Here is a 115,343-nt window from a genome sequence, read left to right on the forward strand (position 1 = left end):
CTACAGTCTCATCTGCAGGGATAGTCAATTCTGGATCAGTTGTATCAACAACAGTAATTACTTGACTTTCGATAGTCTTATTATCACAGTTATCTGTAGCTTCCCAGATTCTGATGATTGTATAGCTGTCTTCACATTCTCCTTCTTCTATCTTCTCTTCAACAAAAACAACATCTACATCATCATCACAGTTATCTGTAGCAGAAGCTTCTCCAATTTCTGGAATAGAATCACACTCTACAGTTTCGTCAGCAGGAACTGTTAATACAGGGTTTGTAGTATCTACAACAGTGATAGTTTGAGACAATGTTGTCTTGTTATCACAATCGTCATATGCAGTCCAAGTTCTGATGATAGTGTAGCTATCTTCACAATCTCCAGGAACGACTTCTTCTCCATCGTATATAATTCCAACTTCATCATCACAGTTATCCGTAGCAGAAGCTTCTCCAACTTCAGGAATAGCATCGCACTCTACAGTTTCATCATCTGGGATAATTAATTCAGGAGACTTATTGTCAATTACAATAACCGTTTGCTCTGCAGTCGCAGTACGTCCACAGTCATCTTCGAAGAAATAAGAAATTATGAACTCTCCACAGTCTTCTGTGAAAGGCTCAAAAGCTCCTTGTACTTGACCATTAATAGCACAAGCTCCTTTATCTACTCCATTAGAGTAGCTTAAATAAGGTGCTTCAAATTCAGCTAGGTCTTCACAAAAAACTTCTAATGTTTTTGGATCTTCAAATACAGCTTCTGGAGCTGGGTTTACTGTAATAGTTTGTGTAGCAGAAACTGAGTTACCACAGTTATCTGTAGCTGTCCATGTTCTTACTAGTACTCCACCTTCACAAGCTAAGCCTAAGTTAGAATCATCAACAACTAATTGAATATCTACATCTTCATCACAGTTATCTGTAGCTGAAGGAGATCCTTCTTGTACTTCTGGAATTTCATCTATACAGTCTACTGTAAGATCTTCAGGAATATTAGATAGTTCAGGGTCTGTGTTATCGTTTCCTTTGAAACTGATTTTTATAGGTTCAGCTTCATTACCACATTCATCTACTATTGTATATGTGTATTGAGCTTTCCAACCACAATCGTCTCCTTTAGAGCTTTCTGTCTTAACTACAGTAATTTCACCACAGTTATCAGAGAATAAATCTTTAACTTCTTGCTCTGTTGGTCCTTGCTCTTTGTTTGCAAAACACTCTTCTGAAGTGCCTCCTTCTAAAATGCTTAAGTCTGCATCTGGGTTTAATTGTGGTGCTTCATTGTCACCTCCAGAGTACTCAACTTTAACATCTCCCATGTACTGGTTTCCACAGGCATCAACAACTGTATATTCATAGATCACACTCCACTCACAGTCATCACCAACTGGCTCTCCAGTTTTAGTAACTATAGGGATGCTACAGTTGTCTTTAAACAAGTCAACAATATCTTGCTCACTTGGCCCCTCAGGAATTTCATCAAAGCAAAGATTCAATTCAGCCTCTCCTGTTGGGAGTTCTGCCACAAGATATGGCGCTTCTTGATCTCTACCAATGAAAATTTCCTTATGTAAAATAAGGGCTTCTGGGTTTTCAATATAATCTCCACAGTAGTATGTGTAGATTACTTGCCAACCACAATCATCTCCTTGAAGATCCTGTTCTACAGAGAATACCAGCTCAGGGCAGGCTTCTCCAAAAAGCATCTCCAAATCATTTTGATCAAACGTCGGGCCAGGTGCGTTGTCAGCACAAAGGTTGAGTTCCACACTAGGCGCAATTTGTTGACCAAACACCGAGCTTGTATTAAACGCAAAAAGCATCATAAAGGCCAAAGCCCAGATGCTACTTTTCTGTTTAATACCAAACTTAGCGCAACACGATAAATTTGTGACAGCTTGCCAAAATTTGACAGTACTACCACATCGGGTAAAATTGCTCATAAACATAACATTTGGTTTTAAATTAAAATTATCTTAACATATTTATATACATAAACACAACTCAACCACAGTCTTAGCTGTAGTTAAATCAGTAATGGATGTAACACGAGTTAAGTGCTACAAACACAATAGATTGAAGTATCAATTTGATACTTAAATCATATCAATAAATTTGCTAATAATCAATTGTTGTGCTATTAAACAATTTGATAAGGTAAGAACCAAGAAATGGAATTTCGTTGGTTTTATGATTAGTGTTGTAGGTGGCACCAATCAATTCAAAAATATATTTAAAATTAAAGTCTACCAAATAAATTTAGCATTTTTTTCACTAAAATCCCTTTGGTCTTTTTTTTCTACGTTTAATCGAAAAGCAACTCATTTTCAATGCAAAAATCATCGATAAACTGAATTGACTCCTTAATCTGATTATGAAAAACTTGGTCTTCTGAAACAAATTTAACTTCCTCTCTATAAGCTCTTAAGAAGGACTCTATAAAATCTGATGAACGTTTTGGCGACCTAAAACTTAATGCTTGTGAAGCATTGAAGAGTTCTATCGCTAAAATACGTTTCACATTAATTATTAGTTGCAACGCTTGAGTTGCAGCATTTGCCCCCATACTTACATGATCTTCCTGCCCATTTGAAGACACAATTGAATCTATACTCGCTGGTGTTGCAAGTTGTTTATTAGCACTAACAATACTTGCAGCAGTATACTGTGGTATCATAAATCCGGAGTTTAACCCAGGGTTATCTACCAAAAACGTAGGCAAGCCTCTTAGACCTGAAACCAATTGAAATATTCGGCGTTCAGAAATGTTACCCAACTCTGCCATGGCTACCTTTAAATAGTCTAATGCTAATGCTAATGGTTGTCCATGGAAATTTCCTCCAGAAATAATCTCATCTTCATTTATAAAAATGTTTGGATTATCTGTCACAGAATTGATCTCGGTAACAAATACCTTTTCTATATGAGATAAAGCATCTTTGGTTGCACCATGCACCTGAGGAATACATCTAAATGAATATGGATCTTGAACATGTGCTTTTGGCTGGTTAATGATTTCACTACCTTCAACAAACTCTCTAACACGTTTTGCTGTAGCCAATTGCCCATTATGAGGTCTAACCAAATGTACCAATTCATTAAATGGTTCTATTCGACCATCATAAGCCTCGAGAGAAATGCTCCCAACTAAATCTGCTAAATATGAAAGCTTGTAGGATTCCAATAAACTGTAAATACCATAAGCACTCATAAATTGTGTCCCATTAAGAAGCGCTAAACCTTCCTTAGACTTTAATTGAATTGTAGACCAATTGAATTCTTCCAGAATTACTTCAGAAGATACTATCTCTCCTTTATAAAACACCTCTCCCTTACCAATTAATGGTAGAGACAAATGTGCGAGCGGTGCTAAATCTCCTGATGCTCCTAATGATCCTTGTGTGTAAACTACTGGTAATATGTCATTATTGTAAAACGCTACAAGACGCTCTACAGTTTCTAATTGCACACCACTATGTCCGTAACTGAGGGATTGTATTTTTAGAAAGAGCATGAGTTTAACAATGGTATTTGGCACCATATCTCCTGTACCACATGCATGGGACATTACCAAATTCTCTTGAAGCTTAGTGAGATTTTCATTAGAAATCTTCACATTATATAATGATCCAAAGCCTGTGTTAATTCCATAAATAGGATCATTCTGCCGTTCCATCCTATTATCGAGATAAGTTCTACAACTCGTAATCTTCTGTTTTGCAGAATCTGAAAGTTCTAAAAGTTTATCGCTAAGTAAAATGTCGCTAATGTCTTCGAGACTTAAATGATCATTTGATATTGTATGGTAAGTACTCATTTGTATTATTTAATCTCCCAAAAGTCTATATTCAGTTAGTAATATGCAACAAATGTTAATAAGTAATATAATTTAGGCTAAATAGCTTCTAAATGCTATTTTTGGGAAAACCTAAAATCTAATCTTATGAAAAAATTGTTATTGCTTTTCTGTGCGATATGTGTATTATCATGTAAGGAAGAGCCTAAAGATTATGCTACCGTTTCTGGTAAAATACTGAATCCACATGAAGATAAAACCTTAACGATCTTCAAAGGAAAAGAATACACCAAAGAAATAAAAATTAATGATGACGGTACATTTAGTGATACATTGAAAGTTGCTGAAGGCGATTATACGTTAAAACATGGTGCTGAGTATGGAAACATATTCCTAAAGAATGGTTTCGTATCTTCTTTTGAAACCGATTATGAAGATTTTGACAGTAAATTGACTTACAGTGGTGATGGTGCTGACATCAATAACTTTGGAATAAAATCCTACTTAATCTCTAATGATTATTTTACGGATGAGCTTTTCGATAGTGGTACTAAGGAGGACTTAGACAAAGCAGTAGTTGCTTACGAAAAGGGTTATCAAGATTTAATGGATAGCTATCAAGGCTTAGATTCTCTACACAAAGCTAATGGCCAAAAAAATATGGAAAGTACTGTAAAGTCGCTTAAAAGGTATTTGTCTGGCAAAATAGCCTTAAGAGAAGCTTTACCTAAAGGAACTGCTTCTCCAACATTCACTAATTACGAAAACTACGCTGGTGGTACTACTTCATTAGATGACCTTAAGGGTAAATATCTTTACCTAGACATTTGGGCTACATGGTGTGGGCCTTGTAAGCGTGAGATTCCATCTTTAAAGAAAGTTGAAAAGGAATTTCATGGAAAAAACATTGAGTTTGTAAGTATCTCTGTTGATAATGGTAGAGGATACAAAGACAAGTCTATGGAAGCTGCAAAGGAAGGCTGGAAAAAGATGATTGCTGACAAAGAACTTGGAGGTATTCAACTTTTAGCTGATAAAGCCTGGGAGTCTGATTTTATTAAAAATTATAAGATTGATGGTATTCCAAGATTTATTCTTATAGATCCTGAAGGAAATATCGTTAGTGCAGATGCACCAAGACCTTCTAATCCTAAGTTAGTAGAAATGCTCAAAGAATTGAACATTTAATAGTTTTCAATATAAAATTATAAAGGCGGCTCAGTGAGCCGCCTTTTTTATTGTTCTTCTTGTTGTTCTTGAGGTTGTTCTGGCTGTTTAAACAAATCTATATAAGCTTCTCCCAAATACTCTATAACATTACTTGCAATTAAACTTTGATACCCAAAGTCTTCAAGAGCAATATCCGCAGATCTTCCGTGTAAGTATACGCCAAATAAAGCCGCAACTATAGGCTCATAACCCTGTGCTAACAATCCTGTAATAATTCCTGTTAAAACATCTCCAGTACCAGCAGTTGCTAAACCTGGATTTCCAGTTGAGTTGACATAGAGCTTATCTCCAAAAACAGTAACCGTGTGTGCTCCTTTTATAACTAAAATACACTTATAGCGCTTAGAAAATGACTTCGCCTTTTTTAGCTTATCAAAATCATCTTTCCATTTTCCGATTAATCGTTCTAGCTCTTTAGGATGTGGCGTGAGAATAACTTGTTCTGGCAAGAGTTTAGCTAAAGCTTTCTTCTTAGCGATAATGTTCAAACCATCTGCATCGACAACCATTGGAAGCTTATTTTCCCCTAAAAATGCTTCAAAAGCTGCTACAGTTTCTTTACTTGTTCCTACTCCAATACCAAAACCAATAACATCTGCTTCAATATTGTGCTTAATCGAGGTTATAGTATTATCATCAATATCAGTAGCAACCATAGCTTCTGGCAATGCAGTTTGCATTATCGTATAGCCACATTTAGGGACGAAGGAAGATACCAACCCGCTCCCTGATACTAAAGCAGCTCTACTCGCCAAAATCACAGAACCAATCTTTCCGTAACTACCACCTATAATTAGGCTATGACCATGAGTTCCTTTGTTCGCAAACTTTTCACGTGGCCTATACATCGATAACACTTCGTACTTGCCTATAAGTTCTGCTTCTGTGACTGTAGTAAACAAAAACTCAGGATCTATGCCTATATCTAGTATTTCCCATTGCACTGTGTATTTTGCAGTATCCGGAAGGAAGAACACTAATTTCGGAGATTGAAAACTCAATGTGTAATTAGCCTGAACAACTCCATTTTCATCTTCAGGAATTTTATCGGTATACAACCCTGACGGAACATCAATAGAGAGTGTAAATGCTTTTGAATTTTTAAAATGCGTAAACAACGCTTTCACCCAATCATCTGCTTGGCGATTGAGCCCAATACCAAATACGGCATCAACAATTATATCTTCTTTTTGAATAACAGGAAAATCTTCTTCACATGTTAGAAGTTCTGGCCATTCCTTTGTAGTGTTCTTAATACGGTCATAATTAATCAAAAAATCCTTGGAGCGCTTATCACTGTAATTTACCACATAAGTCTTCACATTATAACCATGAGTCACTAAATGCCTCGCAACGACTAACCCATCTCCTCCATTATTTCCAATTCCACAAAATACATGAATCGGAACTTGTGCACCTTGCATTCGCATATGTAGCCAGTTGAATATTTGAATTCCTGCACGCTCCATAAGCTCTGTAGAAGAAATATTCTGACGCTGAGCAGTAAGCTTATCGCCTTGGTAAATTTGTTCTTTAGAAAATATTTTCATTCAGTTAATTGCTTTATTTTCAGATTAAAAAAGACCCTTAAACGAAATTATAAGGCTTTCGCTCTAAAAAACTGTATTTAATTTTTTTATAGTCGTAAAAATAATACATTTGAGAAGCTTATTAGAATAAGCCCTGAACTAATTAAAAACGACCATAAAATCTAACACTTACTAAGATGAAAGTCTTAAAATTCGGCGGAACTTCAGTAGGATCTGCCAAAATGATAGAGAATGTCATTGCCATCTTAAAAAATTACTCCAAAGATGATCAGGTTATTTGTGTAGTTTCCGCTGTTGGAGGCATTACAGACCATCTTCTAAAAGCTGGGCAATTGGCTAAAGAAAAGGATGAAGATTACATCATAGAATATAAAGCCATTAAGGATAAGCATACTAGTATTGTCAAAGCCTTGATACCACAAAAGAATGAAGCCGTTTTAGGTTATATTAAAGACCGATTGAGCGAACTAAAAAGCTTATTGGATGGCATCTATTTGATCAATGAATTGTCACCTAAGACATCTGACAAGCTTACTAGTTTTGGTGAATTAATGTCGTCTTACATTATCGCGCAAGCACTAAAGAGCAAACGTATTTCTGCACAACGCAAGAATTCGCAAGAACTTATAGTAACAGATTCAAATTTTACTAAGGCAGAAGTCAACACAGATAAAACGAATAAGGCAATAGTAGCTTATTTCAAATCAGCTAAAGAGCGTATTACAATTCTTCCTGGATTTATATCAAGATCAGAATCTGGTGAAAGCACAACACTAGGCAGAGGCGGATCAGATTTTACCGCATCTATTATTGCTTCGGCATTAAAGGTGGATGTTTTAGAAATTTGGACTGATGTAAGCGGAATGTTTACTGCTAATCCAAAATTGGTAAAACAAGCCTTACCAATCAAACGCTTATCCTATCAAGAAGCTATGGAACTTTCGCATTTTGGAGCAAAGGTCTTATATGCTCCGACAGTACAGCCAGCTTTGGATGCCAAGATTCCTATTTTAATAAAAAACACATTAGAGCCTAAAGCTGAAGGCACCATTATATCTGACGAAAGCACTATCAGTAATGGTTCACCAGTAAAAGGGTTGAGCCATATTAGTAACATCGCTTTGTTAACGCTACAAGGAAGCGGAATGGTTGGTGTCCCTGGATTTTCAAAGCGTTTGTTTGAAACTCTAGCAAGTGAAAAAATAAATATCATACTTATCACTCAAGCTTCATCAGAACACTCAATATGTTTTGGTATTGAAGAAAGTGATGCCGAAAGGGCTAAACAAGCTATTCATGACACCTTTGAGTATGAAATATCTTTACACAAGATAGACCCAATAGAGGTAGAAACAGATCTTTCTATTGTTGCTCTCGTAGGCGACAAAATGAAAGACCATCAAGGCATTAGCGGAAAGATGTTCAGTAGTATGGGTAAAAATAATATTAATGTTAGAGCAATTGCCCAAGGCGCTTCTGAACGGAATATTTCTGCTGTAATAAAAAACAACGATGTAAAGAAGGCTTTAAACTCTTTACACGAGCGCTTCTTCGAAGTTAAGACCAAGCGCCTAAACGTATTTATCACTGGTGTTGGTAATGTTGGAGAGCGTCTACTAGATCAAATAGATAATCAGAAAAGTTATTTACAAAACAACTTAAAGATGAATATTCGTGTTGTTGGATTATCTAATTCCAAAAAAATGATATTCAATTCTGAAGGTATAAATCTAGAACAATGGCCTTCAGCGCTTAGAAGAGGCGACAAAGCAGACCTAAAAGGCTTTTTGGACGCAGCAATACAAATGAACTTGCGCAACAGTATTTTCATTGATATCACTGCAAGTCAAAAAGTATCCGATATGTATGCAGATTATCTCAAGCAAAGTATTGCTGTAATTGCTTGCAATAAAATTGCATGTTCTAGTGATTACGATCACTACAAAAATTTGAAACAATTATCGCTAAAATACAATGCACCTTTCTTATATGAAACCAATGTTGGCGCAGGTTTACCAGTAATCGACACTTTAAATAATTTGGTCGCATCTGGTGATAAAATCACTTCAATACAAGCGGTGTTGTCAGGAAGCTTGAATTTTATTTTCAATAATTACAATGATAGAAAAAACTTCCACGATACAGTAAAACAAGCTCAATTTGAAGGCTACACTGAACCAGACCCAAGAGTGGATTTAAGTGGAGTTGATGTAGCAAGAAAGATTTTAATCTTAGCTCGAGAAAGTGGTATTGTGATGAATATTGAAGACATCACCAACGATACATTCCTGACAAAAGCCAATTTAGAAGTCAATACTGTTGATGATTTCTATGAAACTCTCATCGAAGACGAATCGCATTTCCAAAAACTATATGAATCAGCTACATCCAAAAACTGCAAGCTAAAGTATGTTGCTGAATACAAAAAAGGTAAGGCTACGATTGGTCTGAAAGAAATACCTGTAGAACATCCTTTTTACAATCTTGAAGGAAAGGATAATATTGTAATGTTCTATTCGCAACGCTATCCTAAATACCCTATGATAATTAAAGGTGCTGGCGCTGGAGCTGATGTGACAGCTTCTGGGCTATTTGCAGATATTATACGAATTGGAAATAACTAATATGGCAGATTCGATCAAAATATTTGCGCCTGCCACAGTGGCAAACCTATCATGTGGATTTGATGCTCTCGCTCTTGCTTTAGCTGGAAAAGGTGATGAAATGGTTTTTACCAAAACAGATTCTGGTGAATTAAAAATTACCAAGATTGAAGGTGCTAATCTTCCATACGATATTGATGATAATTTAGTAGGAACCGTAGCCAAGGCTATGCTAGCTGAGGCTAATGTTGATCTTGGAATAGATATAGAAATCTATAAAGGTTTTAAACCAGGAAGTGGCTTGGGATCGAGTGCTGCAAGTGCAGCAGGTACAGCTGTTGCTGTAAATCACCTATTAGGAAATCCATTTTCAAACTTAGAGCTTACAAAGTTTGCCATGCTAGGAGAAGAAGCTGCTTGCGGATCACAGATCGCAGATAACGTATCTGCGGCTATTTATGGTGGCTTTGTTTTGGTAAGAAGTTATGAGCCATTAGAAATCGTAAGCTTACCTGTTCCAGATGATTTATATGTCACTGCGCTTCACCCTCAGATTGAAATAAAAACAGAAGATGCCAGAAATATTTTGCCCAAAGAAGTGCCATTAAAAACAGCTATTTACCAATGGGCAAATGTTGGTGGTTTTATAAGCGGTTTGTATCAAAATGACTATGAGCTTATAAGCAGATCATTACAAGATCATATCGTGGAACCTGCTAGAAAACGCTTGATTCCTCATTTCGATGCGGTAAAAGCTGCTGCCATGAATGTTGGTGCGCTAGGTTCTGGAATATCTGGTGCAGGCCCTACAATTTTTGCACTTTCAAAAGGAAAGGAAACATCAGAGAACGTGAAAAATGCTATGCAAAGCGTATATGAAGGAAAAGAGATTCCTTTCAATATTTTTAATTCAGAAATAAATACTTCAGGAGTTCAAATTATATGAATTACTACAGCTTAAACAGACAGGCTCCAGATGCATCATTCAGAGAAGCCGTAATTAGAGGATTAGCGCCAGATAAAGGATTGTATTTTCCTGAATCTATTACGCCGTTACCAAAATCCTTTTTTGACAATATTGATGCCTTAAGCTATTCAGAAATTGCCTTTGAAGCCATCAAACAATTCATTGTACCCGAAATCCCTGAAGATCAGCTGAAACGCATCATTGAAGAAACACTATCTTTTGATTTCCCTGTAGTAGAACTTACTGAGAACATTTCTACTTTGGAGCTATTTCACGGTCCTACGATGGCATTCAAAGACGTTGGTGCACGTTTTATGGCGCGTTGCTTAGGCTATTTTAATAAGGCTAATACCGAAGAAGTGACGGTTTTAGTAGCGACATCTGGTGACACTGGAGGTGCCGTAGCCAATGGATTTTTGGGTGTTAAAGGTGTTAATGTAGTTATCCTTTACCCTTCAGGAAAAGTAAGTGATATTCAAGAAAAACAGTTGACCACTTTGGGACAGAATATTACAGCCTTGGAAGTGGATGGTGTTTTTGATGATTGCCAAGATATGGTAAAGCGTGCTTTTCTGGACGATGCTTTGACTAGTCAAATGCAGTTAACCTCAGCCAATTCCATTAATGTAGCGCGTTGGTTACCGCAATTGTTTTATTTTATGTTTGCATACAAGCAGTTGCACAACAAGCACAATGATATAGTATTTACGGTTCCTAGCGGTAATTTTGGAAACATTTGTGCTGGTATGATGGCACAGCAATTAGGGCTTCCTGTGAAACATTTCGTTGCAGCAAATAATGCCAACCATGTAGTAACTACTTATTTGCAAACTCAAGAATATAATCCGCAACCTACAACGCCAACAATAAGCAATGCTATGGATGTTGGAAATCCTAGCAATTTTGTGCGCATTCAAGAGATTTACAAGAATGATTTTGAAACGCTAAAAGCTAACCTTACCTCCTATCACTTTACAGACGATGCTACCAAAACGGCAATGCTTGAACTGTATAAAAATCATAATTACGTTGCCGATCCTCATGGAGCTGTAGGTTATTTGGGTTGCAAAGACTATTTAAAGACTAATCCTAATGCCCATTGCGTCTTTTTAGAAACGGCACATCCTGTAAAGTTTCTAGATGTAGTTGAAGAGGTTGTTGAGGAAAAGCAGCCACTACCAAAGCAAATACAAGCTGTGATGGACAAAGAAAAAGCTTCTATAAAGATCAGTAATTATGAAGAGTTAAAAGGTTTTTTACTCTCAAAAAACTAGCCTAGCATTTATCTTTGTATCAATGCAAACGCTCAATAATTCTTATCGGTTTCAAGGTTTTATAAACACTCCTAATCTTTGGGAAAATGATGAGGTATATGGACTACCACAATTTCATATAGAACCTTCTGGCAAGCCTTACAAACACACATACAATAAGCCTTTAAGGCTGGGTAAGTTAGTAGAGCGTTTTTTGATTCATGAGCTGCAGCAACGTTCTCATATTTCGATTATTTCCGAAAATCATCAAGTACAAGATGGCACATTAACCCTTGGTGAATTGGATTGCTTATTACTTTTGAAAAACATACCAATTCATTTAGAGATCGTATACAAATTTTATCTCTATGATGCTTCAGTTGGAACTACTATTTTAGATCACTGGATTGGACCAAATCGCAGAGATAGCCTGGTGAAAAAGTTAAATAAACTCAAAGAAAAACAACTTCCACTACTCCACCATCCTATTACTAAATCATGGGTAAAATCTCTAGGTTATCATTCTGAAAAGTTTGGTCAACTAGTTTGTTTTAAGGCGCAACTATTTCTGCCTTATGCAGATAAAGACATAGACATTACTCCTCTAAACCAAACTTGTATTCAAGGTTATTATTTGACACCTAGTCAACTTTCAGAATTTAAAGATTGTAAATTCTATATTCCAAAAAAGTTAGATTGGTTAATGGACATACCAATACATATTGATTGGCTCACTTTTGAAGCTTTCAGAATAAAACTAAACGAATTCCTAGCAGAAAAAAGTGCTCCTCTCTGTTGGGTGAAACGACCCAATGGCGAAACACTAAAACTCTTTGTCGTGTGGTGGTGAAACCAATCTACCGGTTGACTAATTGTAATATTTTTTTACATTTGCACACATCATTAGATTAAACACAATGACATTATTCGTTAAACATATCAATGTAACTGCCTTAAACAGAGCAATTAGAGCTGTGTATTTTGGTAGTATGAGACAACGAATCTAAGCGAAGACCATCTTTATAAGTTATATAAGGCCTCTCGTTTAGAGAGGTTTTTTTGTACTACCAACTTTCGTCACCCAAAAATTTATTGTACAGACAAAAAATCTTATGAAGCTACTATTATCAATACTGTTTTTATTAATCCGAGAGATTCGGGAGAGGTAGCTATTGTCTTTACTCAAACATTAATGGCCTCTCTTTTTGGGAGGCTTTTTTATTACTTTTAAAACTTATAAAAATGAAACGAATATTAAATCTTAGAAATATAGGAATCATAGCTCATGTCGATGCTGGTAAAACAACTGTAACAGAACGTATGTTGTATTATACTGGTCTTATACATAAGTTAGGAAACGTAGACGATGGAAATACTGTAACAGATAGCGATCCTCAAGAAGCGAAACGAGGCATCACAATTTCTTCTTCTGCAGTATCTACCAAATGGCAATTCGATGCTAAAATGTATGATATCAATATTATTGATACTCCTGGACACGTTGATTTTGCTATAGAAGTAGAACGCTCATTAAGAATATTGGATGGCGCTGTAGCTGTTTTTTGTGCCGCTTCTGGTGTACAATCTCAGTCAGAATCTGTTTGGTCACAGTCTGATAAATATGAAGTTCCAAAGATTGGATTCATAAATAAAATGGATCGTATTGGAGCAGATTTCTTTAAAACTGTAGATCAAATAGAATATACTTTTGGTGTACAAACTCTATTGCTACAAATTCCTATTGGAAGTGGTGATGATTTTGAGGGTGTTATTGACCTGATTTCTCGGAAGGCTTTGTATTGGAATAAAGCAGATTCTGGACGCACATGGAACGAAACGCAGATTCCTGAAGACTATCTGAATATTGTCCAAGTACGTAGGAGCAGGTTATTAGAACAAATAGCTGAACAAGACGATATCTTCATGCAGTTATATCTTGAAGACAAAGATTTTTCGCAGGAAGCTATCAATGAAGCTATTCGTAGAATAACACTTCTGAGAAAGGCTGTTCCTATTTTGTGTGGTTCAGCATTCAAGAATATTGGTGTACAGCCGTTATTAAATGCGGTTGGCTTGTATTTGCCTTCACCTTTAGATCTTGATGCAATTGAAGGATTTGATCCTATACAAGAAACTGTACAAATACGTAAGAGACTAAGCACAGAGACACGTACAGCTTTTGTTTTCAAGGTCTTGACAGACAAATACATTGGAAAACTAGCAATGGTACGCTTGTATTCTGGTATTATCAAACCTGGGGATTCATTCATTAATTCTCGTACTCAACAAAAAGAAAGAGTAAGTAGAATCATTAGAATCCAAGCAGATAAGATGATAGAGATGGAACAAGCCGAAGCAGGAGATATTTGTGGTTTGGTGGGTGTAAAAAGCGTAACCACTGGAGATACATTATCCGAATTGAATTCGCCTTTTGTTTTAGAAGCGATTCAATTCCCAAATCCAGTGATAAGCTTAGCGATTGAGCCTAAGTATAGAAATGACGAAAAGAAGTTTGCCGATGCCTTATCAAAGCTAGCAAGTGAAGATCCTTCGTTGCATGTTAAGGTCGATCAGCAGACAGGTCAAACATTATTTTTAGGAATGGGTGAATTACATCTAGAGGTACGTTTGGAAACCCTAAGAAGTCAATTTGGTATTGAAGTCAATAAAGGTGAACCAAAAGTATCTTACATGGAGCAATTGGTTAAAACCGTTACCCACAGAGAACTTTTTAAAAAGCAATCTGGTGGTGATGGACAATATGCAGATATTTCATTTGAAATTGGTCCTAGAGATGATAACGAGGAAGGCCTACTATTTATTAATAATATAAAAGGTGGAGTCATTCCTAGGGAGTTCATACCTAATGTTGAAAAAGGATTTCAAAAGGCTATGGTATCTGGAGTTTTACTAGGTTATCCTGTAAAAGGCATGAAAGTTACTTTGTTCGACGGAGGAACTCATGCAACAGATTCTCATGGATACGATTTTGAAACAGCTGCTGAAAAAGGTTTTAAAGTTGCTGCTATGGAAGCTGGTATAGAATTATTAGAACCAATAATGATTGCTGAAATCATTTGTCCTGAAGAATTCTTAGGCAAAATTACTGGAGATGTCAACAGACGTCGTGGTATCATAAATTCTATAGAAGACAGTGATAACAAACAAAAAGTAATTGCCGAAGTTCCTTTAAAAGAGACCTTTGGTTATATTTCTACAGTAAGAACATTAACTAGTGGTAGAGGAACTGTAAGCTTACAAATGCATGCTTATAAACCTGTTCCAGCAAACATCGCTGAAGGCATGATTGCTTAAATCTAGAACGTCAAGCTTTTGCTTGACGTTCTTTATATTATACTGTTTCAATAAAGCTGTACACTAATCATTCACAATTAATTATAAAGCTTTCTCTCAGTTCATACATCTTCAATAACAAACCTTGTTTCAAGAGTAAATCATTCCACTGGCTCATAAAGCTTTTGGTCAGTGTTGGATTGGTAAGAAATTCACCCCTAAAAAAAACACTCTTCCATTCAGCATTTATTTTATTAACCTCGTCTTGGGCATGGTAAATGGATTCAATTCCCGTTAAACATTCAAAACTTGTAACACTCATATAATTGGTTTCTTTAAAAGAATTCCAAATGATATCCGTTAGACGCGCAGCGACCAACTTCGATGTTATATTCATGTCCATATCCCCTCTTAACCTCAACAAATCACCGGGCAAAGGTTCCTGTGCTTCTAAAGTAAATATCGGTTTAACTTGACTGAGAAAAGCGTCTAAAGTATCTGCAGGCACTAAAAGCTCCAAATCATTACTGATGTAATTAATCACAACATCAAAAGCTTCATATTTGGTTTTCAGCGTATTGTGATAATCCTCCAAAGCAGAATGATTATCGTCCAACTCTCTAAGAACCTGAACCATAGCGTCTTGCTTAGACTCTAATAATGCTTTATTTTGAAAATAATCGTTGATATATAGACCAGCGATAATACCAAACATGGTAGAGAAAATGGTAATAATCCAATTGTTATTGAGCCACTTATTGAATTTATTAAAACTAGTTTTGGACATATTCTTTAAGGTTTAGAACAGGTGTCATATTTTGTTTACGGTATAACACTTCGATTTTAAAAATACATAAAAATAAGATGCTTCTCTTTACGTTTTAACAGAACTTTGATAACCAAAATCGTTTAAAATTTGTGTAGATTTGCGCATCAAAATTTACTGCATACCTAATGAAAAATACTGCTTTAACTTCCACACACGAAGCATTGGGTGCCAAAATGGTACCATTTGCTGGTTATAATATGCCTGTTCAATACGAAGGTGTTAACATAGAACACGAAACTGTAAGAAACGCTGTAGGTGTATTTGATGTTAGTCACATGGGCGAATTCCTCATAGAAGGTCCAAATGCTCTTGAACTGATACAAAAAGTATGTAGCAACGATGCTAGCAAGCTTACAGTGGGTAAAGCACAGTATAGTTGCCTGCCAAATGATACTGGTGGTGTTGTAGATGACCTTATTGTATACAGAGTTAAAGATGAAACGTATTTATTGGTAGTTAATGCAAGTAATATTGAAAAAGACTGGAATTGGATTTCTTCCAAAAATGATGTTGGCGCAGAAATGCGAGATATCTCAGAAGATTTTTCACTATTAGCAATACAAGGTCCAAAGGCTGTTGAAGCTATGCAAAGTTTGAGTTCTCATGACCTATCAGAGATTAAGTTCTACAACTTTGTGGTTGGTGATTTTGCAGGTATAGAGCACGTTATTATTTCAGCAACTGGATATACAGGAAGTGGTGGTTTTGAAATTTATTGCAAGAATTCCGAAGTAAAACAGATTTGGGATAAAGTACTAGAAGCAGGTGCAGATTATGGTATCAAGCCTATTGGTTTGGCTGCTAGAGACACCTTACGATTAGAAATGGGATATTGCTTATACGGTAACGATATTGACGACACTACCTCTCCTATTGAAGCAGGTCTAAGCTGGATATGCAAATTCAATAAATCCTTTACTAATTCTGAAGCTTTAGAAGATGAAAAGCGTAGAACTCCAGAACGCAAGCTTGTAGCATTCGAATTGGATGATAGAGGTATTCCGCGTCAAGGATATGATATCGTTGATAACTCCGGAAAAACTATTGGTAATGTAACCTCTGGTACTATGAGTCCTAGCCTTGGGAAAGGTATTGGTTTGGGATATGTACCTACAGTATTTTCAGAAGTTGGAAGTAAGATCAATATTCAGGTCCGTAAAAAAGCGATTCCGGCTACTGTAGTAAAATTACCGTTTTACAAAAAATAGGTGCATCATGTTGTAATGAAGATTGATTAATGAAGCAGCACGAACAGAAACATAGAATATTAATACTCGGTGCGAGTGGCTTTTTGGGTAATGCCATTTACAGAGAGCTTTGCTCCTACTTCAAAACCTTCGGTACGTATTTCACACCTAGAAAAGAATTTGAAGACAATCAGCACTTCTTTCAATACAATGTTGAAGAAGACGATGTATACGAAATTTTAAACGCTACAAGACCCTCTATAATCATTTCAGCATTAAGAGGTGATTTTCATGCGCAAACTATAGCCCATCAACACATAGCAGAATATGTATCGCAGAACGATTGTAAAATCATATTCCTCTCCTCTGCCAATGCCTTTGATGCCTATAGTAAATATCCTAGCTACGAATTAGACAAAACCCTTAGCCATAGCATCTATGGGCACTTCAAAATAAAAATTGAAAATATGCTACTGCGTTTGCCAAAAAGGCAAGTGGTAGTCATCAGATTGCCTATGGTATTTGGTATTCAATGTCCAAGAATACAGGAGATAAAAACCAATCTCAAAGACAATGAAGCTGTTGAAATCTTTCCTAATCTCATTATGAATGTGACCATAGACACTAAGATTACACAGCAGGTTCATTATATTATCAATAGAAATAAACATGGTGTGTTTCATCTAGGAAGCACAGACTTAGTACACCACGATGATTTTATTAAAGAAATCATAGCTCTTATTACAGACAAACGTGCTAAATACAAACATGTGTATACCACAAACGAGGATCGCTATCTGGCCGTTTTACCAAAATACAATAAGCTGCCTAAGCATTTACAGATTACTAGCGAAAAAGTCCTCGAAGAGCTAAACAAATAGGTTAAAAATCCAGTAATTTTCATTACATTTAATACGGATTATTAATACACATTTATGACACCTTTATCTGAAGACTTAATCGAAAAAAAACTACTACACTTCCCAGATTGGGAATACTATGACAATGCGCTTTGGGCCGAATTTGAATTCGACAATTTCAAGGATTGTTTTAGTGCTATGAGTCGTATTGCTTTTGAGTGCGAAGCACAAAATCATCATCCGTCGTGGAGCAATGTTTACAATGTACTTACCATATCGCTATCCACACACGATGCCAATGGTGTAACTGAAAAGGATTTTAAACTTGCAGAAGCTATAGAAGCAATTGTAGAACTGCAAGAAGAATAATTTGTTTTTGCCACTTACCTTTTTAAATTTGCCATAACTGACAATTTTATAATTCTTACTTAAGATATGGGAAGAGCTTTTGAATTCCGTAAAGCACGAAAAATGAAGCGTTGGGCTGCAATGAGTAAAGCCTTTACACGCATTGGAAAAGATATTGTTATCGCTGTAAAAGAAGGCGGTCCAGACCCAGATAGTAATGCACGACTAAGAGCTGTTATACAAAACGCCAAGGCTGTAAACATGCCAAAGGACAACATCGAGCGTGCTATAAAGCGCGCTAGCGATAAAAACCAAGGCGATTTTAAAGAAGTTCTTTTTGAAGGTTATGCACCACATGGCATTGCAATCTTAGTAGAAACTGCTACAGATAACAATACCAGAACCGTTGCCAACATACGCTCTTACTTCAATAAATGCGATGGTAGCCTAGGAACACAAGGTTCTGTATCTTTTATGTTTGACCATACTTGTAATTTTAGAATTAATCCTGAAGGGCAAGATGCTGAAGAATTAGAACTAGAATTCATTGACTTTGGTGTTGAAGAAGTCTTTGTTGATGACGATGGCATACTACTTTACGGTCCTTTTGAAAGCTTTGGCGATATCCAAGCTGAGCTTGAAAAACGTGAGATAGAAATCCTTAGCTCAGGTTTTGAGCGTATCCCTCAAGTTACTAAGGCTCTTGGCGCAGAGCAAATGGCTGACGTTGAAAAGCTTCTTGAAAAAATCGAGGAAGACGACGACGTACAGAACGTCTACCATACCATGGAAGAAGTTACGGAGTAGTTTAAAACACTTATATCTTAACTCCAAGGGCTTTCCATATTTTGTAATGTTTCTTTTAAAATCAGAAAGGTTAAATCTAACCTTCTTTTGTTAATAGATTATTGGTACAAAATTGTTAATATTGGGTATATATTTACGTTACCACCAATTTGTACGATGAAACTCACGACAATAATAATTACTACATTTTTGATATTAAGTTGTAACACAAAAACGAATAACCAAATGGGAATATTTGACAAACTTTTTGGAAAAAAAGAACAAGCCAAAAATGAAACATCAAAAACATACAATCAAGAAATTGAAAAAACTAGTGAAATGCTAGATGAAACAATATTTTGGAATATAGTTAACTCTTCAGTAAAGAACACTAAAAATCAGGATGCACAAGAAAGGTTTTTAGTGAAAGAAATTGAAAAATTGACACCAAAACAAATGATTGGATTTCGATTGAGAACTGACAAACTACTTTACGACACTTATAATTCTGAAATGTGGTGTGCAGGATATATAATGAATGGAGGTTGTTCTGATGATGGATTTGAATATTTTAGGAATTGGATAATATCGAGAGGAAAAGACACTTATTACAATGCTAAAAAAAACCCCGACACATTGATTTCGGAATTTATAGAAGGCGAAGAATTTTATGACTTCGAAGGTTTTTGGTATGTTGCGCTAACAGCATTTGAGAATAAAACAGGAAAAGAGTTATACGACTATATTGCTGACGATTTCAAAACTAGTGAAGGAAATTACCCGAATTTTGAGTTCACTTGGAAAGAAGAAGAGCCTGAAACTATGAAAGCGATTTGTCCGAAGTTATTTGAAAAAATGTGGAATTAAAACTGGAGGTAACAATGTGTATAATTCATTGCTAGTTAAAGCATACATACGAAAGTCCTTGCGGACTTTCTGTCTGTGATTTATTTGCTATTAGTGCTTAAACACGCAACGAAATCATACACTAATCCGTTTTGTGTAAATTGAACAACTTACGATGAAAGTAATTTACCTCATATTCATTTCTCTATTTATTTTTTCTTGCAATAAACAGGAACGGTTTTATAGAATAGATAAGTCGATTGAAAATGATTTGAAGATTAATAAAGAGGCAGACAAAATGAGCAAATTTGGAACTGGAAATTTATCGTATTTTATTTTTTCCAATAGTAAAATGGAGAAAATGACAGATGAAAATAAACCATCTGACTTTGATTTTAAAAAAATGATTGACACTACAAATACCCTACTTCCCAATGTTTGTCACTGTCAATTCAAAAATGATACAATAAAAGTTACTGGTGGGATATTTTATGGTGGTGGAATTGGATATCAAATAAAAATGACCAAAAATGAATTTGACGGACAAATTATTATTGCATCTGACTCGAAAACTCATAAGAAAAACAATGATGGGGAATTTATTAAAGAGCTCTATCTTTCTAGTAAGAGTCAAGATATTCGATTTTACAATGACCCTGAATTCAAACTTGGCTCTTTCTTAAAAGGAAAAATAATTTTGACCTCAGAAGAGTATTTTACTAAAACATCCAATGGATTAGAAAAAGACCAAACAATTATGAAAATACTCTTTGAATGTGAGCTTTCTGAATATGAAGGATTTTAAAAATCTGCACATAACAATGGCTATAAGTAATTGCTTGAGTCTGGTATGTGCCAATTGGAATATTCTCCGAATACTCCTCACGCTATGACTTTTTGCTATCTTTAGTTCTTTAAGCAACTACTCATAGCCGAAACCGTTGGTAGTAATTTGAAAATAAAATATGTAATGAAAAAAATACTTAGCCTAATTATTTTGAGCACATTAATTTCATGTAAAAGTGAAAAAAAAGAAAGTTCTAAGGAAATTAAATCGTGGGTTTACATTGAAATGGGGTCAGAAGAAGATTCAAATAACGATGCTGTTTATGGAGAAATTTCTCAAGAACACTTAAATTTTTTAAAAGACAATACAAAGTCTGATAAACTAATCATGATTTCTAACGCTAGATTTATAGATGCAAAAGATAGTATTGTAAAAGATGTTGCATCAGGCACAAATGAAAAAGGAACGCTCTTTTACAAAATTAAAACTATTAATTATATTGAACTTTTGAAAGAAGACCCTATAAATACTAAGGTTGATTTAATAGAATAAAACGACTGCCAACAATTGCTATAAGTAATTGCTAGAACTCGCCTAGCCTTCGACAAGCTCAGGCCATCACTTCTAAAACCCTCACAGATTTTCTATTCAGTTTGTATTTGCTAATTTAGTTTCAGAAACGCGCAACTAATCATAGCCAAAACCGTTACTAAACATACGAATGAACATCTTCGGATTTAAGAAAAAACAGGAATATTCAGCAAAGGAAATACTAAAGCAACTTGATAAATGTGCTGAAGATTTTACCTTTCCGATGTTGGACAATGGCTTCGTTTATCCGATTCACTCAAAGATGAGTGCTTACCGAGATGAAAAACGATGGGCATTAATAATAGAAGTAATCGGATTTAATTATCGTGGTGGAGGACACGATGGAATTTCCAATTGTCTGCACATTTTTGGTAACTGCATAGACACAAAGCCTGGAACTGACAACGCAAACTTTTTATACATAACGGATAATAGTACTGACAACTCGACTTTTGACGAAGAATATTTGGAAAGTCTAAATCCACAGGCGAAAACTATGCTTTTGCGCGGAAAAGAATTGAGTATTAATCACAATAGAGAATTTTATCTGAATAAAGGAATTGAACTCGAAGAGGAAGACAAAATTTTCGTTTGGGAATTTATGAGAGGTTTGGAGCCTGAATATAACAATGAATTAGAGGCGACTGAAAAGGAAATAAGGGGACGAATTCCATCTGATTTACCAAAAATTATGGAACTGACTGAATGGTATCATCCAGATTGTGCTGATTCGGAACTTCCGAGTAAAAATGAAACTTTTAAACAAATAGCCAAAGTATTGGAAACTGGAAAAACTGAATTTTACGAACCAACTAATAAACCTAATAACCATTGGAAAAACTGGCCAGATGGCGGAACATTATAAAAAAGTACGTTTGGTAACAAAGTATAACCGCAACTTGCGGTTATATGAGATCATTGGGCATAATAATTATAACTGAATCTTGTGAAATTTTTAACTTCCTTATTTAATAAGCAACCTACTGCAGAAGATGTAAAAGTTTTGGTTGACAATTTTCTCAAAATTGATAAAAGGGAATTGTACAAATACCAAGATGATATTAAGCAGCTGATACGGACAATTTCTAAGGTATTGCAGACGGTTAAAAAACAAGCCAATGGCTATCCAAATAATTCTATCAACGCCAAGGTTTGGATGGATGGATTTGGACTTATTGAAAATACTAAATCCCTCTACGAATATTTTAGAACAACTGCGATGGATTCTGAAACAGAACGTTTTGCGGATTTATGGGCAGAAAGTACCTTAAGTGTATGTTCTCACTATCATCATATGGTAGGTCCTTCAATGATTGCCGCTGCAGAAATGAAAGAAAAATCTGGTGATACTCGAACTGCACTGGTTTACTACAATGCTGTTATCAAAGATTTTCAGAGTTTTACAGAATTTAACTTTGATGAGAAACCACCAAATAATGATGAAATAGCAGCCCTAAAATCCTTGAATATTGCATTAAAAAATTGCCTGAAATTAAATAATAATGAGAATTTAGAACATCTAGATCTTCTTACTAAAACCCATGGAATTTTAGAGAAATTTTCAAAAGCTAATAATTAAACTGCAAAACAACGTGTATAATTCATTACTAGAACTCGCCTAGCCTTCGACAGGCTCAGGTCATCGCTTCTGAAAATCCTCGCGGATTTTCTATTCAGTTTGTATTTGCTAATTTAGTTTCAGAAACGCGCAACTAATCATAGTCGAGACCGTTGTGTACAATATATAGAAATGTCAATACCAAAAAAAGGAACACGGAAAATATCGGTTAATGAATTGAAATTTAGATGGCTGATTCGAAAAAAGGCTACCTATACTCAATCTGTTTATGGAATTGGAAAATTACACGTTGCTGTTGAATTGGAAGAAAATCCAAAAACAAGTTTACTTATCCATACAGACCGAAACCATCCTAATGATATAGAAACTGAAATAGTAAACCCAATAAAACCTTCTGATATTTCGAATTGGATTAAACAAGCTTTAGAATTAGGATGGAATCCTTCTAAATTTGGGAGCCCGTTTCGGACAAAAATTGTAGAGAATAAAGTAGAATTGGAGTAAAAATCACTGTACTCAATAATGGCTATAATTCATATTTAGTACCGAATATTACACAGAAACTACCACTTATTACTCCGTCCTTTCTTTTTTATAGAACCTGTATTTACTTTGTAGGTACAAATCATAGTTGAGTCCGTTAAATTGAATTCAGCGTTTAGCGGAACGTAGCATGCCATTTTAAGAATACACTACAGTTGGACTAAATCTCCCAAATCACTGAATATGATAAATGAAGAATCATTGAGCGAAAATCTGAAATCAGATATTAAATGTCTGAACTGTGAAAGTGAGGTAAGTGGGAAGTATTGCTCCAACTGTGGTCAACAATCTGATGTCACCAGATACTCCTTAAGATATATAGTCAAGCATGATATTTCACATGGGATATTCCACATCAACCATGGTTTACCCTATACACTTAAAGAACTTTCAAGAAGACCCGGACACGCCATTGCAGAGTTCTTAGAAGGACAGAGAAAGAAACACTTTCATTTTTTTACGTTTATCATTATTGCTGTTTTAACCAACAAAGTAATAGGGATTTTAGGATCTTTTAATTATGATGACTTTAACTCAATCTACAACAACGATACCGTAGCGAAGGTTGATGTTTTCATTAAAGAAAATACCAAAATTATCACCCTTGGAGTCATTCCCTTACAGGCTGCAGTTAGCTTCTTAATCTTTAGAAAAAGTAAGTTAAACTATAGCGAACACCTTATCATATCCAGCTATATAGCTGGAGCGTTGTTATTCATCGACCTACTATATCCTCTAGGGTTTTTGGTTATACATTCGAAAGCCGAAACAGGACTGTTAACGATTGTGGTAGAAGTTTTAAAAATTGCGTATTCAATCTGGGTATTCAATCAGTTTTTTTCAAAAATGGGCACTTACTCAAAAGGTTCAACATTGGTTCGTAGTATACTTAGCACGTTGTTGATTCTATTTTTGACCTACACTATATTTTTACTTATAGTAAATTCGAGTTATATGTAACCAAGTATAATTATGAAATACAAGGGTTGAAGACCCAAATACAATTACGGAAATAAAAGAAGTAATTTGCCAATTGTTCTTATCTTTACCTTTTATTATCCCCTTTATTATTTATCTAGAAATAAAAGCACGTAGATAACACTACGGCTTTAAACGTATATACTTTACTATGATACGACGATGTTTTATTTATACCATGATACTTATGACAGGACTATTGCAAACAGGTTGCTCAGAAGATGCTTCACTAACCTTACAAATACCTGAAGACGGATTTGAAGTCGTACAGCATATTCCCGCAGATGCAGAAGGAAGAGATCAAAATACACTGTACTTAAGCCCTAGAAGCATAAAGCCAAAAGAATTTAATACTCCCGAACTTAATACGCTTATAGATAGTATGTATGCAGTAATGATCAGAAAAGCTGGCGTTGGGATTGCAGCAAATCAACTAGGGAAACGATTGCAAATATTTATGATTGAAGCTAAGGTAGATAATCCAAGGTACCAAGTATTAGGCCCCGTTGAAAAGCAGGTTTTTATCAATCCAATAATCACAAAAGTGTCCAAGGCTCGCAAAAACTTTTGGCATGGATGCCTCAGTGCTCACGGCGAAAAAAGAGGAAATGTAGCAAGTTTCGAATGGATAGAATATGAGTGTCAAAATCAAAAAGGTGAAATTCAGCGTGGCAAGTTAGATGGATTTGCCGCGGTAATATTTCAGCACGAATACAGGCATTTGATGAAAGGAACCTATTTAGACCGTGCTAATCATTTTTTACCCAAGGAGGAACTGGACAAAAAACTCGATACAGGAGAACTCCCTTTTTTCGAATCGGCAACTGATACACTACCTTTGCTTATTGAAGGTTATAAACTCGGAATCTCTTTAGAAGATTATTGAACCAATAAAACTAAGTATAGTTGATACAACCAGAAAACTTAGAACTAAAAAAGCTCAACAAAGATGGATTGAAGACTTTGGTCGGTTGGGCAAAAAAAGAAGGCTGGAATCCTGGAGAAAATGATTTTGATGTATTTTGGAAAACCGATCCAGATGGATATTACGGATTCTACTCTGAAAATGAATTAATTGCAGGAGGTGCAATAATCTCATACAATAATGAATTTGGATTCATGGGGTTGTTTATTGTTCATCCAAATTTCCGAGGTCAAGGTATTGGTAAAAAACTATGGTACCTAAGGAGAGACCTATTGCTTAGTAGGCTAAAGAATGGTGCTACCATTGGCATGGATGGTGTAGTGGAAATGCAGCCATTTTATGAAAAAGGTGGTTTTAGCATCGCCTTCAGAGATGAACGATATGAGTGCATTGGTCAAAAAATATCAATCCATAATGCTATATCGGTCATTGAATCACATGATTTTGAAAAGCTGTTTGATTACGATTTAGAATGTTTTGGTTACAAAAGGAAAGAATTTTTAAAGAACTGGTTAGTCATTCCAGATAGTAAAGCTTTCAAGTTTTCAAGAAACGGTAAGCTTAATGGCTTTGCAGTGATCCGAAAAGTTAATTCTGGGTTTAAGATAGGGCCTCTTTTCGCTGACGACGACGACACAGCAGAAGCATTATATGAAGCTTGTCTAAATTCGGCCGTAGGAGAATCTGTATATCTTGATATACCAGTAATTAACAAAGGAGCCGTTGGACTAGTGAAGAAATACAAGGCCAAATATATTTTTGAATGTGCAAGAATGTATTACGGAGCATCCCCAAAAATAAATATGAATAAAGTATATGGGATAACCACGTTCGAACTAGGATAGCTTGCTGCTACTATGTAAATGTATTGAAACATCAAATACGCAACACACAATTAAAAAACAAGAACACGTGAAAGCAAAATATGATACCATAGGCATTAATTATGCACAAAAACGTAAAAGTGACCCAAGGATAGCGGCACAGATTTTAAACAAGCTAGACGGTGCACAACGTATTGTCAATATTGGTGCTGGCGCTGGATCTTATGAGCCAAGTAACATGGATCTCGTAGCAGTAGAGCCTTCTTTAGAAATGATAAATCAGCGTGGCGCTAATGCACACCCAGTGGTGCAAGGCTCTGCAGAATCACTGCCTTTCCCAGACCACAGTTTTACACATGCATTAACAATATTATCCATGCACCATTGGGAAAACAGAGCACTGGCTTTTAAGGAAATCAATAGAGTAGCCACAGAACGATTCGTTGCTGTGTCATGGGATCCAGAATCTGAACCCTTTTGGTTAACAAGGGATTATTTTCCAGAAATCATTGAATGGGACAGAACCATATTTCCGGATGTAAATGAGATTCACGATTATTTTGATGATGTAGAGATAGAACCTTTATTAATTCCTGAAGACTGTATTGACGGATTTTTGGCAGCTTACTGGAAAAGACCTTCAGCTTATCTTGATGAGTCTGTCAGAAATTCAATATCAAGTTTTTCAAAACTCAATGACATCTCAAAAGGCCTGAAACAGCTAGAATCGGATATAGAAAGCAAAGCTTGGTTTGATGTCAATCAATCGATATTGAATCAATCAACGTTAGATGCTGGATATGTTATAATTTCAGGAAAAACAAAAAGTGTATAATCCTTTCTGGCTAAAATTCAATTGTATTAATTACCTTTCCTCTACAATGAAAAATCAACGCAACGCTCTAGTCCTTTTTCTATGTATTGGCTTAATTTTTAGCTTCAGTAGTTGCAAGAAGGAGGTTCATCAACTTGAACAGTCGTCAATCACACATGACTCCATTTTATCTCCCAAACTGCTCAATAGTGAGCGTATAGCTTTAAAATTTGGGACTTACGCCGTCAAGGTTCTAAAGCAAGATTCGACAACAAGAGTGTCCAATCTCTATAGCTTTCATGATAAAAACAAGATTACCAGAACTTTTGCTGTAGTTGCATATGCGACAACAATCGACAGCATGTTTTTAAAAGAGCACCAAAAAATATTAGAAGGTCAGTCTATCGGTCGCGTTTTCAAGAAAGCACAATGGGGTATCAAAAAGAAAAACCTCTACTTTGGTGAGATTGCACCATCAAAAGATTATGAACAGGTATACAAGCTCATGGGAGACATTACACCTACAACTCTAGCTGTATATACTTATGATTTTCTCATAGAAAAGGATAACAAGTCCTACAACTATGCAACAATTACTGAAATATATCATCCTGAATACCTTAAGTTATCAGATCTAAAAAAAATTAATCCAGATGCTGAAAGACATTTAGAAAAAACTGATACAATACTAGATTTGTTGAAACACGTTGAAAACGAAATGAAAATCAATCATTACTAAAGGATACTTTGTATTTTAGTACTATATCTAATCAATTACACCTACTTACTATGAAAAAATTACTAGTCTTATTCATCACTTTAAGTTCATTAACTGCATGTAAGCAATCAACTTCGTCAAAAGTTGATGCAAAAACGGATAACAGCGTAGACAGAAATAGTTTTGCTTTTAGTTGTCCTGCAGATTGGAAAGTAACGGACGACGAAGGGTCGATTGCTGATGGGTACCACTATTTGGCAGTTGAAAAAAAGGGATTCGATTCTAGTGGTTTAGTGACTATTTCATCATTCAATGATATTGTAGAATTGGATGATATCATAAACATCAATATTGAAGAACTTTTTAGCAATAGTTTGTTCGATAACTTTAATGCTAACCCAATAACCGATAGCTCGTTTAATACTATGACGTCGCGTAGTTCGACATTTAACTTCAGTGCATTAGGCGTAAAACACGAAGGCACCATATATGCCTTCAGTAGTGAAGATAAAACCTATGCTATTATACTCCAAGGCGCTGTTGAGGATAAGGCATCTAACCAAGAAGGTTTTGAAAAGATTGAGAATAGCTTCTCAACCAAGTAACCGTAATTTAAATACATCGACTATGGATATCTTTTTTGATGAATGTGTAAATGAAGCTGAACAAGGATTGAATGAAGGCGGAATTCCTATCGGATCTGTTGTAGTACATGATGGTGAAATCATCGGTAGAGGCCACAACAAACGAATTCAGCAAGGCAGCGTTGTTCTCCATGGTGAAATGGATGCTCTTGAAAATGCTGGGCGACAACCAGCAAGCGTATACCAAAATAGTGTTCTGTATACTACCCTATCCCCTTGCCCAATGTGTACAGGAGCCATTTTACTGTATGGCATCCCAAAAGTGATTATAGGTGAAAACAAAACCTTTCTAGGATCAGAAAAACTACTAAGAGACCATGGTGTTGAAGTAGTTGTATTGAACGATCAAAGATGCATTGATCTTATGGAAGATTTTATTACCAAGAATCCTAATTTATGGAATGAAGATATAGGCGAGCCATAAATTGAATATCTTTAAGTCTTATAAACTACCCCTTTATATTTACTAACAAATTCAATTTAGACTATTATGAAAATAATAGACCTATCAAAGCCCATTAAGTACAATAAGTCTGACCCTTGGTTTATGAAAGTGAAAATAAAGCATAAACCGCATCGAAAGGCAAAATGGTTAATTCGATTTTTGGGTTTACCCTTCAAACTATTTCCTAAAGGTTTTGAAGGTTGGGCTGACGATACCATTAAAAAAATGGGTGTGCATTCTACGACCCATATTGACGCACCTTGGCATTATTCGCCGACCACAGGAGGCAAAAAATCTAAAACCATAGATGAAGTCCCATTAGATTGGTGTTTTGGAGATGGTATTGTAATAGACATGAAACACAAAGCAGATTTTGATGCTATTACAGTAGCAGATATTGAAGGTTTTTTATCAGAACATGATTTACAACTAAAGCCTGGAATGATTGTCCTTATCAAAACCGGAAGAGATAAATTTAATGGCACAAAAGACTTTCATAAAGTTGGTACAGGTATGAGTGCCAAAGCGACAGAATGGCTTATAGACAATGGCATTAAAGTTATGGGAATAGATTCTTGGGGTTGGGATTTACCCTTACCCTATATGCTGAAAAAAGCCAAAGAAATAGGAAACTCAGAATTTTTCTGGGAAGCTCATTTAGTCGGAAGAGATAAGGAGTATTGCCACATGGAACAGCTTGTCAACTTAGACGCACTTCCTTACTCTGGTTTTAAAGTCGCTGTATTTCCACTAAAAATTGTTGGCGCTTCTGCAGCTCCTGCAAGGGTTGTAGCCATGATGGATTAAATTAAAAAGAACATGAGTACCGAAGATAATGACTTACAATTAGAGTTTCTGGACCACGTAGCTATTAGAGTAGCAGATCTAGAAATTTCTGCAAATTGGTATGAAAAAGTTTTAGGCTTGAAACGCTATCAGCTACCAGAATGGGGAGCGTTTCCAATCTTTATGCTTTCAGGTAAATCTGGCGTAGCACTATTTCCTGCTGACCTAAATGATCCAAAGTTAGATTCCAATTCAAGAAACATAAAAATTGATCATTTTGCGTTTAATGTCACCAATGAAAACTTTGAGAAAGCTAAACAACATTATTCCAAACTAGATATAGAATTTGACTTTCAAGATCATCATTATTTTCACTCTATATACACTAAAGACCCAGATGGGCATAAAGTAGAGCTTACGACAATAGTGGTCGATGAAGACACCTTTTATAATTAATCTTAGAACTTATGGCAGATACTAACAACTCCAAATACCACATTGAAAATGCTGGATTAGTACTCTGTCATCCATTTATAACTACATTATTCAAAAGATTAGAGTATTTAAATAGCGACAATCAATTCAAAGACGAAGACTCTAAAACTCGTGCTATACTTCTGCTTCATTATATCGCCACAGGAAAGTTAAGCTATGTTGAAGAACAAAGCCTTGACCTACCAAAGCTTATTTGTGGACTTCAAATGGATTCAACCATAAAACAAAATGTTTCATTATCTGATAAAGAAAGAAACGAAGCGCAGGAACTTATCAAAGCCATTATCTCACATTGGCAAAGTTTAAAGAACACTAGCCCAGAAGGATTAAGAGAAACTTTTTTGAACAGAGATGGACTATTAGAAATTGATGATGAGACTTATAAAATTATGGTGGAATCCAGAGCAATGGACATCTTACTTAGCACATTACCTTGGTCAATAAGCATGATAAAATTGCCTTGGTTAAAAAGGCTCATAATGGTCTCCTGGAATTAGTTGTCTGGCAATTACTTTTCCTTATCTTTATCTCAACACTTAAGCTATTATCACCACATCTTGAAACCTGAAAATGTACTTATACATATAGGATTACATAAAACTGGCACTACCTGGCTACAAAACGAAGTATTTGCCTCTGACAGTGACATTTTTGAACCACTATCGCCTCCAGGAAAATTTAGAAAACATAGCACATTAGCTAAAGATTTTGTCTTTGATAATGACCTAAACCTTCTCAATTCTTTTGATGATAATGAAGCACAAATAAAACGTGAACTTAAAGCTATCTTAGATAGCAAAGCCAATAACAACAAAATCTGGGTAATGTCTCACGAAAGACTCTCTGGATATCCTAGTAGTTCTGCCTTCGATGCTTCGATCATAGCAAGAAGAATTCACAAGATATTTCCTAATGGTAAAATATTGATCATGATAAGAGAACAGCAGTCATGGTTGCTCTCCAACTATTTTCAATACTTAAAAGAAGGTGGTACTCTGAGCTTAAAAAAGTACTTACATACCTCTTACGACGGAAGAATTCCAGGTTTCTCTCTAAACTACTTGAAGTATCATCATATTATCGAAGGCTACCAAAACCGCTTTGGTAAAGACAATGTTCTCGTGTTACCTTATGAGCTTCTCATAAGAGACAAAGACCTGTTTACAAAATCGCTTGGTGAATTTGTAAATGCAGATATCAAACTACCAAAAGAAAAATTTGACAAGCAGTATAACTTAAAAGATAACCACTACGTCAACTACAAGTTTAGATGGTTAAATAATTACACAAACTCTTCCTCTTCGTTAAATTCTAGTTCTGGGAAGCGATTATATCGCCTAAAACTAATTGCCTTAAGGACCAAATCCGTATTGAACAGAATATTCCCAAAGCGCTACAACGAAAGACTAAAAGAACGGTTCAGAAAAGAGATAGCAGCTTGGGCTTCAAACAAGTTTGAAACGTCCAATACATTGACTAGCAATCTTACAGATATAGATTTGCAAAGCTTGGGATATCGTACTTCTATTGAATAACCCTACATTCGATTCTAATACCTGATAACTATTTAAACTACAGTTCTTTGGCTTTAGGCTAAAATTGAAATAATCCTTTCTCGGCTTATAGATTATCCAGCTGATTATCCGTACCATCATCACTTATCGTCCAGAAAAACCCAATGAAAAAGAACTGGTCAGCTGCTGGTGTAAGCGCTCTTCTATCGAAAGTTCCATTTGCATTAGCTGTATTCGCATACTGATAGCCATTGATATTATTGAATCCAAAAACATTGTTTACTGAAAAGTATAATATCTTCTGTTGGCTCAACAAATATGCCCAGTTAAAGCTTAGGCTATTGAAGCTCTTAGTTTGCTCAGACAAAAACTGATCGGTATTTGGGTTAGTGTACGGACGACCGGAACCGTAAGAATAACTCAACCCAAGCTGACTCTTCCAGCTATTTACCCAATATTTGGCAACTACAGAAAGATTGTGCTCATTGGCAAAGCTTGGTCTAGCGGACTCTACAAAGTTTCGGTAATTACGCTCAGTATCCAAGTAAGAATAGCTCAACCAATAATCCATATTTTTAATGCTCTTATTATCCCTCCAGAACAAGTCAATACCTTGTGCAAAACCATCGCCAGAATTGTTGAAGCTGCTGTCGAAACCTTCAAGTTCAGTATCAAACTTCACCAAATCGTCATATACTTTTCTAAAGGCTTCTGCTCTAAAAATCTTGCCATTATTCACATACTGATAATTTAATATGAAATGCTGAGCGCGTTGTGCTATTAAGTCTTGTTGAAACTTTAATGTGTTGTTATTTGGTCTTTGATAAAAATCGCCATAGGCTAAGGAGAACTGTCCATTTTCAGAAGATTTATAAGCGATAGATAATCGTGGTGCAATAGTCCAATCGCTGAACAAATCATAATAATCTGCTCTAAGACCCGCTTTTAATGCTAGTTTTTTGCTGAATATGATATCCGTTTCAACAAATCCAGACGATAAATGATTGGTAAACCCATAACGCTCATTTAAGTTAAAATCCGAATCAATGAATCGCTCTTGAAAATCTGTGATGAAATGATCTGCACCAAAATTCACTTTGAAACGACTACTGAAACGCTTTTTTAGTTTGAACTTTGCATGAACAGAATTCTCCACATTCTTAATATCACTAGTTATGATATTCACCTTTGTGTTAGAGTTGGTGTAACTCACTCCTGTATTCATTGACCAGCCACTACCTAAGACGCCTTGGTAAGATGTATTGGTGTAAAAGTTTGTATTGTTCAGTTTGAAGTACAATCCTTCTGTAAGGTTGATGTCTTCTTGGGTTAGTTCAAAATCGGAAACATCAAATGCTGCATAGAATTTCAACATTCCAGACTCTAGTTTTTGTCTAAAGACTGCTTCACCTTGAGCACCTCTATAAGGCTTCTCCCAATCGTTTCGGTCTGGGAATAATTCAATATATGGTGCCAAATTGATGTAAGATACATTGATGCTCAATGAGGTCTTATCCCATTTTTGTGTATTCCCTACTGCGCCACCAACACTCATAATACCAATGTCTGTTTTCTCTTGGTCTGGCTCGTCGATAGTATTTAGCAATAACACACTCGATAGTGCCTGACCATATTCCGCAGAATAACCTCCAGTAGAAAATGTAATCCCATCAAATAAAAATGGTGAATAGCGTCCCCGTGTTGGAATATTGTTCGTCGTTGGCGAGTATGGTGTAAATACTCTAATACCATCAATAAATATCTGTGTTTCGTTAGCATCTCCTCCCCTTACAAACAAACGTCCATCTTCGGCTACAGTGGTTGTGCCTGGTAAGGTTTGTAACGCACCAACAAAATCTCCCAAAGCACTAGCGGTTGTGACTACATCCAAAGGCTTGAGCACAGAAACCTTACTGTTATCATTGGCTTCAAAAGTTCCTGCAGAGATTACTACAGCATCTAGTGTACTTACATCTTCTCGTAGTTTTACATCTAAATTATTGAGTAGTGAAACGTCATTGGCAATAGTTCGGGTTTCATAGGATAAAAAAGAGATAATCAATACTTGTGTTCCTTCTTCTTCAGTGGTAAAAGAAAATTCACCTAATGCATCACTTGTAGCACCATCGTAAGTACCTTCTAGATAAACATTAGCACCTTCGATAGGATTACCCTTGGTATCAGTGACTTTTCCACTAATTGTGGTTTGTGAATTCACAAGATTAAGAATCAATAATGCGATGGTTAGTGCGATCTGTTTCATAATATTTGTTCTGTTCGTTTTTGATTGACAAGGCAAATATTATATCGTAATCGCTTTCTTAAAATTGAAAAATTCCGAATTGTCAAAAATGAAAGATGAATTGAATATATTTGAACTTATTACCAACTATTATGCTCACTAAAACCGAAAAACTCTTCTCAATTCTATTCGTATTTATTGTACTCGCTGAATTGATTTCCGGAAGTCTTGAAAGCCTATCACAGCTCCACTACATTGCTAAGCCAGCAATAGTGATATCACTAATTACTTATGTGGTTTTTAAAGGAACTATTGAAAACGCTACAATCAAAAGATTGACGATTTCTGCCTTAGTGCTTTCAGTTATTGGTGATATACTCTTAATGTTTGTAGATAACTCTCCGCATTTCTTTACTGCAGGTTTAGCAGCCTTTCTGTTAGCTCATGTAGTATATATTATAACTTTTCTGAAACATAGAAACACAAAGAGAAGCATTATTGCTTTCGCAGCGATACTGCTGGTTTATGCAGCCTTACTTTTCTACCTCATCAAGGACAATCTTGGTGCTATGCTTATTCCTGTGATTTTGTATATGCTTGTGATACTATCTATGGCAGTTTCAGCATATAAGAGAAAAGGCAATGTGTCTACGCTAAGCTATAACTTGGTATTTATTGGCGCATTATGTTTTATGCTATCGGATAGTCTTTTAGCCCTAAATAAGTTTTATAACCCACTACCACTTTCGAACATAAGTATAATGCTCACTTATGCCTCAGCACAATACCTTATCGTATTCGGAATTATAAAGAATAAGACTTCTTAGATTACTTCTTGAAAGGCCTAATGATAAGTCTGGCTGCCTTATCAAAATTGATATAGTTGTATGTCCAATTAAAGAATACAATAACTCTGTTCCTAAAGCCTACTAAAGCCATGAGGTGAATAAACATCCAAACGAACCATGCGAAAAAACCAGCGAACTTAAAGTGTTTTAAGTCCACAACAGCTTTGTTACGACCAATCGTAGCCATAGAGCCTTTGTCTTTGTAAGTAAATGGTTTTAGAGGTTTATTCTTGACTAATCTCAACAGGTTCTTTCCTAAAAGTTTTCCTTGCTGAATTGCTGGTTGCGCCACTTGTGGATGTCCTTTAGGATATGCCTCCGTTTCCATATAAGCAATATCACCGAGGGCAAAGATGGAATCGTAGCCTTCTACTCTATTGTATCGATCCACTTTATAACGGTTAGCTCTGTCTAAAAGACTATTTGCATCTAACCCATCAACTGGAGCTCCTGTAACTCCTGCTGCCCAAATCAACGTCTCAGATTCTAAATGTAATGCTCCATTGGTTGCAACGGACTTTCCATTGTATTCCGTAACGAAAGTATTGCAGTGCACCTCTACGCCTAGCTTCTTCAAAAACTCTTCTGCTTTTTTTGAAGCATGTTCACTCATTACTGGTAATACTCTATCATTACCTTCCAACAGATGAATTTGCATATCCTGAGTATCCAAATCTGGATAATCGCGAGGTACAATGTGATTTTTCAATTCAGCAATTGCACCTGCTAACTCAACTCCAGTTGGTCCGGCACCTACAATAACAAACGTCAGTAATGCTTTTCGTTCTTCTGACGTGTTGGCTATGGTTGCCTTTTCAAAATTTTGCAACATCAAACTACGAATATTCAATGCCTGAGGAACTTTCTTCATAGGCATACTATAATCTTCTATAGTTTTATTGCCAAAGAAATTGGTTTTCGTTCCTGTTGCAAGTACCAAATAATCGTAATGCAATGCTCCTATATTGGTTTCAATACGTTTTTCTTCAGCATTAATTGCTTTTACTTCTGCTAACCTAAAGAACGAATTCTTATGGTTTTTAATGATTTTCCGCAAAGGATACGCAATAGAATCTGGTTCTAATCCTGCTGAAGATACTTGATATAATAAAGGTTGAAATGTGTGATAATTGTGTTTATCGAGAAGTACAACTTGTAGGTTTTTGTTAGCCAGCATTTTAACTAAACTAACTCCTGCGAAACCTCCACCAACAATAACTATTCTTGGTAATTCGGACTCTGGTATGTTCATAAGTGATCATTAAAAATGACTAGTACAAAGATACAACATATGGGATGTTTAAACTATTTTTGAATATTCTTTAACTCACGTGTAACATTTTAATTTTATTTACTACAAATAGGTGACTAACCAATAGAACTTGAACAAAGAACTCGAACATAATTTTGTTGAACTCTTAGAGCAGCATCAAAACATCGTGCACAAAGTGTGTAGATTGTACACTAATAACCAAGAAGCGCATAATGATCTGTTTCAGGAGATTACCATACAGTTATGGCGTGCATTTCCTAAATTTAGAGGAGACTCAAAATTTAGTACATGGATGTACCGAGTTGGTTTGAATACGGCTATTACTCTTTATCGTAAGTCTAAGCGTAGATTAAAGACTTATGAATTGGATTCGCTTCAGTTTAAAATAAAAGCTGAAGATTATGATGATACAGAAGAAGAGCAGTTAAAAATGCTTTATAAAGCTGTACATCAATTGAATGATATTGAAAAAGCTTTAGTGTTTTTATACCTCGAGGATAAAGACTACAGAGAAATTAGTGAAACCTTGGGTATTACCGAAGTTAACGCTAGAGTAAAAATGAATAGGGTGAAAACCAAATTAAGGAACATACTAAATCCGTGATATTATGGATGAATTAGATTTACTGAAAAAAGACTGGCAGAATAAGGAGCATAATTATCCTACACTGTCCTACAATGAGATTTATAAGATGATCCACTCTAAATCATCTAACATTGTAAAATGGATATTCATCATAAGCATCTTAGAATTTGCTTTATGGACTTTTTTATCTTTCTTCCTTAAAGATGCCGAATCTATGGAACGCTTCAGAAGCTATAACATGGAAGGCATCACTCTTACGTTAACCATTGCTGGTTATGCTGTCTTAGCCTATTTCTTCTATCTATTCTTCCGTAACTACAAACGCATATCTACCACAGCTTCCATTAAAAACTTAATGGAAAATATACTTCGCACCAGACGCACAGTAAAACAGTATGTTGCCTTTAACCTTATTTTCCTTGTAATCTCTACAATTGTTGTGCTTTACATTCAACTAGACCAAGATCAAGTAATGATAGCTCAGGCTCAAGAAGCTGCTGCGAATGGTGAAGCCTTCAAGTATTACGCCGTAATCATTATAACTACAATCATAGGATTAGCTATAGTCATAGGAATACTTCTATTATTTTACTGGCTTATCTATGGAATTTTACTGAAGCGCCTGAACAGAAATTATAGAGAATTAAAAAAGATTGAACAAGAGTAGACATTAACTACCACTCTCGCTGTTTGTTCATTTCCTCTCTAGCTAATAATTCTTTTTGAGGAATTACCTTCAAGAATGATGGATGCTGTTCTATAGCATATTCTATCTTCTCAACAATTTCTGGAATAGTCTCATTATCGTAATCGATCTCTAACGGTTGTTTCACCTCAAAAGATTGATAAATATTCTTCTTTTTAACACGTAATCCTTTCTTATCAAAAGAACGTCTAAAGCCATCTATGACGATTGGAACCACAATAGGCTTGTGTCGCTTTATAATATGAGCCGTTCCTTTTCTAATAGGCTTAAAAGGCGTTGTAGTTCCTTGCGGAAATGTAATTACCCAACCATCATCTAGTGCCTTCTTGATGTTGGTAATATCACTCATCTTTACTTGTCGATTGACATCCTGTCCTGCTGCTCTCCAAGTACGTTCAATACTTATAGATCCTGTATATGCAAATATCTTTGGAATAAGCCCAGACTTCATCGTCTCTTTTGCCGCCACGTAATAGATATTGAGTTTAGGATTCCAGAGGTAACCCACATTTTTTATACTGTCTAAGCGACCGCTTAAGCTCGCATTAAACACATGGAACATGGCAATAACATCTGCAAAATAGGTTTGGTGGTTAGAAATAAAAAGGACATTAGTATCTGGTAGATTCTTTAAAATCTCCGAACCTTCAATCTGTAACTCATTAAATCCTCTAAACCTTCTATGGGTTAAAAGTCCAAGAATTCTTATGAGCCATTTTTTTACAAAGAGGATGTGTCCAAAAGGGTTTTTTTTGAATAATCCCATAATTAGTTTTAGTTAGTGGTAGCTACAAATGTAAGAAAACAGAATTGTGCTTAAGTACGTTTTAACATGTCTTTTAGTTCGCTAAGCATCATTGCTGTGGCTCCCCAAACGATATGACCCTGTAATTTTAAGGCAGGAACCTGTACATTAACCTTATAAGACGTTGGTACTGTAGTTTGTATGGCATTAGTGTCGTCCATTAATTCAGAAAGCTTAATCTCAATCACTAGTTCTACCTCAGTATCGTCTTTAATAAAAGTTGGCACTTGCTCTACAAATCCTAGAAAGGGCTGAACAGAAAAATTGCTCGGAGGAATATACATTGGGGTCATTTCCTTAACAAGCATAACATCGCCTTTAGAAATACCGATCTCTTCTTCTGTCTCTCTGAGAGCTGTAGCAAGCAAAGTTTCATCTTCATCTTCGTGCTTCCCTCCTGGAAACCCAACCTGCGCAGAATGTACACCTTTGTAGGTGTTCCTGAGGATGAGAACAATATTGGCTTCATGATTGACATCTGGATAAATTAATGCTAAAACAGCGGATTTTTTTGCTGTTTTCATTTTTTCCTTTTGAAGTTCCATCAGCTCCAATCGATAAGGAGGAGACATCTTTATTTGTGAAGCTTCTCCAGGAAGTTCTAGATTTTTTATTTTTGAGGCTAATTCTAAGAAGGTATCAAATGTCATTAATGCGGATTGTAATTTTTCTTTTGTGTCTAGGGATTTTTTCAGGGTGTGAAGATAAGCAAACTTCAAAAAATACTACTGTGGCAAAAACAGATACCATTAGCGCTCCAAAGGCTAAAAAGAAGGAGACTCCAAAAAAGCCTGAAAGAGAATTTCCAAAACTCAATAGTAAGAATGCTATGGACTTCTTCTTGGAATATGAAAAAACCAACAAAGAAAATAAAGTCCGAATCACAACCGATTTTGGCGATATCGATATTGAGTTTTATGAGATTACAAAGTTTCATCGTGCCAACTTTATATTCTTAGCCAAGCAGGGCTACTTTGATGGTACACAGTTTCATCGTGTTGTAAAGAACTTTATCATACAAGGTGGAAGCACTGATGACCCAAAAATTGGAAAACGCAGACGTCATATTGGGAAGTATCTACTTCCGCCAGATACAAAAAGAGGGTTTAGACACCATAGAGGTGTTATTTCTGTACCAAGTAGCGAGATTGAAAATGCGTACAAGCTTGCTTCACCTTATGAGTTTTTTATTGTCCAAAATCCAAACGGTGCTTATCATTTGGACGGTCAATACACTGCTTTTGGAAAAGTCACAAAAGGCATGGACGTAGTTGACAAGATAAATAGTGTGAAAACTGATAATTCTGAATGGCCTTTAAAAAATGTTTACATCAGAAAAGTAGTCGTTATTAATCAATCCGAATCTTTATAAATTGTAGGTAAACTAATCTTGAATTTCACTGCAACCAACCTAATTGCAATAACTACCAAGCCAGAAATAATAAAAATTAGATTATTGTCTACAGGTAATTTTCTTAGCAAGAAATAAACTATTCCACCAGCAATACAGGCTGTTGCATAAATCTCTTTCCTAAAAATCACCGGTATTTCATTACACAAAATATCGCGTATTACACCACCAAAGCTAGCAGACATAGTCCCTAAAGCGATACAAATAATTGGGTGCAAGCCTATTTCTAATCCTTTTTCTATACCAACAACAGTATACAATCCTATACCAATAGTATCAAATAAAAATAATGAGCTTCTTAGATAACTAATATGTTTTTGAATAATAACTGTGATTAACGTCGTGGCAAGGATGACGTAGATAAATGTCATATTCTTCATCCAAAATACTGGTGTTTGTCCAATAAGCACATCCCTAAGTGTACCGCCACCAACTGCAGTTACAAAACCAATAATCAACACCCCAAAAGCATCCATGCGTTTGTTTAATGCTATTAGCACTCCAGAAATTGCGAAAGCTATAGTTCCTAAGATGTCAATTACCTGAAAAAACATTACATGTTTTGTGTGTAGTAGTTATAATCTTTAATAACAATGGCTATAAAATCAACAGGCTTTTCATTTGGTACCACATCCATAAGCTCTACCAGTCGATTATTCAAATTCAAAATAATGTTATGATTGCCTTTTCTTACAGCATCATCGTATAATGTTTTCACAGTCTGCATATCTTTATCAGATAGTACTAAAACCTGGCTGTATTTTGGCACATAGTCATTAGGTAAATCTCTAATTATTGTATCCTTTATAGAGAATTTTTGTTTCTCGCTAATCACTGTAGTCTTTGCCGCGATATCGCCTACTCGTTGTCCATTACCCTTTATCAAGATTGTTAATACAGCTAATCCTCCACTAGTCAAGACAACATCAACAATGCGTAATATCCATCGAACAAAATAATTAGAAAAACTTGGTCTAGAGCCATCAATCTTAACGACTCTGGTTTTTACTATGTATTTACCAACTGTCTTACCGTTCCAAAATGTTTCAAGCAGAACGTAATATAGGAATGCTGGTAACCCCATAAGCAGATATATAGCCCATAAATCGCCAAAATCTAAATCCAATGACACCAATAGAAGGATGACTAATATTGAATAAAAGACAATAATAACACTATCTATGATGTACCCAAGCATACGATCACCAATGTGTGCTACATTCTTTGCAATCCCTACATTTTGTGCCGTTTCTATTTGAAATTCATTCATATTTTCTTTTCTTTGAAAACCTCAATGGATGATGTATGCGCGAAGCCGCTTTTGTGAAGCAAAATAAAGATAAATGGTTAAAATTTGAAAGCCTTCTTTCAAATAAAACCAATTTGGATCCTAATCAATTATCAGACTTATATATTGAAATTACTGATCATCTAAGTTATGCTCAGACATTTTATCCAAATAGTAACACCGAGCAATACCTTAATCAGATAGCCTCTAAGGCGCATCAAACGATATACAGAACCAAAAAAGAATCCAAGAATCGCTTAATTTCTTTTTTCAAAACAGAGTTCCCATTGATGTTTTATCATCACCATAGAGAACTCCTTATTTCATTTTTAACCTTTTCACTTTTTGTAATTGTCGGCGCTTATTCTGCTGCTAATGATGGAGATTTTGTGCGTTCTTTTCTAGGAGATGGCTATGTAAACATGACTTTGGAAAACATTGAAAAAGGCGATCCTATGGCTGTATATAAGCAGCAAGGAGAATTTCATATGTTCCTTGGGATTACGATTAATAACATAAAGGTGGCGCTATTCGCCTTTGGCTATGGCATTATGTTTGGCATTGGTTCTTTGTTCATTATGCTGAGAAATGGCATTATGCTTGGTAGCTTTCAATACTTTTTCTACGATCAAGGATTGTTATGGGAGTCTATGAGGACAATCTGGATTCATGGTACTATAGAAATTTCTGTAATCATAATTGCAGGTTGCTCTGGTCTTGTGCTTGGTAATGGAATGTTATTCACAGGAACACTACCTAGACTCACTGCATTTACCAGAGGCGTTATCAATGGGCTGAAAATTCTAATAAGTACAATCCCTTTCTTTATAATAGCTGGTTTCCTCGAAGGCTTTGTAACCCGTCATACGGAAATGCCAGATTGGCTTGCCATTTTTATTATTGCATCTTCTTTAGCACTTATACTATTTTATTATGTTTACTATCCGATCTATTTACATCGGAAAATGAAAGCAGAAGAAATCAATAAATCATCTAACCAAATTACTTTAAATATCACAGAATGAAACCTTATATCGAATTTAAAAAGCAACGCGACCTTGGTGAAATATTATCCGATACCTTTGGTTTTTTAAGACACGAGTTCAAACCTTTTTTCAGAACTGTTTTCACAATAGCAGGTCCTGCTCTATTTGTTTTTGTAGTAACTCTAGCCTTATACAACTATGTCATAGGTGATTCGTTCGATTTTGGATTATCTTCAATGGGTTATAATCAATTTAATGGCTTTACCATATTTATTGTACTGATCATATACTTAATTGCTGCTATTGCAGCCTATATCTTATTAATCTCCTCTGCACTCCATTACATAAAATCTTACATTCAAAATAAAGGAGAGACAAATATCAAAGAAATACGCCAAGATGTTATGAGAACATTTTGGGGATTCTTGGGCTTAAGTATTCTTAAAGGAATTACAATATTTTTGGCCATTTTGATATGCGTTCTACCTGTGTTTTATGCTATGATTCCTATGGCAGTGGTATTTAGTATTTATGTATTTGAAACAAGACAATCTGCCACTGATGCCTACTCAAAAAGCTTCAATTTAGTAAATCAGGATTTTTGGATAGCCTTTGGAGCTTTTATCATTTTAGGGATACTGTTCTACATAATCAATATGGTATTTTCGTTGCCTGCTGTAATCTACACTTATGCAAAAATGGGTGTGTTTTCAGGTGAAATCGATCCTTCAAGCTTTGATACTCTTGTAGATCCTGTTTATATCTTTCTCAATGTACTAAGTCAGATAGTACAATACCTATTGAATCTGATACTAGTAATTGGTGGAGCAGTCATCTACTTTCACCTAAATGAGAAGAAAAATTTCACCGGAACTTATGAGCGTATTAGTGAAATAGGCGAAAACAATAACACAATCTAAATGCCTCTTAGACTAGGTATCATACTTTTATGCTTTTGTTTCAGCTTGAATAGCTTTGCTTTTCAAGAAGAAATACAGGATTATTATGACGATGTTACAGTAGAACAGAAGCCAATAAGCAATGAAGACCTAGAGCCATACACTTCGGATAAGGATTTTGATTACACAGAAGTTGAAGAAGATGAAGAAAATTTTCTAGAGCGTTTTGGCAACTGGTTAAATAACCTCTTACGTAAGTTTTGGGAGTCTATATTTGGTGTTGGCACCGCTTCTGGCTTTATCTATTTTATGTTTAGAGTATTGCCTTATATACTTCTTGCAGTTCTTTTGTATCTGCTTATTCGATTCTTTTTGAAAGTAAATTCCAATGCTATTATAGCGAAGCAAAAAGAAGCTGCTAACGTAATACTCAATGAGGAAGAACGAATCATTAAGAGTGAAGACATTCCACAATTGATTAACGCAGCCATAAAACAGAAAAACTACAGATTAGCAATACGATATTATTACTTGATGACGCTGAAGCTTCTTACTGATACTGACAGTATTGACTGGATGCCTCAAAAGACAAATAAAGATTATTTAAATGAACTCGATAAAGAGGACATTAAAACTGGGTTTAAAAATATCACCAGAATCTATGATTATGTGTGGTATGGTGAGTTTAATGTGAGTGATTTGAAATTTGAAACGCTAAAACAACCTTTCGAAACTTTCAATAATGCTTTAAAACAAAACAATGAGTAGAAAAGGAAAGGTATATATCATATTGCTCATCCTCACGGTCATTGTTATTGTCTTCTTAGAAATGACAAAAGCAAAAAGCGTTAATTGGTTTCCATCTTATGCTACGCATCATAAAATACCTTATGGAACTTATGTCTTCCAAGACCTATTAGAAAAACATAGTACTACAATCAATAACAATGAACGTCCTCCTTTTGAGTATTTAGGTTCAGATGCCTCCATGGATGGTACCTATCTATTTATAAACGATAACATTTATTTTGGAGAGGATGAATTGTATAGACTTCTGGACTGGGTTGACGATGGGAATAAACTATTTATATCTGCTTCAGATTTTGAAGAAAAACTACTGGATACACTCAACCTGAATACAAGATCCATTAATACTTTCAGTAATTTTAGTGGTGATTTTGAATTAAAGTTGGTAAATCCAAACCTAGATGACAGATCGGTTTACACTTTTGAAAAAGACCCAGTAATGTTCTACTTCAATAGAATTGATTCTGTATCTACTAAGGTTCTAGGCGTTATCAAAAATCAAGACTCGGAAAGCGATATCGATGAGGAAGAATTACTAGCAAATGTCATTAGACAACCTTTTGGAGATGGTGAAATCATATTGTCTACATTTCCGCAAGCATTTACTAATTATTTCATCTTAAAAGATAACGGCAAAGATTACACTTCAGATTTAATGTCATATATAGACTTTGATCGACCGCTATACGTTGACCAATATTATAAATCTGGTAAGACCATATACAGCTCACCAATGTATTTATTCTTAAATACAAAGTCTTTAAAATGGGCATATTACATCGTAATCATAGGCGCTTTGATTTATATCATTTTTGAAGGCAAACGCAAGCAGCGAATGATTCCTATCGTACAGCCACTAAAAAATCAGACCGTAGATTTCACGAGGACTATTTCGAATATGTATTATGAAAATGGTAAACACAAAGATATTGTGCATCACAAAATTCAGCATTTCTTAGAGTATATCAGAAATCATTGGCATTTACAAACCTCGATTATAGACAATACTTTTGTTACAAATTTAGCTTCGAGAAGCAATAATACTATAGAAGATACCACTGCCCTTTTTGAAGCCATTAAGGCTATAGAAAATCAAGAAGAAGTCAGTGCAACTAGATTAGAAAGATTAAATAATCTCATAGAAAATTTTAAATCCAATAACCAATGGAAAACGAAGACGTAAACAATGACAACTTAAATTTTGACAATAGAATTCCTTTAGAAGACTTAAAGAAAGGCGTAGATTCTATTAAAGAAGAGATAGGAAAGGTTATCATTGGCCAGGAAAAATTTGTAGAACTACTCATCATTGCATTGTTAGCAGATGGTCATGTTATTATAGAAGGTGTGCCAGGAATTGCAAAAACAATAACGGCCAAGCTCTTTTCTGGAACTTTAAAGACAAACTTTAGTCGTATCCAATTCACACCAGATTTAATGCCAAGTGATATTCTAGGGACGTCAGTTTTCAATATGAAGACTTCAGAATTCGAATTCAAAAGAGGACCTATCTTTTCTAATATTGTTTTAATTGATGAAATCAATAGAGCTCCAGCAAAAACGCAAGCAGCACTTTTTGAAACTATGGAAGAACGTCAAGCTACAGTAGATGGAGTCACCTATAAGTTTGATCCACCGTTTATGGTTTTGGCAACTCAAAACCCTATAGAACAAGAAGGAACGTATGCCTTACCTGAAGCTCAACTAGATCGCTTTATTTTCAAAATAAAAATAGACTATCCTTCTCTCGAAGAAGAAGTCAAAATCATAGAAACCCACCATAACAGAAAACGTGAAGCACCTATGACACGCATCAATGCAGTACTAAATAGCGCAAAAATTGCTGAGTACAGAGACAAGGTTCAGAACGTTATCATAGAAGAAAAGATTATTAAATACATAGCTGAAATAATTTCTAAAACCAGAAATCATCCTCATCTATATCTAGGAGCTTCACCAAGAGCTTCTATAGCTATTCTTAATGCTTCTAAAGCCATAGCTGCATGTAATGGTAGAGATTTTGTGATTCCTGAAGATGTAAAAGGGGTGCTAAATCCTGTACTGAATCATCGTATTATATTAACTCCAGAAAGAGAAATGGAAGGTATGACCACAGAAAATGTCATTGAGATGATCGTACAATCTGTGGAGATTCCGAGATAGTTAATTGTAGACTGCTATAATGAAGAAGTTCTTTAAATCTCTTTATGTACATAATCAACTCTATGTCTATCTTACCATAGTATCAGTCTGTTTTTTACTATCGTATTGGATCGATATGCTCTATAGTATTGCATGGATTCTATTCATTATTATTGGTGTATTGTTCCTTGTAGATATCCTTATTTTATTCAATAGAAAAAATAATGTAAAGGCATATAGAATATTGCCAGATAAGTTTTCTAATGGTGATATAAATCCTGTGTCCATTATGTTGGAACACGATTTTAGGCACACAATCTATATCGATGTTATAGATGAACTTCCTGTACAGTTTCAAAAGAGAGATTTTTTGTATTCCACTGCTATTAAACCTTATGAGAAGCATAGCTTTGAGTATTCAGTATATCCAGTAGATCGAGGAGAATATTTCTTTGGAAGCATTAACGTGTTTTGCTCTTCGGTATTTAAAGTTGTTAAACGTCGTTTTCAATTTGAAAGCAATAAAATGGTTATGGTATATCCATCCATTATTCAAATGCAGAAATACGATTTTCTGGCCATAAGCAATTCCCTTTCAGCAGTAGGTTTAAAGAAAATACGTCGTATTGGAAATACCTCTGAGTTTGAACAAATAAAAGAATATGTTTCTGGTGATGATTTTAGAACTGTGAACTGGAAAGCGACGGCCAAACGTGCTGAGCTAATGGTAAATCAGTATCAAGATGAAAAGTCGCAACCCATATATTCTGTGATAGATACAGGTCGCGTTATGAAGATGCCTTTTAATGGCTTGAAGCTTTTAGATTACGCCATTAATTCTGCACTTGCTTTCAGTAATGTTGCTTTAAAAAAGCATGATAAAGTTGGACTCATGACATTTTCTAAAAGCATTGAAAGTTTTTTACCTGCTCTACTTAAGCCAACATACCTCAACAAAATATTAGAGACACTTTACAATATTGACACTAAGTTCAACGACAGTGATTTTGGATTGTTATACGCGCAAATAAAGCGAAAAGTAACTCACCGAAGTCTAATACTACTGTATACCAATTTTGAGCATATCAGTGCCCTAAAGCGACAAATGCCTTACTTACAAGGTATATCCAAAAAACATTTGCTTGTTGTAGTACTTTTCGAAAATACTGAGTTAGAAGAAATAACTTCACAAGATGCCGAAAACCTACAAGACATCTACCACAAAACTATCGCAGAAAAGTTTGCTTTTGAAAAACGCCTGATGGTGAAAGAGCTACAAAAACACGGTATCCAAACTATCCTCACGCCTCCAGAAAAGCTTACAATTAATACCATCAACAAATATCTGGAAATAAAAGCAAGAGGATTGATTTAAGCTAATCCTCATGCTGTAATCATCCCTTAATCACAGCATTGCCAATATTATAATACGATCGTATTTCCTTAATAAGGTTTCCTTCAATACTATACCATTCGCAAACTGACATTTCTAAGCCTGTATTCGCATTTTTTTGTTCAAACTGAACACACACATTATTCCCTTCTTCGATCTGTTTTATCACAGTAAGCGTATTATCCAGAAAATCTTCTCTATTCTTTAATACAATGTCCATATATTTTGATTTGGGTGTTATCGTGCCAAATGGGCTTGTATGACTAAAATCTTCTGTAATGGGTAGGTCTTCAATATTTCCATTAGACCAACACTCGATCCATTTTTTTACAATTGGGTTTATCGTCTTCATGATATTAATACGTTTTTAAATACTGTTTATAGTTAGATACTTTAGGCGGTTTTTTTCCTTTTCCAGGTTCAATAGTAAAGCCTTCATCTTTAAGAAGTTTTGACTGTAACTTCGAACCTCCAGGAAACTTTATATTTATGGAACCGTCAGGTCTAAGAACGCGCCAATACGGTGTTATCATAGCTTTTGTTGTTCTCTCTTCTTCCGCTGCCAAAGCAACATACTTTAGATATACTCCTGTTGGAATAGCTGCAGTAACTTGGACTCCCTTTTGGTTAGCCAAAACTTCTCTAATGATGTCATTTGTAATGAGCTCTCCTTTTTTGGTTTTGCAGATAACCGCTTCGATATCTAAAGCATTAGGAATAAGTATTCTTCCTTTCCCCAAACGCTCTTCCCATTCTGGAGTTATGGTATGTATCTTCTCCTCTACCTCATTTACTTTTTCTCGCCAAGTTTTTTTCTTTGCCATGGATAGACTATTATGATTTATCTCGCAAGCGTTTTATTAGAACTTCTCAAAGCCAATGTACTTATCAGATTGATGATAGTCCCAATTAAAAACACCATTAAAAACATAATCACACCCTGAAAAGCTGGCGATTGCATATACTCTGGCATAGTAGCCATGTGTACTTGAGCTTCTTGTAGCTCAGCCTCAGTAAACCACTTTTGTTGCCATGCTCTAAAATCATCTCCTTCAATAACAAAAAACAGCATACCATATATCGCCATCAATAATGAAGAAATCAAGGTGATTCCAAATCCTATTTTAATGCCTTCATTAAATGAAACAATACCACTGTTTAGCTTGTCTCTAAAATATTTTATCCCAAGAGGAATAGTAAGCAAGGACACCGTTATAGACAAATAACCTATAGATTCCGAAAGATTGGGTCCATAAGCTGGAGCAATAAAGAACCAATTTAGTAGCCCTAATACTATCGATATGCTTGCTCCAATAATACCATATCGTAAAACAAATTTTTTCATAATCTACTGTGTTTATTTTTTCATAAAAGTATCGGATACGAGGTTATTAGGGCTCACTCGAAAGTATGATTTTTGGTAAAAACAAGAAACTCACTCGAAAGTATGATTGGTAAAACTGCCGGTTTACGCTTATATGATATTCAAATCGCGACCTATCTTAACCGCTTCGGTTCTACGCTTGGCATTGAGTTTAGACAGAATCTTTGAGACATGGGTTTTAACGGTGTTCTCGGTAATAAATAATGTTTCTGCAATTTGACTATTAGACAACCCATCGGACATTAAGCCCAAAACCTTATGCTCTTGCTTGCTAATGTTTAATTCCTTCAAGCGTTCTAAGTCTATTTCTTTTATATCATCTATGTTTTTTTTAGTGTGAAACAACCGCGTAATGAAATAACCCAAGGCAATAAACAAAACACCAGAAATAATGAGAAATACATCATTGAGGCTTTGTGTACTCATTAACGAAAATTTACTAACCTGAAATAATAGCACAATGATGACAGAAATACTTCCAAAAATTATGATGGTACGCTTCATAAAGACAAAAAGGTAGCTTTTAATGCCATTAAATTTAAACCAAAAAATAGAAAAAGTATTAAAGTAAAGTAATAACTATAAAGTACTACGCTAAAAAACAACCAATCCAAAACTCCGTAACACGCTCCAAATCAATAGAATTAATTTTTTGTGAAAGTTTTTGTAAAGAACGCTCATTCAATCAGACTCATTAGGTGTTTCAAATTAAAATCAACCTAATGAACATTAAAAAAAGATACTGGGTTTTTATACTACCTCTTATTATTGCAAGCTGTATTGGAGAAGACATTATAGCAGATTTCATTGAGCCCGAACTTCGCATTACCAATCCAATAACTGAGATTGCTATCTCAGAAAGTTATCAATTTGACATTGTGTATTTTAATAATATCGGTCAAGAAGAGAATGCAGATATCGATTGGACCAGTTCCAATACAAGTGTAGCTACGATTGATTCCAATGGTCTTCTAATGTCTATTACAGAAGGCAATACCATTATAACAGCTTCTACAACTATAGCGGATCAAACCATTGAAGAAAGTTTCCCAATAACTGTAACCACAGAACCAGATAATACACAACAACCTATTGTTAAATCTGGTACGATTGCAACTACTAGCAGTTATCTACTACAAGGCTCATTTACTTTAAGTGAGTTAGAAGACTCTAACGATCTATTACTTAGTTTTGAAGATGACTATCAAGCAGACACAGCATTGCCTGGCTTGTATGTTTATCTAACCAATAATCCGTCTTCAATCGCCAATGCCCAAAGCTTAGGACCAGTTAATATTTTTAATGGTCAACATCAATACGTAATTCCTAATACTGGAATAAACGATTTTAGCCACTTACTGTATTGGTGCGAGCCTTTTTCTGTAAAAGTAGGCGACGGAACTATAGAAGATTAATCCTCACAAACTAAACAACACTCAGCAACGATGAACAAAATAAAAAGATATGGAGTCTTGTTAATTGCCTTATTCTGTATTCAATTCACATATTCGCAATGGACAAAAGAAAAAGGGAAAGGTTATTACAAACTTTCGGCATGGTACCTTAATACAGACCAACATTATACTGGCTCTGGAGATATTGATCCTAATGCAACCCGAAGTTATTTTAACTTAAACTTTTATGGAGAATATGGTATTTCAAAAAAATGGAACGCCATTGCTTATATTCCTTTTTTTAGCAGAACCACTCAAAACGATATTCTATCAGGTACTACTGGTCAAGTATTAAGAGAAGGAGAAGCGATAAATTCTATTGGTGACATAGAACTGGGAATAACTTATGGGATTCTCAATAAAAATTCTTGGGCTTTATCTTCTACTTTGAAGCTTGGCATTCCAACAGGAAATGACTCTGGAGGATCCGATGGTAGTTTCCAAACAGGTGATGGCGAGTTCAATCAACTAATACAGCTCAACCTGGGTAAATCTTTTTCTATCTCTAACTTACCTGTGTATTCTAAACTATATCTTGGATTTAATAACAGAACTAATAATTTTTCTGATGAAATAAAAACAGGATTAGAGATTGGAGCACAGCCATGGAGAGATAAATTATGGCTTGTTGCAAAATTTGATGTCAACCAATCCCTAAACAATGGCAGTATTGATGCTACTAATGCTCAAGGTAACATCTTTGCAAACAATATAGAGTATGTTAACCTAGGTGGCGAAATTGCTTACTATATCAATCAAAAAATAGGAATATCATTTAATTACACTTCTGCAATAAGCGGCCGAATTGTAGCTGCCAATCCATCCTTCTCGGCAGGATTATTTTTAGATGTAAAATAGTATAGACCGAATTAATTCATAAGATTTAATTTCTTACAACAATATAAAAACCAAAAAAACCCTGTAAATCATATGACTTACAAGGTTTTTGTTTTCTATAGCATTCTTTTAGTCGGGGTGGCAGGATTCGAACCTGCGACCTCCGCGTCCCAAACGCGGCGCGATAACCGGGCTACGCTACACCCCGAAATTGGTTATCAAAACAGGAGTGCAAATATATGATAATTCTTTGTTCTCAAAAGAATATTTATTTATTTTTAAACAACTTTCTTACTTTTAATTATGGCCTTCAAATACAAATTGTCTTTTCTTATTATTGTCGCAGTATTATTGACTTGCGCGCAAAAGAAATCTGAAAAGGCAGATCAAAAATCTTATGAGGTTGTAGTTTCAGGTTTAGACATTCCATGGGGTTTTACATTCTTACCTGATGACTCGATACTTATCACTGAAAAAACTGGTCAACTTATTCATTTCAAAAACGGAAAGAAAACAACTATACAAGGACTTCCCGAGATTTATGTAAGAGGACAAGGCGGATTGATGGATATTACTTTACATCCCGACTATGAAAACAACGGTTGGTTATATTTCTCGTATGCTTCTGAACAAGGACAAGGAAGCGGTGGAAATACGTCTATTATGAGAGCAAAACTTTCTGGAAATAGTTTGACTGATAAAGAAGTACTCTATAAAGCAAGTCCAAACTCAAGGCGAGGCGTTCATTTTGGATCGAGAGTTGTATTTGATAATGATGGTTATCTATATTTCACGATTGGTGACCGAGGCAATAGAGATGTTAATCCTCAGGATATTACCAGAGATTGTGGAAAAGTCTATCGCATAAATGATGATGGCAGTATTCCTAGCGACAATCCTTTTGTGGATACAAACAAAGCTAAGAAAGCCATCTATTCTTATGGACATCGAAATCCACAAGGCATGACATTACATCCTGAAACTGGAGACATCTGGACACACGAACATGGCCCAAAAGGTGGAGATGAAATAAACATCATCGAAGCAGGCAAAAACTATGGTTGGCCAAAAATAAGTTATGGCATTAACTATAGTGGCACTAAGTTCACTGAACATACAGCATTACCAGGAATGGAGCAACCATTACATCACTGGACACCTTCCATTGCGCCTAGTGGTATGGTCTTCATTTCAAGCGATATTTATGGAGATTGGAAAGGTAAATTACTGGTTGGCTCGCTTAAGTTTAGATATGTAAGCCTATGTACAATTCAAAATAACAAAGTGACAAAAGAAGAACCTATTCTGGAAGGCTTGGGCAGAGTTCGTTCCTTTGAAGAAGGACCTGATGGTTATATTTATGTTGGTATTGAAAATCTAGGAATAGTAAAACTTCTTCCCCAATGATTAAATCTCTATTAAAAATAACATGCCTCGCATTCGTGGTTTTCTCTTGTAAAACTGAAACAAAAGAAGTAGCACAAGTAGACTTCAAATCGAGTTATAATTCTGGAAAGCAAGTCTATCAGGATCTTTGTATTAATTGCCATTTAGATAACGGAAAAGGTGTTTTAAAAGCCTTCCCTCCACTAGCTGATTCCGATTACTTAGAAAACAACCAAATTGAAAGTATTAAAGGCATCAAATATGGTATGCACAAAGAAATCACTGTAAATGGCATTGTGTATAAAGGTAATATGGCAAAACAAGGGCTTACCGATAAAGAAGTGGCAGATGTTATGAACTACATAAACAATTCTTGGGGTAATGATTACGGAACGTTCATAACCGTTGAAGAAGTTTCAAAAGTTCAGCCTTAAATTCTCATGTAAATACGTATTTTTGCCCTGTTGATAATCGATTTTTTATGCTAATCATTGGAATTGCTGGTGGTACTGGTTGCGGTAAAACTACAGTAGTAAATCAAATACTTAATGAACTCCCTGAAGGTGAAGTTAGTGTCATCTCACAGGACTCCTATTATAACGACACGTCTCACCTATCGTTTGAAGAACGTGTACAAATAAATTTTGATCACCCAAGATCCATAGATTTTGATCTTCTTGTGCAACATCTCAAAGAGCTAAAACAAGGAAAACCAATCGATCAGCCTGTATACTCGTTTGTTCAGCACAATCGTACAGGAGATACTATTCATACACTACCAAGAAAGGTTATGATTGTAGAAGGTATTTTAGTGATGTCTAATCCAGAGTTGCGAGATATGTTCGATATAAAGATTTTTGTGCATGCCGACAGTGACGAGCGATTAATAAGACGATTGAAAAGGGATATTACAGAACGTGGAAGAGATATAAACGAAGTTTTATCACGCTACCAGAATACTCTTAAGCCAATGCATGAGCAATTCATTGAGCCTATGAAAGAGTATGCAGACATTATTATACCAAATAATAAATACAACACCGTTGCAGTTGATATTGTGAGAACTATTATTAACGAAAGACTCTAAATGCCAGACCAGAAGAAAACAAAGCGCATCATAAAACCAATGAAGAATGTATACGCAATCATTTTCATAATCTTTGCGATATGGATGCTATTCTTCGATGCACATTCTTTGTTTATTCATCGTGAGCTCAATGCTGACATCGACCAGCTAGAGAATGAAAAGGAGTATTACAAACAAGAGATCAAGAAAGATAGTCAAGGCATAAAAGAGCTAAGTACAGAAGAAGGCATAGAAAAACTGGCTCGCGAACAATATTACATGAAGAAAGAAAACGAAGAGATTTACATCATAGAATACGAAGATAGTATCGCTAAACAAAAGAAAAAGAAGAATGACTAAGCCATTGTTTAATGAGTTTCCAGAAGTATCTTCAAAACAATGGAAACAAAAAATTCAAGTAGATCTTAAAGGTGCGGATTATAACGATACGCTGATTTGGAATACCAATGAAGGTATTGATGTAAAGCCATTCTACCATTCTGATGAATTCGATGAATTTAATACCATCCCAAAAACCAAGACTACTTGGAAAATTGGAGAAACCATTATAGTAGATACAGCCGTAGAAGCCAATTCTAAAGCTATTGATAGTCTACAAAGAGGCACAGAAGCTTTAACATTTGTTATTACTCAAAGCGATATTGATATTCAGCAACTTCTCAAGGGAATAGATTTAGATGCAATTCCTGTTCATTTAGAAACCACATTTCTTTCAGATAAGTTTGTTACTTCGAGTATGGACACTGAGCCAAGTCGAAGTGCTATCGAGAAGTCTCATTTGTACTTCAACACTGACATCATTCACAACCTAGCCAAATCTGGGAATTGGTATTCAAACTTAAAAAAAGATCACCTTAGTTTTGAAGCTATTGTGAAATCGACAAATCAGATTACTGTTGATGCAACGCTATATCAAAATGCAGGTGCTACCATTATACAGCAACTTGCCTATGCATTAGCACATGCAAATGAATACTTAAATCATTTTGAAACCCGTTTAGACGAAAAATCTAAAAGCACGCTAACTTATGTGTTCAAGGTTTCAGTTGGTACTAACTACTTTTTCGAAATTGCCAAGCTAAGAGCATTACGATTATTGTGGCAATCTCTAGCTTCAGAATATAATATCAATTCAAGCTGTAAAATTATTGCGCAGCCTTCCAAACGTAATAAAACCATATACGACTACAACACTAACATGCTAAGAACCACTACTGAGTGCATGAGTGCAATTCTTGGTGGTGCCGATGAAGTGTATAATTTACCTTACGATGCTATCTATCATAATCCAAATGAATTTGGAGATCGCATCAGTAGAAACCAGCTATTGGTATTGAAACGAGAAAGCTATTTTGATAAGGTTGAAAATGCATCAGATGGTGCTTATTATATCGAAAGCCTTACAGAACAATTAGCAAATAAAGCGTTAGAACTTTTCAAAGACATAGAAAGTAATGGAGGCTTTCTATCACAATTGAAAGAAGGTACAATACAACGAAAAATAAAAGAAAGTGCTGCAAAAGAGCAAGAACAATTCAACGATGGAACCCTTGTCCTACTAGGCACAAACAAACATCCAAATACTAACGATAAGATGAAGGATAATTTGGAGATCGATCCATTCCTTCAAAAAACAAAAAGAAAAACACTCATAGAACCGATCATAGAAAAGCGATTGAGTGAAACCACAGAAAAAGAGCGATTGAAAGATGAATAAAAGAATAAAACAAATAGCATTTTTTGCCTTAATCGGCATTTTAGTATGCTCCTGTAATGACATTTCTAAAGGAGCACAAGGATGGATGGCAGATGTCAATGAAGGCGATAACCTTGAAGGCACTTATCATTTTTTAGAGAATGATGGTATCAAGGTATTCTTGCCAAAGGTATTCGAACGTTATTCAGCAGTAGACTATGAAAAAGTACTCGATTCTATAGTAAGTAAGGAAAATATTGAAGTAGAAAAGAAAAGGCTCAAAGAACTGAGGGATATGGATGGTAATTTCTATATCTATTTTGAACCTGAAAGCTTTTCGTCACTTACAGTAAACACTCTAGAATACATGCCTTTACGTAAAGAAGATGCACAGCAGTTATTAGGTATCATGAGACAATCATACGAGGAGTTAATAAAGGATACCAAGCTATCGTATAAAAAGGTGACAGCTAGTTATAGCGAAGCTGCTAGTGTACAGGTGTTCAAAGCAATATTTAAAGTAAAAAATCCTAGTGAAAAAAAGGAGTCTTACCAAACCAATTATTTTGTAAGCTCAAACGATAAAACATTCTTTATTAAACTGATTACAGGTAACGAAGTAAACTTTGACCCTTACCTAAAAAAGATCATTTTATAATGTCTAGGAAGAACGTTCAACATATTAACCTAAAGGTAGAAGGCGACAGTCAAAAGACTAAAGATTCAGAGTCCTTTATGACTGCTGAGGACATTCCTGTGAAGTCATCTTATTCTAAGGATGATATCAAAGACTGTGAGCACCTCAACTTTGTTGCTGGTATAGCGCCAAACCTCAGAGGTCCTTATTCTACAATGTACGTCCGTAGACCTTGGACCATACGTCAATATGCTGGTTTTAGTACTGCTGAAGAAAGTAATGCCTTCTACAGACGAAACCTTGCTGCTGGTCAAAAAGGCTTATCAGTAGCATTCGACTTGGCAACGCACAGAGGTTACGACTCCGATCATGAACGTGTTGTTGGTGACGTTGGAAAAGCTGGTGTAGCTATTGATTCTGTTGAGGACATGAAGATTCTATTCGATCAGATTCCTTTAGATAAAATGTCTGTATCCATGACCATGAATGGTGCTGTGTTACCAATCATGGCATTTTATATTGTCGCTGCCGAAGAACAAGGTGTATCTTCCGAGTTATTGGCAGGAACCATACAAAATGACATTCTTAAGGAATTCATGGTGAGGAATACATATATCTATCCGCCTACACCATCGATGAAGATTATCTCGGATATCTTTAAGTATACGAGTCAGAATATGCCAAAATTCAATAGTATTAGTATTTCTGGTTATCATATGCAGGAAGCTGGTGCTACTTGTGACATTGAATTGGCTTACACCTTGGCAGATGGTTTAGAGTACATTAGAAAAGGCTTAGAAGCTGGAATGGATATAGATACCTTTGCGCCTCGCCTATCATTCTTTTGGGCTATTGGTATGAATCATTTCATGGAAATCGCTAAGATGAGAGCTGCTAGAATGCTTTGGGCTAAGCTGGTAAAACAGTTTAATCCTAAGAATCCAAAATCTTTAGCGCTACGAACACATTGCCAAACCTCTGGTTGGAGTTTAACAGAGCAAGACCCTTTCAATAATGTTGCGCGCACAACCATCGAAGCTGCTGCAGCTGCCTTTGGAGGTACACAGTCGTTGCACACAAATGCTTTAGATGAAGCGATTGCATTACCAACAGATTTCTCTGCCAGAATAGCCAGAAATACACAGATATTCCTTCAAGAAGAAACGCATATTACGAAAACCGTTGATCCCTGGGCGGGAAGTTATTATGTTGAAAAACTCACACATGATATCGCTCAGAAAGCATGGCAATTGATAGAAGAGGTTGAAAACCTTGGAGGCATGACCAAAGCCATTGAAGCTGGTATTCCAAAACTTCGTATCGAAGAAGCTGCTGCGCGTAAGCAAGCACGTATCGACTCTGGACAGGATATTATTGTTGGTGTGAATAAATATCGTTTAGAAGAAGAAGATCCATTACACATTCTAGAAGTGGATAACCAAACGGTTCGCAATCAACAAATCGAACGTCTCAATCATATTAAATCTACCAGAAATTCTGAAGCTGTAGAAATAGCATTAGCCAAATTGACTGAAGCTGCAAAATCGGGTGAAGAAAATTTACTAGCTTTAGCTGTTGAAGCAGCTAGAGCGCGTGCAACTCTTGGTGAAATTAGCGATGCTCTTGAAGCTGAGTTTGGACGTTATAAAGCACAAATAAAATCATTTTCAGGCGTGTATAGCAAAGAAATAAAAGACGATGATTCCTTCAAAAAAGCTAGAGAACTAGCAGATACCTTTGCGGAACAAGATGGTCGTAGACCTCGTATCATGATTGCCAAAATGGGACAAGATGGTCACGATCGTGGTGCCAAAGTAGTCGCGACTGGTTATGCAGATGTTGGTTTCGATGTGGATATTGGCCCACTCTTTCAAACGCCACAAGAAGCTGCAAAACAAGCTGTAGAAAATGATGTACATATTCTTGGTGTCTCATCATTAGCGGCAGGGCACAAAACTTTAGTACCACAAGTGATTGAAGAACTCAAAAACTATGGTCGTGATGACATCATGGTTATTGTTGGCGGCGTGATTCCTAAGCAAGATTATCAATACTTATTCGATGCTGGCGCAGTTGCAGTCTTCGGTCCTGGTACAAAAATCAGTGATGCTGCAATTAAGATTCTGGAGATTTTGATTGATTAATCTAAATAAGAATTCATTTAACTTATGAAATGTTATAATCATACTAATGTAGAAGCTGTTGGCATTTGTAAAAATTGCAATAAAGGAATTTGCCCTGAATGTTTAACTGAAATACCAAATGGTATTGCTTGTACAAGTTCATGTGTTGAAGAATTGAAATTAGTGAATGAGTTAATTAGTAAAAATGTAAGATCTAGAAATTCGGTTGCTGGTTCTTATCGCAGAGGTGCATTATTGCATGGTCTCATGGGAATCGTCTTCTTAGTTTATGGTATAATGGATGGAAAACATATATGGTTCATTGAAATAATGGGAATCATATTCTTATTTTTTGCTGCGATTAACTTATATAATTCTACCACAAAAAACACCAATTAAGAATAGTAAAATAAAAAAGCCCTTCAATTTTGAAGGGCTTTTCATTTCAACAGTGTTAATGATTAATCATCAATTTTTTAGCTTTTTCTTAATGGTATGTAAGTAAAAACTTCCAAAAATAAAATCGTAAATTAGCGCTCTTTAAAAATTTAATCATGAAAAGAACTTTTGTTTTTGTTTTAGTAACAATACTCTCTTGTGCTGGTATCCAAGCTCAAAGAGCATTATCTGAAAAGGTAGACTATTTTAGTTTAAGAACACCAAACAATCCTTTAGACGAATCAATAAAGACTTATAAGGTTATCGTAGAAACGCCTTATACGTTAACTGTAGAAGAGTTAAATGCAAAATCTCTTGAAGATTTTGAAAAAGAAAAAGAAAACTATGCAAATGTGGTGGCTGAAAGTGAAAAAGAATATGAAGAACGTCTGGCTAGCTATGATGATGATGTAAAAAAAGCTGAGGCTCGTTATGATAAGGAAATGAAAGACTTTAAGGAGCTCTCACTTTTAGAACGTTTAGCACTTACAGATCAAGGCAAGAAACCTAAACTTAAAGTACCTGCAAAACCAACTTATGTAAAGCCTAGGGAACCAGTATACGTAAAGCCGAACTTGGACGACCACCTAATTTTTGACAATCAAGTATTGGCAGATGGTGTTGAGCTATTGGGATATGAAAAAGGTAGTGACATTCTCTTTATAATCAATATCTCTAAAATGGTTTTTCAGGATAATGGTGGGCAAACTTTTTATAGTCAGCCAACTAGCCTAAAAGTACTTAAAGGTGCTGAAACTATTGCTGAAAAGAACTTTGATGAAGAATTCAAATTTTTAACTTCATCTTCTAGCAATACCATAAATCTAGACCGTTATGAGAAAAATAACGTGAATAAAATTATGAAAGAGATATCTCAATATATCAACGAAGAATTTGGATATATTCCTGTAGCTTCTTCAATAAAAATTGAATATCCAAAAAACAGAAAGCGTGAATACGATATTCTGGAAAATGCTAAAATAAAAGCTATTTCTGCTTATAGAAAACTTAGAAAGGACGCTTCTTTTGATACCAGAGCACGCTCAAAATCAGAGCTAGAGGCAGTTAGAGACATTTGGAAATCTGAACTTGCTAAAGTGGATTACAAAGACAAAAAGGCAGTTATGAATAAGCAAGTTGCAAAAATGATTTTTTTCAACTTAATGCGTGTAGACATTAGCTTGAAAGATAAAACTCAGGCCGAAGAAACGCTTAACATGATGCAAGAAAGACGTATTGATCTAGATTTAAATTACGACGAAAAGGCTAGATTCACGCGTTTAGAAGAACAAGTCTATAATATGGATTAATTATGATAAAAAAGACACTACTCCTCTCTCTAGCTTGTTTAACCTTTTTATCAGGTTTTGCACAAGAGTTTAAAACTGAAAAGAGTTCATATTTCACCAAAGAAAGTGAAAAAGACATCTACAAGATTGTATTTCCTTCTGCTTATGGTTTTATGACTTTACATCATCTAGACAATGTCTTTATGGATATTAAGAAAACCATGGTGTTGACTAAATATGATCAGGAAATGAACTCAATAGAATCGATGTCTTTCAATTTACCTAAATTGAATCTCCGTCCTTCAGATCTATTAGATGTTATCGAATTAGAAGGTCAGCTAATTTTTCTATCTAATGTAATGGATAAAAAGTCTGGCGTAAATCAAATAAATGCACAAGTATATTCTCAAAAAGAAAATACTGTAGGAGATCATATTACTTTGTCTTCTTTTCCAATTGAAAAGTATTCTAAATCTGGATTTTATGACATTGCCATTTCTCCAGACCAATCAAAAATTGCAATTGTTGCAAACATGCCTTTCGTAAAAAAGACAAAAGAAAAGGTAAAAGTTTGGGTTTATGATAATCAGTTAAATTTACTCTGGGAACAAAGTGAAACTCTAAGTTACCCAAGCGAAAGAGCCTATCAGGAAGAGGTATTCGTGCAGAATTCTGGTGTAGTAGTAATGAGCAAAGTTATTGATGCTTATAAGAAGAGCCGAAAAACCCAATTATTAAGCTTCAATGGGAACAGTGTTGAAGATCAAACTTTTTCGTCTGCTGGTTTCTTACCAATGGAGATGACATTAATTGATGTTAATGGAAAGTCTATGCTTACTGGATTTTTCTGGAATGGAAAAAAAGCAATAATAAAAATCAATAGTAAAGAAGGCAATGATAACGATGGTGCTTTCTTATATGATCTAGATTCTAATAACCTGATTGGTATCCATGAATGGAGTGAATCATTAAAATCTGATGATCTTAAAAGCCTTCATGTTGTTGATGCAAAAGTTGTAAATGATGATATTTATATCATTGGAGAAAAACAACTGAAAAAAAGTGAGTTTAGAAAAACTGGTGGTACGACATCAACTGAAATGGATTATTTCTATACTTATGGATCTAGCGTTATTGTAAATATGGACACTAAAGGGACTTTAAAAAGTTTTACTCCTTTATTTAGTTCTAAACAGTATAAAAACTATGAAAAAGAAAAAGGCTCCATGACGGCTTTGTTCTTAGAAAACGGACTTAGAGTATTTCATAACAATAATAGTCATCTAGCATTAAGCACTTATTTTACAGAAAACCCTGGTAAATTTTACCCTACCAGAGTTATTCCTTATGAGCATGGGCAAGCCAAGCTCCCTTATATATTACCACAAACAGTAAGAGAGGTAAAAAATTACGGTATGGTATATTACATGACAAAAGCTAGAGATCGCTATTGGTTCAATAAAATGACATGGTAAACATGTTGCCATATAACTAAAAAAAGGCCCTTCAGATTGAAGGGCCTTTTTATTTCAACAATGATGATGATTAATCATCAACCTTTTCGTCTTTATTCTTGATTTCGAAGTTTTCGTAATCTCCAGCATTGACTACAGACCACTCTTCAAAATTCTTAAAGTACGTTTTAATCGCCTTGTTTACATCTTCAACAGTAAGGTTCTTCACCTTTTCTTCGATGCCTTTTTGGAACATCATGTCTCTGTCATAATACAAGTTATTGTTTAATGTACTTGCCAATTCATTGTCCTTAGCTCTAGATACACTCTGCGCTTGTACCCAACCTTTAACAGCATCATCTAACTCTTGCTGTGTGATGCCATCTTTAATGAAACGGTCAATTTCTTCCTTAAATCCTTTCTGAACTTTAGCTTCATTTTCTGGTGCGTAAATCGCGTAGATATACATCGCTGAGTTTTTGTCAACTTTGTCACTATCTACATTAACACCTCCACCAGCACCATAGCTGACACCATCTTGCTGACGTAATCTGGTTGCAATACGAGAGTTCAAGAAACCACCTCCAAATACAGAACCAGCAACTTGTAACGCCGCATAGTCATCATCGTACTGACTACACTCAAAGTTTAAGAACCCAAGCGTAAAGGCATTCTTCTTGTCTGGAGTCTTTATCTTTTCGTTAGTTGGATTGTTTACCGCATAAGGATCTTTAATCTCAGAATATGGTAAATCCGATTTAAAGTCTGCAAACTCTTTTTCAAAGAAAGACTTTAACTCTTGCTCGTCAATATTACCAATCGCAATTAATGTGGCATTGTTTGAGATTCCGTAGAAATCATCATAATACGCTTGTAGATCAGCAGTAGTAACATTATTGATAGATGCTACTTGCTCTTCTAAACTCATGTTGTAAAGAGGATGTCCTTTTTTGTACTTTTGGTTAATCTCTCCTAGTCGCTTCTGCACCAAGAACTGTGGCTCAGTTTTGTTACGCTCAATGTTAGCAATATCCTGAGTTTTTAGTTTTTCCAGTTCAGCAGCGTCAAATGCAGGTGTTTTTAGCATTTCTGCCATTAACTTTAAGGTTTCCATTAAGTGCTCCTTAGTAGACGTTACATAAGCAAAGGTTCTTCCGTTAGACCCACTGAAACTTACTGAAGACTTCAATTCACTCAATCTGTCCTCAATATCTTGTCTCGACTTGGACTTGGTCCCTTTGTTCAACATCCTAGCAGTGTAGCCTGCAACACTTCCTTTGTTCATTAAATCATCAACGGTTCCATTTCTAAATGCGAAGTTTACATTTACAGTTTCTCCACGATTGTCCTTTTTGATGAAACCATATTCAATGTTGGTTCCTCCAAGCATTCCAGAGTCAAATCTGTTTTGGATGTTCTCATAAGACACATCAAACGCTTCACCTGCTCCGAATCCTTCTTTTCCTTTGTAGTTGGTTACCAACTCCTCTAAACCTTCAGTATGAGGTATCTCTATACGCATAGGCTGTTTTGTTGGCAAGAAGTTTCCAACAGTTCTATTGGTCTTAATGAAGTAACGACTCAACACATCGTTTACTTGCTCTAATGTTGCAGCTTCGACACGATCTCTGTGGATAAACATTAATCTCCAGTCTCCTGCCCCAATAAACTCACTAGTAAACGTTCCTAAGAACGAAGAGTTACGACTCATTTGGTCTATTTGCTTCGCTAAATTTGCCTTAGCTCTTTTTAGTTCTTCCTCTGTAATCGGATTGTCTCTAAGACCATCAAAGATGCTTAATAATGTTTCTTCAGCTTCAGCTAGAGATTTATCCGAAGGTACATCTACATTGAAGTACATAAAGCCAGGCTCTTTAGTGAATGGTGAAAAACTCCAAAGCGACGATGCTTTCTTGCTTTCAACCAAAGCCTTATACAATCTACCTGAAGGTTGATCAGTTAAAATGTTTTCAACAATAGCTAACGGTGCATAATCTACATGAGATCCTGCTGGTGTATGGTATAATGCAGACACTAACTGTAAGTCTCCTACTCTACTAAGCTCTACACGCTTTTCTCCATCTTGTGGTGGCTCAATAGTTGGCACATCTATTAAAGGTGTGTCAGGATTTTTGAGACCTCCAAACTTCTTTTGGATTAAGGCTAAAGTCTTTTCAGTATTAAACTTACCAGTAACCATTAACACGGCATTATCTGGTCTATAATACTTTTTGTAGAATGCTTTTAGGTTTTCAATAGGTACACGCTCTATATCAGATTTGTTTCCGATAGTAGATTGTCCATAGTTATGCCATAAGAATGCAGAACTAATTACCTTTTGCATTAATACGCCAGTTGGCGAATTCTCTCCAGATTCGAACTCGTTTCTTACAACTGAAAATTCAGATTCTAAATCTTTCTTAGCAATGTAAGAGTTAACCATACGGTCTGCTTCTAAGTCCAAAGCCCAGTCGAGATTCTCGTCAGTAGCATTGAATGTTTCAAAGTAGTTTGTACGATCGTACCACGTAGTTCCATTTGGTCTTGCTCCATGAGCTGTCAATTCTTTTGGGATGTCTGGATGATTAGGCGTGCCCTTAAACACTAAGTGCTCTAATAAGTGAGCCATACCTTTTTCTCCGTAACCCTCATGTCTAGAACCTACTCTGTATGTAATATTAACTGTGATGGTTTGTGAAGAATTATCTGGAAACAATAGTACTTTAAGACCATTGTCCAGCATGTATTCAGTAATACCTTCAACAGAAGCAGTTTGTTTTGGTTGTGCTTGCAGAGTAACTGACAAGCAGAGTGCCATTAATACTAAAATGGCAGCGCGAATGTTTGTTTTCATGTAAGGGAATTTTAATGATAGCTATAAATTTAGAGATTTAGAATGGACTTTTGTGTTAAAAAAATGTTGATTCTTAATTATTTAATTGGCTATCTTTAGCACTAAACCCTTATTTATGTCCTATACACAAAAAATGCTTCGCGATAATGCTTTAGAAGGAAAATCTATTGTAGTCACTGGTGGCGGAAGCGGTCTTGGTAAAGCAATGACCAAATATTTCTTAGAACTTGGCGCCAAGGTTGCCATTACATCTCGAAATTTGGAAAAGCTTGAAAACACTGCAAAAGAACTAGAGCAAGAAACTGGCGGAACTTGCTTACCATTACAATGCGATGTAAGACATTATGCTGAAGTTGAAGCCATGCATAAAAACGTTATTGATGCTTTTGGAACTGTAGATGTTCTTTTGAATAATGCTGCAGGAAATTTTATTTCACCTACAGAACGTTTATCTGCAAATGCCTTTGATGTGATTATAGATATAGTCCTGAAGGGAACCAAAAACTGCACACTCGCTTTTGGCAAACATTGGATTGATGCTAAACAAACCAATACATCTGTATTGAATATCGTTACCACTTATGCCTGGACAGGTTCTGGTTATGTAGTTCCTAGTGCTGCAGCAAAAGCAGGCGTATTGGCTATGACTAGAAGTTTGGCTGTAGAATGGGCAAAATACGGCATGCGCTTTAATGCCATTGCTCCGGGGCCATTCCCAACTAAAGGTGCATGGGACAGATTGCTGCCAGGAAATCTGAAAGACAAATTCGACATGGCTAAGAAGGTGCCATTACAACGTGTCGGTGAGCATCAAGAACTTGCAAACCTTGCAGCGTATTTGGTATCAGATTTTTCAGCTTATGTCAATGGTGAAGTCATAACGATAGATGGTGGCGAATGGCTAAAAGGTGCTGGTGAGTTTAATCTATTAGAAGATATTCCAACCGAAATGTGGGACCAATTGGAAGCTATGATAAGAGCAAAAAAGACTAAGTCATAACGATACGTTAATGTTGACCAGTTGTTAACAAGTTCTCCTTTAATTACTCGTAAATAATTGTATTTTTACCCTAAGAAAAACCAAATCACTTTAATGGGTAAAATCATTGCAATTGCCAATCAAAAAGGCGGTGTTGGCAAAACCACTACATCAGTTAACCTAGCAGCTTCTTTAGGTGTTCTGGAAAAAAAAGTCTTACTTATCGATGCCGATCCACAAGCCAATGCAACATCTGGTTTGGGTATTGATGTAGATAGTGTCGAAATTGGTACCTATCAGCTTTTAGAACACACTGCAAGTGTTAACGATTGTATCGTGAATTCAAATTCTCCCAATGTCGATATAATTCCCTCGCATATAGATTTGGTTGCGATTGAAATAGAATTAGTAGACAAGGACGAGCGTGAGTATATGCTCAAGAAAGCTATTGAAGACCTCAAGGCCTCTTACGATTATATCCTTATCGATTGTGCACCTTCATTAGGCTTATTAACGCTCAATGCACTAACAGCTTCTGACGCAGTAATCATTCCTATTCAATGTGAATATTTCGCACTTGAAGGTCTTGGGAAATTACTGAACACAATTAAAAGTGTACAAAAGATACACAATCAGAACTTAGACATTGAAGGCATGTTACTAACGATGTACGATTCGCGCTTACGTCTCTCTAACCAAGTCGTTGAAGAAGTTCAGAAACACTTCAATGATATGGTGTTTGATACGATCATACAGCGTAATGTGCGTCTTGGTGAAGCACCAAGTTTTGGTGAAAGCATTATTAATTACGATGTAGGTAGTAAAGGTGCAGCAAATTACTTAAGTTTGGCAAAGGAAATCATCACTAAAAATGAGATGTAATGGCGAAGGCGACAAAGAAACAAGCACTAGGAAGAGGACTTTCCGCACTTCTTAAAGATCCAGAAAACGATATAAAATCCGTACAGGATAAAAACGCAGACAAGGTTATAGGCAATATTGTTGAGCTAGAACTTGGTAGTATTGAGGTGAACCCGTTTCAACCTAGAACCAGTTTTAATGAAGAAACCTTGCGAGAGCTTGCAAGTTCTATTAAAGAACTTGGAGTTATACAGCCTATAACGGTACGAAAGCTTGGCTTCAATAAATACCAGCTGGTTTCTGGTGAACGACGCTTTAGAGCTTCTAAGCTTATTGGACTGGAAACAATTCCTGCTTACATCAGAATCGCCAATGATCAGGAGTCACTAGAAATGGCTTTGGTGGAGAACATCCAGAGACAAGACTTAGATCCTATAGAAATAGCACTCTCCTATCAACGACTTATTGATGAAATTAAGCTAACTCAAGAGCAAATGAGTGAGCGCGTTGGTAAGAAGCGCTCTACGATAGCCAATTATCTTCGTCTCCTCAAGTTAGATCCTATCATTCAAACAGGAATGAGAGATGGTTTTATCTCTATGGGTCATGGTAGAGCACTTTTAGCTATAGAAAACCAAAGCGAGCAGTTAGATATTTACGAGAAGATTATTACCAATAAATTATCTGTTCGCCAGACAGAAAGTTTGGTAAGGAATTTTCAAAATCCTGAAGAAACCACTAAGGCTGAACTTCCAGAAGTTCCTAAACATATTAAAAAAGGCATAAAAGAATTTTCTGAATACTTTGGGCACAAAATAGACGTTAAAGTATCAAAAAATGGAAGTGGAAAAATTACGATTCCTTTTCATTCCGAAGAAGATTTTAACCGCATCAAAAAGCTTTTACGCAGTGCCAAATAATTTAAAATATATTGTTTTATTAATTACCATTTTTTGTTTTGAATTCAATTATTCTCAACAAAAAAATGACAGTCTTAATGTGCAGATTGACAAAAGGTTAGTTGTCACTAACGATACCATTGCTCGAAAGCCTATAGATCCTCTAACACCCTCTAAAGCAGCTTTCTATTCGGCAGTATTGCCTGGACTTGGTCAGGCCTATAATAAGAAGTACTGGAAAATTCCAATAGTATATGCAGCAATAGGAATACCTGTATATTTCTATATTGATAATAATAGAGAATTTAAGCGTTATAGAAATGCATACAAAAGACGCTTAGCAGGTTTTACTGACGATGAATTTTTTGGAGAAGGCTCTACGCCTTTGGTAAGTGACGACGGTTTAATTAGAGCCCAACAGCAATTAAAACGAAACAGAGAGCTTTCTATACTCATTGCCATAGGTATGTATGCGCTCAATATCATAGATGCTAACGTAGATGCTCACCTACTACAGTATAATGTAGATGAAAACCTAGCTATTAAACCCCATTTTCAATACAATCAATGGGAAAACTCTTCAGATTTAGGGCTCACACTTAACTTTAAGTTTTAGATGAATATAGCTTTACTAGGTTACGGAAAAATGGGACAAACTATAGAGCAAATAGCTTTACAAAGAGGTCATACCATTACTTTAAAAACTACGAGTAAAACTGAAGACTATTCATTCGAAAATGTCGATGTTGCTATAGACTTTAGCATTCCTGAGAGTGCTTTTAAGAATATAAACAAAAGCATCAAATCAGGTATCCCAACTATTTCAGGAACAACAGGTTGGTTAAATAAATATAATGATATAGTTGAACTTTGTAAGTCTGAAAACGGTGCGTTTTTATATGCCTCGAACTTTAGTCTTGGTGTCAATCTTTTTTTTGAACTCAACACCTATTTGAGTAAGCTAATGAAAGATTTTCAGCAATATGATATTGCATTAGAAGAAATTCATCATACACAAAAGTTAGATGCTCCTAGTGGCACTGCTATTTCTTTAGCTAACGATATTATTAAAGAAACTGATCATAAAAATTGGACATTAAATACTCCTAAAAGTGACGAGATAGGTATTACCGCTAAACGTATCGAAGATGTTCCAGGCACACACATCATAGAATATACATCCGAAATTGACTCCATTGAGATAAAGCATACAGCTCACAATCGCTTAGGATTTGCATTAGGCGCAGTAATTGCTGCTGAGTGGATTGTTGACAAAAAAGGCGTATTTTCGATGAAGGATGTGCTTAATATTAATTCTTAATGTTGAATGATTAATGAAGAATGATCTAAAGGATAGACGAGAGTTGCTTTTGGTTGGAGTTCATTGTAGATGAAAAGCTTTCTTCATTAGAAAACTGTAAATCTTTGTTAAATGAAGCAGACGAATTGACTAGGATTTTTATTTCATCTAGAAAAACTGCAAATTTGAACCTTAATAATTAATCAATTGTCATTTGACAATTATCATTTTAAAGAATTATGACTTGGACCGGATGGTTAATCTTTTTATTGATTATTCAAGTAATTCATGGCTTAGGCACATGGAAACTCTATGTTAAAGCAGGAAGAAAAGCCTGGGAAGCCTTTGTACCAGTGTACAACGCTGTGATCTTAATGAAGATTATTAATAGACCTTGGTGGTGGACTATCCTCCTCTTCTTGCCAATTGTAAATTTAATTATGTTGCCTTCTGTATGGGTAGAAACTGCAAGAAGCTTTGGAAAAAATAGTCTAACGGATACTATTTTGGCCATTGTTACCCTTGGTTTTTACAGTTACTATATTAGTTATGCTACAGATGCTAAGTATATAGAAAATAGAGACCTCAAACCACAAACATCTGCTGGGGATTGGATAAGCTCTATCTTATTTGCTGTTGTAGCTGCAACCATAGTACATACCTACTTTTTTCAACCTTATGTAATACCATCCTCATCGTTAGAAAAGTCTTTATTGGTAGGAGACTTTCTTGTCGTAAGCAAAATGCATTATGGTGCCAGAGTGCCGATGTCTACAGTAGCAGCACCTATGGTACATGATACAATTCCTTTACTTAAGAAAAAGTCTTATTTGTTTAGCGATGAGTATGACAAACGAGAAACCTCATGGAAGAATAAATTACAGTTGCCTTATATGCGCCTTCCTGGCTGGGATAAGATTGAGCGTAATGAAATTGTAGTGTTCAATCAGCCTGCTGATACTTTGCAGGACATGAACGATTTCACACCAGATCGTAATTATTACAAGCCTATTGATAAGAAAACCAATCTTGTAAAGCGCTGTGTTGGTATAGCTGGTGATACTTTAGAGATTAGAGACGGCTACGTCTATATCAACGGGAAACAAAATGAACTGCCAGATAGAACACAATTGCAGTTCTCTTATTATGTACAGTTCAAAAGGCAGTTAAGTGGTCAAGACATATATAGAATCCTTAAGAGATATGGTATTAATGATGGCATAGGTCTAGATCAAAAACGCCAAGAATACTTTATAGCTGCTGCTACTGAGGATGAAATCGCCAAACTTAGAAATCACCCTGATATAGCTTCGGTAAGCACTAGAAAAGCCGAAAAAGGAGAATGGGATAGAGACGTTTTCCCTAGCGACCCTAATTACAATTGGAATACCGATTTCTTTGGGCCATTATACATCCCAAAAGCTGGTACAACAACACCATTAACGATTGAGAATCTTCCAATTTATAAAAGATTGATTACGGAATACGAAGGCAATACACTTAATGTTAATGGTAACCAAATACTCATTAACGGAAGCCCAGCTACCTCATACACCTTCAAACAAGATTATTATTGGATGATGGGAGATAATCGTCATAACTCAATTGATGCAAGGCGTTGGGGCTTCGTACCTTATAACCATGTCGTTGGAAAACCAGTATTCATTTGGATGAGTATCGACAACTTTAATGATGGTATTAAAAACTGGAAATTCCGTTGGGACCGTATCTTTACTACTGTACATGGATCTGGGAAACGTGTGTCGTATTTAATTCCATTTTTGGTGGTAATCCTTGGCTGGTCTGTATTCAATAGAATACGAAAGCGTAGAAAAGCAAAGTAATCATGTTACTTCACTTAGCTTACTTTCCAAACATCGCACATTTTGCGTCAATGGTGCAATCGGATGCTATTAATTTTGAAGTTTGCGATACGTATACCAAACAGACTTATCGAAATAGAGCATGTATTTATGGTGCCAATGGAAAGCTTCAGTTAAACATCCCAGTAAATCATTCTCAAAAAGAACGCCAATTGTATAAAGATGTGAGAATCGCTAATGATACCAAATGGCAAAGCCAGCATCTTAAATCTTTACAATCTGCTTATCGTACCTCACCTTTCTATGAATACTATGAAGATGAATTAAGCCCTTTATTTGAAACTAAGGCTGAATTCTTGATGGATTTTAATTTTAAATGCTTGAATGTGATTGCTGATTGCCTACAATTGGATTTGAACTACACACTTACGGAAACATTCAAAAAGGACTCTATTGACATGTTAGATTATAGATCATTAATTCATTGTAAAAAAGAGGTGAGTCAAAATCTACAGTCTTATACACAAGTATTTAGCGATAAGCATGGTTTTATTGACAATCTCAGTATTTTGGATTTGCTATTCAACGAAGGTCCAAATGCATTGAATTACTTAGAGCAACAACATATAGTTAATTAAGGTAATGCTACCTGACTCATGATGGGAAAGTGATCAGACAATTTCTTATTATAGTTCTTAAATCCATTAATCTCAAAAGCCTCATCTGCCAGAATAAAATCTATTCTTACAGGAAATAGTTTAAAGTCGAAGGTCTTTCCAAATCCATTACCAGCTTCTTCAAAAGCATCCACTAATTCGCCTTTAATTTCTTTATACACATATGAATACGCAGTATTATTGAAATCGCCACAGATAATCATTTTATAAGGACATTTCTGCTTGTGTTTTAAAAACAATTCTGTCTGTAACTGTTGTGTTTTGAAAGTATTCCCTACACGCTTGAATAAATTCTGAGAACTCTCTTTTTTCAGTTCTTCTACATCTGTATTAATTCCTGAAGACTGTAGATGCAAGTTATATATTCTTATGGTGTCATTATGCTTTACAATATCTACAAAAATGGCATTATTTGAAGTCTCAGGAAATTCGATAGACCCTGAATTCACTATAGGAAATTTTGAAAATATAGCTTGACCAGTTGTTGCCTTTTCAGTTGAAGCCGCTTCAAACTTATAATATCCTTCAAGATCAATCTTGCTTTTTAGATAATGCTCTTGCAGGCTTAATACATCTGGTTGCTCGAGAGAAATAAATTTCACAAACTCTTCCTTCACATCTACATCTTCTATCCAATTGAAAAGATTAAACAGCCTCACATTATAGCTCATTACTGAGATATTCTTTTCGGAATCAACTTGCTTGGAAGATGAGAACTTATATAGTGAAAACACATAACTATAACCCAAAATCAAAACTATCAAAGACAATAATAATTGTCGCTTTACCTTTAGCAGCCAGTAGATTACGAATAGTATATTGATGATAATCAGAATTGGTACTGCTAAACTCAATACCGATAGAAATGCAAATTTTTTTGGTGGAATATAAGGCAGAATGTAAGAGAGCAATAACATTGTTGCTGCGAGACTGTTGATAAAGAACATCAACTTATCTAACCCTCTTAGTCGTTTCATATGTAGCTAATTCTTTCCTTCCCTAAACAGAAATTCTTTTTCGCTTTGTGTTAAGCTTTCGTATCCGCTTTTACTTATTTTATCTAGAATAAGATCAATCTGTTTCTGTTTATTAAACTCGTCGAATTCTTTTTTATTATGACCTGCAAACTGCTCACTCTTTTTCCTTTTATGCACTGTTCTCAGTGGGGATGGCTTAGAAGAAGGTTTAAAGATTGAGGCTATTCTGTCCATAAAACGCTCAAACCCTTTCCCAATATCATTTCCTTTGTGCAACTGAGTCGCGTACAAATATCCTAATAATACGCCACCAAGATGCGCTATATGACCTCCTTGATTTTCGCTAAATAACCCAAGAATATCAATAACTACTAAGAAGATGCCTATATGCTTCAGTTTAACATTAAAAGTAAAAATCTTTACTTCTGTATTTGGCATATAAGCGCACAAAAAGATAAGTACTGCTCTTACTCCGGCAGATGCACCAACAAGTGCTGTAGCTGGCTTTAAAACTCCATCTGGTACAATATTGTAAACTAACAAAAACGTAAGCGCCCCAAATATGATTCCCAAGAAGTATACATTTAATGCTAGTTTAGTGTTGAATAAATTCAAGAACAACCTGGCAACAAAATACAGTATGAGCATATTAAAGAATATATGCCAAAAGTCATAGTGCGTAAATCCATAAGTGATAATGCTCCATGGTTTCAATAAGGCATCGAAAGCATCTTTAGGTAGCTCTAACCAATAGAGACTATTCTCAATATTTGCAAGTTTCCTCAACAGAAAACCAACGACATAAATAATGAGATTAACAACAATGATTTTTTCTAAAATGTTGAGGCGAGAAAGTTTGTCTTTTATGTCTTGAGTCAATGTTGTCATCTAGTTCCAACGATATTTATTCATTGAATTTTTCCTCCAAAACCACATAATTATAAATCCAGTTAATGCTCCACCAAGGTGAGCTACATAAGCCGTATTACTTGGGCTAAAGAATGATTGTCCCGTTGTAGCTGAAATAAAATCTAGTATGATTATACCTGGAATAAAGTATTTAGCCTTAATAGGAATAGGTAAAAATATCAGCATTAATTTTGATTCAGGGAACAACATTCCGAATGCTACTAAAACTCCCATTATAGCTCCTGATGCTCCTACCATTGAACCATTTGTCTTAACATTCAAATCAAAAAATGCTCTAAACGTCTCTTGGTTTAAAAGTTCTGCATTCACATTATATTCTGCGAGTAAAGGTTCCATTTTAGCTCCCAAAATTTTACCTTGATACAACCCATCACTAACTATGTCAAGATTAATTATTTTATTAATCAGTTCTGGTGGATACCCTAATTCTGAAACTTGACTTAGTAAAGGCGTAACTTGAATATAATACACGATAAAGGTCAACAATACTGCTCCTAATCCTGCAGAAAAATATAAGAATATGAATTTCTTTTTTCCAAAAACTTGCTCCACTGCTGTTCCGAACATCCACAAGGCCAGCATATTAAACAAGATATGCATCAGATTACCATGCATAAACATATGCGTTATAATCTGCCATGGCTGAAATAAATCACTCTTTGGAAAGTATAACGCAAATAAACTAAGAAAAAGATCTTGATTTTTTAATGCATATGTTCCTATGAACATAATCACATTAATTATAAGTAAATGTTTTACTGTATCAGTTATTCCTTGTCTCATACCCTATACAAACTTCTTATCTAGCTCCTCAGAGCTCATAGTTATAAATGTTACTTTATTAGTTGGTGTTACTGATGGTTCTTTACAGGCAAACAAACTATTGAGTATATGCTCCTGTTCTTCAACGGTTAATGGTTGTCCACTTTTTATCGCCATACTCTTAGCTAAAGACTTTGCCATTAAATCGGTAATGCTAAAATTATCGTCCGGCACTTCTTGTTGCACATCTGCAATAAGTTCTTCTAAAACAATAGACACCTCTCCTTCGGTAAGATTAACAGGAACCCCACTGATTGTAATATCATTATCCGATAATTCATCGAATACGAAACCAATGCATTCCAAATCGCCTTTCAATTGTTTCACAATCTCAAAGTCAGTCGTAGAATATGTCAATTTTAAAGGAAACAACAACTGCTGACTCACAGACTCATCTACGGTAATGCTCTTCAATAATCCTTCATATAAGATACGCTGATGCGCTCTATTCTGGTTAATCACCAATAACCCAGACTTTATAGTACTTACGATATATTTCTTTTGAAGCTGAAACGTGGTTTGCCCATGTTTAGAATCTTCATCCTTGAACATAGAATCTGTGGACGAATCACTTTCAAATTCGATATTCTTCAATCCAGACGGCTCTTGCCTATCCAATCCAACATACAGACTTTCCCATTGTGCTGTATTATCTTTTTTATGGTAAGAAAATGACTCTTTTTTGCTAGTACTAACCTCATCCTTAAAAGGATTAAACGAACGGTCTACCTCAATTGAAGGCACAGCTGCTCTTTTATCCTGATAGTTGTACGGTGTATCAAGATTTGCATCTCTATCAAAATCTAATACAGGTGCAACATTAAACTGTCCCAAGCTATGCTTTATAGCCGATCGCATTATCGCATACAAGGTATGCTCATCATCGAATTTAATTTCAGTCTTAGTTGGATGAATATTTATATCAATAGATTTTGGATCTACCGTTAGTTTCAAAAAGTATGTAGGATGATAGCCATCTTTCATCAAGCCTTCAAAAGCAGAGTTCACGGCATGATTTAAATACGCACTTTTAATGAAACGATTATTCACAAAGAAGAATTGCTCTGCTTTAGTCTTCTTAGCAAACTGAGGTTTACCTACAAAACCTTGTAGTTTTAATACTTCTGTTTCCTCTTCAACTGGCACTAGTTTTTCATTAGTCTTCCCTCCTAGAACATTAACAATGCGCTGTCTGTAATTACTCTTTGGTAAATTGAAGAGTTCATTGCCATTATGATACATTAGAAACCCAATGTCCTGATGCACCAAAGCGACTCTATGAAATTCGTCAATGACATGTCGTAATTCAACAGCATCGGATTTCAAGAAATTTCGTCTGGCTGGAATATTATAAAACAGGTTTTTGACAGCAACTGAAGTTCCTTTGGGTGTTACTATGGCATCTTGGGATTTCACACTACTGCCTTCGATGATAATCTCAGTTCCCAATTCTGCATCTTCTGTTTTTGTTTTAAGCGATACGTGCGCAATAGCAGCAATACTCGCTAAAGCTTCTCCTCTGAAACCTTTGGTATTGAGCTGAAATAAATCTTCAGCAGATTTTATTTTGGATGTTGCATGACGCTCAAAACTCAATCGCGCATCTGTTGTGGTCATTCCTTTACCATCATCGATAACCTGAATAAGCGTTTTTCCTGCGTCTTTTACGATAAGTTTTATGGATGTGGCATCAGCATCTATTGCGTTCTCTAAAAGCTCTTTAACTACTGAAGCTGGTCGTTGCACAACTTCTCCTGCGGCAATTTGATTAGCAACATGATCTGGTAATAATTGTATGATGTCTGTCATTAGCGTCCTGCAAAGAATATAGACAAGTCAAAGTCTATGATAAATAAGAAAATTAAAATTAAAACGCCAACAATTATTAAAACCCTGCGATTAGCCGATTTATCTGGATTATGTTTATAATCATCAATAGCTTTACTGAACTTGTTCTTTAATCCAGAATTACTTCCTACAGTTGTCCTAAACTCATCAAATCGATGTTTAATTTCATAAGGATTTGCTTCACCTTTATAGTGGCGAGGTGTATAACTGAATTTTTTATTCTTTCTAAGTCTAAAGAGTCCCATATCTTGATTATTCGTAACCTTTCAGAATATACAACAAAATTAATACCATAATCAATAAAACAATTAGAATAGGCAATACTGTCAGCTTTCCGCCTCTTCGTTTTGAGCTATTTCTAGCTGCTTCCCATTGTGATTGAAAACTCTCTTTATGGTTTTCGCCATCGTTATTGAAACGGGATTTATATTGAAACTGTCTCGGTTTTCGCTGCTTAAACAAGGGCATTATATACCGTTGGATTGATTAACTCAAATGTACTCAAAATACAGCAAACCCAAGAACTGAGCTTGCTAAAAATTGTTAACACAATCTAGAACTGGTTAATTATGAAAATACTGAGATAAGACTAAGATCCTAGTGTTGCCATTTTTATAGCAGTGATGGCAGCTTCTACTCCTTTATTACCATGCTTTCCTCCAGAGCGCTCAATGGATTGCTGCATGGTATTGTCTGTTAATACGCAAAAGATTACTGGCTTATCACCTTTGAGGTTTAGGTCTTTAATTCCTTGAGTAACGCCTTCGCAAACAAAATCGAAATGCTTGGTCTCTCCTTGAATGACACAACCTATCGCAATAACAACATCTACATCTTGCTCTTGCATTTTTTTACTGCCATAGATCAACTCAAAACTTCCCGGCACATTCCATCTAGTAATGTTTTCTGGTTGAGCTCCGCAATCAATCAGTGTGTCATGGGCACCATTGTATAGTCCTTCTGTAATGGTATCATTCCATTCAGAAACAACAATCCCAAACCGAAGGTGTTTCGCGTTTGGGATTGTAGATTTATCGTAATTTGATAAATTATGATTTTCAGTAGCCATGATTATAAGCTAGCTTCCGCCTTTCCTATTAGCACTTCTACTTGAGTAGCTTCGCTAGATTTAGGAAATTCGTCTTTGATTTGTTTTAAGTAACCTAAAGCTTTAGCATTATCACCTAGACTCATAGCAACATTAGCTGCTTTTAATAAGTACATAGGTGTTGTAAAGTCATTGCTCTTCATTTTGGCAGCCTCTTCATAATACCCTAATGCATCCTGTGGTTGATTTAACTGAACGAATGCATCTCCGATTCCACCTTTTGCAATTGGCGCAAGCATTTCATCATTACTAGAAAAATCGCTCAAATACGTAATTGCGTTTTGGTAGTCTTTAAGATTAAGGTAAGCCATACCAGCGTAGTAATTTGCTAGATTTCCAGCATCTGTTCCACTATATTGGTCTGCAATATCAATCATACCAAGCTTTCCTTCTCCTCCGTGCAACGAAAGTGTGTATAAAGAATCCTTTTCTACACCATTAACAGCTTGGTCAAAATATTGTTGTGCTTTGAACATTTCGTTCATTGCTTCTTGGTTCTTAGGTGCTGCAATGTATTTATCGTATCCTAAGTATCCCAATACTACTACAGCGATAACTCCAACAACAGTAAAAATTGCCTTTTGGTTCTTAGCAACCCACTCTTCAGTTTTATTTGCTGTTTCGTCTAAGGTATTAAACACCTCTTTAGTTGCCGATTCTCCTTCAAAAAGTTCTTCGTCCTTATCTTTCTTAACCTTTGGTGTTGGTTTTTTGTATCCTCTTTTCTTATACGTTGCCATATATTCTCAATTTGTGCGCCGCAAAAATAAAATTTTTATTGGTAAATAAAAGGCTATTTATTTGTTATTTTTCGATAATTTGCAGGTTTAATTCTGTCAATTTCCTACATACCCTTAGTTAATGAAACTCAAAGAACTATCCTTGATCAACTACAAAAATTTTGAAAGCAAGTCGTTTACTTTCGATAGTAAGATCAATTGTTTTGTAGGTGAAAACGGTATAGGGAAGACCAATATTTTGGATGCTATATATCATTTGGCCTTCGGAAAAAGTTACTTCAATCCTATATCCAGTCAGAATATAAAACATGGTGAAGCCTTCTTTGTTGTTGATGGAATTTTTGAAAAGTCTAATGAAGATGAAAAGATTATTGTCTCTCTAAAACGAGGGCAAAAAAAAATCATTAAGCGTAATGGCAAGCCTTATGATCGCTTTAGTGACCATATTGGGTTTATTCCTTTGGTTATTATTTCTCCAGCGGATAGAGACCTTATTATTGAAGGCAGCGAAACGCGGCGAAAGTTCATAGATAGTGTTATTGCCCAGAATGATAAAACTTATTTAAGCAACCTCATCAATTATAACAAAGTACTTTCTCAGCGAAACGCTTTGCTCAAATATTTTGCACTCAATAATACATTTAATGCCGAAACCTTATCTGTCTATAATGCGCAACTGAGTGAATATGGCACAGCTATATTTGAAGTGAGAGATGCTTTCATAAAAGCTTTCGAGCCTATTTTTAATAAGCACTATACTGCCATTAGTAATGATAAGGAACAAGTCACACTTAGCTATAAGAGTGATTTATTTAATGATGATTTAATAACACTTTTTGAAAATAGCCTTGCCAAAGACAGAGCCTTGCAATACTCTAGTGTAGGTATACACAAGGATGACCTCAACTTTTTGATAGATGAACATCCAATAAAAAAGTTTGGAAGTCAAGGTCAGCAAAAATCATTTTTAATTGCTTTGAAGCTGGCACAATTTGATTTTGTAAAAGAGCTCAGTGGTGTATCTCCTATCCTACTTTTGGATGATGTTTTTGATAAACTAGATGAAAACCGAGTCTCTCAGATTATTAAAATGGTAGACGATTCACACTTTGGACAATTGTTTATTAGCGACACGCATCCAGAACGTACAGAGAACGTGGTCAAAGAAACGCACCAATCCTATAAAATGTTCAAGCTATGAAACGATGGTATTATTTGCTTTTTGTGTTTTTGTTTCAGTGTTCTGATTCTCCAGAAGACATGATTCCAAATCTTTCAGGGTATTGGGAGATAGAAAAAGTCGTACTTCCCGATGGCACTGAGAGAACATATAGTATTAGCTTAACGATTGACTATATAAGTATTAATGATAGCTTGAAAGGGTTCAGAAAAAAGCTAAAGCCAAATTTGGACGGTTCTTACGAAGCCTCTGACGATATTGAATCCCTTGAACTCAAAACTGTAGATAATAAGCTGTTGATTGAATATACCACAGCACTAAGCACCTGGACTGAACGTGTACTAAAAGCTGAAGAAAATGTGTTGCATTTAAAAAATGATGCAAATACTACCTATATTTATAAACGCTACGAACCTCTCAATATAACCCATGAGCAAACGTAATAACGATAATCAGTCTATACAAGACATTCTCAAAGAATTTGTGGATACTAACAATCTGCAAACTGGCTTAGACAAAGTCAATGTCAGAGAGGCTTGGATAAAACTTATGGGAAATGGCGTTAATAGTTATACTACAGATGTGCAGTTGCAAAGAGATACCTTGTATGTGCAGTTGAGTTCTTCTGTATTGAGAGAAGAATTAAGCTATGGCAAAGAGAAAATTATAAAAATGCTCAATGAATCTCTGGGCAAACCCTTAATAAATAAACTTGTATTGAGGTGATTTATTAATGAAGCTTCTAAACAACAATAGCTGTAATTTTTATTTTATTCTTAAACGTTATGGTAATTTACGATTCCACTGAAAATCAACCTATCAACTATTGGGTAATTGTAAATGATGGTGTCATGGGTGGACTTTCAAAAGGCAAGCCAGTGTTAACTTCAGACAACTTTCTTAAGTTTTATGGTACTATATCACTTGAAAATAATGGCGGATTTTCATTGATTCGATATCGCTTTGATACCATCGACGGATCTAAATACACTGTATTAAAGTTAAGAGTAAGGGGCGATGGTAAACGATATCAGCTAAGAGCAAAATACAATACTAACGACCGTCACTCTTATATCGCTTATTTTATTACCTCTGGTCAATGGCAAACTATAGAAATTCCTTTCAATACAATGATACCGTTTTTAAGAGGGCATAAACTAAATTTACCAAACTTTACTGGACAACGACTTGCAGAAGTTGGTGTTTTGATTGGAAATAAAAAATCTGAAGATTTTGAGCTACTTATTGAACGTATCGTATTAGAGTAAATGAAACAAAAGCTGAACATACTTGAGAACCTTCATCTAATTATCTCTACGATAATAGTTGTACCCGTAGCATTTGCTTATGGCATAAATCCTGCAAGTATACTTCATTACTATTTCGACTTCGAAGTCAAAACCATAGACCTCTCCAATATATTTAGAGCTATAATGTTTTTATACTTATGTATAGCTATCATTTGGTTATTTGGAATCTTGAAATCGCGTTTTTGGTTTACGGCAACAATTCTGAATATTGCCTTTATGAGTGGATTAGCCTTAGGTAGAATATTAAGCTTTATTTTAGATGGTGTACCATCTTTACCCTTTATTATTGGGTTATTTGGTGAGATGATTTTAGCGGTTTTTTCTATTTACCAGCTCAATAAATACAAGCATAAAAAAAGCAGCTTTTAAAGCTGCTTTAGTATAATAAGTATTAACAAGTTTAGAACTGCTCTCTACCAGAAAAATGGAAGTTTCCTTCTATTGCAGCATTCTCGTCGCTATCACTACCATGCACAGCGTTCTCACCAATTGAAGCAGCATATAACTTACGGATAGTTCCTTCTGCAGCCTCAGCAGGGTTTGTAGCACCAATTAAAGTTCTAAAATCTTCAACTGCATTATCTTTTTCTAAGATAGCAGCTACTATTGGTCCTCTTGTCATGTACTCTACTAATTCTCCGAAGAATGGACGCTCTTTATGGATTGCATAAAATTCTTGAGCATCTGCCTTTGTCATTTGAGTCAACTTCATTGCCACAATTCTAAATCCTGAAGCTGTAATTTTTTCTAATATTGCGCCAATGTGTCCTTTTTCAACAGCATCTGGCTTAAGCATTGTAAATGTTCTATTCGTTGCCATGGTTTTGTTTTAAAAATCGGTTGCAAAAGTAATGTATTTCTTCTAAAAAAACCACGCTATTCAATATTAAAAAATTGTATATTCGTCCTCTATGACGGCTAAGGAAATTTCAGAATTAAAAACACTTCTAAGCGCACCTAAATCCATAATTATTGTGCCTCACAAAAATCCTGATGGTGATGCGATAGGCTCTACGCTAGCGTTATATCATTATTTACTTTTGAATGATCATAATGCTAAAGTAATTGCGCCAAATGATTACCCAGGTTTTCTGAAGTGGATGCCGAACGAAAGTGATATTCTGCATTATGATACATCTAAAGATGAAGCAGATACACTTATATCTGATGCTGACTTAATTTTCACACTAGATTTTAATGCACTGTTTAGAGCTGGAGATATGGTTCATAGCCTGAAAGATGCCAATGCTACTTATGTAATGATTGATCATCATCAGCAACCAGACGACTATGCTAAGTTTGTCTATTCTGATGTAGATATGTCTTCTACATGTGAAATGGTGTACAACTTTATTGATATGCTTGGTGATTCTGATAAGATTAATTCAGATATAGCGACATGTCTTTATGCAGGAATCATGACTGACACAGGGTCTTTTAGATTCCCTTCAACGTCCAATAAAACACATCATATTGTTGCTAGTCTCATTGAAAAAGGTGCTAATAATGCACAAATTCATAATAGTATATATGACAACAATAGTTATGAACGTTTACAGTTATTAGGTTGTGCTTTAAAAAACCTAAAAGTGATTCCAGAATTACGTACAGCATACATTACCTTAAGTCAAGAAGAGCTAGACACATACAACTTTCAAAAAGGTGATACAGAAGGTGTTGTCAACTATGGGCTATCTTTAAAAGGAATCATATTTGCTGCTATTTTTATTGAAAATCGTCAAGAAGATATTGTGAAAATATCCTTACGCAGTAAAGGAGATTTCTCTGTAAATGAATTTTCGAGAGCACACTTTAATGGTGGTGGTCATACTAATGCAGCTGGTGGGCGTAGTGATTTATCATTACAAGATACCGTTGAAAAATTTATTAGTATCTTACCAAACTATAAAAATGCCTTGAGTCTATGAAGCAGCTTACTATCTTTCTTTTTATTTCACTGATATTTTTTAGCTGTAAATCCCCTGAAGCACGTTTACCAGAAACAGTGTCATCGGGTTCTTTCTATAAAGAATCTATAGAGCGCAACAAGAAACTAAATGAACGAGAACACAAACGCATAAAGCAGATTATAGATAATGACTCTGAGAATGAGTATATCGCTTCTGAAAGTGGGTTTTGGTACTATTACCACAATAAAGTAGAGCAAGACACTATTACAGCTGACTTTGGTGACGTTCTCAATTTCAATTATAACATTAAAGACCTAGATGGTAATCTTATTTATTCTGAAGAAGAATTAGGCCCACAGAGCTATGCAATGGATCAGGAAGAAATCTTCACAGGATTGAGAGAAGGACTCAAACTCATGAAACCTTCTGAAACTATTACCTTTTTCTTCCCATCCCAGAAAGCCTATGGTTATTATGGTGACACCAAGAAAATAGGCACTAATATTCCACTAATTTGTAAAGTAACTTTAAACACTATAACTCAAAACAAAGATGATGAATAGACTATTGACAATAGCGCTAATAGGTTTCTTAACCTTCATGACTTCATGCAAAGCACAATATCCAGATTTAGAAGATGGCTTGTATGCAGAAATTATTACTACAAAAGGTACAATGATTGCAAAACTATATTATGACAAAGTACCTGTAACCGTTGCCAATTTTGTAGCCTTAGCAGAAGGAGATCATCCAATGGTAGATGAGAAGTTTAAAGGAAAACCTTATTACGATAGTATCACATTCCACAGAGTAATGGATCAATTCATGATTCAAGGTGGAGACCATACAGCTACTGGTGGTGGAAATCCTGGGTATCGTTTTGCAGCGGATTTTGATGCTGAATTAAAACACGATAAACCTGGAATGCTATCAATGGCAAACAGTGGTGGATTCAATACCAATAGCAGTCAATTCTTTATTACAGAAGTACCTTACCCTAGCTTAGATGCTTTTGATGCAGAAGGTAACTTAAAACCTTGTGATCAACCAAGAGTAAGCTGCCACTCTGTTTTTGGTGAATTGGTTCAGGGAATCGAAATACAAGATTCAATATCTAATGTAAAAGTAGGCGCAAGAAACAAGCCTGTAGAAGATGTTGTGATTACTAAAATGAACATCATCCGAAAAGGATCTGCTGCAAAATCATTTAATGCACCTAAGGTTTTTGAAGAAGAAATGCCAAAAGTTGAAGAGTCTCTAAACAAAATCAGAGAAGAACAAAAATTAAAAGCTGAAGCTGAAGCAAAGGAACGTGAAGAAAGAAACATTGAAGCAGGAGTTCCTATGAAAGCTGAGTTTGATGAATACAATAAAGATGTTGAAACACTAGCATCTGGATTAAAGATACATTACATCAAAAGAGGTGAAGGCCCTAAGCCAAATATAGGTCAGAATGTTTTGGTTAATTATCAAGGACACTTTACCGATGGTAGATTATTCGACAGTAATATCGAAGATGTTGAAATGAGACATTACGGAAAACTGAACCCTGCAAAGGTTGCTAGAGACTTATACAAGCCTTCAAAGATGTTGGTATCTCCAAATGCACGTTTAGTTCCAGGCTTTAGAGAAGGATTAATGCAAATGAAGGTTGGTGATAAAGCCTATTTTTATTTACCATCTCACCTAGCCTATGGCGAACGCGGAGCTGGTGGTGGCTTCATTCCTCCTAATACAGATTTAGTATTTGTATTAGAGATGGTCGAAATTGTAGACGGCACAAACTAAATAAAAAAAACCAGCTCGATGAGCTGGTTTTTTTATGCTTATGCTTTAGGAATATTTTTCAAAATCTCTAAGACAAACTTCCAATACTTTTGTACTGAAGAAATCTGTGCACGCTCGTCAGGAGAATGTGCGCCTTTAATATTTGGACCGAAACTAATCATATCCATTTCAGGATAATTGGTACCAAGAATACCACACTCTAATCCAGCGTGGCAAGCGGCAACATGAGGTTCTTCTCCATTGTTCTGTTGCTTATAAATATCTACCATAACCTTCAATATAGCAGAATCCATATTTGGTGTCCATCCAGGATAACTTCCCGAAAATTCTACTTCGCAGCCTGTAAGCTCAAAAGTAGCTCTTAAGGCATTTGCCAAATCCATCTTAGAACTTTCTACAGAAGAACGCGTAAGACAACCTATTTTTATTTGACCATCCTTAACGATGACTCTGGCAATGTTATTTGAAGTTTCGACCAAATCTGGAATATCAGCACTCATTCTATAAACACCATTGGTTGCCGCATAAATTGCTCTAGTAAGCCCTTCTTGCACCCCAAGATCCATAATACTCTGAGGTGTTTCAATTTCGGAGAACTCTATTTCCAACTCTGGTTCCATCGTTTTTAATTCTTTTTTAATGCTTGAAGCCAAAAGATTCATTTCATGGACAAACGCTTCTTCATGAACACTGTCAATAGCGACCATCGCTACACTTTCGCGTGGAATTGCATTACGAAGGCTTCCACCATCAATCTCGGAAATACGCAACCCGAAGTTTTCAAACCCATCAAACAACAATCTGTTCATGATCTTATTGGCATTACCCAAACCTTCATGAATTTGCATTCCAGAATGTCCGCCTTGTAATCCTTTAACCTCAATCTTATATCCTGTCTTTATTTCAGGTGTATCTTCTTCAGCATAAGATCTTGTTGCAGTAACATCAATTCCACCAGCGCATCCTACGCCAATTTCATCATCTTCTTCAGTATCTAAATTCAGTAATATTTCACCTTGCAGCACACCACCTTCAAGCCCCATGGCTCCTGTCATCCCAGTTTCTTCATCAATGGTAAATAAAGCTTCAATGGCAGGATGTTCAATATTATTACTTTCCAGAATTGCCATAATCGTTGCTACACCAAGACCATTATCTGCTCCAAGAGTAGTGCCTTTGGCTTTCACCCAATCACCTTCAATAAACATGTCTATCCCTTGCGTATCAAAATCGAAAACAGTGTCGTTATTTTTTTGGTGCACCATGTCCAAATGCGATTGCATAACAATCATTTTACGGTCTTCCATACCTTCGGTAGCAGGCTTTCTAATAATAACGTTACCAACTGCATCTGTAATGGTTTCTAAACCAAGTTTAGTTCCAAAATCAACCATAAACTGAATGACGCGCTCTTCTTTTTTCGAAGCTCTAGGCACTGCATTAAGGTCAGCAAACTTATTCCAAAGTGATACTGGCTCTAATTCTCTTATATCTGAATTCATATTTTATTTTTTAGCTCAACAAAAGTAATTAAACCTATTATGTTATCCATGAATAATGCTCATGTTCATTTACTTTTTTACTTTTGGTGATAATGAAACCAAAGTCTATTATAGTTCTTGCGCTGCCAATTCAAATTATAGTTATAAAACTATTATCCTACTTTCCTGAATTTGTAGAGCAGGTTTACAGCAATGGTATCTACAAATTCATTGCCCTACTAATGCACTATGCCTTCGGCTGGCTGCCGTTTTCTTTTGGAGATATTTTTTATACTATCATTATTCTCTTAGCCTTAAAGTGGCTAGTCAAAAATCGAAAACGGATTATTAAGGATACTCGTAGTTGGATTGTGGATGTGCTAGCCGCCGTCTCAATAGCATACTTTGCGTTTCACATCCTTTGGGCATTCAATTACTATAGACTCCCACTCCATGAGTCATTAGAAATTGGTCATGAGTATTCTACAGAAGAACTCCTGGAAGTTACACATCAATTGATTGCAAAAACCAATGAGGCTCATGCTGTGCTAAGTACTAATGATACTCTCAAAATTGAGTTTCCTTACACCAAAAATGAACTCATAGATATGGTCCCTGATGGTTATGATGAGTTGTCTAAAAAATATGAGCATTTTAAATATCCTAAAAGAAGCATCAAGAAATCTATCTATAGCTTACAGTTAACATACATGGGATTCTCAGGATATTTGAATCCTTTTACTAATGAAGCCCAAATAGATGGTTTGCTTCCTAAGTTTAAATACCCAACAACTGCTAGTCATGAGGTTGCTCATCAATTGGGCTATGCCGCAGAAAACGAAGCCAACTTTATAGGAAGTATGGCGTCCATACATCATCCAGATGCTTATTTTCAATACTCAGGTTATGCCTTTATTCTAAGACACTGTTTAGGTGAAGTATACAAACGAGAACCTAAGCTATACGAATCTATTGTAGATACACTTAACATTGGTGTTGTTAGGAATTACCAAGAAGTAAGAGCGTTTTGGAACAGTTATGAAAATCCTTTAGAACCTTTGTTTAGAAATACTTATAGTGGATTCTTAAAAGCAAATAACCAATCTGGCGGAATTGAAAGTTATAGTTATGTCGTTGCATTGTATGTTAACTATTTCAAAGAATACCCATTTGAAAAATAGTTAAAACTCCTCACCCTCCTCTTTTACTGCCTGCTATTGTTTATCTTTAGAGTTTTAACTCAATACTAACCTATATGCAAAGACTTTTAGCAATTGCAGTTCTTTTCTTATGGTGTTTAAATAGTTACTCGCAGGATTATTTTCCTAATAACACTGGAGTAAAAACACAAAATAGCAACTACACTGCACTAACCAATGCCACAATCCATGTCTCACCTTCACAAACTATTGAGAATGGTACTTTATTAATCAAAGATGGTAAAGTCGTTAACTCTGGTGCCGACATCAACATTCCAAAAAATTCCAACATTGTAGACCTTTCAGGTAAAAGTATCTATCCTTCATTTATAGATGTATTCACAGATTTTGGAATAGAAAAACCAAAACGCGCAACTGGCAATACACCTCAGTATGATGCAAGTCGTTCAGGCTATTATTGGAACGACCACATAATGCCTGAGCAAAGAGGTATAAAAAGTTTTAAGTACGATTCCAAAAAAGCTGAAGCAATGAGAAAGCAAGGCTTTGGCGTTGTGAACACACACATGCAAGATGGTATCGTGAGAGGATCGGGAGTTTTAGTAGCTCTAAATTCTTCTGGTAAAAATGCTGATAGAATTCTTGATGATCATTCTGCGCAGTACCTATCCTTTAGAAAAAGTTTAGCCTCAAGGCAATCCTATCCTACATCCCAAATGGGAAGTATAGCACTCCTAAGACAAATGTATTTAGACGCGGATTGGTATGCAACAGGAGCATCTAAGACAAAAGATATGTCTCTGGAGGCATTGATAGACAACAAAACCTTACCGCAAATCTTTGCTGCAGGAAGCAAGATTACTGCTATACGTGCCGACAATGTTGGCGATGAAAGCGGTGTTCAGTATGTGCTTTTAGGTGGTGGAGACGAATATGAACGTATCGATGAAATTAAGGCTACTAACGCTAAGTTTATTATTCCTATCAACTTTAGAAAAGCTTATGATGTTGAAAATGCATTCTTAACAGCTTCATTATCACTTAGCGATATGAAAGCCTGGAATCAGGAACCAACCAATCCAAAAGTATTAGCCGACAATAACGTAACGTTTGCATTGACAACGCACTCCTTAAAGTCTGCTAAAGATTTTAAATCTAAACTCATGGATGCTATTGCTCATGGTTTGGATAAAACCAAAGCCTTAGAAGCTCTGACTACTGTTCCTGCAGGAATACTAGGAAAGTCTAATGAAATTGGGAGCTTAAAAAATGGTTCTTATGCAAACTTCTTAATTACGTCTGGAGATATTTTTGATAAGAAAACCAAGCTTTACGAAAACTGGGTTCAAGGACAGAAGCACGTGATTCAGGATATGAATGTTAAGGATATCAGAGGTAAGTACGCTTTCAATATAGGAAATCAATCCTATGAATTATCCATTAGTGGAGAACTTTCCAAGCCAAAGTCTGAAGTTACAAGCGGTAATGCTAAGCGAGGAAGTAAACTCACTTATGCCAATGACTGGGTCAATCTTTCGTTTACTGAAAAAGACACAACCACTCAGAAATTCATCCGAGTTACAGCCAATGTTTTAGACTCTGGAAATTTGAAAGGCAAAGCTATTTTCCCAAACGGAAATGAGACCATATTTAGAGCTAAGAAAGATGTCCCTGAATCCAAGGATGAAGACACCAAGCCAGAAGATAAAGGTTCTGAAACTCCAAAGATATTTCCTGTGACCTATCCAAACATGGCCTATGGTTCTACCACTTTACCAAAAGCAGAAACATTATTATTCAAAAACGCTACAGTTTGGACAAATGAATCTGATGGTATTATGGAGAGTACAGATGTTCTCATTAAGAATGGAAAGATTTCTAAAATCGGCTCAAACCTTTCAGACTCTAATGCTAAAGTCATTGATGCCACAGGTAAACATCTCACTTCTGGTATTGTTGATGAACACTCACATATTGCAGCAACATCAATAAACGAATCTGGACACAACTCCTCTGCAGAAGTATCTATAGAAGACGTGTTAGATGCCGAAGACATTGACATCTACAGAAACCTAGCAGGAGGTGTTACGACAATTCAAATACTTCATGGTTCAGCCAACCCTATTGGTGGTCGCTCTGCGATTATTAAACTAAAATGGGGCCATCCTGCGGACGATTTGGTATTTGATGGCGCACCTAAATTTATAAAGTTTGCTTTGGGTGAAAACGTTAAGCAAAGTAACTGGGGCGATAACCAGAGGATACGTTTCCCACAAACTCGAATGGGTGTAGAACAAGTCTACATGGACTACTTCAATAGAGCCAAAGCCTATGATAAAGCAAAGAAAAGCGGCAAACCTTATCGTAAGGATATAGAGCTTGAAGTGCTAGCTGAAATCATCAACAAGGAGCGATTTATAAGTTGTCATTCTTATGTTCAGAGTGAAATCAATATGCTCATGAAAGTAGCAGAGCGATTTAATTTCAGTATTAACACATTTACGCACATTCTTGAAGGCTATAAACTAGCAGATAAAATGAGGGTTCACGGTGCAGGTGGCTCAACTTTTAGCGATTGGTGGGCTTATAAATATGAAGTTAACGACGCTATTCCTTATAATGCAGCGATTATGCATAATCAGGGTGTCGTTACTGCTATAAATAGTGATGATGCTGAGATGTCGAGACGTTTAAACCAAGAAGCAGCAAAGTCTGTAAAGTATGGTGGTGTCAGCGAAGAAGATGCGTGGAAGTTCGTAACACTAAACCCAGCAAAACTATTACATATCGATGATAAAGTAGGAAGTATAAAAGTAGGTAAGCAAGCCGATCTTGTACTATGGTCCGATAATCCTTTGTCAATTTATGCAAAGGCAGAAAAAACGATTATTGAAGGTGTCACTTACTTCGATATTGAAAAAGACAAACGAATGAGAGCCCAAGTACAGAAAGACAAAAGTGAGCTTATCAATATGATGATGAAGGCTAAGAACAAGGGATTAAAAACTCAGCCTATCAAGAAAAAAGAGAAAGCAGTAATGCATTGCGATTATGAAGATCATCAATATCATCAACATTAATACTAAGATCATGAAACATATATATAGATTCTTATTAGTTTTTGCAATTTGTTTAGTTGGTAATGCACAGCAAACACCAGCTGCTAAACAAACGACTCCAATAGCTATCATTGGAGCTACTGCTCATATTGGTAATGGCAACGTTATTGATAATGCACTTATCATTCTTAAAGATGGGAAGATTGAAACCATCGTGGATGGTACGGTAGTAAAAATGGACCTTAAAGGCATGGAGGTTATCTCTGCAAATGGAAAACATGTCTATCCGGGATTCATTGTTGCTAATGCAACACATGGTCTTGTAGAAATTAGTGCCGTTAGAGCTACAGATGACGATGCAGAAGTTGGATTATACAATCCGCATATTCGTAGTATCATTGCTTACAATGCCGAGTCAAAAATCACTGAAAGCATGAGACCAAATGGAGTCTTATTAGGGCAGATTACACCAAGAGGTGGTCGTATTTCTGGCTCCTCCTCTATTGTACAGTTTGATGCCTGGAACTGGGAAGACGCAGCAATAAAAGTAGATGAAGGCATTCATATCAACTGGCCAAATAGCTTCACTAGAGGACGTTGGTGGCTTGGCGAAGACCCAGCTTTGAAACCCAACAAAAACTATTCAAAGCAGTTAGACGAATTAGCCGACTATTTCAATAATAGCAAAGTTTATAGTCAAGGAGATAAAAGTGAAACCAATTTACCTTTTGAAGCCCTTGCTGGTCTCTTTGATGGTTCTAAGAAATTTTACATTCATGCCAATGATGAAAAGGGCATCATTGATGCTATTAATTTTTCTAAAGCCAATGGCATAAAACATCCAGTAATTGTTGGTGGTTATGATGCATATAAAGTCACTGATTTACTGGTAGAAAATAACATTCCTGTTCTATTGAGACGTGTCCATACAAGACCAAATGGTGAAGATGCAGATTATGATTTACCATTCCGCTTAGCAAAGCTATTAGTAGATAAAGGAGTTTTAGTAGGTTTGGAAACCAGCGGTCAGATGGAACGCATGAACTCTAGAAACCTACCCTTCTACGCAGGAACCACTGTCGCGTATGGTTTAACTAAAGAACAAGCATTGCAACTTATAACATCTAATACAGCAAAAATTTTAGGTATTGATGATAACTATGGTTCACTCGAAACAGGAAAAAGCGCAACACTTTTTATCAGTGAAGGAGATGCTTTGGATATGCGTACCAATCTATTGACACATGCCTTTATAGATGGTCGACAAATCAGTTTGGAATCACATCAAACCAAACTCTGGAAACGATATTCAGAAAAGTACAAAAACGATAAAAGCAATTAATTAAAAAGCGAGTTTTACACTCGCTTTTTTAATGATTCAACATCATCGCTAAGCGACAAAACGTCACTAATAATCAATGATTTGCAGACATTTTGTCGTTCTTGTTCTAATGGTAAGGAAATTGAAAGTAAAACTGTGAAAATAAAACATTACAGTATATATGAACTTTAATAATTTCACCATAAAATCACAAGAAGCCATACAGCAAGCACAACAAATTGCTCAAGGCTTGAGTCATCAACAGATCGAGAACGAACACCTGTTCAAAGCCATAATGTCTGTAGATGAAAACGTTATTCCATTCCTCTTAAAAAAGTTGAATGTGAATGTGTCTCTTTTAGAACAAATTCTAGATAAAGAACTGAGCAGCTTACCTAAAGTTTCTGGAGCAGAACTGATGTTGTCTAGAGAAGCTGGCAAATCGCTAAATGAAGCCTCAATCATTGCCAAAAACATGAATGATGATTTCGTCTCTATCGAGCATTTGATATTGGCGATATTCAAATCTAAAAGTAAGATTGCTCAAATCTTAAAGGACCAGAGCGTCACTGAAAAAGAACTAAAAGCGGCCATTGAGGAATTGCGCAAAGGAGATCGTGTGACGTCACAAAGTCAAGAAGAAACATACAACTCCTTAAACAAATATGCCAAAAACCTTAATCAGCTAGCCAGAGACGGTAAGTTAGATCCAGTAATAGGACGCGACGAAGAGATAAGACGCATTCTTCAAATATTGTCTAGACGCACTAAGAACAACCCTATTTTGGTTGGTGAACCTGGAACTGGAAAAACTGCCATTGCAGAAGGTTTGGCACATAGAATTATAGATGGCGATATTCCAGAGAATCTTAAGGACAAGCAAATCTTTGCCCTAGATATGGGAGCCTTGATCGCTGGTGCCAAGTTCAAAGGTGAATTCGAAGAGCGCTTAAAAGCAGTCATTAAAGAAGTAACCACTAGTGAAGGAGATATCGTATTATTCATTGACGAAATACACACGCTTGTTGGTGCTGGTGGCGGACAAGGTGCCATGGATGCAGCTAATATCTTAAAGCCTGCTTTAGCAAGAGGTGAGCTCAGAGCCATTGGTGCAACAACTCTAGATGAATACCAAAAGTATTTTGAAAAGGATAAAGCTCTAGAAAGACGTTTTCAAAAAGTGATGGTCAATGAGCCAGATACAGAAAGTGCGATTTCTATCCTAAGAGGTATCAAAGAAAAATATGAAACGCACCACAAGGTTCGCATTAAAGATGAAGCGATTATTGGTGCGGTAGAACTATCTAATCGCTATATCACCAACCGTTTCTTGCCAGACAAAGCAATTGACTTAATGGATGAAGCTGCTTCTAAGCTACGTATGGAAATCAATTCTAAGCCAGAAGAATTAGATGTTTTGGATAGAAAGATCATGCAATTAGAAATTGAGATTGAAGCCATTAAGCGCGAAAAGGATGAGTCTAAGTTAAAAACATTACGTTCAGATTTAGCGAATCTCAAAGAAGAACGAAACGAGATTAATGCGAAGTGGAAATCTGAAAAAGAAGTCGTTGATAATATTCAGAATATAAAACAAGACATAGAAAACTATAAGCTTGAAGCCGAACGTGCGGAACGCGAAGGTAACTATGGCGAAGTAGCCGAATTGCGCTATGGAAAAATAAAGAATGCTCAAGAACAACTTGAAGGTTTTCAAAAGCAATTACAAGCGCAACAAGAAAATGCATTGATTAAAGAGGAAGTGACTTATGAAGACATTGCAGAAGTTGTAGCAAAATGGACAGGAATTCCTGTCACTAAAATGATTCAGAGTGAACGCGAAAAGCTATTGCGTTTAGAAGACGAATTACACAAGCGTGTAGTAGGGCAAGAAGAAGCTATCGTCGCTGTCAGTGATGCCGTGAGACGCTCTAGAGCTGGTTTACAAAATCCACAAAAACCAATAGGTACATTCTTGTTCCTAGGTACAACTGGAGTTGGTAAAACAGAATTAGCAAAAGCATTAGCCGAATATCTGTTCGATGATGAAAACGCCATGACTAGAATAGATATGAGCGAATATCAAGAACGTCATGCAGTGAGTAGATTGGTTGGAGCGCCTCCAGGTTATGTAGGCTATGATGAAGGCGGTCAGTTAACCGAAGCTGTGAGACGCAAACCATATTCTGTAGTATTACTGGACGAAATTGAAAAAGCGCATCCAGACACCTTCAATATTCTTCTTCAAGTACTTGATGAAGGTCGATTAACGGACAATAAAGGTCGTATTGCTGATTTTAAAAATACGATTATCATCATGACCTCAAATATGGGTAGTCATATCATTCAGGAGAAGTTCGAATCTGTAAAAGATATGGACACCGCTGTTGAAGCTGCAAAAGTTGAAGTACTTGGTCTTCTGAAACAAAGTGTGCGTCCAGAATTCTTGAACAGAATTGATGACACTATCATGTTCACACCATTAACCAAAAGTAATATTGTGGACATTGTTGAGCTTCAGTTAAAATCTGTAACTAAAATGATTGCTCAGCAAGGCATTACATTTGACGCTACAAAAGAAGCTATCGCATATTTGGCAGATAAAGGTTTCAATCCAGAATATGGAGCCAGACCAGTGAAACGTGTCATTCAGAAAGAAGTATTGAATGCATTAAGCAAAGAAATCCTAGCTGGAAAAGTGACTACAGATAGTATCATTTTACTAGATTCTTTTGATGATAAACTGGTATTTAGAAACCAAAGTGATCTTGTTAGTGAAGAGTTTTAGTTAAAATAGGCTAAAATCGAAGTTTTCACTGTAACAATAATTTAAATAAACAGTCTTATAAATGATTGGTTAGAGGAAGCAACACATGTTGATATCGACGCGTAGGTTCAACAATAATGTGTTGCTTTCCGTTTTTGATATATAAAAAATATACCGTTTGGTATATTTTTTATATATTTACCCTATGCAAACAAAAGCTGAACTTACAACGCAGTATATCTTAGAGACCGTTGCTCCTATTTTTAATCAGAATGGTTATGCAGCTACTAGCATGAAAGATATTACAGATGCTACTGGTCTCACTAAAGGTGCTATTTATGGTAATTTCGAAAATAAAGAACAGCTGGCTATTGCTGCATTTAGACACACTATTAAAAAATTGATGAAGCAGATAGGCGATCACCTGGAACAAAGTGATTCGCCAAAGCAAAAGCTTTATTTGATTTCAGATTTTTATAGAAACTATTACAATTATAGTAAGCGATTAGGTGGATGTCCTGTACTCAATATTGGTGTAGATGCTAACAACCAGAATACATTATTGTTGAAGAAAGTGCGCCAAACCATTGAAAAAATTCAAGATCAGGTAGCTGCTTTAATTGAAAAAGGCATTGAGGCTGGTGAGATTACTTCAAAAATTAATGCCATGACCTATGCCAAAAGAATCGATAGCATAATACAAGGCGCAATATTCATGACTTATACTATGGATGATGAGTTTTATTTAAAAGATGCTACGGACCAAATTGACGCTATAATTACAAACGAAATGAGTAAATAATATTTTTTTAATCAAGAATATACCTTTTGGTATATTTTACTAACAAAACAAATCAATGAATTCATTACCAAAAGTCTTAGAAAGTAAAGCTATTATCAGGTTTCAAGATTGCGATCCATTTAACCACCTCAATAATTCTAGTTATCTCAACTATTTTATGAATCACAGAGAGGATATGCTTATAGAGGTGTACGACATAGATATATACAAAATGGCCAGAAAAGAAGGTAAAAGCTGGGTTGTAGGCACTAGTCAAATCGCTTATTTAAAACCTGCTTTTCTAATGGAAAAAGTGACTATGCAATCGCAACTTTTGCATTATACTGATAGTGAACTTTACGTAGAAATGCGCATGTATAATGAAGATAAAAGCCAGCTCAAGGCAATCTTGTGGAGTAGTTTTGTGCATTTTAACCTTCTGAAACAGCAAAGAGAAATTCATACTGAGGATTTCATGAATCTTTTCTCAGCAATTCAAAATCCTGTGGATACATTAAACTTTGAAGACCGTATGAAGTCTATAAAACAGGCTGCAGTAAAATTATAACGATTCATTTTAGGAGCATCAGAAGTGGTGCTAGTTAATTTGGAAGGCTTCTTTATATTTAAAGAGGCCTTCTTTGTAAAAAAACATTTTTTGTGTAACAATTCACTTAACTTTCATACCAATAGAAAATCAAAACTTCCATGAAATTTATTCTCAAAGCGCTTTTTATCACTATACTTTGTTTCTCGCAAGCCCAAGCTCAAAAATTAGAAAATTCTTTACTCTGGAAAATTTCAGGAAATGATCTGGAACAATCTTCCTACTTGTATGGCACAGTACATATCACATGTGATGCTTCACTAAGCACAAAGGTTTTGCAAGCATTAGAAGAAACATCTCAACTTGTTCTAGAACTGGATATGGATGATCCCAGCTTGCAAATGGATATGATGAGCGATGTAATGATGAAAGATGGTAAAACTTTAAAAAGTATGCTTACTAAAGAAGAGTATAACATGCTCAATACGTTTATGACCAATGAAATGGGGATGCCTTTAGAGATGTTTAATTCTATGAAGCCCTTCTTCATCAATGCGATGTTTTATCCAAAAATGCTAGATTGCCCTGTAGAATCTTTTGAAGGTGAACTTATGAAAGTGACCAAAACTCAGAATGAAGAAATTCTAGGTCTAGAAACCGTAAAAGAACAATTGGCCGTTTTTGATGCTATTCCTTATGAGGATCAACTAAAAGATTTATTGCGCTCCGCAAAGGACAATCTGGAATTTGATAAAAAATTCTTTGCAGAAATGTTGAAGGCCTATAATAAAGAAGACTTAAACAAGCTTATGGATATCATGGAAGATGAAAACTATTTGATAAGCTCGAAGCACAGCGATAAACTTCTTGAAAAACGTAATAAGAATTGGATTTCAAAAATTGAAAGTATTGCTGAGGAAACACCTACCTTCTTTGGTGTAGGTGCTGGACACCTCGGTGGAGAAAACGGAGTCATTAATCTTTTACGAAAGCAAGGCTATACTGTAGAAGCAGTCTTAAACTAAATCAATCAACATACTTTAAAACTCCTTCAATTCCCACTTTCGTGGGAATTTTTGGTTTCGTATTTTAGCGTCAAAGAATGCTTACATGGATTTAAACTTCAACAAAAACGAAGATCACAATAAATTATTAGTTTCAGAATTAAAAAAGCGCTTAGCCAAAGTTAAGCTTGGCGGTGGACAAAAACGCATTGACAAGCATCATGCAAAAGGCAAATTAACCGCAAGAGAGCGCATAGATTACCTCTTAGATAGTAAAGCCAAAAGCATAGAAATTGGTGCTTTTGCCGCTGAAGATATGTATCACGAGCATGGTGGTTGCCCTTCGGCTGGTGTTGTTGTAAAGATTGGCTACATAAAAGGCAAACAATGTATTGTTGTTGCCAATGATGCTACTGTGAAAGCTGGTGCTTGGTTCCCAATGACAGGAAAAAAGAACCTTCGTGCACAGGAGATTGCCATTGAAAACCGTTTACCCATTATCTATTTAGTGGATAGCGCTGGTGTGTATCTTCCTATGCAAGATGAAATCTTTCCTGATAAAGAACACTTCGGAAGAATTTTTAGAAATAATGCGGTAATGAGCAGTATGGGTATTACGCAAATTGCTGCTGTAATGGGAAGCTGTGTTGCTGGTGGTGCTTACCTACCGATAATGAGTGATGAAGCATTGATCGTCGATAAAACGGGAAGTATTTTCTTGGCTGGTAGTTATTTAGTAAAGGCAGCTATTGGAGAATCAATTGATAATGAAACGCTTGGTGGCGCAACAACGCATTGCGAAATTTCTGGTGTTACGGATTACAAAGCCAAAGATGATAAAGACGCATTAGACACTATTAAAAACTTAGTGGATAAAATTGGGGATTATGATAAGGCTGGCTTCAACAGAACAAAACCTCAAAAACCTTCTGAAAATCAGGATGACATCTATGGTATTGTGCCTAAATCTCGTGCAGATCAATACGACATGTATGAAATCATAAAGCGATTGGTTGACAATTCAGAATATGACGAATATAAAGCAGGTTATGGAAAGACTATAATAACAGCATATGCCAGAATTGATGGTTGGGCTGTTGGTATTGTGGCTAACCAACGTCATATCGTTAAAACTAAAGGTGCAAAAACAAAGCCTAGCGAAATGCAATTCGGCGGAGTCATATATAATGATAGTGCCGATAAAGCCACACGATTTATTGCCAATTGTAATCAAAAGAAAATTCCTTTGGTGTTCCTACAAGATGTTACAGGCTTTATGGTTGGTAGCAAAAGTGAACATGGTGGCATCATAAAGGATGGTGCTAAAATGGTGAATGCAGTAAGTAATTCAGTAGTGCCTAAGTTTACTATTGTTATTGGTAATAGCTATGGTGCAGGAAATTATGCCATGTGCGGAAAAGCTTATGATCCAAGACTTATTGTTGCCTGGCCAAGTGCTGAGTTAGCAGTAATGAGTGGTAATTCTGCAGCAAAAGTTTTACTTCAAATAGAAAAAGCTTCGCTTGAAAAACAAGGTGAAACTATTACTCCTGAAAAAGAAAAAGAACTATTTGATAAGATAAAGTCGAGATATGACAACCAAGTATCTCCATATTATGCAGCTGCAAGACTTTGGACAGATGGCATTATAGATCCTTTAGAAACTCGTACATGGGTTTCTATGGGTATTGAAGCTGCAAACCACGCTCCTATTGAAAAGCCTTTTAATTTGGGCGTGTTGCAAGTGTAATATGCAACAAAAGGACTCTAATAAGCAATCAATTTTTGTTATAATATTACTGATATTAGCAGCAGAAGCTGTGTTTATTTTACCTTTTGTTTTACAGCGTATTTTTAGACCTACTTTCCTTGAAACCTTTGCGGTTAATAATGAACAGCTTGGTTATTGCTTTTCCATTTATGGGATTGTAGCATTATTTTCATATTTATTTGGTGGTCCATTAGCAGATAAGTTTCATCCAAAAAACTTAATGGCTTCTGCCCTTTTGTTAACTGCTTTAGGAGGATTGTATTTTTCAACCTATCCTGAATATACTAACTTAAAATACCTCTATGGCTATTGGGGTTTTACAACCATATTTCTGTTTTGGGCTGCAATGATTAAGGCTACACGTCTTTGGGGTGGAGCGAACAAACAAGGCATTGCTTTTGGTTTTTTAGATGGTGGTCGTGGCTTAGTAGCTGCTGCTTTTGGCTCTATTGGCGTCGTTATATTTTCGCTTTTTATTGATGTTGATATTTCTGAAACTTCGTTGGTGGAACGTCAGTATGCGTTCAAGCAAGTGATACTTACTTGCTCAGCTATTGTTGGTGTTATTGCTGTTTTGGTTTATTTATTTTTGAAACCATCCCAAAATGCTGATAACAATGAATCTGTAGTAAACACCTTTGATGTTTCAAGCTTCAAAATCCTTTTGGAAATTCCTTCCATCAGATTACTGATGGTGATTATTCTATGTGCTTATACAGGTTACAAAGCAAGTGATTTATTCACACTCTACGCAACAGATGTTATGCATTACGATGCTATAAAATCTGCAGGTGTTGGTACTTCATTGTTGTATATAAGACCAATTATCGGTGTTGCTATAGGCTTTATGGCAGATAGAACTAGGGCGTCACTATGGCTAATCATCGGGTTCTTATTAACGACCTTATCGAGTATACTATTTGCTATTGGAATTATTGACGATAGTACCACAGTTTTATTTGTAATCAATATCTTATTAATTGCTATTGGTATTTATTCTTGTAGAGTGTTATACTTTGCCACGCTTGAAGAAGCCAAAATCCCTATCGCTCTAACTGGTACTGCCGTAGGTTTAGTGTCTATAATCGGTTATACACCAGATATTTTTTCTGGGCCAATGTTCGGTATTTTAGTTGATAATCCTGATAAAGTTCTTGGCTTACAGCATGCATTTTTAGTCCTTACAGCGTTCAGTCTTGTTGGTGTTCTGGCTTCAGTTTGGTTTTACAGAATAACTAGATCTAGACGCTAATACATAATCTCTATTTTCTTATCTCGTTATTTTTCAGTATTTTATAGGGACACATAAATGGAACATATTATGGGTACTATTAAATCATTAAACAAATGGGCCAATAGACACACGTATCTTCCTATCGATTTACTTCGTATAGCTTTGGGTGCTTTCCTATTTTACAAAGGATTCCAGTTCATGGGAAACATTGAAGTACTTGCAGATTTAGCAAAACCTTTTCAGAGTATAGCTGGTAATGTTGTTTTACTTCATTACGTGGCTCCTGCACACTTTATTGGAGGCTTGCTTATCATTTTTGGTCTATTAACGAGATGGGCAGTAATTGCTCAATTGCCAATTTTAATTGGTGCAGTCATTATTAATTTCGGAATGGAAGACAACACTACAGAGTCATTAATTGCTTTGATTGTTTTAGTGGTTAGTCTTTTCTTTCTATTTTACGGTTCTGGTAAGCGTTCTTGCGATTACTATTTTAAAATGCAGAAATAGAAAACTTAGTAAGCTAATCTCAATTAGTTTACTTTAATTTTTGCCAGTTGTTGACTGCCAGATTTACTGTCTAACCTTAGGGTGTATCGCTTTGCTTTTTGCGTTGGTGAGCCATAATTATTGTAAACAGTGCACATTAAAAAGATTGGAGATTTGTTCTTTGATTGTTTTGCGAGGCTTTTGGCATTAATTAACCATTCCCCTATTCCATCATCATAGACTTCAAACTGTTCTTTTCCGAATCCTTGATCTATACCGTCTTTATATCTATCCTTGCGCTTCTCTAAACTGTATTCCCAATTAAAGAATCGTTTCTGTGGGTTCACGAATTGTATTTCAAAAGGCGCATCTTCGCTACTCCATTCAAAAACAAGTCTTGCGTTGTATGTAATATTATTTAAATATTCTGGTCTAATCCTACTCGTATTTAGTTTTGATTTATGGTGAAATACTAAGTTTCTTATTTCAGCATCCACAATTTTATTTACTCCTGAAAAATTTAGCTTTGGATTAATAGTACCATCATCAATTTTAAGGTACAAATCAAGTGCCTTTTGATGGTTCTGAGTGTCACGATATGTTTCAGCCAAATCAAGATACGATTGAACCTTGTTTGGGTACAACTCCAACATCTTCAGTGCTGCTTCTAAAGCAAACTTATTGTTAGCATCTGATAGTGCTTTAAACCTCACAACTCTCAATTGTGCTGCTGTAGGCTGATCTAATTCTAAAATATTTGACAATACCTGATAGGCTAATGATCTGTTGGTCGGTCTAAAAAAGTCATAGACATCGATAAAATATTCTGGTTTATTTGAAAATTTATCTCTTTGCTCCAAATAGGCATCAAAAGCTTCCTCAATTGTTTTTGCCTTCTTTAGAGTCTTTATATAGGGAATTTTAGCTTGAATGGTTGACAAAGTGTTTTCATCATAGATATTATTTTTAACCAATGCTAAATCTTCCTGTTTACTTTTGAGACCAGCTCCTGCTGCAGTTTTTGTAGTAATAAGGATAACACCGTTTGCACCTCTACTTCCAAATCTGTTTGTCGCTGCTAACCCATTAAGCACTGTTACGTCAGCAATGTTATTCGGGTCTAAATAGGATGTGGTTTGCAAACCTGGTCTAAAGAACTGACCAGAACTAGAATCCGAACTGGTTATAGGTGTACCATCTACAACTATTAATGCGTAATTATTTAGCAAGAATGATGATGGCCCTCTTATAATCGTTTGGCTCAAATCTTCGGAACTTGAAGAATTTAGCGAAGCGAATTTTCCCCTGACAGCAGAAGACACATCAGTGGTACCGCCTTTGAGTAAATCATCTCCATCTACAGACTTTACTCTATACCCTACACCATCTTTATTTTGATTTCCATAGGCTGTCTTCACTTTATCTTCATCTACATTGTTTGTTGTCTTAGCATCGACTAAAACCTCATCTAATCTAATGTTTCCTTCTTCTAACCAGATATTAAGATTGTTATTCTCTCCTAGCACTTTTACTATCTCTTTTTGGTTATCAATTTTCAAAATCAATGAGTCACCAGGTTTTCCTTTTATTTCGTAAGAGTTATCAATCTTCGGATTAATCACAATCTTATCTTGTTCTTTGATGTAAACTTCTACTTTATCAATAGTAGGATCATCGTGGTACAATTTACCTTGATAGATTTTTTGTGCTTCGTTAGATTGCGAAAAACTATAATTTTTCGATAGATTTATAAGTTTTCCCGAATTGGTAAAGGCTAAATAACTGAGCTTATGTTTATCAAAATTTTTACTACTATTAATGACATAAAGATTTCCTTTTATAGTGCTGTTAGACAGGAATATTTTCTCTTTACCATCCGTGAACAATAGTATATCATTATCAGTTTCTCCAATCTCTATTCCTTCAAAAGAAGTAGCTCCATCATACTTTACTTTTTGCAAATAATCTTTGATACTAGACCAATCTCCTTCAGTAACTTTATAAATTTTCTTATCAATAAATCTGTAATTAAATAATACTAAAGCGACTTCAACATCATTGTACTTCTTGAAGTAATTATTTAAAAAGTCTAAATCTTTTTCAATATCTCTATCTTTCATTGATAAAGAGACATCCCAAAGTATTTGTGTTTGCTTTTGTGAAAACGAATTATAAATGAAGAACAGGGAAAAGAAGAGTATAAATAAAGATCTCATACTTAAGATTTTTCAACTTTATAAATTACAAAAAAACTAAACATGAGACCTTGTTTTATCTTGTTATAACTTTTCTTTAACAACGAGCATATTTATTTTGAGCCATTATAAGATTCGACCAATCGAATAAATTCTGAACGATATCCATCTTTATCCAAACCTTTACCTTCTTTGGCCAAGGCTACAACTTTATCTAACGTGGCTCCGTTGTAATATTTAGATTTTCTTAATTGCATTCCAAATAAAGCTACCGCAGAAGAAAACTTAAGATCTTTGGACATTTCCTTAGTTTTATTATCTTGAGTATGAACCATTTCTATACTCTTCTTGCCATCTGGTTTTTTGTAACGAAACTTTACTGTAAATAGTTCATCTGAATATGCATCTGATTTGGTTTTATCCGTATACTTCAAATCATGCACCTTTTCTAAATATGAACTTTTTATTCCAACAGGAATCAATTCGTATAATGCTGTTACTTTATGTCCACTTCCCAATTCTCCTGCATCTTTTGTATCATCAATAAAGTCTTCATCTGCCAATAATCTATTTTCATACCCAATGAGTCTGTAAGCCTGAACAACATTAGGATTGAATTCAACCTGAATTTTAACGTCTTTTGCAATAGTATATAATGTACCTCCAAACTCTTTTCCAAATACTTTACGTGCTTCTTGCATTGTGTCAATATAAGCGTGATTTCCATTGCCTTTATCAGCTAAGGTTTCGAGCTTAGAATCCTTATAGTTTCCATATCCAAATCCAAGAACTGATAGAAACACTCCTGATTTTCTCTTTTCTTCAATAAGTTTCTCCATATCCTTATCACTAGAAGGACCAACGTTAAAATCGCCATCAGTTGCTAATATCACTCTATTGTTTCCGTTCTTCTTAAAATTTTCTTGAGCTAATTTGTATGCCAATTTTATACCTTCTCCACCAGCTGTTGAACCTCCTGCTCTCAGTCCATCTAAAGCGTTCAGTATCTTTTCTTTTTGATTTCCAGAAGTTGGCTCTAAAACTACACCTGCAGCGCCTGCATAAACCACTATAGATACGTTATCTTGTTCTCTCAGTTGATTAACTAAAAGTTTGAATGCTGGCTTTAATAAGCCTAGTTTATTAGAAGAGCTCATCGATCCGGAAACATCTATAAGAAATGTAAGGTTAGAAGGCGGCAACTCATCATCTTTATATGTTTTTCCTTGCAATCCGATTTTCACCAATTTGGTCGTAGGGTTCCAAGGTGTAGAAGACACTTCGGAATTAATTGAAAAAGGATGCTTGCCTGTTGGCTGAGGATAATCATAATCGAAATAGTTTATCATCTCCTCTATCTTCACGGCATCTGGCAAAACTCTTTGACCATTATTTAATAATCGTCTTACATTACTGTAAGATGCTTTATCGACATCGATAGAAAATGTTGACAAAGGTGATAACTGGGTACGCTCAAATTTATTTTCAGTAATTTCTGCATAAGACTCATTATTTAATTCTTCGTAGAATTGATTAAGGATAGATACATCGGTATTATTCTTCTTTCCTTTAGTTCTAATAACGATGACTCCATTAGCACCTTGATTACCATAAACAGCTGTACCTTGAGCACCTTTAAGTACTTCAATATGCTTAATACGCTTAGTGTTTAATCCATTAATTTTCTTTTCAGATACTGGTTTACCATTGAGGATATACAATGGTTCATTACCTCCAGAAACACTACCATTACCCCTTATAATGACATTATTATTTGTACCTGGTTGCCCATTAATACGTAATCCAGCCACTCGCCCATTCAAAGCGGATAACTTGTTTCGACCTCTTTTCTTATTTGTTACATCTCTGAGCCTCGTTACACTATTCGTACTGCTACTACTTGTAGTATAGCCATACGCTACCACCACGACTTCCTCTAACTGAGCATCCTCCTCCATTGCTACATTAATAATATTGGATTTTCTAACAACGACTTCTTCAGTCTTCAACCCAACAAAACTGTAGACTAAAACATCTCCCTTTTTTGCCTTAATCTCGTACTTTCCATCAAAGTCTGATTGCGTTCCATTTGAAGTGCCTTTTATAATAATGTTTGCACCTGGTAATGGTAATCCATCAGCAGCTGATGTAACTACTCCTGTTATTGTTTTTTCCTGGCCAATTGCAGATAATGACAATAGCATTATCAAGCAAAAATTTAAAACTGTTTTCATAATAAATATATTTAGTAAAGTGTTAGATTCTTTTTGTAGTAATAACAATGACTCCGTTTCCTCCTCGGATTCCATAAACTGCTGTTGAACCAGCATCTTTGAGTACCGAGATCGTATCTACATCGTTCGGATTTAGTGCCCATAACGTATCTTGCTGTATCGGGATACCATCTAGTAGAATTAACGGATTGCCCATACTACCCCTAATACTGATGCTTGTCAATCCTCGCAATTGTCCGAAAACTGAATTCACATTTAGTCCTGCGACTCTTCCCTCTAGCAATTCAGCAATATTAACTATTGGTCTTTGTCCAATATCTTCTGGCGTCAACTCGACTACTGCACCAGCACTATTTGCCTTATTTAATACTTTATAATAATACCTATAGTCTACACAATCTTCCTCTAGAAAAAGTTGTGTGTCTATATTGTCAATATTTAATACGAATTCAGTTGTTTGTGCTTTACTATTACAGACAGTAAGTAATGCAATAAGTGTAATAAGTGTTCTCATAATTATAGTTTTTAATTTTTTCCATTAATCTTTAATCACTGCTATTAGCTCTGGTAACAAAGCGATAGCAGTCAGTACAACAGCATTATTTTTTTGTTTGGTTTTCTTTTTTTGGTTTTCTGAAGAGACCATTGCGCCTTTTGTGGATGCGTTTGGATTTCTAACAATGACTATGGAATGTTCTAATTCTTCAGAGAAATGATCTTCCATATATTTATAAGCCATGGATATACCATCATCATGAAACTCTTTGATACTGGATTTCAAATTATCCAAAGTATAAAGCAGCCCTTTAATATCCTTTGGATCACCTTCTTTTAAAGCAATTCCATTCATTTGGGAATATGTAGAAATAGAAACCACATCACCCTCTGTCAGACGGTTAGAAAGCAATTTGAATGCTTGCTGAATAATAATTCTATCTTCTGAATTATACCCCTCTTCTCCTACTTGTAGTAAGAAATTAATGTGCTTAGGTTTTTGTAATTCTCCACTAACTGTAGGATAAGAATCAACTACAAATGTTATAAAATCTTGTAGTGCAACAGAATGTGTAGCGATGTTCTTTTTCTGTGCTTCACAGAAAAATGTCATCATTAATAAGAGTGTGGTTAGTAGTCTCATAATTTCCAGATTTTTAAGATTCTGGAGTAAAACTATAACCGTCTTATTCTATATAAAACAGAAAATGAGTAAAGTAGAAGTTTGAGTGAGTAAACTAGGCTTCAACTTCCTGAGCCATAGTTTTTGAGCGTTGTACTTTGCCCGAAGCTGTGTAGACGAACTTAGGTATGCATATCACCTCCTTTGGTACATGGTGCTTCTCTAAGCGCTCAAAAACTGACGCATCTAATGTATTATCTTCTGACTCTAACACTAGTACGAGTTTCTCACCAAGGGTCTCATCTGGTAATGACGACACAAAAAAGTTATCTTCAATTTTTGATTCTAGTTGTTGTTCGATCTGTTCTGGATTAATTTTTAATCCTCCGGAATTGATAACATTATCAAAACGTCCTAATAATTCGAATTCAGTATTAGAATGTAATTCAACCACATCGTTTGTAACTATAGTTTCTGTACACAAATGTGGTGCATCAATCTTTAGACATTGTCTTTCATCTAATGATATGCTAACATTTGGAAGTATATTGAAATACGTATCGCTATTACCATTGAGTCGCTTTACTGCTACGTGAGTAATAGTCTCTGTCATGCCATAGGTCTCATAGACCCTCGAAGGACACGTTTGAATCGCTTCCGATAGTTTAGCAGAAACCTTGGCGCCTCCAACTATTACAGTACTTATGTTTTGCAAATGATTTATCGTATTACTGAGTTGCATAGGAATCATAGCACAAAAGTCATAATGCTTACCATGATTAAAAACTGGAAGTGTTGTAGGTTCAACTGTATCAATTTCCAACCCTAGAATCATAGCACGTACCAACATCATTTTTCCTGCAATGAAGTTGGAAGGTAGGCACAACAGTGCTTTTTGTCCTGGCTCCAAACCGAAGAAATCTCCTGTAGCTATTGCAGAATTGACCATAAACTGCTTGTTAAGTCTAATAGTTTTAGAAGCTCCTGTAGAACCAGAAGTCTTAACCTCAACATAGGATTTGTCGTTTAACCAGTCGATAAGAAAGTCTCCTATGTTCACCTCATAAGGCAAACCTTCTTTCACAAAACTATACGCTACTTCCTTTAAAGCATCGTGGTTAAAATAGCGTCCATCAAGCCTGAACCTATTGTGTATTTTACTGTAGTGGGGAGTCAATGGTTATTCTATTACTTTATAATTTTCTTTTAGTGGTTCGTGTACTTTGCCGAGTAATTTTCCGGACCAATCAGTCCATTTATACTTCTTAGCAAATATGAACAGTAAAATAGGAAAAATTATGAAGACTGGCACTATAATTTCCATGAATCCTATCTCTGTAGGATCAGAAAAGTCTTTGTATAATGAATGCGTTTGGAATGCTGTCCAATCTGCAGTGACTAACAATGCTGTAAACAAGTTATTTGCCGCATGAAAACCTAGTGCTAGTTCTAAGCCTTCGTCCATTAATGTGATAATTCCCAAAAACAATCCTGTACCTATGTAATAAATCATAATCGCTGGTCCTAGTTGTTCAACTTCAGGATTAGCGATGTGCAATAACCCAAAAACAGCAGAAGTGAATAGAAGAGGAACCCATTTATTCTTTACCAAAGCACCTATGCCCTGCATTAGATATCCTCTAAATAAATATTCTTCAAAACTCGTTTGCAATGGAATCATTACAATAGCAATTACGACAAGAATTATAAATGGCACAAGATTAAAGTTCCATTGATAAGCTTCAGGATTACCAAGAATGTCAATAAGCATTAGCCCTGTAGATACTACACCCCAAAAAATAAATGCGAACCAAACACGCTTCCAATCTATCTTTTCTCTTGCTGTTGTCAAATGAGTAAGTGACTGCCTGTGTAGAAACTTTGCTACCATTATAACGCCCACTAAACCAGCAGCAAATGATAATAACATTAAAAATAGATTTAGATTGGGTTCTAATAGTGTCATCATTGTTGTCTCATCTAGACTGAAAAGATTCATGTCTTGTTTATTCGCTTCAACAAAAACTGCCGCAGTAAAAGGAATTTGACCTACTACTACTGCTGTAATTATTAAAATTACACCTATCAAATAACGCCACCAATCGTGTAACACATTAAACACTTGTGCTATATACATCTTATAAATTTTGAGTTAACAATTCTATATTCCAAGTCATGGACTTATCATATTGCAATGTACCATTTTTTACTTTCAAAGGCGAATCAAAGTTATTAGTAAACAAACTTCCTGTTCCTAAGCCTTGCGGCATTTTACTGTCTAAAGTATAGGTCCACTGTGCTATTGCATTGAGTCCTATATTACTCTCTAGAGCACTAGTGATCCACCAACCTATATTTAGTTGTTCAGCTAAGCTGATCCATTCATTACTTCCTTTAAATCCACCAACCAAACTAGGTTTCAAAATGATATATTGCGGTTTGATGATTTGTAGCAATTCCTGCTTTTTTGTTACATCAAAAACACCAATTAATTCTTCATCTAAAGCAATTGGTAAAGGGGTTTGTTCACATAGCTTAGCCATGGCTACAAACTGTCCTTGCTTTATGGGTTGTTCTATAGAATGAAGCTTGAATTCTGATAATCTTTCAAGTTTACGCAATGCATCATCTGGACTAAATGCGCCATTGGCATCGACACGCAATTCTATATCTGATGGTGAAAATTCTTTTCTGATTGACTTCAGCAAGCTCAATTCGGTTTCAAAATCGATAGCTCCTATCTTCATTTTTATACAAGAAAAACCCGCTTCAATCTTTTGTTTAATCTGCGTTTTCATGAAACTTTCATCTCCCATCCAAATCAATCCATTAATTGGAATACTAGCTTCTCCTCTGGTAAAGTTTGAAGGGAATAAATCAAATTCGGTTGCTCCTTCAAGAGATTTAAAAGCTATTTCCAAACCAAACTGAATACTTGGAAACTCGGTTAATTCGCCCAAAAGTGTATTCAAACCAAGATCTATATGCTTACATACCCATTTTAGTTTGTCTTCATAATCTGGTCTATCATCAAAGCTGAGGCCACGCAAAATTCCGCATTCGCCAATACCTCTCTTGCCATTAGCGTCAAGAATAATAAACCATGTTTCTTTAGTGGTCATAACTCCTCTAGAAGTACCGCTAGGTCGCTTAAAGTCGAGAATATACTTGTGATAAGTCGCTGTCATTAGAATTTCAAAAATAACAATACTATTCGTATTTTAGGAGCTTTAAAGTTGCAAAGATGCAAGACCCTGAGTTTCCTAATATTATTCTTTTTGCTATTCCATTTTTTATCATTTCTATGATCTTGGAATTGTATGTCACTACTCGTGAGCAACTAAAGCATGTCAAAGGATATGAGCCTAAAGATGCTTTTGCGTCTATCGCCATGGGATTGGGGAATGTATTTTTAGGGTTTTTTAGTAAGGTTGTTGTGCTGTGGGCATTTATGTTGATTTATGAAAACTTTAGGCTGTTTACAATTCCTATTGCTTGGTGGAGCTTTATTTTAATCTTTTTTGCTGACGATATTTCATACTATTGGTTTCATCGTATCTCGCACGAATGTCGTTTATTTTGGGCTTCGCATGTAGTACATCACTCTTCTCAGCATTATAATCTTAGTACTGCATTGAGGCAAACATGGTCTGGTGGGTTTTACAGTTTTATATTCTGGCTATGGCTACCACTTATTGGTTTTCACCCAGGAATGATTATGCTACAGATGTCTATTAGTTTGCTCTATCAATTTTGGATACATACTGAAGCTATTGACAAAATGCCTAAGTGGTTTGAAGCTGTTATGAATACGCCTTCTCATCATCGTGTTCACCATGGTAGCAACCCGTTATATCTTGATAGAAATCATGCTGGCATCCTTATTATCTGGGATAAATTATTTGGAACCTTCCAACCAGAAATTAAAGAAGAAAAAGTTGTCTATGGTTTAGTGAAGAACATAAACACCTATAATCCTGTAAAGATTGCTTTTATTGAATGGGTGAACATGTTTAGAGATTCGTTTACAGGCAAAAAATCTTTCAAAAATAGATTGCTGTATCTTATGAAACCTCCTGGTTGGAAACATGATGGATCTGGAAAAATAAGTGATGATCTAAGAAAGGAATGGCTACAATCAACTAATAATAAATCCTAGATGAAATTCTTCGACAACAAAGTGATTTGGATAACTGGTGCTTCTAGTGGTATTGGTGAGGCTCTTGCATTACAATTCTCTAACTACAACTGTAAGCTTATTTTATCCTCTCGTAGAAAAGATGTCCTTGTAGCGGTAAAAGCTAAATGTACTAACCAAGAACATATTGCTGTTCTTCCATTGGATTTAGCTAATACTGATGGCATGCCAGATGTTGTTAAAAATGCTATTGCCATTTTTGGCACTATAGATATCCTCATAAATAATGGTGGTATTAGCCAACGTTCTCCAATTATAGAAACAACTATAGATGTAGATCGCAAGCTCATTGAGATTGATTATTTAGGTACTGTAGCTTTGAGTAAAGCATTGCTACCGCACTTTGTTGCCAATCGATCTGGACACTACGTCGTAGTTTCGAGTCTCATGGGGAAATTCAGTTCTTCCTACCGATCGGCTTACTGTGGTGCTAAACATGCCTTACACGGCTTCTTTGATGCCTTACGCTTAGAGCATCACAAAGACAATGTAAAGGTTACTATGATCTGCCCAGGTTTTGTCAATACCAATGTGGCTAGAAATGCTTTGACTGCTGATGGAAGCCAACAAGGTTACCAGGATGACATGACACAAAATGGTTTAGAAGTCAATACATTTGCAAAAAAGATGATCAAAGCCATCCGTAAGCAAAAGTTTGAGGCCTACATCGGTAAGTTTGAAAAATTTGGCGTGTATGTTAAACGCTTATCACCACGATTGATTCACCACATGGTATTGAGGAGTAAGGTGAAGTGATTTTACTAAACCTCCATACTCTCTCCTATTTCCAATAGCCTAAGTGATTTCCCTCTAGCATCAAATTTCGCTTTTGCTTTAACCTTATCAATCTCAATATATCCAAATGTATCATAGTGATATCCTAAGATTCTATCACACTTTAAAAATTGAGTAGCAATTAAAGCGTCTTCATAATCCATAGTAAAATTATCTCCGATTGGCAGTATTGATAAATCCAAATCGAAAGCTTTAGGAATAAGCTTCATATCATAGGTAAGTGCTGTGTCTCCTGCTATATAAATAGTCTTATCTGCCTTAATTACAAAACCTCCTGGTTGTCCACCATAGCTTCCATCTGGGAAGGATGAAGTGTGTATTGCATTGACATATTTCACAGTTCCGAAGTCAAATTCCCAAGAACCTCCATGATTCAGAGGGTGTCCTTCTATACCTTTTGCACCATAGTGCATCACAATTTCATAGTTAGAAATTATCTTTGCTCCTGTTCGATTTGCAATAGCTTCAACATCCAAGATATGATCTTGGTGTGCATGCGTTAAAAGAATATAATCTGCTTTTAAATCGTCTATATTGATATTTGAGGCCTTTTCATTGCCAGTAATAAATGGATCTACAATAAGATGCTTTCCATTGGTTTCTATAGCTAAAGAAGCGTGGCCTAAAAATGTAATCTTCATCGTTAGTTGAATTATAATTTTATGGGAAATTATAAAAAAAACTAAGACGTACCTTCTTGTAGTAATAACTTTTTACAAATCAATAAATAACCTGACCCAGTGCTAATAATATCGCAAATAAAAAGGTCGATAATGCTAAAACTTTAAGCTGACCGTCATATTGTTTTGGTTCAGTAATCTTTGAAATGGTAACAATATGCCTAAATAATGGAATAAAAGCAATGTAGAATATGAAATTATAAGGCGATGAATAATATAGAATAGAGAACACTATTGAAACCACCATAGCAGCCGTAACAAGAAATATATGATATTGCTTAGCTTTATTACTTCCTAGCTTTACAGCCAAAGTAATCTTGCTCGACTTTTTATCGGATTCTATGTCTCTCATGTTATTTAGGTTCAACACTCCGACACTAAGCAATCCTAAGGAAATTGCAGGTAACACCAATACATGATCTAAACGAATGGTATATAAAAAGTAACTTCCTACAACACTTACGATGCCAAAAAACACAAATACATAGATATCACCTAAGGCTCTATAACCATATGGTGAATCCCCAATAGTATAGCTCATTGCAGAATATACAGCCACTGCTCCAAGTCCTAAAAACAAAAAGGCATATAGTACGTTAGAACTGCCAAAGGCATTCCAAATAAGCAAGAATGTAAATAGAATAACCAGTAAGATATTGATCTTTATCCCTTCAAACATTTGGTGCGGCGTAATCTCTCCACTTTGAATAGCGCGTTGCGGTCCTATTCGATCTTCATTATCGGTGCCTTTAATTCCATCACCATAATCGTTAGCAAGATTAGACAATACTTGTAAGCTTATTGTCGTAAGTATAGCAAATACAAAAACCCAAACATTGAAGAATCCATTGTAGTACGCTAGGCTAGTTCCGATAATGATTCCCGAAACCGACAAGGGAAGCGTTCGTAATCGCATGGCAGAAAGCCAAGGTTTGATTTTATCTTTCATAGATTAAGGAATCCATTTCTTATCGAAGTTAGGCTTACGCTTTTCAAGGAATGCGTTTCGTCCTTCAATAGCTTCATCAGTCATATAGGCTAATCTAGTAGCTTCACCAGCAAATACTTGTTGGCCAACCATTCCATCATCGGTAAGGTTCATCGCAAATTTCAGCATTTTTATTGATATTGGTGATTTCGCTAGTATCTCTTGTGCCCATTGATAAGCGGTATCTTCTAACTCTTCATGTGGAATGACTGCATTGACCATACCCATTTCGTAAGCTTCATCTGCAGAATAATTTCGTCCTAAAAAGAATATTTCACGAGCTTTTTTCTGACCAACCATTTTAGCTAAATATGCCGAGCCATAACCACCATCAAAGCTGGTTACATCTGCATCTGTCTGCTTAAAAATTGCATGTTCCTTACTCGCCAACGTAAGATCACAAACAACATGTAAACTGTGACCTCCTCCTACTGCCCAACCTGGTACAACAGCAATAACTGCCTTTGGCATAAATCGTATTAAGCGCTGCACTTCTAAGATGTTCAATCTATGGTAACCATCGTCGCCAACATAACCTTGGTGGCCACGTGCTTTTTGGTCACCTCCTGAGCAGAAGCTCCAAATACCATCTTTGGTTGAAGGTCCTTCAGCAGATAATAAAATGACGCCTATTGAGGTGTCTTCACCTGCATCGTAAAATGCATCATATAGTTCGGAAGTTGTCTTTGGTCTAAAGGCGTTTCTTACATTTGGACGATTAAAAGCTATTCTTGCGACACCGTCACATTTCTTATAGGTAATATCCTCGTAAGTTTTTGCAGTTTTCCAGTTAATTTCATTCATAATTAACAATTATCAGAGTGCTAAAGTACGCATTTTGCAAAAATTTTTACTTGCAAAATTTTATTTGAATTTCTTATGCAAGCATACTATTTTTGACGCTTATTTTTTTAACTCATATATGACCGTAGAGAAATCCCCACTATTTACTCTGGTACAGAATATGCATGAGATAAATATTGGTAAGCTATACTTTTTTGACACATTTGTTATAGCAGAATTTAATGAAGGAGAGAATATTGGTTTTGATAACTTTTATGAAGCCCATAAACTTATTAAACAGTACTTTGACGATAGACCCTTTGGGTTTATAGCCAATAGAATTAACTCATATTCTATAATACTTCCAGATGCTGAGCAATTTAATAAAGCTTACCCAAATCTTAAAGCATACGCCATTGTAACCGAAAGAACTATCACGAAAAAGATTTTCGAAATTGAAAATCACTTTTTCAAATTCAACAGAGAATTATTTTCGAATGTAGATGATGCTATTACTTGGACAGAAATGCAGTTGAAAGCCGAGGCTTTACTTTAAATAAATGCCATCTGGTTTTATTTCTATAGCTCGATCTTTGTAAAGTGACCCTATTGCTTTCTTGAAGCTCTTTTTGCTCATTTGGAAAGCTTCTTTGATGTCTTCAGGACTAGACTTGTCGGTGAATTCTAAGTATCCACTATTATCTTCTAGTTCCTGAAGGATCTTTTGAGCATTTGGTTCTATGTTTCTATAGCCGATTTGTCCTATAACAATATCGAGTTTGTTGTTGTGCCTTACTTTTTTCACGATACCTTTGAAAGTATCACCGATATTCAAATCCTGAAAAATAGTGTCCTTATAGATGAGGCCAGCGTGTTTTTTATTTACAATAACATTCATGCCTATTTCTGAAGGGTGCGAAATGATGATATCTACTTCATCAAACATAGACACGGTAAGCTCTTTATTATCTAAAAATCGATTGGTTTTACTTGAGGCTACTAGTCGCTGTGATTCTTCATCTAAATAGCAATGCACTAGGTACCACTGCCCTTCTCTCATCTTGAAGGCTTGTTCTTTGAAAGGGCAAAATAATTGCTTTACCATTCCCCAATCTAGAAATGCACCATACTTATTCACCTGATTGCATCTCAGTAATGCAAAATCGCCAACGGTAATATATGGCTTGTCAGTTGTAGCAACTGGTCGCTCTTCGTTATCTAAATACACAAAGACATCTATCGTATCTCCTATCTCAAAATCTTCTGGTACATATCTATTAGGTAAAAGCACTTCATTATCTTCTGTATCACCCAAAAATAGTCCAGGTTCTCTATCTCTAAGAATTGTTAGTGTGTTATAGGATCCAATCTTAATCATGCGGCAAAAATAGGCATAAAAAAAGCGCTAATTAATCATTAACGCTTCTAATTATAAGAATTATAACTTCTTCTAGTTATATATTGATTCTTTGTTGAGCTCTTTAGTAATTAAATAGTATACTACTGCTCTAAATTTATTTTTTGTAGAACGTCCATAGATGTCCATAGCTTTATTGAGTGCAGCATCAGCCACAGTTTCATCGTCTATACCTAATTTATTCTTTATAAAATTTTCTTTTACTGTTTCTAGTTCCTTTTCATCTGAAGCAGATACTGTAGCAGAATCTCTATTATAAATCGCAGGTCCGCAGCCAATAGTTACTTTAGTGAGTAAATCCATATCTGGATCTATACTACATTTATCTTTTAAATCTTCTGCGTATTTAACGATAAGTTCATCTCGCTTGTTCATTCTAAAAAGGTTTTAAGTTAGTTGGAGTAATTTCCATATGTTAGACTAAAGTATTTAAAAAAAGTTACACCAAAAAAATTAAGCTATCACCTTAAAGTAATTCAGAAGTATCTCATCGTTCAATTCTGAAGGTGTGAAAATCTCAAGTAATTTTGGCTGACTACTTTCATTGTAGAAAGAATTCAAAGCCTCAACTAAAGCCCGCTCATCTCTCACCGAATTATATTCGATGTTATACATATTGCAAAGATTCTCAGCATTTAATTGATGTTTCGTTTCAAAATATCTATCAAAATTTTCAGTGTTTTTATGTCCTGGCAAAATCCTGAATATTCCTCCTCCTCCATTGTTTATTAGAATTATTCTGAAAGTATTCGGGACGTAATTACTCCAAAGTGCATTACTGTCGTAGAAGAAACTTAGATCTCCTGTGATAAAGACTGTAGGTGCTTCTGAAGCTGAAGCGTATCCTATCGCTGTACTTGTACTACCATCTATTCCACTAGTGCCTCTATTACAATACACTTGTACTGTTGGGGTTAAAGAAAATAGCTGTGTATAGCGAATAGCTGAGCTATTACCAACTTGGAGAACAGAATTGTTGGGAATTGATTTTAAAACGTGATCAAATACTTTAAAGTCACAAAAAGGCATGCTTTCTAGATAGCCTTTATGTGCTTGAAGTCTATGGTTTTTTACCTCTTTCCAGTATTGCCTATACGTACTTTCTTTTCTAACTGTATCTGGTAGAAAATGCTCAAAAAAACTATTTGGGTGTGTAACGATATGTTCATTCAAACAGAAAAATGTATCATTAGCTTTTTTGGCATCTACGTGCCAATGGTGTTTCGGTTTATACTTCCTTAAAAACGCTTTTACTTTCTTAGAAACGACCATACCTCCAAAAGTTAAAAGCACTTCGGGTCGCAATGCTTTAAACCCTTCATCATCTAGTGGTGCAATAATTTGATCTATGCTCGGAAAAAAGTCCGTATGATGTAGATTAGATGTCGTTTCGGTAAATACCAAAACGCTATCATCCTCTGCTAAATGACTCAGCCATTGTTGCTCAATTTCATTTGGAGCATTCACACCAACCAGTACCATCTTACGTGCTGAATTATTCCAAATGTTACTTAACTCACTTAAAGTTTCAACATTCAGAGGTACTGCTTTTTCTTCAGTAGGAATAACTTCAGGAGATACTGTAGGTGCTTCGATTAATTCATACAATGGTTCTTCAAAAGGAACATTAATATGAACTGGTCCTTTACCTGTAATAGATACATTCAAAGCTTTATTTATTGCTTCTGAATTTTCTTGTTCTATAGATTTTTGCAGACCGAGGAACTTTTCAAACTTATTCTCGATACTCTTCATCAGCGGAATATCATCTTCTTGTTCAAGATTCTCTGGTTTAATGTCCTGTTTTAAGTTTGCAGAATATAATGCATGAGTCCCGTACACATCTTTTTGGTCTATGGTTTGACCATCTCCGATACCAACCAAGTACTTTGGTCTATCTGCTGACAATACTACTAATGGTATATCACTATAATAAGCTTCGGCTACAGCCGGAAAGTAATTAAGCAACGCACTTCCTGAAGTACAAACAAGAGCAACAGGATGTTTAGTTTTTTGTGCTATCCCTAAAGCAAAAAAAGCAGCACAACGCTCATCAACGATGCTATAGCATTTAAAAAACGGATCGTGTGTAAACCCAATTGTTAGAGGTGCATTCCTACTCCCAGGAGAAATAACAATATGCTCTATGTTTTTTGCTTTGCATAGTGACACGACTGTCTGTGCCAGAGGAATTTTTGGGTATTTCATACATCAATTAATATGGACATGGTATAATATTTGATACCTGTCACAAAACTATCCTTTTGAAAACAAAAATAATATACTTCCTTCTATTTTCTTTAGTTACTTCATGCTCTTTATTCAACGTAAGAAATGTTGGGAACAACCATCTCATTAGAAATAAGAAGTTTAAAACTCCAAAGCATATTAATTACTTATTTAACCCAGAAGTAATTACTTATGTTTCTGATAGTACAAAATTCTTTCAAGATTATCATAAAGATCCTTTGTACATCAAAAAATTCAATACGCTTTTAACTGAAAAGGCAAAAAAGACTAACATTATTTTTGATACTTATCATCCCGATGTGTATCCACAATTAACTATTGACTACATTATGTTATCTGAATATTCCGAAATTCAGACCGTGTCTATGAGTGATTGTACTGAAGAAGACGACATCGCATACCATGTTGTACTCAAAATTGTTGCCAATCTACGCTATGAAAATAATACAAAGCGGGTTGAAAAAAGCTATGAATTTAGTTCAGAACCCAGAGAATCGTTACTTATAAACGGTGTGCTTGGTGCTAATTCTAATGAGAATATAAATATGACCAAAGTCAGAGACAACCTGTAAATATGACCAAAGTCAGAGACAACCTGATAAACTCTTTTATATACAGACTTTTTAGAACTATAGAAAGAGAAGGGAAATAATGCTATACTCGCTCTATCCTAGCACCAATTGCTCTAAGGCGCTCGTCTATATTTT

General features: G+C 35.6%; 117 protein-coding genes and 1 tRNA gene (1 of these 118 running past the window's edge). 78 read left to right on the forward strand and 40 right to left on the reverse strand.

Annotated features, from left to right (window positions below; translation table 11 throughout):
* A partial coding sequence (locus tag NCE97_RS04330) for an HYR-like domain-containing protein (RefSeq protein ID WP_503065195.1) occupies positions 1–1,939 on the reverse strand: 1,939 nt, incomplete at its 3' end.
* A gap of 362 nt (positions 1,940–2,301) precedes the next feature.
* Positions 2,302–3,813 (reverse strand): histidine ammonia-lyase, encoded by a 1,512-nt coding sequence (gene hutH / locus NCE97_RS04335; protein ID WP_353777664.1) that lies wholly within the window; start codon positions 3,811–3,813, stop codon positions 2,302–2,304.
* Positions 3,814–3,939: 126 nt separating this feature from the next.
* On the opposite strand from hutH, the gene NCE97_RS04340 reads away from it, so the two are divergent.
* On the forward strand, positions 3,940–4,980 hold the full coding sequence (locus NCE97_RS04340; RefSeq protein ID WP_353777665.1) for a TlpA family protein disulfide reductase: 1,041 nt from the start codon (positions 3,940–3,942) through the stop codon (positions 4,978–4,980).
* 47 nt (positions 4,981–5,027) lie between these two features.
* Here NCE97_RS04340 and NCE97_RS04345 read toward each other — a convergent pair whose 3' ends face one another.
* Positions 5,028–6,572 carry an NAD(P)H-hydrate dehydratase gene (locus NCE97_RS04345; protein ID WP_353777666.1) on the reverse strand — a complete coding sequence of 515 codons (1,545 nt, stop codon included), beginning with the start codon at positions 6,570–6,572 and terminating at the stop codon, positions 5,028–5,030.
* A gap of 176 nt (positions 6,573–6,748) precedes the next feature.
* On the opposite strand from NCE97_RS04345, the gene thrA reads away from it, so the two are divergent.
* The 5 genes from thrA (at position 6,749) to fusA (ending at position 14,710) form a co-directional block, all read left to right on the forward strand.
* Positions 6,749–9,196: a bifunctional aspartate kinase/homoserine dehydrogenase I gene (gene thrA, locus NCE97_RS04350; protein WP_353777667.1), complete on the forward strand. Its 2,448-nt coding sequence runs from the start codon at positions 6,749–6,751 to the stop codon at positions 9,194–9,196.
* A 1-nt stretch (position 9,197) separates the two neighbouring features.
* Positions 9,198–10,121, forward strand: coding sequence for a homoserine kinase (locus NCE97_RS04355; protein ID WP_353777668.1), 924 nt, complete (start codon positions 9,198–9,200; stop codon positions 10,119–10,121).
* Positions 10,118–11,416 (forward strand): threonine synthase, encoded by a 1,299-nt coding sequence (thrC, locus tag NCE97_RS04360; RefSeq protein ID WP_353777669.1) that lies wholly within the window; start codon positions 10,118–10,120, stop codon positions 11,414–11,416. Before NCE97_RS04355 ends, thrC begins: the two co-directional genes overlap by 4 nt.
* Before the next feature lie 22 nt (positions 11,417–11,438).
* Positions 11,439–12,245, forward strand: a complete 807-nt coding sequence (locus NCE97_RS04365) for a DUF1853 family protein (RefSeq protein WP_353777670.1) — start codon at positions 11,439–11,441, stop codon at positions 12,243–12,245.
* A 392-nt stretch (positions 12,246–12,637) separates the two neighbouring features.
* Positions 12,638–14,710 carry an elongation factor G gene (fusA, locus tag NCE97_RS04370; RefSeq protein ID WP_353777671.1) on the forward strand — a complete coding sequence of 691 codons (2,073 nt, stop codon included), beginning with the start codon at positions 12,638–12,640 and terminating at the stop codon, positions 14,708–14,710.
* 67 nt (positions 14,711–14,777) lie between these two features.
* On the opposite strand, the gene NCE97_RS04375 is transcribed toward fusA, so the two are convergent.
* Positions 14,778–15,476 (reverse strand): hypothetical protein, encoded by a 699-nt coding sequence (locus tag NCE97_RS04375; RefSeq protein ID WP_353777672.1) that lies wholly within the window; start codon positions 15,474–15,476, stop codon positions 14,778–14,780.
* A gap of 167 nt (positions 15,477–15,643) precedes the next feature.
* On the opposite strand from NCE97_RS04375, the gene gcvT reads away from it, so the two are divergent.
* From gcvT to NCE97_RS04480, 21 genes are all read left to right on the forward strand, one after another.
* Positions 15,644–16,726, forward strand: a complete 1,083-nt coding sequence (gene gcvT / locus NCE97_RS04380) for a glycine cleavage system aminomethyltransferase GcvT (RefSeq protein WP_353777673.1) — start codon at positions 15,644–15,646, stop codon at positions 16,724–16,726.
* Between the two features lie 29 nt (positions 16,727–16,755).
* Complete coding sequence (locus NCE97_RS04385; RefSeq protein ID WP_353777674.1) at positions 16,756–17,586, forward strand: sugar nucleotide-binding protein; 831 nt, start codon at positions 16,756–16,758, stop codon at positions 17,584–17,586.
* A gap of 54 nt (positions 17,587–17,640) precedes the next feature.
* Complete coding sequence (locus tag NCE97_RS04390; protein WP_353777675.1) at positions 17,641–17,934, forward strand: 4a-hydroxytetrahydrobiopterin dehydratase; 294 nt, start codon at positions 17,641–17,643, stop codon at positions 17,932–17,934.
* Between the two features lie 66 nt (positions 17,935–18,000).
* Entirely contained in the window at positions 18,001–18,720 is a 720-nt protein-coding gene (locus tag NCE97_RS04395; protein WP_353777676.1) for a YebC/PmpR family DNA-binding transcriptional regulator, read from the forward strand.
* A 225-nt stretch (positions 18,721–18,945) separates the two neighbouring features.
* On the forward strand, positions 18,946–19,566 hold the full coding sequence (locus tag NCE97_RS04400) for a DUF4240 domain-containing protein (RefSeq protein ID WP_353777677.1): 621 nt from the start codon (positions 18,946–18,948) through the stop codon (positions 19,564–19,566).
* 154 nt (positions 19,567–19,720) lie between these two features.
* Positions 19,721–20,350, forward strand: a complete 630-nt coding sequence (locus NCE97_RS04405; protein WP_353777678.1) for a hypothetical protein — start codon at positions 19,721–19,723, stop codon at positions 20,348–20,350.
* A 165-nt stretch (positions 20,351–20,515) separates the two neighbouring features.
* The gene (locus tag NCE97_RS04410) at positions 20,516–20,884 is read left to right on the forward strand and encodes a hypothetical protein (protein ID WP_353777679.1); all 369 of its coding nucleotides are present in this window, start codon (positions 20,516–20,518) and stop codon (positions 20,882–20,884) included.
* A gap of 169 nt (positions 20,885–21,053) precedes the next feature.
* On the forward strand, positions 21,054–21,788 hold the full coding sequence (locus NCE97_RS04415) for a DUF7003 family protein (protein ID WP_353777680.1): 735 nt from the start codon (positions 21,054–21,056) through the stop codon (positions 21,786–21,788).
* Positions 21,789–21,869: 81 nt separating this feature from the next.
* Complete coding sequence (locus NCE97_RS04420) at positions 21,870–22,502, forward strand: hypothetical protein (protein WP_353777681.1); 633 nt, start codon at positions 21,870–21,872, stop codon at positions 22,500–22,502.
* A 171-nt stretch (positions 22,503–22,673) separates the two neighbouring features.
* The gene (locus NCE97_RS04425; RefSeq protein WP_353777682.1) at positions 22,674–23,006 is read left to right on the forward strand and encodes a hypothetical protein; all 333 of its coding nucleotides are present in this window, start codon (positions 22,674–22,676) and stop codon (positions 23,004–23,006) included.
* Positions 23,007–23,228: 222 nt separating this feature from the next.
* Positions 23,229–24,005 carry a DUF3667 domain-containing protein gene (locus NCE97_RS04430; protein ID WP_353777683.1) on the forward strand — a complete coding sequence of 259 codons (777 nt, stop codon included), beginning with the start codon at positions 23,229–23,231 and terminating at the stop codon, positions 24,003–24,005.
* Between the two features lie 205 nt (positions 24,006–24,210).
* Positions 24,211–24,909, forward strand: coding sequence for a peptide deformylase (locus NCE97_RS04435; RefSeq protein WP_353777684.1), 699 nt, complete (start codon positions 24,211–24,213; stop codon positions 24,907–24,909).
* A 20-nt stretch (positions 24,910–24,929) separates the two neighbouring features.
* On the forward strand, positions 24,930–25,793 hold the full coding sequence (locus NCE97_RS04440; protein WP_353777685.1) for a GNAT family N-acetyltransferase: 864 nt from the start codon (positions 24,930–24,932) through the stop codon (positions 25,791–25,793).
* 67 nt (positions 25,794–25,860) lie between these two features.
* Positions 25,861–26,607, forward strand: coding sequence for a class I SAM-dependent methyltransferase (locus tag NCE97_RS04445; RefSeq protein WP_353777686.1), 747 nt, complete (start codon positions 25,861–25,863; stop codon positions 26,605–26,607).
* A 46-nt stretch (positions 26,608–26,653) separates the two neighbouring features.
* The gene (locus NCE97_RS04450; RefSeq protein ID WP_353777687.1) at positions 26,654–27,325 is read left to right on the forward strand and encodes a hypothetical protein; all 672 of its coding nucleotides are present in this window, start codon (positions 26,654–26,656) and stop codon (positions 27,323–27,325) included.
* Positions 27,326–27,375: 50 nt separating this feature from the next.
* Positions 27,376–27,909: a hypothetical protein gene (locus NCE97_RS04455; protein WP_353777688.1), complete on the forward strand. Its 534-nt coding sequence runs from the start codon at positions 27,376–27,378 to the stop codon at positions 27,907–27,909.
* 22 nt (positions 27,910–27,931) lie between these two features.
* Positions 27,932–28,372, forward strand: a complete 441-nt coding sequence (locus NCE97_RS04460; protein WP_353777689.1) for a nucleoside deaminase — start codon at positions 27,932–27,934, stop codon at positions 28,370–28,372.
* A gap of 66 nt (positions 28,373–28,438) precedes the next feature.
* A complete protein-coding gene (locus NCE97_RS04465; RefSeq protein WP_353777690.1) occupies positions 28,439–29,200 on the forward strand; it encodes a cyclase family protein in 762 nt (253 codons plus the stop codon).
* A 12-nt stretch (positions 29,201–29,212) separates the two neighbouring features.
* Positions 29,213–29,635 (forward strand): VOC family protein, encoded by a 423-nt coding sequence (locus tag NCE97_RS04470; protein ID WP_353777692.1) that lies wholly within the window; start codon positions 29,213–29,215, stop codon positions 29,633–29,635.
* 11 nt (positions 29,636–29,646) lie between these two features.
* Positions 29,647–30,171, forward strand: coding sequence for a contractile injection system tape measure protein (locus NCE97_RS04475; RefSeq protein ID WP_353777693.1), 525 nt, complete (start codon positions 29,647–29,649; stop codon positions 30,169–30,171).
* A gap of 60 nt (positions 30,172–30,231) precedes the next feature.
* Entirely contained in the window at positions 30,232–31,209 is a 978-nt protein-coding gene (locus tag NCE97_RS04480; RefSeq protein ID WP_353777694.1) for a sulfotransferase domain-containing protein, read from the forward strand.
* Between the two features lie 85 nt (positions 31,210–31,294).
* Here NCE97_RS04480 and NCE97_RS04485 read toward each other — a convergent pair whose 3' ends face one another.
* Positions 31,295–33,451 (reverse strand): TonB-dependent receptor, encoded by a 2,157-nt coding sequence (locus NCE97_RS04485; RefSeq protein WP_353777695.1) that lies wholly within the window; start codon positions 33,449–33,451, stop codon positions 31,295–31,297.
* 131 nt (positions 33,452–33,582) lie between these two features.
* Between NCE97_RS04485 and NCE97_RS04490 the strand changes: the two genes are divergently transcribed.
* A complete protein-coding gene (locus NCE97_RS04490) occupies positions 33,583–34,257 on the forward strand; it encodes a lysoplasmalogenase (RefSeq protein WP_353777696.1) in 675 nt (224 codons plus the stop codon).
* Position 34,258: 1 nt separating this feature from the next.
* Here NCE97_RS04490 and NCE97_RS04495 read toward each other — a convergent pair whose 3' ends face one another.
* Positions 34,259–35,530, reverse strand: coding sequence for an NAD(P)/FAD-dependent oxidoreductase (locus NCE97_RS04495; protein WP_353777697.1), 1,272 nt, complete (start codon positions 35,528–35,530; stop codon positions 34,259–34,261).
* A 130-nt stretch (positions 35,531–35,660) separates the two neighbouring features.
* Between NCE97_RS04495 and NCE97_RS04500 the strand changes: the two genes are divergently transcribed.
* Positions 35,661–36,155: an RNA polymerase sigma factor gene (locus NCE97_RS04500; protein WP_353777698.1), complete on the forward strand. Its 495-nt coding sequence runs from the start codon at positions 35,661–35,663 to the stop codon at positions 36,153–36,155.
* Between the two features lie 4 nt (positions 36,156–36,159).
* Positions 36,160–36,804: a DUF8845 family protein gene (locus NCE97_RS04505; protein ID WP_353777699.1), complete on the forward strand. Its 645-nt coding sequence runs from the start codon at positions 36,160–36,162 to the stop codon at positions 36,802–36,804.
* A 7-nt stretch (positions 36,805–36,811) separates the two neighbouring features.
* Here NCE97_RS04505 and NCE97_RS04510 read toward each other — a convergent pair whose 3' ends face one another.
* Both NCE97_RS04510 and NCE97_RS04515 read right to left on the reverse strand, forming a co-directional pair.
* Complete coding sequence (locus NCE97_RS04510) at positions 36,812–37,609, reverse strand: lysophospholipid acyltransferase family protein (protein WP_353777700.1); 798 nt, start codon at positions 37,607–37,609, stop codon at positions 36,812–36,814.
* Positions 37,610–37,659: 50 nt separating this feature from the next.
* Positions 37,660–38,298 (reverse strand): NUDIX hydrolase, encoded by a 639-nt coding sequence (locus NCE97_RS04515; protein ID WP_353777701.1) that lies wholly within the window; start codon positions 38,296–38,298, stop codon positions 37,660–37,662.
* 80 nt (positions 38,299–38,378) lie between these two features.
* Here NCE97_RS04515 and NCE97_RS04520 point away from each other — a divergent pair, with 80 nt between their 5' ends.
* Positions 38,379–39,020 carry a peptidylprolyl isomerase gene (locus tag NCE97_RS04520; protein WP_353777703.1) on the forward strand — a complete coding sequence of 214 codons (642 nt, stop codon included), beginning with the start codon at positions 38,379–38,381 and terminating at the stop codon, positions 39,018–39,020.
* Here the strand turns inward: NCE97_RS04520 and NCE97_RS04525 are convergent.
* Both NCE97_RS04525 and NCE97_RS04530 read right to left on the reverse strand, forming a co-directional pair.
* Positions 39,002–39,613 carry a trimeric intracellular cation channel family protein gene (locus NCE97_RS04525; RefSeq protein ID WP_353777704.1) on the reverse strand — a complete coding sequence of 204 codons (612 nt, stop codon included), beginning with the start codon at positions 39,611–39,613 and terminating at the stop codon, positions 39,002–39,004. The two genes, NCE97_RS04520 and NCE97_RS04525, sit on opposite strands and share 19 nt — an antisense overlap.
* On the reverse strand, positions 39,613–40,329 hold the full coding sequence (locus NCE97_RS04530) for an RDD family protein (RefSeq protein WP_353777705.1): 717 nt from the start codon (positions 40,327–40,329) through the stop codon (positions 39,613–39,615). The genes NCE97_RS04525 and NCE97_RS04530 overlap by 1 nt, the downstream gene beginning before the upstream one ends.
* Positions 40,330–40,364: 35 nt before the next feature.
* Here NCE97_RS04530 and NCE97_RS04535 point away from each other — a divergent pair, with 35 nt between their 5' ends.
* From NCE97_RS04535 to NCE97_RS04560, 6 genes are read left to right on the forward strand one after another with little or no spacing between them, the layout of a single operon-like run.
* The gene (locus tag NCE97_RS04535) at positions 40,365–41,372 is read left to right on the forward strand and encodes a stage II sporulation protein M (RefSeq protein ID WP_353777706.1); all 1,008 of its coding nucleotides are present in this window, start codon (positions 40,365–40,367) and stop codon (positions 41,370–41,372) included.
* The gene (locus NCE97_RS04540; RefSeq protein WP_353777707.1) at positions 41,369–42,253 is read left to right on the forward strand and encodes a hypothetical protein; all 885 of its coding nucleotides are present in this window, start codon (positions 41,369–41,371) and stop codon (positions 42,251–42,253) included. Before NCE97_RS04535 ends, NCE97_RS04540 begins: the two co-directional genes overlap by 4 nt.
* A complete protein-coding gene (locus tag NCE97_RS04545; RefSeq protein ID WP_353777708.1) occupies positions 42,254–43,000 on the forward strand; it encodes a DUF4129 domain-containing protein in 747 nt (248 codons plus the stop codon).
* Positions 42,993–44,222, forward strand: a complete 1,230-nt coding sequence (locus NCE97_RS04550) for a DUF4350 domain-containing protein (protein ID WP_353777709.1) — start codon at positions 42,993–42,995, stop codon at positions 44,220–44,222. Before NCE97_RS04545 ends, NCE97_RS04550 begins: the two co-directional genes overlap by 8 nt.
* The gene (locus NCE97_RS04555) at positions 44,204–45,202 is read left to right on the forward strand and encodes an AAA family ATPase (protein ID WP_353777711.1); all 999 of its coding nucleotides are present in this window, start codon (positions 44,204–44,206) and stop codon (positions 45,200–45,202) included. Before NCE97_RS04550 ends, NCE97_RS04555 begins: the two co-directional genes overlap by 19 nt.
* Positions 45,203–45,221: 19 nt before the next feature.
* Positions 45,222–46,556, forward strand: coding sequence for a DUF58 domain-containing protein (locus NCE97_RS04560; protein ID WP_353777712.1), 1,335 nt, complete (start codon positions 45,222–45,224; stop codon positions 46,554–46,556).
* A gap of 19 nt (positions 46,557–46,575) precedes the next feature.
* On the opposite strand, the gene NCE97_RS04565 is transcribed toward NCE97_RS04560, so the two are convergent.
* From NCE97_RS04565 to NCE97_RS04580, 4 genes are all read right to left on the reverse strand, one after another.
* Positions 46,576–46,926, reverse strand: coding sequence for a nuclear transport factor 2 family protein (locus NCE97_RS04565; RefSeq protein WP_353777713.1), 351 nt, complete (start codon positions 46,924–46,926; stop codon positions 46,576–46,578).
* Between the two features lie 4 nt (positions 46,927–46,930).
* Positions 46,931–47,398 (reverse strand): MGMT family protein, encoded by a 468-nt coding sequence (locus NCE97_RS04570; RefSeq protein ID WP_353777714.1) that lies wholly within the window; start codon positions 47,396–47,398, stop codon positions 46,931–46,933.
* Positions 47,399–47,415: 17 nt separating this feature from the next.
* Complete coding sequence (locus NCE97_RS04575; RefSeq protein WP_353777715.1) at positions 47,416–47,919, reverse strand: DUF4199 domain-containing protein; 504 nt, start codon at positions 47,917–47,919, stop codon at positions 47,416–47,418.
* A 129-nt stretch (positions 47,920–48,048) separates the two neighbouring features.
* Positions 48,049–48,462: a LuxR C-terminal-related transcriptional regulator gene (locus NCE97_RS04580; RefSeq protein ID WP_353777716.1), complete on the reverse strand. Its 414-nt coding sequence runs from the start codon at positions 48,460–48,462 to the stop codon at positions 48,049–48,051.
* A 218-nt stretch (positions 48,463–48,680) separates the two neighbouring features.
* Between NCE97_RS04580 and NCE97_RS04585 the strand changes: the two genes are divergently transcribed.
* Positions 48,681–49,373 carry an Ig-like domain-containing protein gene (locus tag NCE97_RS04585; protein ID WP_353777717.1) on the forward strand — a complete coding sequence of 231 codons (693 nt, stop codon included), beginning with the start codon at positions 48,681–48,683 and terminating at the stop codon, positions 49,371–49,373.
* 30 nt (positions 49,374–49,403) lie between these two features.
* Positions 49,404–50,270, forward strand: coding sequence for a hypothetical protein (locus tag NCE97_RS04590; RefSeq protein WP_353777718.1), 867 nt, complete (start codon positions 49,404–49,406; stop codon positions 50,268–50,270).
* Positions 50,271–50,382: 112 nt separating this feature from the next.
* On the opposite strand, the gene NCE97_RS04595 is transcribed toward NCE97_RS04590, so the two are convergent.
* Positions 50,383–50,457: transfer RNA gene (locus NCE97_RS04595), tRNA-Pro, on the reverse strand.
* Positions 50,458–50,552: 95 nt separating this feature from the next.
* On the opposite strand from NCE97_RS04595, the gene NCE97_RS04600 reads away from it, so the two are divergent.
* The 10 genes from NCE97_RS04600 to NCE97_RS04645 all read left to right on the forward strand — a co-directional run bounded on the left by NCE97_RS04600 (position 50,553) and on the right by NCE97_RS04645 (position 60,380).
* Entirely contained in the window at positions 50,553–51,656 is a 1,104-nt protein-coding gene (locus NCE97_RS04600; RefSeq protein WP_353777719.1) for a PQQ-dependent sugar dehydrogenase, read from the forward strand.
* On the forward strand, positions 51,653–52,069 hold the full coding sequence (locus NCE97_RS04605) for a c-type cytochrome (RefSeq protein ID WP_353777721.1): 417 nt from the start codon (positions 51,653–51,655) through the stop codon (positions 52,067–52,069). The genes NCE97_RS04600 and NCE97_RS04605 overlap by 4 nt, the downstream gene beginning before the upstream one ends.
* 47 nt (positions 52,070–52,116) lie before the next feature.
* The gene (udk, locus tag NCE97_RS04610) at positions 52,117–52,722 is read left to right on the forward strand and encodes a uridine kinase (RefSeq protein ID WP_353777722.1); all 606 of its coding nucleotides are present in this window, start codon (positions 52,117–52,119) and stop codon (positions 52,720–52,722) included.
* Positions 52,723–53,061, forward strand: coding sequence for an FtsB family cell division protein (locus NCE97_RS04615; RefSeq protein WP_353777724.1), 339 nt, complete (start codon positions 52,723–52,725; stop codon positions 53,059–53,061).
* Entirely contained in the window at positions 53,054–54,439 is a 1,386-nt protein-coding gene (locus NCE97_RS04620) for a methylmalonyl-CoA mutase subunit beta (protein WP_353777725.1), read from the forward strand. Before NCE97_RS04615 ends, NCE97_RS04620 begins: the two co-directional genes overlap by 8 nt.
* Positions 54,432–55,076, forward strand: a complete 645-nt coding sequence (locus NCE97_RS04625) for a hypothetical protein (RefSeq protein WP_353777726.1) — start codon at positions 54,432–54,434, stop codon at positions 55,074–55,076. The genes NCE97_RS04620 and NCE97_RS04625 overlap by 8 nt, the downstream gene beginning before the upstream one ends.
* Positions 55,076–57,199 carry a methylmalonyl-CoA mutase gene (gene scpA, locus NCE97_RS04630; RefSeq protein ID WP_353777727.1) on the forward strand — a complete coding sequence of 708 codons (2,124 nt, stop codon included), beginning with the start codon at positions 55,076–55,078 and terminating at the stop codon, positions 57,197–57,199. The genes NCE97_RS04625 and scpA overlap by 1 nt, the downstream gene beginning before the upstream one ends.
* A 24-nt stretch (positions 57,200–57,223) precedes the next feature.
* A complete protein-coding gene (locus NCE97_RS04635) occupies positions 57,224–57,577 on the forward strand; it encodes a hypothetical protein (protein WP_353777728.1) in 354 nt (117 codons plus the stop codon).
* A 155-nt stretch (positions 57,578–57,732) separates the two neighbouring features.
* Positions 57,733–58,926, forward strand: coding sequence for a hypothetical protein (locus NCE97_RS04640; RefSeq protein WP_353777729.1), 1,194 nt, complete (start codon positions 57,733–57,735; stop codon positions 58,924–58,926).
* Positions 58,927–58,928: 2 nt separating this feature from the next.
* Positions 58,929–60,380: a hypothetical protein gene (locus NCE97_RS04645; RefSeq protein WP_353777730.1), complete on the forward strand. Its 1,452-nt coding sequence runs from the start codon at positions 58,929–58,931 to the stop codon at positions 60,378–60,380.
* A 70-nt stretch (positions 60,381–60,450) separates the two neighbouring features.
* On the opposite strand, the gene NCE97_RS04650 is transcribed toward NCE97_RS04645, so the two are convergent.
* The gene (locus NCE97_RS04650; RefSeq protein ID WP_353777731.1) at positions 60,451–63,213 is read right to left on the reverse strand and encodes a M16 family metallopeptidase; all 2,763 of its coding nucleotides are present in this window, start codon (positions 63,211–63,213) and stop codon (positions 60,451–60,453) included.
* A gap of 115 nt (positions 63,214–63,328) precedes the next feature.
* Between NCE97_RS04650 and NCE97_RS04655 the strand changes: the two genes are divergently transcribed.
* From NCE97_RS04655 to NCE97_RS04685, 7 genes are all read left to right on the forward strand, one after another.
* A complete protein-coding gene (locus tag NCE97_RS04655) occupies positions 63,329–64,213 on the forward strand; it encodes an SDR family oxidoreductase (protein ID WP_353777732.1) in 885 nt (294 codons plus the stop codon).
* 93 nt (positions 64,214–64,306) lie between these two features.
* A complete protein-coding gene (locus NCE97_RS04660) occupies positions 64,307–65,074 on the forward strand; it encodes a ParA family protein (RefSeq protein WP_353777733.1) in 768 nt (255 codons plus the stop codon).
* Positions 65,074–65,973 carry a ParB/RepB/Spo0J family partition protein gene (locus NCE97_RS04665; protein WP_353777734.1) on the forward strand — a complete coding sequence of 300 codons (900 nt, stop codon included), beginning with the start codon at positions 65,074–65,076 and terminating at the stop codon, positions 65,971–65,973. The genes NCE97_RS04660 and NCE97_RS04665 overlap by 1 nt, the downstream gene beginning before the upstream one ends.
* A 79-nt stretch (positions 65,974–66,052) precedes the next feature.
* Positions 66,053–66,568 (forward strand): DUF5683 domain-containing protein, encoded by a 516-nt coding sequence (locus NCE97_RS04670; protein ID WP_353777735.1) that lies wholly within the window; start codon positions 66,053–66,055, stop codon positions 66,566–66,568.
* Complete coding sequence (dapB, locus tag NCE97_RS04675) at positions 66,569–67,273, forward strand: 4-hydroxy-tetrahydrodipicolinate reductase (protein ID WP_353777736.1); 705 nt, start codon at positions 66,569–66,571, stop codon at positions 67,271–67,273. It begins immediately after the preceding gene.
* Between the two features lie 218 nt (positions 67,274–67,491).
* Positions 67,492–69,096, forward strand: a complete 1,605-nt coding sequence (lepB, locus tag NCE97_RS04680; protein WP_353777737.1) for a signal peptidase I — start codon at positions 67,492–67,494, stop codon at positions 69,094–69,096.
* 2 nt (positions 69,097–69,098) lie between these two features.
* On the forward strand, positions 69,099–69,713 hold the full coding sequence (locus NCE97_RS04685; RefSeq protein WP_353777738.1) for a WbqC family protein: 615 nt from the start codon (positions 69,099–69,101) through the stop codon (positions 69,711–69,713).
* On the opposite strand, the gene NCE97_RS04690 is transcribed toward NCE97_RS04685, so the two are convergent.
* From NCE97_RS04690 to NCE97_RS04725, 8 genes are all read right to left on the reverse strand, one after another.
* On the reverse strand, positions 69,710–70,729 hold the full coding sequence (locus tag NCE97_RS04690) for an endonuclease/exonuclease/phosphatase family protein (protein ID WP_353777739.1): 1,020 nt from the start codon (positions 70,727–70,729) through the stop codon (positions 69,710–69,712). The two genes, NCE97_RS04685 and NCE97_RS04690, sit on opposite strands and share 4 nt — an antisense overlap.
* Before the next feature lie 6 nt (positions 70,730–70,735).
* Complete coding sequence (locus NCE97_RS04695; protein WP_353777740.1) at positions 70,736–71,617, reverse strand: rhomboid family intramembrane serine protease; 882 nt, start codon at positions 71,615–71,617, stop codon at positions 70,736–70,738.
* Complete coding sequence (locus NCE97_RS04700; RefSeq protein ID WP_353777741.1) at positions 71,618–72,442, reverse strand: rhomboid family intramembrane serine protease; 825 nt, start codon at positions 72,440–72,442, stop codon at positions 71,618–71,620.
* Between the two features lie 3 nt (positions 72,443–72,445).
* Entirely contained in the window at positions 72,446–74,290 is a 1,845-nt protein-coding gene (gene mutL / locus NCE97_RS04705) for a DNA mismatch repair endonuclease MutL (protein WP_353777742.1), read from the reverse strand.
* A complete protein-coding gene (locus NCE97_RS04710; RefSeq protein ID WP_353777743.1) occupies positions 74,290–74,574 on the reverse strand; it encodes a riboflavin synthase subunit beta in 285 nt (94 codons plus the stop codon). Before NCE97_RS04710 ends, mutL begins: the two co-directional genes overlap by 1 nt.
* Before the next feature lie 7 nt (positions 74,575–74,581).
* Complete coding sequence (locus NCE97_RS04715; RefSeq protein ID WP_353777745.1) at positions 74,582–74,797, reverse strand: hypothetical protein; 216 nt, start codon at positions 74,795–74,797, stop codon at positions 74,582–74,584.
* Positions 74,798–74,918: 121 nt separating this feature from the next.
* A complete protein-coding gene (gene ribH, locus NCE97_RS04720) occupies positions 74,919–75,398 on the reverse strand; it encodes a 6,7-dimethyl-8-ribityllumazine synthase (RefSeq protein ID WP_353777746.1) in 480 nt (159 codons plus the stop codon).
* 2 nt (positions 75,399–75,400) lie between these two features.
* Positions 75,401–76,177, reverse strand: coding sequence for a tetratricopeptide repeat protein (locus NCE97_RS04725; RefSeq protein ID WP_353777747.1), 777 nt, complete (start codon positions 76,175–76,177; stop codon positions 75,401–75,403).
* Positions 76,178–76,298: 121 nt separating this feature from the next.
* Between NCE97_RS04725 and recF the strand changes: the two genes are divergently transcribed.
* The 5 genes from recF to NCE97_RS04750 are packed head-to-tail and all read left to right on the forward strand — an operon-like array spanning position 76,299 to position 79,036.
* Entirely contained in the window at positions 76,299–77,378 is a 1,080-nt protein-coding gene (gene recF, locus NCE97_RS04730) for a DNA replication/repair protein RecF (RefSeq protein ID WP_353777748.1), read from the forward strand.
* Positions 77,375–77,800: a lipocalin family protein gene (locus NCE97_RS04735; RefSeq protein WP_353777749.1), complete on the forward strand. Its 426-nt coding sequence runs from the start codon at positions 77,375–77,377 to the stop codon at positions 77,798–77,800. Before recF ends, NCE97_RS04735 begins: the two co-directional genes overlap by 4 nt.
* Positions 77,787–78,083 carry a DciA family protein gene (locus NCE97_RS04740; RefSeq protein ID WP_353777750.1) on the forward strand — a complete coding sequence of 99 codons (297 nt, stop codon included), beginning with the start codon at positions 77,787–77,789 and terminating at the stop codon, positions 78,081–78,083. The genes NCE97_RS04735 and NCE97_RS04740 overlap by 14 nt, the downstream gene beginning before the upstream one ends.
* A gap of 59 nt (positions 78,084–78,142) precedes the next feature.
* A complete protein-coding gene (locus NCE97_RS04745; RefSeq protein WP_353777751.1) occupies positions 78,143–78,625 on the forward strand; it encodes a CIA30 family protein in 483 nt (160 codons plus the stop codon).
* Positions 78,626–79,036 carry a DUF4345 domain-containing protein gene (locus tag NCE97_RS04750; RefSeq protein WP_353777752.1) on the forward strand — a complete coding sequence of 137 codons (411 nt, stop codon included), beginning with the start codon at positions 78,626–78,628 and terminating at the stop codon, positions 79,034–79,036.
* 31 nt (positions 79,037–79,067) lie between these two features.
* Here NCE97_RS04750 and NCE97_RS04755 read toward each other — a convergent pair whose 3' ends face one another.
* A complete protein-coding gene (locus NCE97_RS04755) occupies positions 79,068–79,487 on the reverse strand; it encodes a nucleoside-diphosphate kinase (RefSeq protein WP_353777753.1) in 420 nt (139 codons plus the stop codon).
* A gap of 91 nt (positions 79,488–79,578) precedes the next feature.
* On the opposite strand from NCE97_RS04755, the gene NCE97_RS04760 reads away from it, so the two are divergent.
* From NCE97_RS04760 to NCE97_RS04770, 3 genes are read left to right on the forward strand one after another with little or no spacing between them, the layout of a single operon-like run.
* The gene (locus NCE97_RS04760; RefSeq protein WP_353777754.1) at positions 79,579–80,595 is read left to right on the forward strand and encodes a DHH family phosphoesterase; all 1,017 of its coding nucleotides are present in this window, start codon (positions 79,579–79,581) and stop codon (positions 80,593–80,595) included.
* Positions 80,592–81,140, forward strand: coding sequence for a gliding motility-associated peptidyl-prolyl isomerase GldI (gldI, locus tag NCE97_RS04765; protein WP_353777755.1), 549 nt, complete (start codon positions 80,592–80,594; stop codon positions 81,138–81,140). The genes NCE97_RS04760 and gldI overlap by 4 nt, the downstream gene beginning before the upstream one ends.
* Positions 81,133–82,365 (forward strand): peptidylprolyl isomerase, encoded by a 1,233-nt coding sequence (locus NCE97_RS04770; RefSeq protein WP_353777756.1) that lies wholly within the window; start codon positions 81,133–81,135, stop codon positions 82,363–82,365. Before gldI ends, NCE97_RS04770 begins: the two co-directional genes overlap by 8 nt.
* 38 nt (positions 82,366–82,403) lie before the next feature.
* Here the strand turns inward: NCE97_RS04770 and NCE97_RS04775 are convergent, their stop codons facing one another.
* Positions 82,404–83,867 (reverse strand): aminoacyl-histidine dipeptidase, encoded by a 1,464-nt coding sequence (locus NCE97_RS04775; RefSeq protein ID WP_353777757.1) that lies wholly within the window; start codon positions 83,865–83,867, stop codon positions 82,404–82,406.
* Between the two features lie 92 nt (positions 83,868–83,959).
* On the opposite strand from NCE97_RS04775, the gene NCE97_RS04780 reads away from it, so the two are divergent.
* The 10 genes from NCE97_RS04780 (at position 83,960) to NCE97_RS04825 (ending at position 98,000) form a co-directional block, all read left to right on the forward strand.
* Entirely contained in the window at positions 83,960–85,027 is a 1,068-nt protein-coding gene (locus tag NCE97_RS04780; RefSeq protein WP_353777758.1) for a DUF3810 domain-containing protein, read from the forward strand.
* Between the two features lie 74 nt (positions 85,028–85,101).
* Positions 85,102–88,086: an amidohydrolase family protein gene (locus NCE97_RS04785; RefSeq protein ID WP_353777759.1), complete on the forward strand. Its 2,985-nt coding sequence runs from the start codon at positions 85,102–85,104 to the stop codon at positions 88,084–88,086.
* Positions 88,087–88,096: 10 nt separating this feature from the next.
* Entirely contained in the window at positions 88,097–89,407 is a 1,311-nt protein-coding gene (locus tag NCE97_RS04790; RefSeq protein WP_353777760.1) for an amidohydrolase family protein, read from the forward strand.
* Between the two features lie 160 nt (positions 89,408–89,567).
* Positions 89,568–92,174 carry an ATP-dependent chaperone ClpB gene (gene clpB / locus NCE97_RS04795; RefSeq protein ID WP_353777761.1) on the forward strand — a complete coding sequence of 869 codons (2,607 nt, stop codon included), beginning with the start codon at positions 89,568–89,570 and terminating at the stop codon, positions 92,172–92,174.
* Positions 92,175–92,358: 184 nt separating this feature from the next.
* Positions 92,359–92,955, forward strand: coding sequence for a TetR/AcrR family transcriptional regulator (locus NCE97_RS04800; RefSeq protein WP_353777762.1), 597 nt, complete (start codon positions 92,359–92,361; stop codon positions 92,953–92,955).
* 55 nt (positions 92,956–93,010) lie between these two features.
* Positions 93,011–93,502, forward strand: coding sequence for an acyl-CoA thioesterase (locus NCE97_RS04805; protein ID WP_353777763.1), 492 nt, complete (start codon positions 93,011–93,013; stop codon positions 93,500–93,502).
* Between the two features lie 140 nt (positions 93,503–93,642).
* Positions 93,643–94,506: a TraB/GumN family protein gene (locus tag NCE97_RS04810; protein WP_353777764.1), complete on the forward strand. Its 864-nt coding sequence runs from the start codon at positions 93,643–93,645 to the stop codon at positions 94,504–94,506.
* Positions 94,507–94,591: 85 nt separating this feature from the next.
* On the forward strand, positions 94,592–96,235 hold the full coding sequence (locus NCE97_RS04815) for an acyl-CoA carboxylase subunit beta (RefSeq protein WP_353777765.1): 1,644 nt from the start codon (positions 94,592–94,594) through the stop codon (positions 96,233–96,235).
* Between the two features lies 1 nt (position 96,236).
* Complete coding sequence (locus NCE97_RS04820; RefSeq protein ID WP_353777767.1) at positions 96,237–97,508, forward strand: MFS transporter; 1,272 nt, start codon at positions 96,237–96,239, stop codon at positions 97,506–97,508.
* Positions 97,509–97,577: 69 nt separating this feature from the next.
* On the forward strand, positions 97,578–98,000 hold the full coding sequence (locus NCE97_RS04825) for a DoxX family protein (protein ID WP_353777769.1): 423 nt from the start codon (positions 97,578–97,580) through the stop codon (positions 97,998–98,000).
* 23 nt (positions 98,001–98,023) lie between these two features.
* On the opposite strand, the gene NCE97_RS04830 is transcribed toward NCE97_RS04825, so the two are convergent.
* The 7 genes from NCE97_RS04830 to NCE97_RS04860 form a co-directional block, all read right to left on the reverse strand.
* On the reverse strand, positions 98,024–100,195 hold the full coding sequence (locus NCE97_RS04830) for a DUF2135 domain-containing protein (RefSeq protein ID WP_353777770.1): 2,172 nt from the start codon (positions 100,193–100,195) through the stop codon (positions 98,024–98,026).
* Positions 100,196–100,287: 92 nt separating this feature from the next.
* Complete coding sequence (locus NCE97_RS04835) at positions 100,288–102,408, reverse strand: YfbK domain-containing protein (RefSeq protein WP_353777771.1); 2,121 nt, start codon at positions 102,406–102,408, stop codon at positions 100,288–100,290.
* A 22-nt stretch (positions 102,409–102,430) separates the two neighbouring features.
* Positions 102,431–102,922, reverse strand: a complete 492-nt coding sequence (locus NCE97_RS04840) for a TonB-dependent receptor plug domain-containing protein (protein WP_353777773.1) — start codon at positions 102,920–102,922, stop codon at positions 102,431–102,433.
* Between the two features lie 24 nt (positions 102,923–102,946).
* The gene (locus NCE97_RS04845) at positions 102,947–103,546 is read right to left on the reverse strand and encodes a hypothetical protein (protein ID WP_353777775.1); all 600 of its coding nucleotides are present in this window, start codon (positions 103,544–103,546) and stop codon (positions 102,947–102,949) included.
* 94 nt (positions 103,547–103,640) lie between these two features.
* On the reverse strand, positions 103,641–104,702 hold the full coding sequence (locus NCE97_RS04850) for an AMP-binding protein (RefSeq protein WP_353777776.1): 1,062 nt from the start codon (positions 104,700–104,702) through the stop codon (positions 103,641–103,643).
* A 3-nt stretch (positions 104,703–104,705) separates the two neighbouring features.
* The gene (locus tag NCE97_RS04855; RefSeq protein ID WP_353777777.1) at positions 104,706–105,662 is read right to left on the reverse strand and encodes a CPBP family intramembrane glutamic endopeptidase; all 957 of its coding nucleotides are present in this window, start codon (positions 105,660–105,662) and stop codon (positions 104,706–104,708) included.
* A gap of 1 nt (position 105,663) precedes the next feature.
* Positions 105,664–106,713: an o-succinylbenzoate synthase gene (locus NCE97_RS04860; protein WP_353777778.1), complete on the reverse strand. Its 1,050-nt coding sequence runs from the start codon at positions 106,711–106,713 to the stop codon at positions 105,664–105,666.
* Between the two features lie 56 nt (positions 106,714–106,769).
* Between NCE97_RS04860 and NCE97_RS04865 the strand changes: the two genes are divergently transcribed.
* Both NCE97_RS04865 and NCE97_RS04870 read left to right on the forward strand, forming a co-directional pair.
* Positions 106,770–107,684 (forward strand): sterol desaturase family protein, encoded by a 915-nt coding sequence (locus NCE97_RS04865; protein WP_353777779.1) that lies wholly within the window; start codon positions 106,770–106,772, stop codon positions 107,682–107,684.
* On the forward strand, positions 107,685–108,479 hold the full coding sequence (locus NCE97_RS04870; protein ID WP_353777781.1) for an SDR family oxidoreductase: 795 nt from the start codon (positions 107,685–107,687) through the stop codon (positions 108,477–108,479). It begins immediately after the preceding gene.
* Positions 108,480–108,484: 5 nt separating this feature from the next.
* Here the strand turns inward: NCE97_RS04870 and NCE97_RS04875 are convergent, their stop codons facing one another.
* The 3 genes from NCE97_RS04875 to NCE97_RS04885 all read right to left on the reverse strand — a co-directional run bounded on the left by NCE97_RS04875 (position 108,485) and on the right by NCE97_RS04885 (position 110,990).
* Positions 108,485–109,159 (reverse strand): metal-dependent hydrolase, encoded by a 675-nt coding sequence (locus tag NCE97_RS04875; protein ID WP_353777782.1) that lies wholly within the window; start codon positions 109,157–109,159, stop codon positions 108,485–108,487.
* Between the two features lie 79 nt (positions 109,160–109,238).
* Positions 109,239–110,147, reverse strand: coding sequence for a 1,4-dihydroxy-2-naphthoate octaprenyltransferase (menA, locus tag NCE97_RS04880; RefSeq protein WP_353777783.1), 909 nt, complete (start codon positions 110,145–110,147; stop codon positions 109,239–109,241).
* Between the two features lie 3 nt (positions 110,148–110,150).
* Positions 110,151–110,990, reverse strand: coding sequence for a 1,4-dihydroxy-2-naphthoyl-CoA synthase (locus tag NCE97_RS04885; RefSeq protein WP_353777784.1), 840 nt, complete (start codon positions 110,988–110,990; stop codon positions 110,151–110,153).
* Positions 110,991–111,108: 118 nt separating this feature from the next.
* Between NCE97_RS04885 and NCE97_RS04890 the strand changes: the two genes are divergently transcribed.
* Positions 111,109–111,525, forward strand: a complete 417-nt coding sequence (locus NCE97_RS04890; protein ID WP_353777786.1) for a hypothetical protein — start codon at positions 111,109–111,111, stop codon at positions 111,523–111,525.
* Here the strand turns inward: NCE97_RS04890 and NCE97_RS04895 are convergent.
* From NCE97_RS04895 to menD, 3 genes are all read right to left on the reverse strand, one after another.
* Complete coding sequence (locus tag NCE97_RS04895) at positions 111,517–112,347, reverse strand: CvfB family protein (protein ID WP_353777788.1); 831 nt, start codon at positions 112,345–112,347, stop codon at positions 111,517–111,519. The genes NCE97_RS04890 and NCE97_RS04895 overlap by 9 nt on opposite strands.
* 72 nt (positions 112,348–112,419) lie before the next feature.
* Entirely contained in the window at positions 112,420–112,761 is a 342-nt protein-coding gene (locus NCE97_RS04900) for a DUF2853 family protein (RefSeq protein ID WP_353777789.1), read from the reverse strand.
* Between the two features lie 78 nt (positions 112,762–112,839).
* Entirely contained in the window at positions 112,840–114,594 is a 1,755-nt protein-coding gene (gene menD, locus NCE97_RS04905) for a 2-succinyl-5-enolpyruvyl-6-hydroxy-3-cyclohexene-1-carboxylic-acid synthase (protein ID WP_353777791.1), read from the reverse strand.
* A 56-nt stretch (positions 114,595–114,650) separates the two neighbouring features.
* On the opposite strand from menD, the gene NCE97_RS04910 reads away from it, so the two are divergent.
* Complete coding sequence (locus NCE97_RS04910; RefSeq protein WP_353777793.1) at positions 114,651–115,208, forward strand: hypothetical protein; 558 nt, start codon at positions 114,651–114,653, stop codon at positions 115,206–115,208.
* A gap of 82 nt (positions 115,209–115,290) precedes the next feature.
* On the opposite strand, the gene murA is transcribed toward NCE97_RS04910, so the two are convergent.
* Positions 115,291–115,343, reverse strand: the 3' end of a protein-coding gene (murA, locus tag NCE97_RS04915) for a UDP-N-acetylglucosamine 1-carboxyvinyltransferase (protein ID WP_353777794.1). 1,255 nt of this gene lie beyond the right edge of the window; only the last 53 of its 1,308 coding nucleotides appear in the window; its start codon lies beyond the right edge, outside the window; it ends in the stop codon at positions 115,291–115,293.

The organism is Winogradskyella sp. 3972H.M.0a.05, assembly GCF_040493455.1.
In the GTDB taxonomy this organism is placed as follows: Bacteria; Bacteroidota; Bacteroidia; order Flavobacteriales; family Flavobacteriaceae; genus Microcosmobacter.

Excerpts from the sequence above, each read along its gene's own strand:
- hutH (WP_353777664.1), bottom strand. The coding sequence starts at position 3,813 with ATGAGTACTTACCATACAATATCAAATGATCATTTAAGTCTCGAAGAC.
- NCE97_RS04340 (WP_353777665.1), top strand. The coding sequence starts at position 3,940 with ATGAAAAAATTGTTATTGCTTTTCTGTGCGATATGTGTATTATCATGT.
- NCE97_RS04345 (WP_353777666.1), bottom strand. The coding sequence starts at position 6,572 with ATGAAAATATTTTCTAAAGAACAAATTTACCAAGGCGATAAGCTTACT.
- thrA (WP_353777667.1), top strand. The coding sequence starts at position 6,749 with ATGAAAGTCTTAAAATTCGGCGGAACTTCAGTAGGATCTGCCAAAATG.
- NCE97_RS04355 (WP_353777668.1), top strand. The coding sequence starts at position 9,198 with ATGGCAGATTCGATCAAAATATTTGCGCCTGCCACAGTGGCAAACCTA.
- thrC (WP_353777669.1), top strand. The coding sequence starts at position 10,118 with ATGAATTACTACAGCTTAAACAGACAGGCTCCAGATGCATCATTCAGA.
- NCE97_RS04365 (WP_353777670.1), top strand. The coding sequence starts at position 11,439 with ATGCAAACGCTCAATAATTCTTATCGGTTTCAAGGTTTTATAAACACT.
- fusA (WP_353777671.1), top strand. The coding sequence starts at position 12,638 with ATGAAACGAATATTAAATCTTAGAAATATAGGAATCATAGCTCATGTC.
- NCE97_RS04375 (WP_353777672.1), bottom strand. The coding sequence starts at position 15,476 with ATGTCCAAAACTAGTTTTAATAAATTCAATAAGTGGCTCAATAACAAT.
- gcvT (WP_353777673.1), top strand. The coding sequence starts at position 15,644 with ATGAAAAATACTGCTTTAACTTCCACACACGAAGCATTGGGTGCCAAA.
- NCE97_RS04385 (WP_353777674.1), top strand. The coding sequence starts at position 16,756 with ATGAAGCAGCACGAACAGAAACATAGAATATTAATACTCGGTGCGAGT.
- NCE97_RS04390 (WP_353777675.1), top strand. The coding sequence starts at position 17,641 with ATGACACCTTTATCTGAAGACTTAATCGAAAAAAAACTACTACACTTC.
- NCE97_RS04395 (WP_353777676.1), top strand. The coding sequence starts at position 18,001 with ATGGGAAGAGCTTTTGAATTCCGTAAAGCACGAAAAATGAAGCGTTGG.
- NCE97_RS04400 (WP_353777677.1), top strand. The coding sequence starts at position 18,946 with ATGGGAATATTTGACAAACTTTTTGGAAAAAAAGAACAAGCCAAAAAT.
- NCE97_RS04405 (WP_353777678.1), top strand. The coding sequence starts at position 19,721 with ATGAAAGTAATTTACCTCATATTCATTTCTCTATTTATTTTTTCTTGC.
- NCE97_RS04410 (WP_353777679.1), top strand. The coding sequence starts at position 20,516 with ATGAAAAAAATACTTAGCCTAATTATTTTGAGCACATTAATTTCATGT.
- NCE97_RS04415 (WP_353777680.1), top strand. The coding sequence starts at position 21,054 with ATGAACATCTTCGGATTTAAGAAAAAACAGGAATATTCAGCAAAGGAA.
- NCE97_RS04425 (WP_353777682.1), top strand. The coding sequence starts at position 22,674 with ATGTCAATACCAAAAAAAGGAACACGGAAAATATCGGTTAATGAATTG.
- NCE97_RS04430 (WP_353777683.1), top strand. The coding sequence starts at position 23,229 with ATGATAAATGAAGAATCATTGAGCGAAAATCTGAAATCAGATATTAAA.
- NCE97_RS04435 (WP_353777684.1), top strand. The coding sequence starts at position 24,211 with ATGACAGGACTATTGCAAACAGGTTGCTCAGAAGATGCTTCACTAACC.
- NCE97_RS04450 (WP_353777687.1), top strand. The coding sequence starts at position 26,654 with ATGAAAAATCAACGCAACGCTCTAGTCCTTTTTCTATGTATTGGCTTA.
- NCE97_RS04455 (WP_353777688.1), top strand. The coding sequence starts at position 27,376 with ATGAAAAAATTACTAGTCTTATTCATCACTTTAAGTTCATTAACTGCA.
- NCE97_RS04460 (WP_353777689.1), top strand. The coding sequence starts at position 27,932 with ATGGATATCTTTTTTGATGAATGTGTAAATGAAGCTGAACAAGGATTG.
- NCE97_RS04465 (WP_353777690.1), top strand. The coding sequence starts at position 28,439 with ATGAAAATAATAGACCTATCAAAGCCCATTAAGTACAATAAGTCTGAC.
- NCE97_RS04470 (WP_353777692.1), top strand. The coding sequence starts at position 29,213 with ATGAGTACCGAAGATAATGACTTACAATTAGAGTTTCTGGACCACGTA.
- NCE97_RS04475 (WP_353777693.1), top strand. The coding sequence starts at position 29,647 with ATGGCAGATACTAACAACTCCAAATACCACATTGAAAATGCTGGATTA.
- NCE97_RS04485 (WP_353777695.1), bottom strand. The coding sequence starts at position 33,451 with ATGAAACAGATCGCACTAACCATCGCATTATTGATTCTTAATCTTGTG.
- NCE97_RS04490 (WP_353777696.1), top strand. The coding sequence starts at position 33,583 with ATGCTCACTAAAACCGAAAAACTCTTCTCAATTCTATTCGTATTTATT.
- NCE97_RS04495 (WP_353777697.1), bottom strand. The coding sequence starts at position 35,530 with ATGAACATACCAGAGTCCGAATTACCAAGAATAGTTATTGTTGGTGGA.
- NCE97_RS04505 (WP_353777699.1), top strand. The coding sequence starts at position 36,160 with ATGGATGAATTAGATTTACTGAAAAAAGACTGGCAGAATAAGGAGCAT.
- NCE97_RS04510 (WP_353777700.1), bottom strand. The coding sequence starts at position 37,609 with ATGGGATTATTCAAAAAAAACCCTTTTGGACACATCCTCTTTGTAAAA.
- NCE97_RS04515 (WP_353777701.1), bottom strand. The coding sequence starts at position 38,298 with ATGACATTTGATACCTTCTTAGAATTAGCCTCAAAAATAAAAAATCTA.
- NCE97_RS04525 (WP_353777704.1), bottom strand. The coding sequence starts at position 39,613 with ATGTTTTTTCAGGTAATTGACATCTTAGGAACTATAGCTTTCGCAATT.
- NCE97_RS04530 (WP_353777705.1), bottom strand. The coding sequence starts at position 40,329 with ATGAATGAATTTCAAATAGAAACGGCACAAAATGTAGGGATTGCAAAG.
- NCE97_RS04535 (WP_353777706.1), top strand. The coding sequence starts at position 40,365 with ATGCGCGAAGCCGCTTTTGTGAAGCAAAATAAAGATAAATGGTTAAAA.
- NCE97_RS04540 (WP_353777707.1), top strand. The coding sequence starts at position 41,369 with ATGAAACCTTATATCGAATTTAAAAAGCAACGCGACCTTGGTGAAATA.
- NCE97_RS04545 (WP_353777708.1), top strand. The coding sequence starts at position 42,254 with ATGCCTCTTAGACTAGGTATCATACTTTTATGCTTTTGTTTCAGCTTG.
- NCE97_RS04550 (WP_353777709.1), top strand. The coding sequence starts at position 42,993 with ATGAGTAGAAAAGGAAAGGTATATATCATATTGCTCATCCTCACGGTC.
- NCE97_RS04555 (WP_353777711.1), top strand. The coding sequence starts at position 44,204 with ATGGAAAACGAAGACGTAAACAATGACAACTTAAATTTTGACAATAGA.
- NCE97_RS04560 (WP_353777712.1), top strand. The coding sequence starts at position 45,222 with ATGAAGAAGTTCTTTAAATCTCTTTATGTACATAATCAACTCTATGTC.
- NCE97_RS04565 (WP_353777713.1), bottom strand. The coding sequence starts at position 46,926 with ATGAAGACGATAAACCCAATTGTAAAAAAATGGATCGAGTGTTGGTCT.
- NCE97_RS04570 (WP_353777714.1), bottom strand. The coding sequence starts at position 47,398 with ATGGCAAAGAAAAAAACTTGGCGAGAAAAAGTAAATGAGGTAGAGGAG.
- NCE97_RS04575 (WP_353777715.1), bottom strand. The coding sequence starts at position 47,919 with ATGAAAAAATTTGTTTTACGATATGGTATTATTGGAGCAAGCATATCG.
- NCE97_RS04580 (WP_353777716.1), bottom strand. The coding sequence starts at position 48,462 with ATGAAGCGTACCATCATAATTTTTGGAAGTATTTCTGTCATCATTGTG.
- NCE97_RS04585 (WP_353777717.1), top strand. The coding sequence starts at position 48,681 with ATGAACATTAAAAAAAGATACTGGGTTTTTATACTACCTCTTATTATT.
- NCE97_RS04590 (WP_353777718.1), top strand. The coding sequence starts at position 49,404 with ATGAACAAAATAAAAAGATATGGAGTCTTGTTAATTGCCTTATTCTGT.
- NCE97_RS04600 (WP_353777719.1), top strand. The coding sequence starts at position 50,553 with ATGGCCTTCAAATACAAATTGTCTTTTCTTATTATTGTCGCAGTATTA.
- NCE97_RS04605 (WP_353777721.1), top strand. The coding sequence starts at position 51,653 with ATGATTAAATCTCTATTAAAAATAACATGCCTCGCATTCGTGGTTTTC.
- udk (WP_353777722.1), top strand. The coding sequence starts at position 52,117 with ATGCTAATCATTGGAATTGCTGGTGGTACTGGTTGCGGTAAAACTACA.
- NCE97_RS04615 (WP_353777724.1), top strand. The coding sequence starts at position 52,723 with ATGCCAGACCAGAAGAAAACAAAGCGCATCATAAAACCAATGAAGAAT.
- NCE97_RS04620 (WP_353777725.1), top strand. The coding sequence starts at position 53,054 with ATGACTAAGCCATTGTTTAATGAGTTTCCAGAAGTATCTTCAAAACAA.
- NCE97_RS04625 (WP_353777726.1), top strand. The coding sequence starts at position 54,432 with ATGAATAAAAGAATAAAACAAATAGCATTTTTTGCCTTAATCGGCATT.
- scpA (WP_353777727.1), top strand. The coding sequence starts at position 55,076 with ATGTCTAGGAAGAACGTTCAACATATTAACCTAAAGGTAGAAGGCGAC.
- NCE97_RS04635 (WP_353777728.1), top strand. The coding sequence starts at position 57,224 with ATGAAATGTTATAATCATACTAATGTAGAAGCTGTTGGCATTTGTAAA.
- NCE97_RS04640 (WP_353777729.1), top strand. The coding sequence starts at position 57,733 with ATGAAAAGAACTTTTGTTTTTGTTTTAGTAACAATACTCTCTTGTGCT.
- NCE97_RS04645 (WP_353777730.1), top strand. The coding sequence starts at position 58,929 with ATGATAAAAAAGACACTACTCCTCTCTCTAGCTTGTTTAACCTTTTTA.
- NCE97_RS04650 (WP_353777731.1), bottom strand. The coding sequence starts at position 63,213 with ATGAAAACAAACATTCGCGCTGCCATTTTAGTATTAATGGCACTCTGC.
- NCE97_RS04655 (WP_353777732.1), top strand. The coding sequence starts at position 63,329 with ATGTCCTATACACAAAAAATGCTTCGCGATAATGCTTTAGAAGGAAAA.
- NCE97_RS04660 (WP_353777733.1), top strand. The coding sequence starts at position 64,307 with ATGGGTAAAATCATTGCAATTGCCAATCAAAAAGGCGGTGTTGGCAAA.
- NCE97_RS04665 (WP_353777734.1), top strand. The coding sequence starts at position 65,074 with ATGGCGAAGGCGACAAAGAAACAAGCACTAGGAAGAGGACTTTCCGCA.
- dapB (WP_353777736.1), top strand. The coding sequence starts at position 66,569 with ATGAATATAGCTTTACTAGGTTACGGAAAAATGGGACAAACTATAGAG.
- lepB (WP_353777737.1), top strand. The coding sequence starts at position 67,492 with ATGACTTGGACCGGATGGTTAATCTTTTTATTGATTATTCAAGTAATT.
- NCE97_RS04685 (WP_353777738.1), top strand. The coding sequence starts at position 69,099 with ATGTTACTTCACTTAGCTTACTTTCCAAACATCGCACATTTTGCGTCA.
- NCE97_RS04690 (WP_353777739.1), bottom strand. The coding sequence starts at position 70,729 with ATGAAACGACTAAGAGGGTTAGATAAGTTGATGTTCTTTATCAACAGT.
- NCE97_RS04695 (WP_353777740.1), bottom strand. The coding sequence starts at position 71,617 with ATGACAACATTGACTCAAGACATAAAAGACAAACTTTCTCGCCTCAAC.
- NCE97_RS04700 (WP_353777741.1), bottom strand. The coding sequence starts at position 72,442 with ATGAGACAAGGAATAACTGATACAGTAAAACATTTACTTATAATTAAT.
- mutL (WP_353777742.1), bottom strand. The coding sequence starts at position 74,290 with ATGACAGACATCATACAATTATTACCAGATCATGTTGCTAATCAAATT.
- NCE97_RS04710 (WP_353777743.1), bottom strand. The coding sequence starts at position 74,574 with ATGGGACTCTTTAGACTTAGAAAGAATAAAAAATTCAGTTATACACCT.
- NCE97_RS04715 (WP_353777745.1), bottom strand. The coding sequence starts at position 74,797 with ATGCCCTTGTTTAAGCAGCGAAAACCGAGACAGTTTCAATATAAATCC.
- ribH (WP_353777746.1), bottom strand. The coding sequence starts at position 75,398 with ATGGCTACTGAAAATCATAATTTATCAAATTACGATAAATCTACAATC.
- NCE97_RS04725 (WP_353777747.1), bottom strand. The coding sequence starts at position 76,177 with ATGGCAACGTATAAGAAAAGAGGATACAAAAAACCAACACCAAAGGTT.
- recF (WP_353777748.1), top strand. The coding sequence starts at position 76,299 with ATGAAACTCAAAGAACTATCCTTGATCAACTACAAAAATTTTGAAAGC.
- NCE97_RS04735 (WP_353777749.1), top strand. The coding sequence starts at position 77,375 with ATGAAACGATGGTATTATTTGCTTTTTGTGTTTTTGTTTCAGTGTTCT.
- NCE97_RS04740 (WP_353777750.1), top strand. The coding sequence starts at position 77,787 with ATGAGCAAACGTAATAACGATAATCAGTCTATACAAGACATTCTCAAA.
- NCE97_RS04745 (WP_353777751.1), top strand. The coding sequence starts at position 78,143 with ATGGTAATTTACGATTCCACTGAAAATCAACCTATCAACTATTGGGTA.
- NCE97_RS04750 (WP_353777752.1), top strand. The coding sequence starts at position 78,626 with ATGAAACAAAAGCTGAACATACTTGAGAACCTTCATCTAATTATCTCT.
- NCE97_RS04755 (WP_353777753.1), bottom strand. The coding sequence starts at position 79,487 with ATGGCAACGAATAGAACATTTACAATGCTTAAGCCAGATGCTGTTGAA.
- NCE97_RS04760 (WP_353777754.1), top strand. The coding sequence starts at position 79,579 with ATGACGGCTAAGGAAATTTCAGAATTAAAAACACTTCTAAGCGCACCT.
- gldI (WP_353777755.1), top strand. The coding sequence starts at position 80,592 with ATGAAGCAGCTTACTATCTTTCTTTTTATTTCACTGATATTTTTTAGC.
- NCE97_RS04770 (WP_353777756.1), top strand. The coding sequence starts at position 81,133 with ATGAATAGACTATTGACAATAGCGCTAATAGGTTTCTTAACCTTCATG.
- NCE97_RS04775 (WP_353777757.1), bottom strand. The coding sequence starts at position 83,867 with ATGAATTCAGATATAAGAGAATTAGAGCCAGTATCACTTTGGAATAAG.
- NCE97_RS04780 (WP_353777758.1), top strand. The coding sequence starts at position 83,960 with ATGAAACCAAAGTCTATTATAGTTCTTGCGCTGCCAATTCAAATTATA.
- NCE97_RS04785 (WP_353777759.1), top strand. The coding sequence starts at position 85,102 with ATGCAAAGACTTTTAGCAATTGCAGTTCTTTTCTTATGGTGTTTAAAT.
- NCE97_RS04790 (WP_353777760.1), top strand. The coding sequence starts at position 88,097 with ATGAAACATATATATAGATTCTTATTAGTTTTTGCAATTTGTTTAGTT.
- clpB (WP_353777761.1), top strand. The coding sequence starts at position 89,568 with ATGAACTTTAATAATTTCACCATAAAATCACAAGAAGCCATACAGCAA.
- NCE97_RS04800 (WP_353777762.1), top strand. The coding sequence starts at position 92,359 with ATGCAAACAAAAGCTGAACTTACAACGCAGTATATCTTAGAGACCGTT.
- NCE97_RS04805 (WP_353777763.1), top strand. The coding sequence starts at position 93,011 with ATGAATTCATTACCAAAAGTCTTAGAAAGTAAAGCTATTATCAGGTTT.
- NCE97_RS04810 (WP_353777764.1), top strand. The coding sequence starts at position 93,643 with ATGAAATTTATTCTCAAAGCGCTTTTTATCACTATACTTTGTTTCTCG.
- NCE97_RS04815 (WP_353777765.1), top strand. The coding sequence starts at position 94,592 with ATGGATTTAAACTTCAACAAAAACGAAGATCACAATAAATTATTAGTT.
- NCE97_RS04820 (WP_353777767.1), top strand. The coding sequence starts at position 96,237 with ATGCAACAAAAGGACTCTAATAAGCAATCAATTTTTGTTATAATATTA.
- NCE97_RS04825 (WP_353777769.1), top strand. The coding sequence starts at position 97,578 with ATGGGTACTATTAAATCATTAAACAAATGGGCCAATAGACACACGTAT.
- NCE97_RS04830 (WP_353777770.1), bottom strand. The coding sequence starts at position 100,195 with ATGAGATCTTTATTTATACTCTTCTTTTCCCTGTTCTTCATTTATAAT.
- NCE97_RS04835 (WP_353777771.1), bottom strand. The coding sequence starts at position 102,408 with ATGAAAACAGTTTTAAATTTTTGCTTGATAATGCTATTGTCATTATCT.
- NCE97_RS04840 (WP_353777773.1), bottom strand. The coding sequence starts at position 102,922 with ATGAGAACACTTATTACACTTATTGCATTACTTACTGTCTGTAATAGT.
- NCE97_RS04845 (WP_353777775.1), bottom strand. The coding sequence starts at position 103,546 with ATGAGACTACTAACCACACTCTTATTAATGATGACATTTTTCTGTGAA.
- NCE97_RS04855 (WP_353777777.1), bottom strand. The coding sequence starts at position 105,662 with ATGTATATAGCACAAGTGTTTAATGTGTTACACGATTGGTGGCGTTAT.
- NCE97_RS04860 (WP_353777778.1), bottom strand. The coding sequence starts at position 106,713 with ATGACAGCGACTTATCACAAGTATATTCTCGACTTTAAGCGACCTAGC.
- NCE97_RS04865 (WP_353777779.1), top strand. The coding sequence starts at position 106,770 with ATGCAAGACCCTGAGTTTCCTAATATTATTCTTTTTGCTATTCCATTT.
- NCE97_RS04870 (WP_353777781.1), top strand. The coding sequence starts at position 107,685 with ATGAAATTCTTCGACAACAAAGTGATTTGGATAACTGGTGCTTCTAGT.
- NCE97_RS04875 (WP_353777782.1), bottom strand. The coding sequence starts at position 109,159 with ATGAAGATTACATTTTTAGGCCACGCTTCTTTAGCTATAGAAACCAAT.
- menA (WP_353777783.1), bottom strand. The coding sequence starts at position 110,147 with ATGAAAGATAAAATCAAACCTTGGCTTTCTGCCATGCGATTACGAACG.
- NCE97_RS04885 (WP_353777784.1), bottom strand. The coding sequence starts at position 110,990 with ATGAATGAAATTAACTGGAAAACTGCAAAAACTTACGAGGATATTACC.
- NCE97_RS04890 (WP_353777786.1), top strand. The coding sequence starts at position 111,109 with ATGACCGTAGAGAAATCCCCACTATTTACTCTGGTACAGAATATGCAT.
- NCE97_RS04895 (WP_353777788.1), bottom strand. The coding sequence starts at position 112,347 with ATGATTAAGATTGGATCCTATAACACACTAACAATTCTTAGAGATAGA.
- NCE97_RS04900 (WP_353777789.1), bottom strand. The coding sequence starts at position 112,761 with ATGAACAAGCGAGATGAACTTATCGTTAAATACGCAGAAGATTTAAAA.
- menD (WP_353777791.1), bottom strand. The coding sequence starts at position 114,594 with ATGAAATACCCAAAAATTCCTCTGGCACAGACAGTCGTGTCACTATGC.